108 protein-coding genes, 4 tRNA genes, 2 pseudogenes and 1 riboswitch (2 of these 115 running past the window's edge) are annotated in these 113,057 nt (G+C 60.6%); of the genes and pseudogenes, 76 read left to right on the forward strand and 38 right to left on the reverse strand.

The window, feature by feature from the left end:
• On the forward strand, positions 1-338 hold the final stretch of the coding sequence (ribD, locus tag Tal182_RS08225) for a bifunctional diaminohydroxyphosphoribosylaminopyrimidine deaminase/5-amino-6-(5-phosphoribosylamino)uracil reductase RibD (RefSeq protein WP_085859128.1). Its footprint begins 973 nt before the window's first position; 338 of the gene's 1,311 nt are visible here — the last part of the coding sequence; its start codon lies beyond the left edge, outside the window; the stop codon is at positions 336-338.
• Positions 338-958: a riboflavin synthase gene (locus Tal182_RS08230; protein WP_085859129.1), complete on the forward strand. Its 621-nt coding sequence runs from the start codon at positions 338-340 to the stop codon at positions 956-958. The genes ribD and Tal182_RS08230 overlap by 1 nt, the downstream gene beginning before the upstream one ends.
• On the opposite strand, the gene Tal182_RS08235 is transcribed toward Tal182_RS08230, so the two are convergent.
• The 3 genes from Tal182_RS08235 to Tal182_RS08245 form a co-directional block, all read right to left on the reverse strand.
• Entirely contained in the window at positions 939-1,454 is a 516-nt protein-coding gene (locus tag Tal182_RS08235; RefSeq protein WP_085859130.1) for a GNAT family N-acetyltransferase, read from the reverse strand. The two genes, Tal182_RS08230 and Tal182_RS08235, sit on opposite strands and share 20 nt — an antisense overlap.
• A gap of 24 nt (positions 1,455-1,478) precedes the next feature.
• Positions 1,479-1,982, reverse strand: a complete 504-nt coding sequence (locus tag Tal182_RS08240) for a cupin domain-containing protein (protein WP_085859131.1) — start codon at positions 1,980-1,982, stop codon at positions 1,479-1,481.
• Positions 1,983-2,159: 177 nt separating this feature from the next.
• Positions 2,160-2,519, reverse strand: coding sequence for a hypothetical protein (locus Tal182_RS08245; protein ID WP_064801701.1), 360 nt, complete (start codon positions 2,517-2,519; stop codon positions 2,160-2,162).
• Between the two features lie 345 nt (positions 2,520-2,864).
• Between Tal182_RS08245 and Tal182_RS08250 the strand changes: the two genes are divergently transcribed.
• The 3 genes from Tal182_RS08250 to Tal182_RS08260 all read left to right on the forward strand — a co-directional run bounded on the left by Tal182_RS08250 (position 2,865) and on the right by Tal182_RS08260 (position 6,140).
• Positions 2,865-3,320 (forward strand): 6,7-dimethyl-8-ribityllumazine synthase, encoded by a 456-nt coding sequence (locus tag Tal182_RS08250; protein ID WP_085859132.1) that lies wholly within the window; start codon positions 2,865-2,867, stop codon positions 3,318-3,320.
• 3 nt (positions 3,321-3,323) lie between these two features.
• On the forward strand, positions 3,324-3,806 hold the full coding sequence (gene nusB, locus Tal182_RS08255; protein ID WP_085859133.1) for a transcription antitermination factor NusB: 483 nt from the start codon (positions 3,324-3,326) through the stop codon (positions 3,804-3,806).
• A 195-nt stretch (positions 3,807-4,001) separates the two neighbouring features.
• Complete coding sequence (locus Tal182_RS08260) at positions 4,002-6,140, forward strand: sodium-translocating pyrophosphatase (protein WP_085777719.1); 2,139 nt, start codon at positions 4,002-4,004, stop codon at positions 6,138-6,140.
• A gap of 293 nt (positions 6,141-6,433) precedes the next feature.
• Here the strand turns inward: Tal182_RS08260 and Tal182_RS08265 are convergent, their stop codons facing one another.
• Positions 6,434-6,967 (reverse strand): outer membrane protein assembly factor BamE, encoded by a 534-nt coding sequence (locus Tal182_RS08265; protein ID WP_012483371.1) that lies wholly within the window; start codon positions 6,965-6,967, stop codon positions 6,434-6,436.
• 185 nt (positions 6,968-7,152) lie between these two features.
• Between Tal182_RS08265 and Tal182_RS08270 the strand changes: the two genes are divergently transcribed.
• The 6 genes from Tal182_RS08270 (at position 7,153) to Tal182_RS08295 (ending at position 11,583) form a co-directional block, all read left to right on the forward strand.
• Positions 7,153-7,743, forward strand: coding sequence for a ubiquinol-cytochrome C chaperone family protein (locus Tal182_RS08270; RefSeq protein WP_085859134.1), 591 nt, complete (start codon positions 7,153-7,155; stop codon positions 7,741-7,743).
• Between the two features lie 11 nt (positions 7,744-7,754).
• A complete protein-coding gene (locus tag Tal182_RS08275; protein ID WP_064810078.1) occupies positions 7,755-8,306 on the forward strand; it encodes a DUF177 domain-containing protein in 552 nt (183 codons plus the stop codon).
• Positions 8,307-8,405: 99 nt separating this feature from the next.
• Complete coding sequence (plsX, locus tag Tal182_RS08280; protein WP_064806069.1) at positions 8,406-9,452, forward strand: phosphate acyltransferase PlsX; 1,047 nt, start codon at positions 8,406-8,408, stop codon at positions 9,450-9,452.
• A 20-nt stretch (positions 9,453-9,472) separates the two neighbouring features.
• Positions 9,473-10,444 carry a beta-ketoacyl-ACP synthase III gene (locus Tal182_RS08285; protein WP_064811671.1) on the forward strand — a complete coding sequence of 324 codons (972 nt, stop codon included), beginning with the start codon at positions 9,473-9,475 and terminating at the stop codon, positions 10,442-10,444.
• Positions 10,445-10,550: 106 nt separating this feature from the next.
• Complete coding sequence (locus Tal182_RS08290; RefSeq protein WP_009987526.1) at positions 10,551-10,889, forward strand: integration host factor subunit alpha; 339 nt, start codon at positions 10,551-10,553, stop codon at positions 10,887-10,889.
• 151 nt (positions 10,890-11,040) lie between these two features.
• Positions 11,041-11,583 (forward strand): MerR family transcriptional regulator, encoded by a 543-nt coding sequence (locus Tal182_RS08295; protein ID WP_064801706.1) that lies wholly within the window; start codon positions 11,041-11,043, stop codon positions 11,581-11,583.
• Here the strand turns inward: Tal182_RS08295 and Tal182_RS08300 are convergent, their stop codons facing one another.
• Positions 11,584-11,931 carry a response regulator gene (locus Tal182_RS08300; RefSeq protein ID WP_064801709.1) on the reverse strand — a complete coding sequence of 116 codons (348 nt, stop codon included), beginning with the start codon at positions 11,929-11,931 and terminating at the stop codon, positions 11,584-11,586.
• 270 nt (positions 11,932-12,201) lie between these two features.
• On the opposite strand from Tal182_RS08300, the gene Tal182_RS08305 reads away from it, so the two are divergent.
• Positions 12,202-13,848, forward strand: coding sequence for an ATP-binding protein (locus Tal182_RS08305; RefSeq protein WP_064810079.1), 1,647 nt, complete (start codon positions 12,202-12,204; stop codon positions 13,846-13,848).
• A 36-nt stretch (positions 13,849-13,884) separates the two neighbouring features.
• Here the strand turns inward: Tal182_RS08305 and Tal182_RS08310 are convergent, their stop codons facing one another.
• Positions 13,885-14,199, reverse strand: a complete 315-nt coding sequence (locus tag Tal182_RS08310) for a DUF1236 domain-containing protein (protein ID WP_085859135.1) — start codon at positions 14,197-14,199, stop codon at positions 13,885-13,887.
• Positions 14,200-14,518: 319 nt separating this feature from the next.
• On the opposite strand from Tal182_RS08310, the gene bcsN reads away from it, so the two are divergent.
• The 6 genes from bcsN (at position 14,519) to Tal182_RS08340 (ending at position 24,322) form a co-directional block, all read left to right on the forward strand.
• Positions 14,519-15,493, forward strand: a complete 975-nt coding sequence (bcsN, locus tag Tal182_RS08315) for a cellulose biosynthesis protein BcsN (protein ID WP_085859136.1) — start codon at positions 14,519-14,521, stop codon at positions 15,491-15,493.
• 53 nt (positions 15,494-15,546) lie between these two features.
• Positions 15,547-17,739, forward strand: a complete 2,193-nt coding sequence (gene bcsA / locus Tal182_RS08320; RefSeq protein ID WP_064811672.1) for a UDP-forming cellulose synthase catalytic subunit — start codon at positions 15,547-15,549, stop codon at positions 17,737-17,739.
• Complete coding sequence (locus Tal182_RS08325; protein ID WP_085859137.1) at positions 17,736-20,168, forward strand: cellulose biosynthesis cyclic di-GMP-binding regulatory protein BcsB; 2,433 nt, start codon at positions 17,736-17,738, stop codon at positions 20,166-20,168. Before bcsA ends, Tal182_RS08325 begins: the two co-directional genes overlap by 4 nt.
• On the forward strand, positions 20,165-21,211 hold the full coding sequence (locus tag Tal182_RS08330) for a glycosyl hydrolase family 8 (protein WP_085859138.1): 1,047 nt from the start codon (positions 20,165-20,167) through the stop codon (positions 21,209-21,211). Before Tal182_RS08325 ends, Tal182_RS08330 begins: the two co-directional genes overlap by 4 nt.
• Positions 21,208-23,577, forward strand: a complete 2,370-nt coding sequence (locus Tal182_RS08335) for a cellulose synthase (protein ID WP_085859139.1) — start codon at positions 21,208-21,210, stop codon at positions 23,575-23,577. Before Tal182_RS08330 ends, Tal182_RS08335 begins: the two co-directional genes overlap by 4 nt.
• 76 nt (positions 23,578-23,653) lie before the next feature.
• Entirely contained in the window at positions 23,654-24,322 is a 669-nt protein-coding gene (locus Tal182_RS08340) for an HAD-IA family hydrolase (protein ID WP_085859140.1), read from the forward strand.
• A 71-nt stretch (positions 24,323-24,393) separates the two neighbouring features.
• Here the strand turns inward: Tal182_RS08340 and Tal182_RS08345 are convergent, their stop codons facing one another.
• Entirely contained in the window at positions 24,394-24,774 is a 381-nt protein-coding gene (locus Tal182_RS08345; protein ID WP_064810084.1) for a hypothetical protein, read from the reverse strand.
• A gap of 525 nt (positions 24,775-25,299) precedes the next feature.
• On the opposite strand from Tal182_RS08345, the gene Tal182_RS08350 reads away from it, so the two are divergent.
• A tRNA-Pro gene (locus Tal182_RS08350) sits at positions 25,300-25,376 on the forward strand.
• Between the two features lie 77 nt (positions 25,377-25,453).
• On the opposite strand, the gene Tal182_RS08355 is transcribed toward Tal182_RS08350, so the two are convergent.
• Positions 25,454-26,086: a class I SAM-dependent methyltransferase gene (locus tag Tal182_RS08355; RefSeq protein ID WP_064801727.1), complete on the reverse strand. Its 633-nt coding sequence runs from the start codon at positions 26,084-26,086 to the stop codon at positions 25,454-25,456.
• A gap of 541 nt (positions 26,087-26,627) precedes the next feature.
• Between Tal182_RS08355 and Tal182_RS08360 the strand changes: the two genes are divergently transcribed.
• Complete coding sequence (locus Tal182_RS08360) at positions 26,628-26,849, forward strand: hypothetical protein (protein WP_064806073.1); 222 nt, start codon at positions 26,628-26,630, stop codon at positions 26,847-26,849.
• 236 nt (positions 26,850-27,085) lie between these two features.
• Positions 27,086-27,298 carry a hypothetical protein gene (locus Tal182_RS08365; protein ID WP_064801730.1) on the forward strand — a complete coding sequence of 71 codons (213 nt, stop codon included), beginning with the start codon at positions 27,086-27,088 and terminating at the stop codon, positions 27,296-27,298.
• Positions 27,299-27,352: 54 nt separating this feature from the next.
• Here Tal182_RS08365 and Tal182_RS08370 read toward each other — a convergent pair whose 3' ends face one another.
• Both Tal182_RS08370 and Tal182_RS08375 read right to left on the reverse strand, forming a co-directional pair.
• On the reverse strand, positions 27,353-27,646 hold the full coding sequence (locus Tal182_RS08370; protein WP_064801731.1) for a helix-turn-helix domain-containing protein: 294 nt from the start codon (positions 27,644-27,646) through the stop codon (positions 27,353-27,355).
• 70 nt (positions 27,647-27,716) lie between these two features.
• On the reverse strand, positions 27,717-28,898 hold the full coding sequence (locus Tal182_RS08375) for an ROK family transcriptional regulator (RefSeq protein ID WP_085859141.1): 1,182 nt from the start codon (positions 28,896-28,898) through the stop codon (positions 27,717-27,719).
• Positions 28,899-29,256: 358 nt separating this feature from the next.
• On the opposite strand from Tal182_RS08375, the gene Tal182_RS08380 reads away from it, so the two are divergent.
• Positions 29,257-31,014 (forward strand): glycogen debranching protein, encoded by a 1,758-nt coding sequence (locus Tal182_RS08380; RefSeq protein ID WP_085859142.1) that lies wholly within the window; start codon positions 29,257-29,259, stop codon positions 31,012-31,014.
• 20 nt (positions 31,015-31,034) lie between these two features.
• On the opposite strand, the gene Tal182_RS08385 is transcribed toward Tal182_RS08380, so the two are convergent.
• A complete protein-coding gene (locus Tal182_RS08385) occupies positions 31,035-31,649 on the reverse strand; it encodes a GNAT family N-acetyltransferase (protein ID WP_085859143.1) in 615 nt (204 codons plus the stop codon).
• 176 nt (positions 31,650-31,825) lie between these two features.
• On the opposite strand from Tal182_RS08385, the gene Tal182_RS08390 reads away from it, so the two are divergent.
• Genes Tal182_RS08390 through Tal182_RS08400 form a run of 4 tightly spaced genes read left to right on the forward strand, consistent with a single transcriptional unit; the run spans position 31,826 to position 35,014 of the window.
• On the forward strand, positions 31,826-33,163 hold the full coding sequence (locus Tal182_RS08390) for an extracellular solute-binding protein (protein WP_064801739.1): 1,338 nt from the start codon (positions 31,826-31,828) through the stop codon (positions 33,161-33,163).
• Positions 33,164-33,307, forward strand: a complete 144-nt coding sequence (locus Tal182_RS32175) for a hypothetical protein (RefSeq protein ID WP_164517775.1) — start codon at positions 33,164-33,166, stop codon at positions 33,305-33,307.
• Complete coding sequence (locus Tal182_RS08395; protein ID WP_064801741.1) at positions 33,288-34,181, forward strand: sugar ABC transporter permease; 894 nt, start codon at positions 33,288-33,290, stop codon at positions 34,179-34,181. The genes Tal182_RS32175 and Tal182_RS08395 overlap by 20 nt, the downstream gene beginning before the upstream one ends.
• Complete coding sequence (locus Tal182_RS08400; protein WP_064801750.1) at positions 34,181-35,014, forward strand: carbohydrate ABC transporter permease; 834 nt, start codon at positions 34,181-34,183, stop codon at positions 35,012-35,014. The genes Tal182_RS08395 and Tal182_RS08400 overlap by 1 nt, the downstream gene beginning before the upstream one ends.
• 27 nt (positions 35,015-35,041) lie before the next feature.
• On the opposite strand, the gene Tal182_RS08405 is transcribed toward Tal182_RS08400, so the two are convergent.
• From Tal182_RS08405 to Tal182_RS08420, 4 genes are read right to left on the reverse strand one after another with little or no spacing between them, the layout of a single operon-like run.
• Positions 35,042-36,286 (reverse strand): O-antigen ligase family protein, encoded by a 1,245-nt coding sequence (locus Tal182_RS08405; protein ID WP_085859144.1) that lies wholly within the window; start codon positions 36,284-36,286, stop codon positions 35,042-35,044.
• The gene (locus tag Tal182_RS08410) at positions 36,283-37,845 is read right to left on the reverse strand and encodes an undecaprenyl-phosphate glucose phosphotransferase (protein ID WP_085859145.1); all 1,563 of its coding nucleotides are present in this window, start codon (positions 37,843-37,845) and stop codon (positions 36,283-36,285) included. The genes Tal182_RS08405 and Tal182_RS08410 overlap by 4 nt, the downstream gene beginning before the upstream one ends.
• Positions 37,846-37,901: 56 nt before the next feature.
• The gene (locus tag Tal182_RS08415) at positions 37,902-39,071 is read right to left on the reverse strand and encodes a glycosyltransferase (protein WP_064810090.1); all 1,170 of its coding nucleotides are present in this window, start codon (positions 39,069-39,071) and stop codon (positions 37,902-37,904) included.
• A gap of 3 nt (positions 39,072-39,074) precedes the next feature.
• On the reverse strand, positions 39,075-39,650 hold the full coding sequence (locus Tal182_RS08420) for a polysaccharide biosynthesis/export family protein (protein WP_064801757.1): 576 nt from the start codon (positions 39,648-39,650) through the stop codon (positions 39,075-39,077).
• Between the two features lie 190 nt (positions 39,651-39,840).
• On the opposite strand from Tal182_RS08420, the gene Tal182_RS08425 reads away from it, so the two are divergent.
• A complete protein-coding gene (locus Tal182_RS08425; protein WP_085859146.1) occupies positions 39,841-42,015 on the forward strand; it encodes a Wzz/FepE/Etk N-terminal domain-containing protein in 2,175 nt (724 codons plus the stop codon).
• Positions 42,016-42,078: 63 nt separating this feature from the next.
• On the opposite strand, the gene Tal182_RS08430 is transcribed toward Tal182_RS08425, so the two are convergent.
• Positions 42,079-43,320 (reverse strand): GNAT family N-acetyltransferase, encoded by a 1,242-nt coding sequence (locus Tal182_RS08430; protein WP_085859147.1) that lies wholly within the window; start codon positions 43,318-43,320, stop codon positions 42,079-42,081.
• 118 nt (positions 43,321-43,438) lie between these two features.
• Complete coding sequence (locus tag Tal182_RS08435) at positions 43,439-43,648, reverse strand: DUF2842 domain-containing protein (protein WP_003573983.1); 210 nt, start codon at positions 43,646-43,648, stop codon at positions 43,439-43,441.
• Between the two features lie 115 nt (positions 43,649-43,763).
• On the opposite strand from Tal182_RS08435, the gene Tal182_RS08440 reads away from it, so the two are divergent.
• Entirely contained in the window at positions 43,764-44,867 is a 1,104-nt protein-coding gene (locus Tal182_RS08440; RefSeq protein WP_085859148.1) for a COX15/CtaA family protein, read from the forward strand.
• 22 nt (positions 44,868-44,889) lie between these two features.
• Here the strand turns inward: Tal182_RS08440 and Tal182_RS08445 are convergent, their stop codons facing one another.
• The 7 genes from Tal182_RS08445 to Tal182_RS08475 form a co-directional block, all read right to left on the reverse strand.
• Positions 44,890-45,681 carry a sulfite exporter TauE/SafE family protein gene (locus Tal182_RS08445; RefSeq protein WP_064810094.1) on the reverse strand — a complete coding sequence of 264 codons (792 nt, stop codon included), beginning with the start codon at positions 45,679-45,681 and terminating at the stop codon, positions 44,890-44,892.
• A gap of 4 nt (positions 45,682-45,685) precedes the next feature.
• Positions 45,686-46,618 carry an N-acetyl-gamma-glutamyl-phosphate reductase gene (gene argC, locus Tal182_RS08450; RefSeq protein WP_064810095.1) on the reverse strand — a complete coding sequence of 311 codons (933 nt, stop codon included), beginning with the start codon at positions 46,616-46,618 and terminating at the stop codon, positions 45,686-45,688.
• Positions 46,619-46,678: 60 nt separating this feature from the next.
• A complete protein-coding gene (speB, locus tag Tal182_RS08455; RefSeq protein ID WP_085859149.1) occupies positions 46,679-47,641 on the reverse strand; it encodes an agmatinase in 963 nt (320 codons plus the stop codon).
• Positions 47,642-47,997: 356 nt separating this feature from the next.
• Complete coding sequence (cml, locus tag Tal182_RS08460; protein WP_245344834.1) at positions 47,998-49,083, reverse strand: CmlA/FloR family chloramphenicol efflux MFS transporter; 1,086 nt, start codon at positions 49,081-49,083, stop codon at positions 47,998-48,000.
• Positions 49,084-49,391: 308 nt separating this feature from the next.
• A complete protein-coding gene (gene rpsI, locus Tal182_RS08465) occupies positions 49,392-49,859 on the reverse strand; it encodes a 30S ribosomal protein S9 (RefSeq protein ID WP_009995734.1) in 468 nt (155 codons plus the stop codon).
• A 2-nt stretch (positions 49,860-49,861) separates the two neighbouring features.
• Entirely contained in the window at positions 49,862-50,326 is a 465-nt protein-coding gene (rplM, locus tag Tal182_RS08470) for a 50S ribosomal protein L13 (protein ID WP_064810098.1), read from the reverse strand.
• Positions 50,327-50,643: 317 nt separating this feature from the next.
• Complete coding sequence (locus Tal182_RS08475; RefSeq protein ID WP_170965867.1) at positions 50,644-51,543, reverse strand: LysR family transcriptional regulator; 900 nt, start codon at positions 51,541-51,543, stop codon at positions 50,644-50,646.
• Positions 51,544-51,615: 72 nt separating this feature from the next.
• On the opposite strand from Tal182_RS08475, the gene Tal182_RS08480 reads away from it, so the two are divergent.
• Together Tal182_RS08480 and Tal182_RS08485 are read left to right on the forward strand one after the other, a co-directional pair.
• Entirely contained in the window at positions 51,616-51,846 is a 231-nt protein-coding gene (locus Tal182_RS08480; protein WP_085860887.1) for a DUF1127 domain-containing protein, read from the forward strand.
• A 94-nt stretch (positions 51,847-51,940) separates the two neighbouring features.
• The gene (locus Tal182_RS08485; RefSeq protein ID WP_085859150.1) at positions 51,941-52,768 is read left to right on the forward strand and encodes an enoyl-CoA hydratase; all 828 of its coding nucleotides are present in this window, start codon (positions 51,941-51,943) and stop codon (positions 52,766-52,768) included.
• Here the strand turns inward: Tal182_RS08485 and Tal182_RS08490 are convergent, their stop codons facing one another.
• Together Tal182_RS08490 and Tal182_RS08495 are read right to left on the reverse strand one after the other, a co-directional pair.
• Complete coding sequence (locus tag Tal182_RS08490; RefSeq protein WP_064811673.1) at positions 52,769-53,605, reverse strand: EamA family transporter; 837 nt, start codon at positions 53,603-53,605, stop codon at positions 52,769-52,771.
• Positions 53,606-54,078: 473 nt separating this feature from the next.
• Positions 54,079-54,402 (reverse strand): hypothetical protein, encoded by a 324-nt coding sequence (locus Tal182_RS08495; protein ID WP_085859151.1) that lies wholly within the window; start codon positions 54,400-54,402, stop codon positions 54,079-54,081.
• 114 nt (positions 54,403-54,516) lie between these two features.
• Here Tal182_RS08495 and Tal182_RS08500 point away from each other — a divergent pair, with 114 nt between their 5' ends.
• From Tal182_RS08500 to Tal182_RS08540, 9 genes and pseudogenes are all read left to right on the forward strand, one after another.
• Positions 54,517-54,945, forward strand: a complete 429-nt coding sequence (locus Tal182_RS08500; RefSeq protein ID WP_085859152.1) for a CoA-binding protein — start codon at positions 54,517-54,519, stop codon at positions 54,943-54,945.
• A gap of 119 nt (positions 54,946-55,064) precedes the next feature.
• The gene (locus Tal182_RS08505; protein ID WP_064801785.1) at positions 55,065-56,348 is read left to right on the forward strand and encodes an O-acetylhomoserine aminocarboxypropyltransferase; all 1,284 of its coding nucleotides are present in this window, start codon (positions 55,065-55,067) and stop codon (positions 56,346-56,348) included.
• A 1,049-nt stretch (positions 56,349-57,397) separates the two neighbouring features.
• Positions 57,398-57,592, forward strand: coding sequence for a hypothetical protein (locus Tal182_RS08510; protein WP_064801787.1), 195 nt, complete (start codon positions 57,398-57,400; stop codon positions 57,590-57,592).
• A gap of 100 nt (positions 57,593-57,692) precedes the next feature.
• Entirely contained in the window at positions 57,693-57,917 is a 225-nt protein-coding gene (locus Tal182_RS08515; RefSeq protein ID WP_064801789.1) for a hypothetical protein, read from the forward strand.
• A 284-nt stretch (positions 57,918-58,201) separates the two neighbouring features.
• On the forward strand, positions 58,202-58,891 hold the full coding sequence (locus Tal182_RS08520) for an AAA family ATPase (protein WP_245344836.1): 690 nt from the start codon (positions 58,202-58,204) through the stop codon (positions 58,889-58,891).
• Positions 58,892-58,945: 54 nt separating this feature from the next.
• Positions 58,946-59,342, forward strand: a pseudogene (locus tag Tal182_RS08525) (VOC family protein).
• 284 nt (positions 59,343-59,626) lie between these two features.
• A complete protein-coding gene (locus Tal182_RS08530) occupies positions 59,627-59,938 on the forward strand; it encodes a DUF982 domain-containing protein (protein ID WP_085859153.1) in 312 nt (103 codons plus the stop codon).
• A gap of 257 nt (positions 59,939-60,195) precedes the next feature.
• A complete protein-coding gene (locus tag Tal182_RS08535; protein WP_085860889.1) occupies positions 60,196-60,549 on the forward strand; it encodes a cupin domain-containing protein in 354 nt (117 codons plus the stop codon).
• 232 nt (positions 60,550-60,781) lie between these two features.
• Positions 60,782-62,911, forward strand: a complete 2,130-nt coding sequence (locus tag Tal182_RS08540) for a bifunctional diguanylate cyclase/phosphodiesterase (RefSeq protein WP_085859154.1) — start codon at positions 60,782-60,784, stop codon at positions 62,909-62,911.
• Positions 62,912-62,972: 61 nt separating this feature from the next.
• Here Tal182_RS08540 and Tal182_RS08545 read toward each other — a convergent pair whose 3' ends face one another.
• Entirely contained in the window at positions 62,973-64,217 is a 1,245-nt protein-coding gene (locus Tal182_RS08545) for a cytochrome P450 (protein ID WP_085859155.1), read from the reverse strand.
• A gap of 148 nt (positions 64,218-64,365) precedes the next feature.
• Positions 64,366-65,619, reverse strand: a complete 1,254-nt coding sequence (locus Tal182_RS08550) for a GGDEF domain-containing protein (RefSeq protein ID WP_085859156.1) — start codon at positions 65,617-65,619, stop codon at positions 64,366-64,368.
• A 396-nt stretch (positions 65,620-66,015) separates the two neighbouring features.
• Between Tal182_RS08550 and clpP the strand changes: the two genes are divergently transcribed.
• From clpP to Tal182_RS08575, 5 genes and pseudogenes are all read left to right on the forward strand, one after another.
• Positions 66,016-66,645, forward strand: a complete 630-nt coding sequence (gene clpP, locus Tal182_RS08555; RefSeq protein WP_064801799.1) for an ATP-dependent Clp endopeptidase proteolytic subunit ClpP — start codon at positions 66,016-66,018, stop codon at positions 66,643-66,645.
• A gap of 302 nt (positions 66,646-66,947) precedes the next feature.
• Positions 66,948-68,225, forward strand: coding sequence for an ATP-dependent Clp protease ATP-binding subunit ClpX (clpX, locus tag Tal182_RS08560; protein WP_004680013.1), 1,278 nt, complete (start codon positions 66,948-66,950; stop codon positions 68,223-68,225).
• 403 nt (positions 68,226-68,628) lie between these two features.
• Entirely contained in the window at positions 68,629-71,046 is a 2,418-nt protein-coding gene (lon, locus tag Tal182_RS08565; RefSeq protein ID WP_085859157.1) for an endopeptidase La, read from the forward strand.
• Between the two features lie 206 nt (positions 71,047-71,252).
• A complete protein-coding gene (gene hupB / locus Tal182_RS08570; protein ID WP_003558438.1) occupies positions 71,253-71,528 on the forward strand; it encodes a DNA-binding protein HupB in 276 nt (91 codons plus the stop codon).
• Between the two features lie 116 nt (positions 71,529-71,644).
• Positions 71,645-71,797: riboswitch (FMN riboswitch) on the forward strand.
• A gap of 193 nt (positions 71,798-71,990) precedes the next feature.
• Positions 71,991-72,889: pseudogene (locus Tal182_RS08575) on the forward strand (DMT family transporter).
• Positions 72,890-73,127: 238 nt separating this feature from the next.
• On the opposite strand, the gene Tal182_RS08580 reads toward Tal182_RS08575, so the two are convergent.
• Positions 73,128-74,114, reverse strand: coding sequence for an aldo/keto reductase (locus Tal182_RS08580; RefSeq protein WP_085859158.1), 987 nt, complete (start codon positions 74,112-74,114; stop codon positions 73,128-73,130).
• Positions 74,115-74,256: 142 nt separating this feature from the next.
• Here Tal182_RS08580 and Tal182_RS08585 point away from each other — a divergent pair, with 142 nt between their 5' ends.
• The gene (locus tag Tal182_RS08585) at positions 74,257-74,658 is read left to right on the forward strand and encodes a cupin domain-containing protein (protein WP_064801805.1); all 402 of its coding nucleotides are present in this window, start codon (positions 74,257-74,259) and stop codon (positions 74,656-74,658) included.
• Positions 74,659-74,663: 5 nt separating this feature from the next.
• On the opposite strand, the gene Tal182_RS08590 is transcribed toward Tal182_RS08585, so the two are convergent.
• Entirely contained in the window at positions 74,664-75,269 is a 606-nt protein-coding gene (locus Tal182_RS08590; protein ID WP_064801807.1) for a class I SAM-dependent methyltransferase, read from the reverse strand.
• Positions 75,270-75,432: 163 nt separating this feature from the next.
• Between Tal182_RS08590 and Tal182_RS08595 the strand changes: the two genes are divergently transcribed.
• Both Tal182_RS08595 and Tal182_RS08600 read left to right on the forward strand, forming a co-directional pair.
• Entirely contained in the window at positions 75,433-75,795 is a 363-nt protein-coding gene (locus Tal182_RS08595; protein ID WP_085859159.1) for a hypothetical protein, read from the forward strand.
• A 128-nt stretch (positions 75,796-75,923) separates the two neighbouring features.
• Positions 75,924-76,472, forward strand: coding sequence for a glutathione peroxidase (locus Tal182_RS08600; protein ID WP_085859160.1), 549 nt, complete (start codon positions 75,924-75,926; stop codon positions 76,470-76,472).
• A 24-nt stretch (positions 76,473-76,496) separates the two neighbouring features.
• On the opposite strand, the gene Tal182_RS33185 is transcribed toward Tal182_RS08600, so the two are convergent.
• Both Tal182_RS33185 and Tal182_RS08610 read right to left on the reverse strand, forming a co-directional pair.
• On the reverse strand, positions 76,497-76,709 hold the full coding sequence (locus tag Tal182_RS33185; protein WP_064811676.1) for a hypothetical protein: 213 nt from the start codon (positions 76,707-76,709) through the stop codon (positions 76,497-76,499).
• Between the two features lie 283 nt (positions 76,710-76,992).
• Positions 76,993-77,068: transfer RNA gene (locus Tal182_RS08610), tRNA-Val, on the reverse strand.
• Between the two features lie 413 nt (positions 77,069-77,481).
• Here Tal182_RS08610 and Tal182_RS08615 point away from each other — a divergent pair.
• The 25 genes from Tal182_RS08615 to Tal182_RS08735 all read left to right on the forward strand — a co-directional run bounded on the left by Tal182_RS08615 (position 77,482) and on the right by Tal182_RS08735 (position 101,412).
• Positions 77,482-77,558: transfer RNA gene (locus Tal182_RS08615), tRNA-Asp, on the forward strand.
• Between the two features lie 51 nt (positions 77,559-77,609).
• Positions 77,610-77,686: transfer RNA gene (locus Tal182_RS08620), tRNA-Asp, on the forward strand.
• Positions 77,687-77,933: 247 nt separating this feature from the next.
• Entirely contained in the window at positions 77,934-78,299 is a 366-nt protein-coding gene (locus tag Tal182_RS08625; protein ID WP_008521906.1) for an NADH-quinone oxidoreductase subunit A, read from the forward strand.
• The gene (locus Tal182_RS08630; RefSeq protein ID WP_085859161.1) at positions 78,290-78,874 is read left to right on the forward strand and encodes an NADH-quinone oxidoreductase subunit B; all 585 of its coding nucleotides are present in this window, start codon (positions 78,290-78,292) and stop codon (positions 78,872-78,874) included. The genes Tal182_RS08625 and Tal182_RS08630 overlap by 10 nt, the downstream gene beginning before the upstream one ends.
• Positions 78,875-78,892: 18 nt before the next feature.
• Positions 78,893-79,495 carry an NADH-quinone oxidoreductase subunit C gene (locus tag Tal182_RS08635; RefSeq protein ID WP_085859162.1) on the forward strand — a complete coding sequence of 201 codons (603 nt, stop codon included), beginning with the start codon at positions 78,893-78,895 and terminating at the stop codon, positions 79,493-79,495.
• 66 nt (positions 79,496-79,561) lie between these two features.
• Positions 79,562-80,752 (forward strand): NADH-quinone oxidoreductase subunit D, encoded by a 1,191-nt coding sequence (locus tag Tal182_RS08640; protein WP_064801819.1) that lies wholly within the window; start codon positions 79,562-79,564, stop codon positions 80,750-80,752.
• Positions 80,752-81,024, forward strand: a complete 273-nt coding sequence (locus Tal182_RS08645) for a hypothetical protein (protein WP_064810114.1) — start codon at positions 80,752-80,754, stop codon at positions 81,022-81,024. Before Tal182_RS08640 ends, Tal182_RS08645 begins: the two co-directional genes overlap by 1 nt.
• 16 nt (positions 81,025-81,040) lie before the next feature.
• The gene (locus tag Tal182_RS08650; protein WP_085859163.1) at positions 81,041-82,201 is read left to right on the forward strand and encodes an NADH-quinone oxidoreductase subunit E; all 1,161 of its coding nucleotides are present in this window, start codon (positions 81,041-81,043) and stop codon (positions 82,199-82,201) included.
• A 10-nt stretch (positions 82,202-82,211) separates the two neighbouring features.
• Positions 82,212-83,516 (forward strand): NADH-quinone oxidoreductase subunit NuoF, encoded by a 1,305-nt coding sequence (nuoF, locus tag Tal182_RS08655; protein WP_064801825.1) that lies wholly within the window; start codon positions 82,212-82,214, stop codon positions 83,514-83,516.
• 2 nt (positions 83,517-83,518) lie between these two features.
• The gene (locus Tal182_RS08660) at positions 83,519-84,220 is read left to right on the forward strand and encodes a 5' DNA nuclease (protein ID WP_085859164.1); all 702 of its coding nucleotides are present in this window, start codon (positions 83,519-83,521) and stop codon (positions 84,218-84,220) included.
• A 223-nt stretch (positions 84,221-84,443) separates the two neighbouring features.
• Positions 84,444-86,525 (forward strand): NADH-quinone oxidoreductase subunit NuoG, encoded by a 2,082-nt coding sequence (nuoG, locus tag Tal182_RS08665; RefSeq protein WP_085859165.1) that lies wholly within the window; start codon positions 84,444-84,446, stop codon positions 86,523-86,525.
• 12 nt (positions 86,526-86,537) lie between these two features.
• Positions 86,538-87,581, forward strand: coding sequence for an NADH-quinone oxidoreductase subunit NuoH (gene nuoH, locus Tal182_RS08670; RefSeq protein WP_064801830.1), 1,044 nt, complete (start codon positions 86,538-86,540; stop codon positions 87,579-87,581).
• Positions 87,582-87,621: 40 nt separating this feature from the next.
• Positions 87,622-88,113, forward strand: coding sequence for an NADH-quinone oxidoreductase subunit NuoI (nuoI, locus tag Tal182_RS08675; RefSeq protein WP_004680064.1), 492 nt, complete (start codon positions 87,622-87,624; stop codon positions 88,111-88,113).
• 141 nt (positions 88,114-88,254) lie between these two features.
• Positions 88,255-88,869, forward strand: a complete 615-nt coding sequence (locus Tal182_RS08680; RefSeq protein WP_085859166.1) for an NADH-quinone oxidoreductase subunit J — start codon at positions 88,255-88,257, stop codon at positions 88,867-88,869.
• Positions 88,870-88,892: 23 nt separating this feature from the next.
• Positions 88,893-89,201: an NADH-quinone oxidoreductase subunit NuoK gene (nuoK, locus tag Tal182_RS08685; protein ID WP_010066755.1), complete on the forward strand. Its 309-nt coding sequence runs from the start codon at positions 88,893-88,895 to the stop codon at positions 89,199-89,201.
• 7 nt (positions 89,202-89,208) lie between these two features.
• Complete coding sequence (gene nuoL, locus Tal182_RS08690) at positions 89,209-91,209, forward strand: NADH-quinone oxidoreductase subunit L (RefSeq protein ID WP_085859167.1); 2,001 nt, start codon at positions 89,209-89,211, stop codon at positions 91,207-91,209.
• A complete protein-coding gene (locus tag Tal182_RS08695) occupies positions 91,209-92,720 on the forward strand; it encodes an NADH-quinone oxidoreductase subunit M (protein WP_064801835.1) in 1,512 nt (503 codons plus the stop codon). Before nuoL ends, Tal182_RS08695 begins: the two co-directional genes overlap by 1 nt.
• An 18-nt stretch (positions 92,721-92,738) precedes the next feature.
• Positions 92,739-94,184, forward strand: a complete 1,446-nt coding sequence (gene nuoN / locus Tal182_RS08700; protein WP_064801837.1) for an NADH-quinone oxidoreductase subunit NuoN — start codon at positions 92,739-92,741, stop codon at positions 94,182-94,184.
• The gene (locus Tal182_RS08705; protein ID WP_085859168.1) at positions 94,184-94,948 is read left to right on the forward strand and encodes a biotin--[acetyl-CoA-carboxylase] ligase; all 765 of its coding nucleotides are present in this window, start codon (positions 94,184-94,186) and stop codon (positions 94,946-94,948) included. The genes nuoN and Tal182_RS08705 overlap by 1 nt, the downstream gene beginning before the upstream one ends.
• A 17-nt stretch (positions 94,949-94,965) precedes the next feature.
• Positions 94,966-96,636 carry a ribonuclease J gene (locus tag Tal182_RS08710; RefSeq protein WP_085859169.1) on the forward strand — a complete coding sequence of 557 codons (1,671 nt, stop codon included), beginning with the start codon at positions 94,966-94,968 and terminating at the stop codon, positions 96,634-96,636.
• A 2-nt stretch (positions 96,637-96,638) separates the two neighbouring features.
• The gene (mce, locus tag Tal182_RS08715; protein WP_064810118.1) at positions 96,639-97,043 is read left to right on the forward strand and encodes a methylmalonyl-CoA epimerase; all 405 of its coding nucleotides are present in this window, start codon (positions 96,639-96,641) and stop codon (positions 97,041-97,043) included.
• 164 nt (positions 97,044-97,207) lie between these two features.
• Positions 97,208-97,483, forward strand: a complete 276-nt coding sequence (locus Tal182_RS08720; protein WP_064801844.1) for a DUF1467 family protein — start codon at positions 97,208-97,210, stop codon at positions 97,481-97,483.
• A gap of 588 nt (positions 97,484-98,071) precedes the next feature.
• Positions 98,072-99,394: a proline--tRNA ligase gene (gene proS / locus Tal182_RS08725; RefSeq protein WP_085859170.1), complete on the forward strand. Its 1,323-nt coding sequence runs from the start codon at positions 98,072-98,074 to the stop codon at positions 99,392-99,394.
• A 15-nt stretch (positions 99,395-99,409) separates the two neighbouring features.
• Positions 99,410-100,714: a lipoprotein-releasing ABC transporter permease subunit gene (locus Tal182_RS08730; RefSeq protein WP_085859171.1), complete on the forward strand. Its 1,305-nt coding sequence runs from the start codon at positions 99,410-99,412 to the stop codon at positions 100,712-100,714.
• 14 nt (positions 100,715-100,728) lie between these two features.
• Entirely contained in the window at positions 100,729-101,412 is a 684-nt protein-coding gene (locus Tal182_RS08735) for an ABC transporter ATP-binding protein (protein ID WP_085859172.1), read from the forward strand.
• Between the two features lie 10 nt (positions 101,413-101,422).
• Here Tal182_RS08735 and Tal182_RS08740 read toward each other — a convergent pair whose 3' ends face one another.
• Positions 101,423-101,887: a DUF5680 domain-containing protein gene (locus Tal182_RS08740; protein ID WP_085859173.1), complete on the reverse strand. Its 465-nt coding sequence runs from the start codon at positions 101,885-101,887 to the stop codon at positions 101,423-101,425.
• A gap of 501 nt (positions 101,888-102,388) precedes the next feature.
• On the opposite strand from Tal182_RS08740, the gene dnaE reads away from it, so the two are divergent.
• On the forward strand, positions 102,389-105,886 hold the full coding sequence (gene dnaE, locus Tal182_RS08745) for a DNA polymerase III subunit alpha (RefSeq protein ID WP_085859174.1): 3,498 nt from the start codon (positions 102,389-102,391) through the stop codon (positions 105,884-105,886).
• 76 nt (positions 105,887-105,962) lie between these two features.
• On the opposite strand, the gene Tal182_RS08750 is transcribed toward dnaE, so the two are convergent.
• Together Tal182_RS08750 and Tal182_RS08755 are read right to left on the reverse strand one after the other, a co-directional pair.
• Positions 105,963-107,219: a L,D-transpeptidase family protein gene (locus Tal182_RS08750; protein ID WP_085859175.1), complete on the reverse strand. Its 1,257-nt coding sequence runs from the start codon at positions 107,217-107,219 to the stop codon at positions 105,963-105,965.
• Between the two features lie 231 nt (positions 107,220-107,450).
• Complete coding sequence (locus tag Tal182_RS08755) at positions 107,451-108,743, reverse strand: DNA polymerase IV (RefSeq protein WP_085859176.1); 1,293 nt, start codon at positions 108,741-108,743, stop codon at positions 107,451-107,453.
• 76 nt (positions 108,744-108,819) lie between these two features.
• Between Tal182_RS08755 and Tal182_RS08760 the strand changes: the two genes are divergently transcribed.
• Positions 108,820-109,407 carry a GNAT family N-acetyltransferase gene (locus tag Tal182_RS08760; RefSeq protein WP_085859177.1) on the forward strand — a complete coding sequence of 196 codons (588 nt, stop codon included), beginning with the start codon at positions 108,820-108,822 and terminating at the stop codon, positions 109,405-109,407.
• On the opposite strand, the gene Tal182_RS08765 is transcribed toward Tal182_RS08760, so the two are convergent.
• Together Tal182_RS08765 and Tal182_RS08770 are read right to left on the reverse strand one after the other, a co-directional pair.
• On the reverse strand, positions 109,382-110,056 hold the full coding sequence (locus Tal182_RS08765) for a hypothetical protein (RefSeq protein ID WP_170965869.1): 675 nt from the start codon (positions 110,054-110,056) through the stop codon (positions 109,382-109,384). The two genes, Tal182_RS08760 and Tal182_RS08765, sit on opposite strands and share 26 nt — an antisense overlap.
• Positions 110,053-110,361, reverse strand: coding sequence for a DUF3572 domain-containing protein (locus Tal182_RS08770; RefSeq protein WP_064801861.1), 309 nt, complete (start codon positions 110,359-110,361; stop codon positions 110,053-110,055). Before Tal182_RS08770 ends, Tal182_RS08765 begins: the two co-directional genes overlap by 4 nt.
• A gap of 133 nt (positions 110,362-110,494) precedes the next feature.
• Between Tal182_RS08770 and Tal182_RS08775 the strand changes: the two genes are divergently transcribed.
• Positions 110,495-110,866: a response regulator gene (locus Tal182_RS08775; RefSeq protein ID WP_003547430.1), complete on the forward strand. Its 372-nt coding sequence runs from the start codon at positions 110,495-110,497 to the stop codon at positions 110,864-110,866.
• 18 nt (positions 110,867-110,884) lie between these two features.
• Positions 110,885-112,258, forward strand: a complete 1,374-nt coding sequence (locus tag Tal182_RS08780) for a PleD family two-component system response regulator (RefSeq protein WP_064801862.1) — start codon at positions 110,885-110,887, stop codon at positions 112,256-112,258.
• Between the two features lie 746 nt (positions 112,259-113,004).
• Here Tal182_RS08780 and rpmG read toward each other — a convergent pair.
• On the reverse strand, positions 113,005-113,057 hold the final stretch of the coding sequence (rpmG, locus tag Tal182_RS08785; protein ID WP_003587245.1) for a 50S ribosomal protein L33. 115 nt of this gene lie beyond the right edge of the window; 53 of the gene's 168 nt are visible here — the last part of the coding sequence; the start codon falls outside the window, past its right edge; its stop codon occupies positions 113,005-113,007.

Genomic DNA, 113,057 nt, shown 5'->3' on the forward strand with positions numbered 1-113,057 from the left:
CCACTGACCCCTCCGTCATAAATTCCCGCCGCGCTGCGCTCGAAGCCGCCGGTGTCGAAATCGTCTACTGCAATCCCTATCACCCCGAGGTCCTGCTGCCGGCGCTTGCCACGCGCGGCATTTCCTCGCTTCTGGTCGAGGGCGGCGCCAAGACTGCCCGGCTTTTCCTTGACGCCGGCCTTGTCGACCGTATCCAGCTTTACCAGTCGCCTATCGTCATCGGTAAGGGCGGTATTGAATCCCCGTTGCAGGCAACCGACATACCATCCGGTTTCATGCATATGGACACGCGAACGTTTGGCGACGATCGCCTGGACGAATACGAGAGAGAGCTTTGATGTTCACCGGAATAGTCACCGATGTCGGCACAGTCGAATCCGTTTCCCCGCTGAAGGAGGGCATCAAGCTCCGCGTCGCAACAAGTTATGATCCTGCGACCATCGATATGGGCGCGTCCATCTCCCATTCCGGCATCTGCCTCACCGTGACCGGCCTGCCTGATGAAGGCAGCAATGGCCGTTGGTTCGAGGTGGAAGCCTGGGAAGAGGCGCTGCGGTTGACGACGATCGACACTTGGCGCGAAGGCAGCCGCATCAATCTCGAACGGTCGTTGAAGATCGGCGACGAACTCGGCGGCCACATCGTTTCCGGCCATGTCGACGGCAAGGCGGAAATCCTCTCGGTGACATCGGAAGGTGACGCCACCCGCTATCGCCTGCGTGCGCCCGAACATCTGGCGAAATTCGTCGCCCCCAAGGGGTCGATCGCACTCGACGGCACTTCGCTGACCGTCAACGCGGTCGACGGCTCCGATTTCGACGTCCTGCTCATCCGCCATACGCTCGACGTCACCACTTGGGGTGAGCGCAAGGCCGGCGATTTCGTCAATTTCGAAGTTGACACCATGGCGCGTTACGCTGCCCGGCTGGCCGAATTTCCTAACGGGAAAACTGAATGACCTCGCCATTATACTGCGTGCGCACCATCTCGCGGAAACCGAGTTTGGCTGCGACCCGCAGCGAGGCGTGGTTCTCGGGACAGATGATGCAGCTCATCGGCTTTCCCGGAAAATGCGCTTCCGCCCAGCCGATCAGAGCCGTCAGCGCCTCTGTGGCATAACCGCGACCGTGGGCTGCGGGCATCAGCGCCCAGCCGATCTCCATCGTTCCTTCGATCGACGGTTCCATATCGCGCCGGGCTTCGAGGAAACCAGCTTCGCCGATGAACCTGCCGCTTTCCTTTTGCACGATCGCCAGAAAGCCGAAACCCATATGGTGCCACATGCCGGCGATGCGCAGCATGCGGCTCCAGCTCTGCTCGCGCGTCGACGGCGCACCGGTAATGAAGCGGACGACGGTTTCATCCGCCCACAGCGCCGCATGCGCCTCGAAATCGTCGAGACGGTGAGGGCGAAGCGTCAGCCGCTCCGTTTCTAGGGTGGGTATGTCGATCACGATGGGTCCTTGTGGAAATCGCGTTCAGGCGCCGGGCTCGCCGTCCCAATAGTCAAGATCGCCTTCGGTCCTTCCGATATGGCGGAAGCGCCCGGTTACTGTCGCGTCCCTGTTGGTCTTGGCGAGGAACTTTCCGGAATCGGGATATTCGACGATCTCGGTTTTCGCCAGCGTCGAAATGCCGAGATAGATGAGCGTGGTTGTGCCGGTATTGATGAGCTGGTGCGCCGTTTCCGGCCCGCCCGCCGGTGCGCCGAGCACGTCACCGGCCCGGACCGGATGGCGCTCGCTACCGAAGCGGTATTCGCCGGTGCCTGCGATCACGTAGAATAGCTCGTCTTCGACGTGGTGATTGTGGAAGGGGCAGCTCGATTTGCCCGATGGAACCTCATTGTAGCTGATGCCGAGGCCCGCCAGGCCGAGCAGCACGCCGAACGAGACGTCGGCGCCTTCGTAGAACTCGCCCTGTTTCCAGTGGTCGAGCTTGAGATCAGCGATATTGATGACCGCTTTCGATTCCGCCGCCATGATGTCCTCCTGTTGCAGGAAGAGAAGCTATCATCTTGCCGGAAAATTCAATGGCGATGGGGCGCTGACCCTGGAAAATCCTCGGCATGGGCGGAGAGGAGACCGCCGCCCATGCTTCGAACGCCGCGCTTCGGATGGACGCGCCGGACGCTCTGTTGCTTGCAGCAGGTTGTGACCTCAGCGGACGTAGAAGGTCACGCTTCCATCCGCCGCCTGTTCGGCATTAACGATGTTGCGGACATCGACGCCCTCATTGTTCAGACGGTGTGCAAGTGATCTGTTGGCATCGATCGAGGCTTGGATGCCGCGTATCGCCTGGCTGGAGCGTTCCGGGGCCGAGCGCGGACCTGTCGTTTCGTCGTCGAGATTGTGCCAGTTGCGAACCTGCTCGACATTGAAGTCATTGCCCCGGAAGGTCCTGAGCGTCTGCTCGATGCCCTGGGCGGAGTTCATTCCGAAGCTCTCGGCCCGGCTGACGCCGGCAAATGCGAGGGAGGAGAGGGCTGCGGCGATGGTGATTGTGACAATGCGGTTCATGATTTAATCCTTTCATCTGCTTTGACGGTCGGCTGTCGTGCAGGGGATCGTCTGCGTCACGATAAGGAATTGGCGGTGCCGTTTTCGCCATTCAATAGGTTAAGCGACTGAAAACGCATTAAAAATTCTTCATGAAAACAGCCTTCGAATTGCCGTTTTCCGCGCTTCCGGAAAAGCGGATTTCGAAGGCTTGGCCGGCTCGGCAGTGATGTTTCGGCTATCCCCTTGTCGATATTTCCTCTTTCGCATTTGCGGCACCGGCCGAAAGTGCTTGCCATTCCGATGAAGGCATGTTTTGACCGCGGGCTGTCGAGTGGAAAAAGTCCCGCCAACCGAAGGTAAACAATGTCGAGAGAGACCGCTCCCCATATTTTGATCGTCGAGGCCCGCTTCTATGACGACATGGCCGACGCGCTGCTCGAAGGCGCGACCTTTGCGCTCGAGCAAGCCGGGGCCACCTATGAGGTCGTCACCGTTCCCGGCGCGTTGGAAATTCCGGCAGCGATTGCCATGGCACTCGATGGGGACGACAATGGCGGCACGCATTATGACGGCTATGTCGCTCTCGGCATGGTCATTCGCGGCGAGACCTACCATTTCGATGTCGTATCGAACGAATCCTCGCGCGCTCTGATGGATCTGGCAGTCAGCGAATCCCTTGCCATCGGCAACGGCATCCTGACCGTGGAAAATGACGAACAGGCTTGGGCGCGCGCCCGCCGTTCGGACAAGGACAAGGGCGGGTTTGCCGCTCGTGCGGCGCTGACGATGATCGCGCTGAAGCAGAAACTGGGTGCATAACGAATGAACGACGACAAGACGGAACGACCGGTCAAGACTGCGAACCAGCGGGGCGCTGCCCGCCTGGCGGCCGTTCAGGCGCTCTACCAGATGGATGTCGGCGGCACCGGCGTTCTGGAAATCGTCGCCGAATACGAAGCGCACCGTCTCGGCCAGGAACTCGACGGCGCGACCTATTTGAGGGCCGATGCCGCCTGGTTCCGCTCCATCGTCTCCGGCGTCGTGCGTGATCAGGTCCGCCTCGATCCGCTGATTGCTGCAGCGCTGCAGGATGATTGGGCGCTGTCGCGCCTCGATAGCACGGTGCGCGCCATCCTGCGTGCCGGCGTTTTCGAACTCCTCGATCGCAAAGACGTCCCGGTGGCGGTTATCGTCACCGAATATGTCGAGATCGCTCGAGCCTTTTTCGATGACGACGAGCCGAAGCTCGTCAATGCCGTGCTCGACCGAATCGCCAAGCAGGTCCGCGGCGAGGCGAAGAAGTAACTCTTTAGCCGCCGAACGTCTCCCTACGTCTTTCTTCGTACCGCAATGGTTTTCGGCCTTTGCGGGCTTGACGCCACGTGATCGACCACGCAATCTCCGCACCGCTTAGCTGTGCATTCTGTGGAGAGGAAGGCGAGTCGGCGGCGTATCTGCCGGAGAAGGAGTGAGCTCCGGCCTATGGGAGGAAAGAGCGAAATGACCATTCTTTTATGCGTAATCGCATGCGGTCTGCTCTCGGTGGTCTATGCCGCCTGGGCAACCCGGTCGGTGCTTGCCGCCGATCAGGGCAATAGCCGGATGCAGGAGATCGCGGGTTATATCCGCGAAGGCGCTCAGGCCTATCTGACCCGCCAGTACAGAACCATTGCGCTTGTCGGCGTCGTTGTTTTTATCGCTGCCTGGCTGCTTCTCTCCGCCACCGCCGCCATCGGTTTCCTGATCGGCGCCGTACTATCAGGTGCTGCCGGTTTCATCGGCATGCACGTCTCGGTCCGCGCCAATGTGCGCACTGCCCAGGCGGCGTCCGCCAGCCTTTCCGCCGGCCTCGACATCGCCTTCAAGTCGGGTGCGATCACCGGCATGCTGGTGGCGGGCCTCGCGCTGCTCGGCGTCTCCATCTACTACACGATATTGACCGTCGGGCTCGGACATGAGAGCGGCTCGCGCGAAGTCATCGATGCGCTGGTGGCGCTCGGCTTCGGCGCCTCGCTGATCTCGATCTTCGCCCGTCTCGGCGGCGGCATCTTCACCAAGGGCGCCGATGTCGGCGGCGACCTCGTCGGCAAGGTGGAGGCCGGTATCCCCGAAGACGACCCGCGCAATCCGGCGACGATTGCCGATAACGTCGGCGACAATGTCGGCGACTGCGCCGGCATGGCCGCCGACCTTTTCGAGACCTATGCGGTCTCCGTCGTCGCCACCATGGTTCTCGCAGCGATCTTCTTTGCCGGCGCGCCGATTCTCCAGTCTGCGATGATCTATCCGCTGGCGATCTGCGGCGCCTGCATCATCACCTCGATCATCGGCACCTTCTTCGTCAAGCTCGGCTCGAACGGCTCGATCATGGGCGCTCTCTACAAGGGCCTGATCGTCACCGGCCTGCTGTCAATTGTCGGTCTTGGCGCCGCCACCTCGCTGACCGTCGGCTGGGGCTCGCTCGGCACGGTTGCCGGCGCCGACGTCACCGGTACGAACCTATTCGTCTGCGGTCTCGTCGGCCTCGTCGTTACCGCGCTGATCGTCGTCATCACCGAATACTATACCGGCACCGGCAAACGTCCGGTCGTTTCGATCGCCCAGTCTTCGGTGACCGGCCACGGCACCAACGTCATCCAGGGACTTGCGGTCTCGCTGGAATCGACCGCCCTGCCGGCCATCGTCATCGTCGGCGGCATTCTCGCCACCTATCAGCTCGGCGGCCTGTTCGGCACCGGCATCGCCGTCACCGCCATGCTCGGCCTTGCCGGCATGATCGTTGCGCTGGATGCTTTCGGCCCGGTTACCGACAATGCGGGCGGTATCGCCGAAATGTCGCATCTGCCGCCGGAAGTGCGCAAGTCGACGGATGCGCTCGACGCCGTCGGCAACACCACCAAGGCGGTGACCAAGGGTTACGCGATCGGTTCTGCCGGTCTCGGTGCGCTGGTGCTCTTCGCCGCCTACGCCAACGACCTGCAGTATTTTGCGGCCCACGGCGACCAATATCCCTACTTCGCCAATATCGGCACGATCTCGTTCGAGCTGTCGAACCCTTATGTTGTCGCCGGCCTGCTTTTCGGCGGCCTGATTCCCTATCTGTTCGGCGGCATCGCCATGACAGCCGTCGGCCGCGCCGCCGGCTCGATCGTCGAGGAGGTTCGCCGGCAGTTCAAGATGAAGCCCGGCATCATGCAGGGCACGGAAAAGCCGGATTACGGCAAGGCCGTCGACCTGCTGACCAAGGCCGCCATCCGTGAGATGATCGTGCCTTCGCTGCTGCCGGTGCTTGCCCCCGTCGTCGTCTATTTCGGCGTGCTTCTGATCTCCGGGTCCAAGGCCTCGGCCTTTGCAGCCCTCGGCGCATCGCTGCTCGGCGTCATCATCAACGGCCTCTTCGTCGCCATCTCGATGACCTCGGGCGGCGGCGCCTGGGACAATGCCAAGAAGAGCTTCGAGGACGGTTTCGTCGACAAGGACGGCGTGCGTCACATGAAGGGCTCGGATGCGCACAAGGCCTCCGTCACCGGTGATACCGTCGGCGATCCCTACAAGGATACCGCCGGCCCCGCCGTCAACCCGGCTATCAAGATCACCAACATCGTTGCGCTGCTGTTGCTTGCCGTTCTCGCGGGCTGATGCCGCAACAGTGGATGTGTGCAACCGGCTGGATAAGTTGAACAAACCACTGCCACTCACCCGAACCCTCTCCCCGTAAAAACGGGGAGAGGGGACGTGCCCTGCGAGACGCGGGAGAGGGACTGAGAGGTTGCGGCATATCCCCTTCTCCCCGTCAAAACGGGGGGTGCCGGCAGGCGGATGGGCAGGCCTCGACAATTTACTGGGCCGAGATGTGCGCCCCGGCCGAGATGACATCCACTAAAAAACTCGCCGGAGCGATCCGGCGGGTTTTTCGTGGAAAGCATGTTCGCTCAGCGCAGGCTGCTCGGATTTTGCGGCGTGCCGCCGGCGCCGCCGCCGAACAGGCTGCGGGCAGCACTTGCTGCGCTGCCGCCGGAGAGCATCTGCTGCAGGAAGGTGAGTTCCTTGCCGCCGGTCGGCGTGACGCGCGAGATCGTATCGAAGACCTTGCCGTCCTGCAGCGTATAGTTGGCGCGACGGGTGACGACGCCGCCCTTGTCGAAATAGATGGCCAGAACGGTCTGGTCGACGACCTTCAGCTTCTGGAAGGCGACGGCGCGCGTGCGACGCTGCGAGATATAATAGAAAACCTCACCATCGAAGGTCGCTGTCGTCGACGGCGTGCCGAGCGACAGCAGGACCTGTTCGCGGCTGGAGCCTTCCGGAACGAGATTGAGCGACTGCTGATCGACGACATAGCCGCCGTTGAGCACGGTGCTGGTCTGGCAGCCGGAAAGAGCAGTGGTGGAGGCGATTATGAAGGCAATGGCCGCGTTGCTGAAGAATTTCATGTCAGACTTGAAATACCGTTTCTTCAACGACATCTACTCCCTTGAGTGTCGATAGCAGCCGTTTGGGCCTTACACGCTTCCTCCTGCAAAACCATTGTGGCCATTCCGGGTCGAGTGTCCCGAATTCGTTCCGCCGACACCTCGAAGGCATCGTCCCGAAACAGGCTACGATCGGCATTGCAATTCGCGCCTGCTTCGGTAAACCAGCTTTCGAAATCATGCAACAAGGCCGGACGCCAGCCGGCGTGAAGAATGAGGCATTTCCGGAAAAAACAATGATCCTCGGGCTCTTCAGCAAGAAAAACAACAATCAGGTGATCGTCGACAGGCAATATGCGGCGCTGACCGCAGCCGCGCGCATGCCCGATCTCTACGAGCGGCTCAATGTACCGGATACGGTCATGGGCCGCTTCGAAATGCTGTCGATCGTGATGATTCTATTTTTTCGCCGCACGCGCGCCTCGGCCGTCAGCGGTCAGGAGATTGCCCAGGAGATCGTCGATGCCTTCTTTCAGGACATCGACTACTCGATCCGCGAGCTCGGCATCGGCGACAACAGCGTGCCGAAACGCATGAAGAAGCTCGCCGGCATGTTCTACGGCCGGCTCGAAACCTATTCGAAGGCGATGGACGCCTGCGATGGCGAAGCGCTGGCGCTTGCATTAACGCGCAATATCCACCCGGAAACCGAGACACCGGCCGATATGTCCGGCCTGGCCAGCTGGATGATGGCCGCAGAATCCCATCTGTCCGCCGTTCCGGAAGAGCTGATCGTTAGCGGCTCGGCAACGCTGCCGCCGGTCGCCTGAAGGAGGAAACGATGAAGAACGATCGGGATGTTCCCTTCTCTTATCACGTCAAGGTCGGCCACATCTCGGCCAATCCCGTCGAGGTCCGTATCGAGGCCGATGCCAGCGAGTTGAAGGCGCTTGCCGAGGCCTGGAGCGTCGTCTCCGTCGACGATCTCAGCGCCGATCTGCAGATCGCCCGCTGGAAACGCGACGGCGTGCGTGTCAAGGGCCGCGTACACGCGAAGATCGTTCAGTCCTGCGTCGTGACGCTGGAACCGGTCGAGGCCGTGATCGACGAAAGCTTCGAGCAGATCTTCGTGCCTGAGGGTTCCAAGCTTGCCCGCCAGCCCGGTAACGACGCCGGCGAGATGCTGCTCGATCCCGATGGTCCCGATCTGCCCGAGACCTTTGTCGGGGACACGATCGATGCCGGCGAGGTGGTTGCCGAATTCGCTGCTCTCGCGATCGATCCCTATCCCCGCAAGGAGGGTGTCGAGTTCAAGGGCCATATCGAGGATAGTGGCGAAAACGACAAAAAGCCCTCCGCTTTCGCGGTCCTCAAGGACTGGAAAAAGGACTGAAGCACCTCTGGCATTTGACATAATTCAGTTGTATGCGACGCCAAAACCGGTATTTTGGCCGAAATTTCGCCCCTCGGCGAAAAGAAGGATCAGGGACGCGTGATCAGAATATCTCTCGACCTCATGGGTGGCGACTTTGGTCCCCAGGTTGTCATCCCCGGCGCCGCCAAGGCGCTGGACCGGCATCCGGATATTTCCTTCGTTTTTTACGGCCTTAAGGAACAGTGCGATCCCGTTCTCGCCAAATTCCCGAAACTCAGGGAAAAATCGGTCTTTCACGACTGTGAGCTTGCTGTCAGCATGGAAGAGAAGCCGAGCCAGGCGCTGCGCCGCGGCCGCTATGTCTCCACCATGTGGCGCTCGATCGAGGCGGTGAAGACCGGCGACGCCGATGTTGCCGTCTCGGCCGGCAATACCGGCGCACTGATGGCGATGGCGAAATTCTGTCTTCGCACGATGGCCAATATCGAGCGCCCGGCGATCGCGGCGATCTGGCCGACGCTGAAGGGCGAGAGCATCGTGCTCGATGTCGGTGCGACGATCGGCGCCGATGCGCAGCAACTGATGGATTTTGCCCTGATGGGCGGCGCGATGGCGCGCGCGTTGTTCGAGATCGAACGCCCGACGATCGGCCTTCTGAACGTTGGTGTCGAAGAGGTGAAGGGCCAGGAAGAGGTCAAGGAGGCCGGCCGGCTGTTGCGCGAGGCGAATATCGATTCGCTCGAATATTCCGGCTTCGTCGAGGGTAACGATCTCGGCAAGGGCACGGTCGACGTCGTCGTCACCGAAGGCTTCTCCGGCAATATCGCGCTCAAGACCGCTGAAGGCACCGCCAAGCAGATTGCCGAATATCTGCGTGCCGCCATGTCGCGCACCCTGCTTGCCCGTATCGGTTATCTCTTCGCCAAGAGCGCCTTCGATATGCTTCGTGAGAAGCTCGACCCGAGCAAGGTCAATGGCGGCGTGTTTCTCGGGCTGAACGGCATCGTCATCAAGAGTCATGGCGGTGCCAATGCCGAAGGCATCGCTGCTGCGATCGAGGTCGGCTACGATATGGCTAAGAACGGCCTCAATCAGAAAATAGAAAACGATCTTAAGAAATATCATGCCAAGCGGCTGCCTCCCATAGGCCCGGAAGCGGCATGAGCTATGGGGTTCAATCGAATATGATCCGTTCAGTGGTTCGCGGATTCGGAGCCGCACTTCCGAAGCGCGTGATGACCAATCGTGACATGGAGGCCATCGTCGATACGTCGGACGAATGGATCGTCCAGCGCACCGGCATTCGCCAGCGTCACGTCGCCGGCGATGACGAAACGACGGCCTCGCTCGGCGAGGCGGCCGCGCGTGCGGCGCTTGCCAATGGCGGCCTGACGCCCGCCGATATCGATCTTATCATCTGCGCCACTTCGACGCCTGACAACACCTTTCCCGCGACCTCGGTCAACATCCAGAACCGTCTCGGCATGAGCCACGGTTTCGCCTTCGACGTTCAGGCCGTCTGCACCGGCTTCGTCTATGCGGTCACGACCGCCGACGCCTATATCCGCGGCGGCCTTGCAAAGCGCGTTCTCGTCATCGGCGCCGAAACTTTTTCGCGCATTCTCGATTGGAACGATCGCACCACCTGCGTGCTTTTCGGCGATGGCGCCGGCGCGATCGTGCTCGAGGCGGCAGAAGGTGAGGGGACGTCTGCCGATCGCGGCGTGCTGACCGCGCATCTGCGCTCCGACGGTTCGCACAAGGACAAGCTTTATGTCGATGGCGGACCGTCGACGACGGGCAGCGTCGGCAAGCTGCGCATGGAAGGCCGCGAAGTCTTCAAATATGCCGTCGGGATGATCACCGATGTCATTCAGGCCGCTTTCGATTCGACCGGGACAACTGCCGAAGACCTCGACTGGCTGGTGCCGCACCAGGCCAATCGACGCATTATCGACGGTTCGGCGAAGAAGCTGAACATCGATGCGGACAAGGTTGTCGTCACCGTCGACCTGCACGGCAATACCTCGGCCGCCTCGATCCCGCTCGCGCTTGCGACTGCTGCCGGCGACGGCCGCATCAAGAAGGGCGACCTCGTGATGCTCGAAGCGATGGGCGGCGGCTTCACCTGGGGCGCTGTTCTCTTGCGCTGGTAAGCGCAAATCCTAAAAAACTGGCGGCGAACAAGAGCTTGACCGTGAGGCGCAAGACAAATACTCTTCGATCGCTTTCACAAAATAATTTGTAATGGGCGGGGAAACCATGACCGGAAAAACAGTGACGCGAGCAGACCTGGCGGAATCGGTTTTCCGAAAGGTTGGGCTTTCCCGGACAGAATCCGCCGAACTTGTCGAAACCGTCATCGACGAAATCTGCAATGCCATTGTGCGTGGCGAAACCGTCAAGCTTTCCTCCTTCGCCACGTTTCAGGTTCGCGACAAGAACGAGCGGATCGGCCGCAATCCGAAGACCGGCGAGGAGGTTCCGATCTCTCCCCGCCGGGTGATGACCTTCAAGGCATCGAACGTGCTGAAGACGCGCATCCTCAAGGCGCACGTCTCTCGCAAGGTCAAGCTGAAGCCGCAGAATCCGGCTCTCTGATATCGGTCTTCCGCCTGGTCGGAACGGCTTTTTTCTCCCGCATCATCCATCGCCTGTGCGCAACGTCGACACATGACTTGAATTGTCGGCGCCAAACCTTTGAAATATGGTGAGTCGCCGTTGGATCGAGCCTGCGAGGTTGCGTAGCAGTATGACGTTGGACAAGAGCCCCGATGCCTTTCGCACCATCAGCGAAGTCGCAGACGATCTTGATCTGCCGCAGCATGTGCTGCGCTTCTGGGAGACGCGGTTTCCTCAGATAAAGCCGATGAAACGCGGCGGCGGCCGTCGCTACTACCGGCCGGAGGATGTCGACCTTCTCAAGGGCATCCGGCATTTGCTCTATGATCACGGCTATACGATCAAGGGCGTGCAGAAGCTTCTGAAGACCAACGGCAACAAGTTCGTCATATCGGTCGGCCATGGCGATCTCGCCAGCGTCGAGGCGCTTGCCTCGGGTGCGCAGGAGGCGGGCGCCGGGGAACCGCGTGTCGCCATGGCGGAGGAGGATCAGATTGTCGGCCGTGCCAAGCCGCCGATCACCCGCCGGTTCTTCAATTTCGTCGCCGGAGACGACGAGCAGCCGGAAGTCTCGATCGGCAAATCGAGCGTCGGCAAGGAAGACAGGGCGCTGCTTCAGGAGGCCCTCTACGACCTCCTGGAATGCAAGCGTCTGCTCGATCAGGTGCGCTGATTAGATTCCGCAAAGCTGCTTCATCGCCTGCTCGAGCTCGCTGAGCTGGAACGGCTTTCGCAGCACCGGGAGCGCGCTGGGGCTGCTGCCTTCCGGGGCGCTGCCATATCCCGTTGCATAGAGATAGGGCTTGCCGCGTTCGTCGAGCAGCTTTGCGACCGGCAGCGAGCTCCGGCCGGCGAGGGACACGTCGAGGATTGCAGCGTCGAATTCCGCGTCCCTGGCGGTTGCGAGCGCTCTTTCCAGATCCGGCGCGCTCGCACAAACCCGATAGCCGAGATCGCTGAGCATGTCCTCCAGCAACATGGCGATCAGCGCATCGTCCTCGACGATGAATATGTCTTTCATGATCCCGTCCACCCATTCCCCTGCCGGGCACGAAGATTTATGTGGACCGCTTGCGAAGCTCGTCAAGACGCCACGCGCAGCGGTGTAAAACTTGTCGCACAAAACAGTTCAGCCGTTTTGAGACGCCGATATGTGTAAACATATAAGTGTAAGGCGCGGCAAGCGAATCTGAAAGATCGCGCCGCGCTTTGGAAACAGCATATTGCCCGGCGAAATTCGATGTGCAAAAGCTGGGATGCCGTTTCCGCGACGGCCGAGAAGGGGTGTGGAATGGATTTGTTGAGTGCCACGGATTGGCTGCGTCACAGGCCGGGCTATACCTATCCGCTGGCCGTTGCCTTCGTCGGTCTGACCTTCCTTCTAAGACTTGCCGCCAGCGATTATCTCTCCGGATTTCCCTTCCTGAGCTTCCTTCCGGCGATCTTGCTCGCAAGTTTCATGGGCGGCGCCGGGCCGGGCCTCGTGGCGGCCATACTCGCCGGTTTCCTCGTCCAGCAGTTTTTCGTCGAGCCGCACGATGCCTTCTGGCCGGTGAGCGCCGGCCAATGGATCGGCCTTGCGACCTTTCTCATCAATGCGGTGATCATCATCGGCCTGATGGAGACGATTGTTGTCGCCCATGGCAGGCAGAGCCGCCTTCGCAGCGAACTCAACAGCTTTAATGCGCGCCTTGAAGAAACGGTGGTGCAGCGCACTGCCGAACTCAGGCATGAGATGGAAGAGAATGCCGCGGCCCAGGCGCAGGTGCGCCAGCTGCAGAAGATGGAGACGATCGGTCAGCTCACTGGCGGCGTCGCCCATGATTTCAACAATATGCTGGCAATCATCATCGGCAATCTCGATCTCGCCCAGCGGCGGATGACCGGACGCGAGGATCCGCGCCTGCTGAACTCTCTTCAGAACGCCAGAGATGGAGCCCAGCGAGCCGCGGTATTGACCGCACGTCTTCTCGCCTTCTCTCGTCAGCAGCCACTGGCGCCGGAGGTGATCGACGTCAACAAGCTGGTCGGCGGCATGTCGGAGTTGCTGCGGCGCACGCTCGGCGAACATATCCGAATCGAGACCGTGCTTGCCGGTGGCCTCTGGCCGACTTTCGCCGATCTCAGCCAACTCGAAAACGCCATGCTGAACCTTGCCGTCAATGCGCGCGACGCCATGCCCGGCGGCGGTCATCTGACGATCGAAACCGCCAATACCGAACTAGACGAGCGATATTCGCGGATGCATTCGGAGGTTGAGGCGGGCCAGTATGTGATGATCAGCATCACCGACACCGGAATCGGCATGTCGGCCGATGTAATCGACCGCGCCTTCGACCCGTTTTACACCACCAAAGGACCCGGCAAGGGAACCGGTCTCGGGCTGAGCCAAGTCTACGGCTACATCAAGCAGAGTGGTGGCCACATCAAGATCTATTCGGAGATCGACCGGGGAACGACGGTGAAGATCTATCTGCCGCGTCATGTCGGCAAGGCGGATGCCCGCCTGGCCGCCGCCGGGGCCCAGCCGATTCCTCAGGGAAGCGTCAATGATACAATCCTGGTGGTGGAGGACGATGAACACGTCCGCACCATGACTGCCGAAAGCCTCCACGAACTCGGTTACAGCGTGTTGCAGGCGGCAAGCGGCGTGGAGGCGCTTCTCCTTTTGGAGGAGAATCCCGACGTCGATCTGATCTTCACCGATATCGTTATGCCGCAGATGAGCGGACGTCAGCTAGCTGATGCCGTTCAAGAAAAATGGCCGGCCATCCGGATTCTTTACACCACGGGTTACACGCGCAATGCCATCGTCCACAATGGCGTGCTCGACCACGGCGTCTCGCTGCTCGCCAAGCCATTCAGCCTGGAGCAACTCGCTCATAAGATCCGGGAACTCTTGAACGTGCCGGTGAGCGCGGGAGATGAGGGGACGTGAAGTCGTACAGGACTCGCGTTTCCAGCCCCCAATCCCTTATTCGAGAACCTGGATCACGCGGTGCGTCTTCGGCTCGACGATCACGCGCCGCTCGTTGACGACGGTGTAGGCATAGCCATCGACATTGGGCACCGTGTGGACTTCGATAGTATCCGGCAGCGTCGCGCCGACCGCGATTTCGCCGTCATAGACGACGGATGGCGTGTTTTGCTCCATGACATAGGTGCGCACCTCGCCTGGCAGGACGACGGAGCCGGTTGGTGCGGGATCGGTGACAATTACCGTGCTCTGTGCGAAGGCGGCCGAGCAGATGGTCAGCATGGCGGCTGTAGCCAGCATGATCTTGCGCATGGGATGATCTCCTTTTTGAACTCTGGACATCAAGGCAACGCCCGCCATACCGCATAGTTCCGCTACCGCCTTGGCGTCGTGGGAGAGGCCGGGGCGCCGATTGTTTGTTGCTAAACCGGTTTATGCACCATACGGTTGAGCTGTCCGAATCACGTTCAACGCGAGTCGTCTGGTGGCATCAGGGTCGGGCTCTTTACTCTTCGTTAACCATGTCGGCGATTTATGTCAGGTGAACGGCCGGGTGGCCCTTGATTCGACGGTCCGTCGCGTTTCGGTCTGCGAATGGATATCTGGAAAGACGATTACGGCGGCTCGAGACATGCGCTTGGGGAAGACGATATCGCTGTTGGCCGTGGCGGGTCTGATGGCCGGCTGCACGTCGACAGGCGGTGTGCGACAGCCTTCCGGACCGGAGACGGTGGCGCCTGAAAAGGCGCTGGTCCTGCCGCCGCCGGGCGGACCGTCGATTGTCAACGTCGTCGAGCGCAAGCGCGGCAATGGAGTCGAGCAGACGATCTCGCTGTTCACCTCATCTTCCGTACCCGGCCAGAATTTTCTGAGAGCCGAGTTCTTCGGCGCTTCCGGGGCCAATCCCGGGATAGGCAATGCCAGCTTCAGCATGATCAACGAGAGCGGCATTGCCCGCGAGGTGGCCCGTTCGGCTCCCGGCGTGCCGATGGCGACATCGGCGACCTTCCTCCAGAACGCCTATGGCCCCTTCGGCTATGCTTCCGGCCACAGCCGCGCCGGCGATACCTGCATCTATGCCTGGCAGCAGATCCGCTCGAGCGCGGCCGCCAATACCCAGGCGCGCAATTTCGGCATGATCCAGCTGCGCCTGCGCCTGTGCGATGCCCGCGCCACCGAGCGCCAGCTGCTTGGCATCGTCTACGGCTATACCATCACCGGCACCTTCGACGGCCCGACCTGGAATCCGTACGGTAACCCGCCCCCCGCCAGCGCGGCGCTCGGTCGTACCGGTGAACCGATCTATCCCGATGAGAGCGGATATCGCGCCAGCCCGATGCCGATCGGCTACGAGCCGGCGCCTGACATAGTCCGCCTGCCGCGGACAGCTCCGGTTCGCAGCGCCCCAAGCCAGCAACCGGCGCAGGGCGCCGCGCCCTTGCCGGCGCCCATCGGCCCGCGCGTGCCGCTGCCGAGCGAGGCGCCACAGACGAGTGCCGCGCCGGCCGCCGCGCCGTTGGAACAATCGGCAAGAGCGATCGGCGTCACGGTGCCCTCGCCGGACTGCATAGGCGACGCGGCCATGACGGCCGTCTGCCGGAGATAGAGTATGCCCCGGGGTAACAGAGGGTGCCTCGGCGCAATTTCGAAGGAACGTCGATGCGCAAAGCCCGCAGTGTCTTCATATGGGCCGTTGTTTCGCTCTGCATGATCGTGCTGATCACTCTGCCGGTTAATCTGCAGACCCAGCTCATCACCAGCATTACGGTCGTCACGGTGATGGCGCTCATCAAGATTCTGAAGGGCGAGGGGACATGGCGCCTGGTGGCGCTTGCCTTCGGAACGTCGATCGTGCTGCGCTACGTCTATTGGCGCACCACCAACACCCTGCCGCCGCTGAACCAGCCTGAGAATTTCATTCCCGGCTTGCTGCTCTATCTTGCCGAAATGTACAGCGTCGCGATGCTGGCGCTCAGCCTTTTCATCGTTGCCACACCGCTTCCGTCGCGCCCATCGCGAGCCGCCAATCCCGGGCGCTTGCCCCATGTCGACGTGTTCGTGCCTTCCTATAACGAGGATGCCGGCCTTCTCGGAAACACGCTGGCTGCCGCCAAGGCGATGGACTATCCGGCCGACAAGCTGCATGTCTGGCTGCTCGACGACGGCGGCACCCTGCAGAAGCGCAATTCCGGCAAGTTGCTCGAGGCCCAGGCGGCGGCGGCCCGCCATGTCGAGCTGAAGCAGCTCTGCCAGGATCTTGACGTCACCTATCTCACGCGCGACCGCAACGAGCATGCCAAGGCCGGCAATCTCAACAACGGCATGAAACATTCGACCGGCGAACTCATTGCCGTCTTCGACGCGGACCACGCGCCGGCTCGCGATTTCCTGCTCGAGACGGTCGGCTACTTCGAAGACGACCCGAAGCTCTTTCTCGTCCAGACCCCGCATTTCTTCATCAATCCCGATCCGCTCGAACGCAATCTGCGCACTTTCGAAAAAATGCCTAGCGAGAATGAGATGTTCTACGGCATCATCCAGCGCGGCCTCGACAAATGGAACGCCGCCTTCTTCTGCGGCTCGGCTGCAGTCTTGAGCCGCAAGGCGCTCGAATCCCAGAACGGCTTTTCCGGTATCAGCATTACCGAGGATTGCGAGACGGCGCTGGCTCTCCATGGCAGCGGCTGGAACAGCATCTATGTCGACAAGCCGCTGATCGCCGGGCTGCAACCGGCCACTTTCGCAAGCTTCATCGGCCAGCGCAGCCGCTGGGCGCAGGGCATGATGCAGATCCTGCGCTTCCGCTTCCCGCTTCTGAAGCGCGGCCTGTCGATCCCGCAGCGCCTGTGCTACATGTCATCCACGCTTTTCTGGCTCTTCCCGTTCCCGCGCACGATCTTCCTGTTTGCGCCGCTCTTCTACCTGTTCTTCGACCTGGAGATCTTCACGGCCTCCGGCGGCGAATTCCTTGCTTATACGCTTGCCTATATGCTCGTGAACCTGATGATGCAGAACTACCTCTACGGATCCTTCCGCTGGCCCTGGATTTCCGAGCTTTACGAATATGTTCAGACCGTGCATCTGCTGCCGGCCGTCGTCTCGGTCATGCTCAATCCGCGGAAGCCGACCTTCAAGGTCACCGCCAAGGACGAATCGATCGCCGTCAGCCGCCTGTCTGAGATCAGCCGTCCCTTCTTCGTAATCTTTGCGGTACAGATCATCGCGCTCGTCATCACCTTCTACAGGATTTATGCCGAGCCCTATAAGGCCGACGTCACACTTGTCGTCGGCGGGTGGAACATCATCAACCTGATCATGGCCGGCTGCGCGCTCGGCGTCGTGTCGGAACGTGGCGAGCGCGCTTTGTCCCGCCGCGTCCGCGTCAACCGGCGCTGCGAGTTTTACGCCAACGGCAAGTGGTATGCGGCCTCGATCGAGGATGTCTCCGTCCACGGTGCAAGGCTGCATATCTTCAACAAGCATCTCGATGAACTGCTCGTCGGCGCCCCCGGAGAGATGCGCTTCCGGCCCTATAGCGGGGCAGATCTGGAAACCCTGCCGCTGATCGTCCGCAACATCGAGCCATCAGGCGACATCAGCAATGTCGGCTGCCAATATGTGCCGAAAAGCGCGCTTGATCATCGCCTGATCGCCGATCTGATGTTTGCCAATTCCGATCAGTGGACCCAGTTTCAGGAATCGCGCCGCCGCAATCCGGGCCTCATCCGCGGCACCTTTTGGTTTCTCGGCCTGTCGCTCTATCAGACCAGCCGCGGCCTGGTTTACCTCTTCCGCAGCATGCGGCCGGAGCGGGAGGCGCAGCAGCGGGCGGCAAAGGTCAATGCCGGATGAGAAAGATCGTCGCCGCTGCGCTTCTCCTGTTGCATGCCCCCGCTGTCACCCAGGCGCAGACGGCGCCCTTCGATATGTCCGGCGAGCGGCCGCCCGGCGCGTCCACCGCCCCGAGATTGACGCCGCCCGCTCCGCCCGCAGCGACGGCGCCGGTACCTGTCACGCCACCCATTTCCGTAACGCCCACGCCCGTTCCTGCGCCGATCACTGCCGTGCCGCAACCGGCGACACCGGCGCCTCAGCCTGGCGCGGCGGCGAATGCCGCTTCGCACCCGCGCCACCGCGATATGAGGCGGTATCTAGTGCCCTTTTCGAAATTCAGCCTCAGCGGCGAATATGACCGCCGGTCATGGTCTGTCTATCTGACTCCCGAGCAGGCGGCCGCCAAGGCGAGTTTCACCTTCGCCTATCAGAATTCGATCGTCGTCGCGCCGGAAGCCTCCGCGCTGACCGTCTATGTCAACAATCGTCCGATCGGTCAGCAGCGGGTCAGCTCGGCGGACGGCTTTTCCGCCGTCACTTTCGAAGTTCCCTCCGGCCTGCTGCAGCCGGGCGCCAATCTTGTGACCTTCCAGGCAGAGCAACGCCATCGCACCGATTGCAGCATCCAGTCCACCTATGAATTATGGTCGAATATCGATCCGGCCGGAACCTTTCTGAGCTTTGCCGGCGGCAATGCCGCGGAGCTTTCGAGTGCCGACGCGATCCGCGCCATCGGCGTCGATGGCGCCGGCAGGACGGAGTTCGATATCGTCGTCCCGGCGCTGGAGCAGCCGGGGACGACCAAGCCGTTGTTGCGGCTGGCACAGGGTCTGTCGGTGCTGAGTAGCATGCCGAACCAGATATTTGCCTTCAGCGCTGCCTCCCTCCCGACCGCCGGTCCTGGCAAGCTCGGGGTGCTCGTCGGGACTGCCGCGGAGCTGCGGCCGTTCCTTCCCGGCCTGCCGCCCGGAGCCGAAAGCGCGCCGCTCGCGGCTTTCGTGACCGATCCGCGCAGCGGCTCGCCGGTGCTTCTGATCAGCGGCCCCTCCTGGCAATCCGTGTCCTCGGCGATCGATACCATCGTTTCGCCGACGGACAGGTCCGCGGATGTCCGCCGCGATGCGCTGACCACCGAGCGCTGGAGCGCGCCGAATGCGCCGCTGGTCTTTTCCGACACCAGCATTGCCCTCTCGCAACTCGGCGTGAAGACGACGGAATTTTCCGGCCGGCGGTTCCGCACCAGCTTCAATGTCGCCGTGCCGGCCGATTTTTATGCCAATGCCTATGGCGAGGCGAAGGTGCTGCTCGATGCCGCCTATACCGACAATGTGCTGCCAGGCAGCCAGATCGATATTTACATCAACGACAACATTGCCTCCACCGTGCCGCTTACTTCGACCACCGGAGGCATTCTCCGTCATCTGCCGATCCGCGTGACGATGCGCCACTTCAAACCGGGCCTCAATACGATTGGGATCGAGACGATCCTGATGACGAAGGACGATGCCGCTTGCGCTCCGGGTGCTACCGCCGGTGCCAATCCCCGTTTTGCCCTGTTCGATACCTCCGAAGTGCACATTCCGGATTTTGCCCGCGTTGGGCAGCGTCCGAATCTGGCCGCCATTTCCGGCACAGCCTATCCCTATGGCCGGGCGACGGAACCGACGCCGCTCTTCATCGATCGCGTCGATGCCGATACGCTTTCGGCCGCGGCTACGCTGCTCGGTCAGATGGCGGTGATGGCCGGCCATCCGATCGCCGTCGAAACCGTAGCTTCGCCGAATACGATTGGCGATCGGGACGCCATCTTCATCGGCTCGATTTCGCAGATGCCGGCAACCGCGCTGACGCAAGCCAACATCTCGACGGCGAGCCAAGCCTCGTGGCGTCCGGTGGCCGACACGGAGCCAGGTGCCGTCGATACCGGCACGGCCTTCGAGACGTGGAATTCCAAGGTCAGCGGCGGTATCTTGCGCAGCCGCATTACCGCCTTCCGTGAATGGCTGGGGCGCAATTTCGATATCACCCGCAGTTCGCTGCAGTTCATCCCCGGCGCCGAGACGGTCTTCACGCCCTCCAACGCCGACACGCTCATGGTTGCGCAAGGCTCCAGCCCCCTGGGAGAGGGTTCATGGACCGTGGTGGCGGCACCATCGGCAAAGGATCTGCGCGAAGGGCTCGAGGTGCTGACCGGTCAGCTGAACTGGCCGCAGATATCAGGCCATATCACCACCTATTCGAGCAAGACCGGCAAGATCGATACAGTGCCCGTCACCCGCTTCGATTTCGTCCCGTCCACGCCCTGGTCTATCGCCAATTACCGCTTGATCGCCGCCAACTGGTTGTCGACGAATATTCTCTCCTATGCTTCGCTACTCGTCGTCTTCGTGTTGCTGATCGGCCTCGCCACCTCGCGCATGCTCAAAACGCTGGGGCGGTCCAAATGAGGTGGTGGCGCGTGCTTCTGCTTGCGGCGCTGGCTGCGTTCGCCCCGGCAGGCCCGTCCGCCGCCGCGCAGCCGGCGATGATCAATGCCGATGCGTGGTCCGCCTACAAGGCGAAATTTCTCGATGCGAGCGGCCGGATCATCGATAACGGCAACGGCAATATCAGCCATAGCGAAGGGCAGGGCTATGGCATGCTGCTCGCTTATCTCTCGGCGAGCCCTGCGGATTTCGAGCAGATCTGGTATTTTACCCGTACCGAGCTGCTGTTGCGCGACGATGGCCTGGCCGTCTGGAAATGGGATCCCAACGTCAAGCCGCACGTGACCGACACCAATAATGCCACGGATGGCGACATGCTGATCGCCTATGCCCTGGCGCTTGCCGGCACCGCATGGAAGCGCAACGACTATATCCTCGCCGCCTCCCGCATGGCGCAGGCGCTGCTTGCGAAAGCCGTCGTCCGATCGGCGGGCCGGACGCTGCTGATGCCGGGCAGCGAAGGTTTTGGCGCTGCCGATCGTGGCGACGGCCCTGTCGTCAATCCTTCCTACTGGATTTACGAGGCAATGCCCGTCATGGCAGCGCTTGCTCCCTCCGATGCCTGGAAAAAGCTTTCGGACGACGGCGTGGCGCTGTTGAAGACGATGCAGTTCGGTCCGCGCAAGCTTCCTGCCGAATGGGTCAGCCTCAGCGGCCCACCGCGACCGGCAGAGGGTTTCGACGCCGAATTTGCCTATAATGCTCTTCGCATCCCGCTTTATCTCGCGCGCGGCGGCATCAGAGACAAGGCGCTGTTAAACCGCCTGCGAACGGGCATGTCGCAGAATGGCATTCCGGTCACGATCGATCTGACCACCGGCCGGCCGAAGACCGTGTTGCTGGACCCGGGTTATAGAATTGTTAACGATGTTGTGGCCTGTGTAATCGACGGGACGAGGCTGCCGGTCTCGGCTCTGCAATTCGCACCCACGCTCTATTATCCGTCCACGCTTCAACTGCTGGGCCTGGCCTATATCGGGGAGAAGCATCCGGAGTGTCTGTGAAAGCTTCTCTCGTGGCGATGTCAGCGGCAGTCGTGGTGGCGACCCTCGTCACCGGACTGAAGGATCGTGCCGCCCTGCAGCAAAAGCTCGGCCTTGGCTCCGCAGACAGGCCGGCGCCGGAGCTGTTGATGATGGGGCGCATCAAGCCGGACGACGCTCCCGCGGGCAATTCCGAATTCAATGCCGAGAGCGTCGCCGACAGGATCGAAGCGATCACTTCGTCGCCGCCACCGGCACAGAGCGGCGATGAGCCGAATGCCGTTGCAGAGCAGCCGGCAGCACCGCAACCCGACGCGCCTCAGACAGCTGCAGAGCCGGCGCCGGTCGCACCGCCGATCGTTTCCGACCCGCCGGCGCCTCAAAAGGCCGCGGCGTCCGCGCCGCCTGCCGTTGATGAAAGCGCGCTTCGTTATTTTGCCAGCCGCGGCGACAAAGTGCGTCTGCGGGCTGAAATCTCCCGGCTTCAGGCGCTTTATCCAAACTGGGTTCCGCCGGCCGATCCGCTCGCCGTGCCGCAAAACGGCGACAAGCAGCTCGAGGCCATGTGGAAGCTTTATTCCGATGGCCGCTATGCGGAGTTGCGCAAAGCGATCGCCGACCGTCAGGCCGCCGACGCCGGATGGCAGCCGCCGGTTGATCTGCTCGAGCGGCTTGGTGTCGCCGAGGCCCGCTCCCGCCTCATCAATGCTTCGGATCTCAAGCAATATGCGACCGTGGTCGATATCGCCGCCGCGACGCCGAGCCTGCTCACCTGCAGCGAGGTCGACGTGCTCTGGCGTGTCGCCGAGGCCTTCATCCGGACGGAGAGGGCGCAGCGCGGGCAGGATGCTTATGCCTATATCCTGAAGAACTGCGCCGACGCTGCCGAACGGCAGGCGACGGTCGAAAAAGCCTCGACGCTGCTTGACTACCAGCCGATGCAGGCGCTGCTGGCGCTGGAAAAGCCTGCTGTCGACGGCAGCAGGGAATTCGATGCAATCCGCGACAACCTTGCCCGACGCTTTGTCGCTGAAAGCAATGACGACCCGAAGCTCGCCATCGCGCCGAATTATATCGCTCATCTCGAAAAGCTCGCCGAAAGCCAGGGGCTGGCCTCCGATGCGCTGCTGCTCGGCTGGCACCAGCTTCGCCGCAACAATCCTGCCCTTGCCGAAAAGTGGTTTCGTGCCGCCCGCGACAGGGAGGATACGGCGGCCGCCTCGCAGGGGCTGGCGCTGGTGCTGATCGCCCGCAAGGCGCCTCAGGAAGCCGAGGACGTGATGTTCCGCTGGCGCGCCGATTCCGATGATGCGACCGCAACCTATCTTGCCGCCACCGCCAACCTGATGGCGCTGCAACCGCCGGCCGATCTGACCGAGGACGTGCTTCATCGGATCGCAGCCGAAGTCATCGCCCGGAAATATGTACCGACGGCGCAGCAGTTCGGCTGGTATGCCCGTTCTCTCAACCAGTTCCAGACCGCCGCGCGCTGGTTCGAAACCGCGCTGGCATGGAAGCCGGATGACGAACCATCCGCCTATGGCCTTGCCGTCACGCGTGAGCAGCTGAACGACCGCAAGGGCGTCCTCGACCTCCAGCGCGGCTGGGCCGGCCGGTCGGCGCGAATCGCCGATCTTCAGGACACTTCCTTGCCGGCGTCGAGCGCCGATACCCAGTCCTCAAAGGCGCCGCTCGCGCCGCAGCAGCCGGGCCAGCCGGTAGAGCCGCGGCAGCGTCCGGCCGCTTCAATGGCGCCGCTTCCGGCCGAGCGGCCGACTGTGCGGCAGCCGGGACCGGACCTCGCCATCCGCGCCGCAAGGCCGGCGATGCAGACGGTGACTGTCGAGCGCGGTCCGCGCCAGGTGCGGGACTGCTCGACGACCATTGACGCGGGACGACTCGGGCCGGGCGAGGCGCTGTCGCGTGGCTGGTGCCTGATGGATATCAACCGGCCGATGGAGGCGGTCTCGGCCTTCGAGACGGCGTTGCAGAGCCCGGTCCGCAAGATCCGCGAAGACGCAGCCTATGGTCAGAGCCTCGCCTATCTGCGCGCCGGTCTCTCCAGCAATGCCGCCGTTGCGGCAACCAAGGCGCCGCAGAGCCGCCAGCGCGCTGCAGAACTGCAGGTGGCGATCCTCGCCGATCGCGCCTTGTCGGCCTTCGACGCGGGGCGTTACCGTGAAACCCTGATCTATCTCGATCAGCGCGCCCAGTTGCAGCAGGAGCGGATCGATCTGATGGTTCTGCGCGGCTACTGCTATCTCAATCTGAAAATGTACGATGACGCGATGCGAATCTTCGAAGCCGCCGCCGCGACCGGCAATCGCGACGCCGCACGTGGTCTGGCCGATGTTCGCAACGTCACGCATCCGGACGTCAACGACTGACGTTGACGCCGTCGTCGCTCTCGGCTACTCGCCTGCCGGAGAGGCCCGATTGCCTCGTGTTCGCAAGGAAACACCCGTGCCCGGTCACCACGACGTCCTCGACAGATCCTATGACGCCTTCCTCTTCGATATGGACGGAACGCTGCTGAATTCCATTGCCGTCGTCGAGCGCGTCTGGAGCGCATGGGCAAGACGACATGGTTTTGAGCCGGAGGTTTTCCTGAAAACGATCCACGGTATTCGTGCCTCCGACGTGATCCGCGGCCTCGGCCTGCCGGGTGTCGATCCGGTGCACGAGGCGGATCTGCTGCTGGCCGAGGAGATGGAGGACGTCTCCGGCATCATCGAAATTCCCGATGCCGCCCGCTTCCTCAACGCCATCCCCGACGGCAGATGGGCGATCGTCACCTCGGCGCCGATCGAACTCGCCAGGCGCCGCATGGCTGCAGCCGGCATTCCAATGCCGAAGGTGATGGTCAGCGGTCGGGTGGTCGTGGCCGGCAAGCCCAGCCCCGAGGGTTATCTGCTCGGTGCAAGCCGCCTCGGAGTCGACCCGGCAAACTGCCTGGTCTTCGAAGATGCCGTTGCCGGCATTCTTGCCGGCGAGGCCGCCAGCGCCGACGTCACCGTCATCACCGAAACCCACGCCACGCCTTTCGAAACTCCGCATTTTTCGATTGCGAACTATCGGGCGTGGCAGCCCCGCGAGACCGCCGAAGGTCGGCTGAAGATCGTCGCAATCTGAACGTTACCGGGCGCACTGCTTCCTTCGCGAAACGCTTCATCTCCACCCATCATGCCGAGCACGGCGCCATCCTATTTCTCAGCGCGGTTGAGGAGAATGCGCATTTCGTCGAAGCGGCGCTTGCGGTCACCGTCATCGGCGTTCGGTGCATAGCACGTGCTCGATACGCAGAAGCGCGCCAGGTTGTGCGGCTTATCCGCCTTGTCGAACTCGCATTCGAATATGTCGGTCATTTCGGCCGGCGCGGTTCCCTGCCGCGTCGAATACGACATGCGGACACCTGGCGGCTTCAACTCGGGAAACGATTGCACGGTGCCGATAGCGAGCTGATCGGTCATGAAGAAGCTCTTTGCCACGGATTTGCAGGTATCCTCGAGCTCAGGCGACTGCGCCATCGCATCAGCGGGTAGGGCGAATGCGGCAAAGGCAAATAATATGATCGGCTTACGCACTGCGACTTCCTCCACTGTCTCTGTCGATTGAGGTAGAGCGGTGAGACCAAAAGCAAATGGTGGTCTGCCTGCGGTGAATCTAACAACCCAGCCATGTCCGCCTGTGGTGACATCGGACTTCAGTCTCTGTTTCGCGATTGCTTTTCAACATCAAGTGTCTGTTGGCGATCAGGATCTTGGGAGAGGGGGATACGCAAAGATGGCGGTACTCAAAGCCATCGCTGATGAAAAGAAGCTGCAATCGCCAAAGGTCGGGCGCAGATTGCAAATGAGAACGCTTCTACTGCAGACGACGAGACTCCGGTCACTTAAGGCTGAGCACGCCTTGCGATTCAAATGGAAAGGATGGTCAACCCGAATTCGCTCTCGGAACGCATCGGAAACATCGCCTGGGACTTTCGTGGGACTGTTTGCGCCGATCTGTGCTTTTCGACGCCTTCCGTTCTATTTTTATTCCACGACCATCATTTTCCCCTTGCGCTATGAAGGCCGATTTCATAAAGCAATCAAGCCGTTTCGGCAGGTCGGGGCGTAGCGCAGCCCGGTAGCGCACTTGACTGGGGGTCAAGGGGTCGCTGGTTCGAGTCCAGTCGCCCCGACCATTTATCCCTTGAAATCCCAGTCAGCACATCACGTTAATGGTGAGCGCCGCGCGTGCGTGGCCGCGGTAGCGGACGGGTCAGTGCGGTTTCTGCGCGATTGCAATCATCGACTTTGCCAGAAGCGGAATTCTCCCGACATATTCGAAGTCGACGTCTTCGAAGCCTGTGTCGAGCAGCAGCGTGCTGAGTGTCCCCGGGGACCAGAATTTGATGTGGCCGTGGTCTTTGAGCGGCATGAAATGGTCATCCATCTTTCCGCTTACCGCCAAAGCCAGATTTTTCCAGTAACCGTGAAAAGGCGTCGATACGACCGCGATGCCTCCCGGTTTCACCAGATCGTACATGGTCGCCGAGAAAGCCTTCGGGTCGTAAACATGCTCCACGACTTCTATGCTGATCACCGCATCGAAGGTCCCGTAGCGGCTGGAAAGATCGTCGTAGCCGGAACCGATTTCCAGCGGAAGATCGGGATGGACCGCTTTCGCTTTCGCAATACCGTCCTCCGACGGATCGACGCCGACGACGTCGTAGCCTTTCTCCACAAGCACCGAGGCAGCGCCGCCGGTGCCGCAGCCGAGATCAAAGACCGCCGTTTCGTTTGCCTCGTGAAAACTGTTTTCAAGGACGTCGACAACGGCCGGCAGGATATAAGAATGAGCGGTCGTTGGCTTGGCGTGAACATAGGTAGTAGCGTCCAGTTCGATAGACATTTTACCTCCTGAAAAAATTGAACGCGCCGAGGCAATGGTACGGCGGACTTTGACGGCAGTGTGGTGCCGTTATGGTAATAAGGTGATCACGCCGGTCGGCATTCGCCGCCATCCTCCGATGCCCAACGGCCGAACCGATTTAAGCTCCTCTTCACCACGACGCGATTGATGGTCATGCTCGCGCCGGGAATATCCCGAAGCTGATTGACAGGATGGCGCGAAGATGCTGAAAACGGCCGGATTTCGGGTCTATGCCATTGGGCAGAGAAAATGGTCAGTGTATCGAATTCGATTTGACCATTTGAAGTAAATCATCCAATGAAATACTCTCTTAACGGGAGTGGTTGAAAATATCTCTTCTAGTTATTTTTGAGAATCCATCAATAGTATGGACTGACGTTTGTTTATTTCGTTAAGGCTATACAGAATTTTACGCTGAATAGTCTGGCTTTAAATTTCAGAGAACCTTTTGGCGCTTCGCATTTTTGCGAATATGTGTAGATTAGGATTGTTCCTCTCAGAGATGGCCTGGTGCGAGCTCATGGCGGATATGAACCAGAACCTAACTTGCAGGCAGGCCCTTGCCGATGCTTTCCAAGCTCTGTCGGACGAGGCGGTCAAGGCCGGCTGGCCAGAGGGCGACGTTGCCCTCGCGCTTGCCGAACTTGCCGAGGAACGAGTGATCGAGCTGACCGCCAAGGTGATCATGGAAGGCTTCATCGATCCGCCGTTCATCGCTGCTGGCGGCCGCCGCAACGGCTGAAGCATGTTGCGGTAACGCCAGATCAGGATGAAGCCGAACAGCGGATCTGAAAGATCGCAACACGCCTGAGCCGGTTCGGATCCCTGCTGCAAATGCGGAAGGAAATTTTGTTCCGCAGGAGTTTGCGCAGTTGCTAAAGTTCGGACCCTCACGCATAATAACTTCATTGCCGGTTGCGGAGGGCGGCCGGCGATGCAAGCGTGTAGGCGTTTGCCCTCGGAGGGAAGTGCGGCGTGATGTTACGGTCATCAATTCATCCGCATGATTTACCGCTCTTTTCGGAAGATCTCGATCTGCTTTCGCAAGTGCTCGACAAGGTCTGCGACGAACGCGGCCTGGTCAGAACGACGCCGGAAGCCGAGAGGATCGGTGCGGTTATCATTCAGCTTTACAGACAGGGCGTGAGAGACGGCGGCAAACTCGCCGACCTTGCCAAGACCTATCTCTGACACCCGGTTCCCGCAATAAAGGATCGGACCGCGAAACCTGACAGACGGATCTGGTCAGTCGTCATTGGCGGCATTGAGATTTTCCGGCCGGATGCCATCATCGGTTGATGTGCGTGCCCGCAACCGGATGCCGGGGCCGCCTTCATCTTGATTGCCGCTCGACAGGAAGATGATGCCATGCGCCTCGAGCGTGCTGCGCACGTCGAACAGCGCATGCGGCTCGCCCTCAAATTCGCCCTTTTCCAAGGCCGTCACGGTCTCGACCGGCAGGCCGCTTGCGGCGGCGAGCTCTTCGATGCTCATTCCGATCATGGCGCGCGCGCCGCGTATCTGCGTTGCTGTTATCATGACGCAAAATCTAGCGCATTTGCCGCGCTTCGCAAGTGGCGCAGCGGCTGATTGCGAGCCGCTGCGATCGTCAAGCGTCCTGCAATTTTACACCGAACAGATCGTCATGCATGCGCTCGACGGCGATACCCATGCCTCCCATGAGAGCGGCGCGGTTGCCGAAGCGGCTGATCTCGATCCGCGGCGGGTAAGGGGTGCAACGCGGCAGAAAAGCGCGGATGGCGTTTACGAGCTCCGGCCTTGCACCGATACTGCCGCCGGTGATCACCAGTTCCGGGTCGAGAGTTGCTCCGATGGCGGCAATAGCGATCGCCACCAGTCTCGCGGTCTCTTCGATTGCTGCGATGGCGCTCGTTTCGCCTGCATTGAACGCAGCGAAGAGGTCGGCCACGCTAGAGGCGTTGCGCCCGCCGAAACCGGTGTAGCGCCGCAGCATGGCGACGCTGCCGACTGCGCTCTCGAAGGTTCCCAGTGTAAAACCGCCTGGATCAAAAGCATCGCCGCCGAGTGGAAGATAGGCAATTTCGCCGGCCGCGCCGCGGGCACCGCGCAACAGCGCGCCATTGGCGATAATGCCCATGCCGACGCCCGTCCCAAGCGCCACGAAAACAAAACTGCCGACATCGACGCCGTGTCCCCGCCATCTCTCCCCTTGCGCGGCGAGGTTGACGTCATTTTCAATGATCACCGGTATGCCCATCTTGTCGCTGAACGCTTGCCGCAGATCCATTGCGTCCACGCCGGGAATGTTCGGCGCGACGTTGATATGTCCGGTAGCCGGATCGAGGACGCCGGGACTGCCAAGAACGACGAGACGCAGCTTGTCGGCAGTCGTCCCCGCCGCAAGCGCGAGTTGAGTGATCAGGTCGCTGAACTGGTTGACGAGATGCGGTCCGCCGCGTGGGTCGGTGGGCACTTTGGTTTCCGCAACGACGTTACCCAACAAATCGCAGATAGCCGCAGCGATCTTGGTACCTCCGAGATCGATGGAGACCGCCAGGCCCGCGCTTGCGTTGATTTCATAGATGATCGCATTCCGACCGGGACGACCATCGGTCTGCCCGACAGGTTTCAGCCACCCGTCATCCTCAAGATCGCGCACGACATCGGAAATCGTCTGTTTCGACAGGCCGGTCAGCTTGGCAATATCGGCGCGCGAGATCTTCCCCTTGGCTAACACGGTTCGGATCACCGTATTGGTCGAGATTTTTCGTGCGATGGGAGTCTGTACGATAGACGACGTCGTTGCCATCCGGCTAATCGTTCCAATTAGTTCGAGGTGTATCCCTAATGTAAGGTCGGTCCGGTTCTCAGCCGTCGCGAAATGATGGGTTTAGTCCTCAACCCTCATCTCCATAGCCCAGTTCAGTACACGGAAGCCGACAATTTGTCTACGTCCTTGACAAAGGAGGAGCCGCCTGTAGGCTGGGATCAACGCGTGATCAACGCGCGAATGAAACAGGGTCGAGGACAAGTATGCACCGTACATATTGTCTGGGTCGGCGCGCACGCGCCAAGATCGCCCAAAGAGGAACCAGCTCAGGCTGGTTCAGCTGTTTCTTCGTTTCGCATTTTGCGGGTTCCTCCACGCGGCTGTCGGGGACCTGTCTATGATAAAACCCTCGACCGACGGGCAGCTTTCAGCCGACGCCGGCGTCTTGCTGCCCATAATGGCGCCACGCCTTCAGGCGGATGTTCATCCGGACGGATATGCCGATCTTGCCCTTTGGGGTGCCGGCAGCCTGGGGCGTGTGCGGTTTTCTCCGATCACCGGCCCCTATACCTTCGCTCCGAACCGGCTCGTCTCGAAACAGGGCGGCGTTTTTGTCGCGCAGTCGCTGCCGGTGATGCTGATCAATGGAGTGAGCCTGCAGGGCGTCTATCCAGCGCGCCGTTGCGCCTGGTGGCACGAGCCGGATGGGCGAGACGCGAGGGCGAAGGTGTCCCGCAGCGGTCATCGGCAGATTTTCGAAATGGGCTGGGGCGTCCTTATCGCGGAAGCTCGAGATTCCGATCTGCGGATTGCCGGCGGCGCCTCGAGAGACGAAGCCGAGAGAGCCCTCGATCTCAGCAGCGAAGCCATTATCACCGAAGCCGCGGAATATGTGGCGCGTTGCGACATGATGCCTGAAGCCGACCCGCTAATGCGCAGCATGGTCAGTCAGGGGATACATGCGGCCCTTTCCAGCATAAGGCGCGACGAAAATGGTGCCTTCGCCGGCCTTGCCGCCGGACAGGCCTATAGCGCTCCGGCGCGGACCTATTACCGCGACGGCTATTGGACGATGCAGCCGCTGTTGACGCTTGCTCCGGAGGCGGTGCGCGACGAGATCCGACTGCTCGCCAAGGGAATACAGCCCGACGGAGAGGCCCCGAGCGGCGTTATCCTGACGGGACCGGCGCAATCGGATGCCTGGCAGCGCTTCGTCGCCGACAGCAAAGCCAATCCCAAAACCCACAAAAGAGCAGTTCCGGAGTATCATAATCGTCCCCAGGATTGGTGGAGCGACCACTTCGACAGTCCGCTTTTCTTCATTCTTTTTCTCGATGACTATTTCGGAGTTACGAAAGACGCGGCCGAGGTGCAGCTTCATTGGCCGACAGTGAGGGCGATCATGGATCGCTATGTCAGCCTGGCCGGTTCCGACAGCGTTCTGCCGCTGAAACCGCGCAACGACCGAGATTGGGCCGACAATGTCTTCCGTGACGGCCTTGTCTCCTATGACCTCGGTCTCTTCGTCGGCGCGCTGGATGCTGTCGCGAGGCTGGGCGAAGGACACGATCCAACCCTTGCCGAACATGCACGCAAGACCGCAATTCTTGCCCGCCGGGAAATCGAAGCCAGGCTCTTCGTGCCGGCAACGGGAGGATATCTCGACTATGGGACACCCGGCACTTTTGTCGAAGATCATCTGGCTCTCGACAGTCTGACCTTATCGCGATTTAGTGCTATCTCAGAGGAGAGGGCTGTCGGCCTCCTGAGGGCGTTTGAAACCAGGCTGGAAACGCGCAACAATCAGGAACAGCCTTATGGCAGTTGGGGTGTGATGTGCGCCTATCCACCATTCAAGCGGCAAAGCGATTTGCGATCCAAGACCGCCTTTCCCTACCGCTACCATAACGGCTCGGACTGGCCTTATTGGGACGGCGCCTATGCCGAAGAACGCCTTCGCCACGGACTTCGAGGCGCCCGCTACGCGCTGACCCGCTGGTGGGAAACCTGCCTCGACAATGGCTGGATCGGCGCGGTGGAATATTTCTCGCCGCCCTATGGACGCGGCTCCCTGCTTCAGGGCTGGAGCGCCATGCCGGCAGCCGTCGCTTTGAAATATGGGCTCGACGCTGCAAATTCGGAGCCGATGTCATGAGCGGTCTGGCGCCGGCGGTTTCAGCGGGATCCCTGATCGATCCGCATTGCAAAGGCGACGGCGCCATCGCGTTCGAATTCGGAAAAGCCAAGGTGACGATAGAAGCCTTTGGCGCGTTCGTTTGTGGGGTCGACCCCGAGATGCACGGCCGTGACTCCATGATTTCGAAGCGCCTGCAGCTCGGTGTCGATCATCTTTCGTCCCCAGCCGCTTGCCTGAAGCCCGGGAAGGATGTTGATGTGCAGATGCGCCGGGTACTGGTGCTGAAGCCAGGCCGTCCCGCTGCGAGGATTTTGGATTCGTTCCAAGACGTCGGCGTCGCGCGGACGGGTCGGCGCCAGTCCGGCGATCTCTCGGCGCACGAGCGGCCACCAGCTTGCCGCCAGGTCCTGATCGAACTGGCTGGTGTCGGGGGCGCCCACGACATAGCCGACCGGACGGTCATGCTGGACGAGAACAAAGGCAAAGTCTTTGGCGAACTTGAGATATGGCACCGACCAGATGTAACCGGGCAAACGCGGGTCACTATAGAGAGCGCTGGCATCGTGACCGCCATTCGCGGTTTTCAGGCAGATTTCAAAAAAGGCTTCGATATCCGCTTCAATCGCGGGACGGATGAAGCAGCTGGTGTCCATCACTTTGCCACCTCCTGCGTGGCGCGTTGTCGTTTTGGGTCGCGAGAGGAGCTGATGCACTGACGATTACCTCAGATTCGCCGGTCAGGCAAAGCTCTGGGGGAAGAAAACGTTCGACGGCGCCTGGCGCAAGGCTCGGACGGGGAGTGGAGAATAAACCAAGTGAGGTGGAGCAGATGAAAAGAAGCGTGAAATCGATCAACATACTGCCGGCATTTCAAATGAAAACGGCCGTCGCGCTTGCTGGTGCAGCGCTTATGAATTTTGGCCTTTCGGCAGCCGCCCGGGCTGACGATCTGGCTGTTTGGGATGACCAGACCTACGAAGGTCAGAGTGCGGTCATAGAGCAGCTGAACAAAGAGTTCGAAGCTGCGCATCCCGGCGTTACGATCAAGCGTACCGCCCGCACATTCGATGACATGAAGTTGACGCTGAAGCTTGCGGTTTCGGCAGGGAACGGCCCGGTCGTCACGAAAGTCAACCAGGGCGCCGGCGATATGGGCGCAATGGTCAAGGAAGGACTGCTCCTGCCGGTTGACGACTACATCAAGAAATACAGCTGGGACAAGCGCCAGTCCGATTCCGTGCTGGCGCGAGATCGATGGGATGGGCCAAAGTTCGGGGTCGGCAAGACCTACGGCATATCAGGCCTCGCCGAGATCGTCGGCCTCTATTACAACAAGAAGATCCTTGACGACGCCGGCATAGCACTGCCGCAGACTTTCGAGGAGCTTTTGGCCGATCTCGACAAGCTGAAGGAAAAAGGCGTGGCGCCCTTCATGATGGGCAGCGCAAAGCAGCATCTGGCCCTGCACATGATCGGCGCCATCGATCAAGCCCATATCGACGCGGGCAATCGCGCCGAGCTTGACGATCTGATCTACGGCAGGGGCGGCTCCTGGAACACCAAGGGCAACATCGAATCCGCAAAACTGGTGCAGAAGTGGGCGCAGGGCGGCTATTTCTATCCCGGTTTCGAGGGCATTTCGGGTGACGACGCCGTCCAGCTTTTCATATCAGGCCAGGGCGCCTTCCTGATTTCGGGAACCTGGTATTTCGGTGATATGCAGCACAACCAGGATATCGGCTTCATGGCCATTCCTGCCCCAAAAGGCATTACCAAGCCGCTGAGCGTCGGAGGCGTGGATCTTGCCTGGGCAATAACAAGCCTTGCCAAAGACCAGAAAACGAAGGATCTGGCCGGTGAATATATCGACTACATGGTTTCGGAAAAAGCTGCCGAAGCCTGGGCCAATGCCAGCTATCTTCCGGCAACGTCGCTTGCGGCGGATGCGAAGCCAAAGCTCACGCCGCTGCTGAGCTCCGGCATCGAGATGTGGAAGACGCTCAACGCCAACGACGCTCTCGGCCACTATCCCGATTGGTCTAGCCCGACGATGCTGAAGACAATCGACGATAACACGCCGCTTCTCCTGTCCGGCAAGATCACGCCTGAAGCCTTTGTCGACGCTATGGACAAGGATTATCAGGCCTACCTGAAGGGCCAGAAATAAATGGCGCGGACGCAGGCCGCGACCGTCCGCGGCCTGCGTCTGGTCGACATCACCTTAAAAAACAGCGCTGCGATCTCAGGCTTGCTGCACGACGACGATTGCTTTGGCTTCATGGAGTACCGGAATGAAGCGCTCCCCACTTGATGGCTCCGAACATACCAACTGGATCTATCTATTCCCCGGATTGCTGCTTTACGCGGCCTTTGTCTTCGGGCCGATTGTCGCGGCTTTGGGGTTGAGCCTGACCAGTTGGGACGGCTTGACCGTGCCCAGGTGGGTTGGCCTCGGCAATTACGTCGATCTCTTTTCCGATGATCGTTTTTACATCGCCTTGCGCAACAATGCCGAGCTGATGATTTTTTACTGCGTCCTGCCGCTCGGGCTCGGCATAGGTCTTGCCGCCTGCGTCTGGAATCTGAAGCAACGCGAACAACTCGCTCTGCGGACGTTCCTGTTCCTGCCATATATCATGCCGACTGCCGTGTTGGGCATCATCTGGGCATGGCTCTACAATCCTGCATTCGGTCCGTTCAACCAGTTTCTGAGAGCAGTGGGCTTGGGCATGTTCGCACTCCCCTGGCTGGGAGATTTCAACTTCGTGCTTCCCGCGGTCGGGATCGTTGCCACCTGGTATTTCTTCGGTTTTTGCATGGTCATCTTCCTCACGGGAATTCAGCGCATCGACCCGTCGCTCTTTGATGCTGCGAAGGTCGATGGCGCTTCGGCGCGAAAGACGTTTTTCTGGATAACGCTGCCGCTTCTCATGCCGGAAATCAGGGTGGTTTTGCTGCTGACGGTCATCGCGTCGATCAAGAGCTTCGACCTGATTTTCACAATGACCCGCGGCGGGCCCGCCAACGCCACGCTCGTACCGAATATCTACATGTACCAGCTCGGTTTCGAGCTCAACCGGTTCGGCGCGGCGGCGGCCATCGCCATTGTCGGCGCGGCCCTGACATTCATCATCAACTATGCAATTCACCGGTTTGTCGGCTCGCAGAACAAAGGGGTGGCGTGATGAGCCGTTCGTCCAATATCCCCACTACCACACTCCCTCTTCGCATTCTCCTCTGGCTTCTCGCATTCGTCACGATCACGCCATTCCTGCTTCTGCTTCTGACGTCAATAAAGAGCAAGGCCGACGTCCTGAAGGGTGCGTTCGCCTTGCCGGCATATCCGCACTTCGAAAATTACCTCGATGCCTGGAATGCCGGGCATTTCAACATCTACTTCTGGAATTCGATCATTGTCGTCATACCCGTTGTCGCCGCGAGCGTCTTTCTGGGCCTGCTGACGGGTTTCGCCTTCGCTTTTCTGTCTTTCCCGCTCAGGCGTATGCTGTTCGCCATCCTGACACTCGGCATGATGGTGCCGGCAGAGGCTTTCATCATCCCGCTTTATTATGAAATGCGGTATCTCGGGTGGATCAATACCTATGCCGCCGTGATCGTGCCGCAGATCGCGATGTCGATCCCATTCTCGACGATCTTCCTCGCCAGCGCGATGCAGCAATTGCCCGAAGAGATTCTCGAAGCGGCAGTCCTCGACGGCGCCGGGCGCTTCTATATCCTTCGCAAGATCGTCGTACCCCTGATGGTGCCGGCAATGTCGACACTGGCGTTGTTCCTGTTCATCTGGACCTGGAACGAGTTTCTGATTCCCTTTATTCTGGTGAACGACGATGCCTATCGGACGCTGCCCCTCGGCATGCTGTTTTTCCAGGGGCGCTACACCGTCAACACGCCGGTTCTGACCGCCGGGGCGGTGATCGTCATTGCCCCGCTCATCCTGACCTATCTCATTTTCCAGCGGCGGTTCATCGCCGGCTTGACGGCCGGGACGACGAAATAGGCAGCCCAAGCCATTGGCGGCAAGGCTTCAAGCCGCTCCGGCGAGATTTCGGCCGCGCCTGTGACGCGCTTCCAGCGCCGCGCAGCCCCAGACCGTACCGAAGAGCAGATAGACATGCCGCCAGTGGTCGATGTCGATGACGTTGCCGATCGCCGCATGGCCGAGAACGGAGATCCAGGCAATCATCAGGAAGGGTTGCCACGGCCGGTCGTGAAGCAGGTTCCGGAAACCCAGGACGAGCGTCCAGAGGAGCATTCCGACATAGCTGACGAAGCCGAGCCAGCCATAGGAGGTGAGCGACTTCAGCCAGATATTATGCTCGTCCTCGGGAAACATGGTGCCGAACACGAGCGGACCGATGCCGAGCGGGCGCTCCATCATCATGGTGAAACCGATCCTGTGGCGCTCGAAGCGGCCGAGATGTTCGCCGTCATACTGCTGCACGAGCTGGGCGCGTGTCGAAAACAACGCTGCGACCTTCGGAATCTGCAGCGCCACGAGCAGCGATGCGACCAGCATGATGATCGCCGCCAGTGACAGGATCAGCACGCGCAAGCGGAAGGCGCCGCTGCGCTCCTTCAGCAGCATGATGAAAATCAGCAGCACCACGCCGAGCGCAAAGAGGCCCCAGGCAGCCCGGGAAAAGGAGAGGAAGATGCCGAGGGCAATCACGAGAAGGGCGGCTGCCTTCAATGGCGATTTCTTCAGGTCGCCGACCAGAATGCCGTGGATGAGATGGAGCGACGGCGGCACCAGGAAGGGGCCGAAGACGTTTGGATCCTGGAACGCGCCTTTGGCGCGGTCATAGAGAGTGAACACTTCCGAGCCGGGAAAGGCGTGGAAATAGCCGAGCACGCCAAGCGCCGACGTGACGACGGCAGCCAGGGTCCAGGCGTTGAAGATCAGCGGCAGCCGCTTATGGCTGTCCTCGATGATCGCCCCGTAGAATACCGCGGTCAGCGCCAGGAAGGTCGAGACGGCGATATACATCGGCGCCGTCGCAAGGTCCTTCATCTGCGTCAGCGACAGCATGCCGCCGATATTGAAAGTGAGCAGCAGCGCAAGTAACGGCGCGACGCTGCGCGAAATCCTGAGCCCCAGGATGAACCAGAGGCCGATCAGTCCCGCCATCCAGAGTTCATAGGGCGCCGGCTCATCGATGACGAAGCCGGAGAGGAAAACACCGAAAGCGACGAAGGCGGAACCGATCAGCCGCAGCGTTGCCCGCTGCGGCTGGGCGACGCGCGAATATGTCGCCTCGATCGTGCTCAATAGGCGTTTTCCGTGTTGAACAGCCGGACCGGCGTCAGGAACAGGATTTTGAGATCGAACCAGAGCGACCAGTTCTCGATATAATAGAGGTCGTAGGCCGTGCGGAACTTGATCTTCTCGTCATTGTCCACTTCGCCGCGCCAGCCGTTGATCTGCGCCCAGCCGGTCACACCAGGCTTGACGCGGTGGCGGGCGAAATAACCTTCGACGACATCCGCAAAGGCGCGGTCGCGCGCTTGAGCGAGAACCGCATGCGGACGCGGACCGACCAGCGAGAGGTTTCCCCGCAGCACGTTGAAAAGCTGCGGCAGCTCGTCGATCGAGGTCTTGCGGATGAACCTTCCGACACGGGTGACGCGTGGATCGCCCTTGGTCACCGCGGCCTTGCCTGAGGGGTCGGCCATGTTGGTGTACATCGAGCGGAACTTGAAGACGTTGATGACCTCGTTGTTGAAGCCGTGACGCTTCTGCATGAAGAAGACAGGACCTTCCGAGGTCGCTTTGATGGCGATTGCGGTTGCGGCCATCAGCGGCCAGAGCAGCGCAAGCGCGACCAGAGTGAAAAAGATGTCGAAGCCGCGTTTGGCGACGGAATCCCAGTCGCGGATCGGCATCTTGAAAATGTCGAGCATCGGCACAGCGCCGACATGCGAATAGGCGCGTGGCCGGAAGCGCAGCCGGTTGGCGTGCGCCGCAAGCCGGATATCGACCGGCAGGACCCAGAGCTTCTTCAGGAGATCGAAGATGCGCGCCTCAGCCGAAAGCGGCAGGGCGATGATCAGCATGTCGATGCGCGTCAGCCGCACGAATTCGACGAGTTCCGCCACGGTGCCGAGCTTCGGGTAACCGGCGACCATGATCGGTGAGCGCTTCTCGCCGCGGTCGTCGAAGATGCCGCAGATGCGGATGTCGTTATCGGCCTGCTGTTCGAGGGTGCGGATCAGCTCCTTGGCCGGTTCGCCGCCGCCGACGATGACGGCGCGCCGCTCCATGATGCCGTTGCGCGCCCAGTTGCGGATGCCGTAGGCCACGAGGAAACGCTCGGTCGCAAGAAAAAGCGCGCCGGCGGCAAACCAGGGAACATAGGCATCGACCATCGCCCATGTGGTGCCACGAATGAGCGCGAACAGGCCGATGGTCAGCACAAGCGCGATCGTCCAGGAGGCGAGAATGCGGGGCATCAGCCGTAGCTTCGTCCGGAGTGCGGGGATGGTGTAGGTGTCGGCAAGCTGCAGGGCGATGACGGTCGCGGTTGAAGCGATCGCTGCCATGCCGGCCCGCACCAGCAGAGCATCGCTGCCGTCGCCCGGCCAGAAGTAGTGGACGATCAGGGCAATCGAAAACAGTGCCAAGAATTCCAGGAGCCGCAATTGGCCGATAATAATGGCAGGCGAACGAGTGCCGTCGCGGAACTGTCCGGCGATCTGCCGGGCATAGGCATTGATTTCAGTCGGCTCGGAGGCCTGCTCCCGACTTGCATTGCGTCGCGCCTCGATGTCGGAGACCTGCTTGCGCAGCGCTTCTACGTCAAACGGATCGCTTTTTTCCAGCTTGTTCATGGGGTTTTGTCGCTCGTTGTCAGCAAGCGAAATACCAGAAAGCCCCTAAGAAATATTTACGGGGTAACGAACACTGCTGGTTCGGCGGCAGGGCCGACGAGCTCATGGTATAATTGCAGAACATCCCGCGCCATCACGGTCGAGGAAAACACGGCCTTTACTGCCTCATGCGACGGCATTGTTCTGGCGTGCCAGCCGGGCGTGCTGAGCGCTTCCGCCATCACGCGGGCGAGATCGTCTGAATTGCCGGGCTCTACAAGAGCCGGACTGTCCTTGCCGAGCACCTCGGGAATGCCGCCGACGCGGCTGGCGATGATCGTCTTGCCGGCCCCCAGCCCTTCGAGCACGATGTAGGGCATGGCTTCGGCGCGAGAGGGGACGACGAGATTTTGCGCCATGGCAAAGGCCTCGTGGATACGCATTGCCGGCAACATGCCGATCCGTTTGCCGAGGCCGCGTTCGATCATCATCTCGCGGTAGCGGTCGCGGTCAGGTCCGTCGCCGATCATCAGCGCCGAAAGCGGCCGGCCGAGCAATCGCTCGGTCTTGGCGAAGGCATCGACAAACAGATCGGGACCCTTGAGGTCCCGAAGCATCCCGACATAGATGAAATGCACCGCATCCGACCGGGTGTGGATCGGCTCGAATTCACGCTCCCCGATGCCGTTATAGATCAGTTTCGTCTTCGTCCGCGGCTTGCCCACCTTGCGGGCATAGGTGTCGCGCTCGTATTCGCAGATGAAGACCAGCGCATCGGTGAAATATTCCTGCAGGCGCTCCATCCTGAGGACGAACTGTCCTGTGAATGAGGAGCGCGAATAATGCAGGCTTCCGCCATGCGCGGTATAGAGGCGGGCTACGCGATACCTGTTCACCCGCAGGGCTGAGCCGGCAAGTCGCGCGAGCACGCCGCCCTTGGCGCCGTGCCCGTGCAGCACATCCGGCCGCAAACTTTTAATCTTCTTGTACGTATCCCACATCGTCGCGATATCGGACGGGCTGACCGAGCGGCGGATCGGCACGCGCGTCAGGCCGAGAGACAGATATGGGCGGATATCATCGAACAAACTGTCCTCGTGCTCGCCGCCTGTCGAGCTGTCGCAGAGAATGCCGACGTGATGACCGGCCTTGCTGTGTTCTTCGACCAAGTCGCGGACATGGCGGAAAATCCCGCCGACCGGCGATCTGAAGCAGTGCAGAATGCGGAGCGGTCTCTCTCTTGCCATTGCTCAAAAGAGCCGTTCGCGAACGTAGATCGTGTCGCCGGCGATGATCGGGCCGGATATGTTGATGCGGCCGGTCAGCACCTGTCCGTTTATCTTGCGGGTGACATCGACCATGCTCTGGTTGGCGCGACTGGAGAAGCCGCCGGCAACCGCAATGGCGTTCTGCACGGTCATGCCCGGAACATAGGCATATTGGCCGGGCTGGCCGACTTCGCCCATGATGAAGATCGAGCGGTAGCGGTCGACGTCGATGGTGACATCGGGATCGCGAAGATAGCCCTGCTGCAGTTTCTGGGCGATCTGCCCTGAAAGTTGCTGCAGGGTTCGGCCGCGGGCAGGGACCTGACCGATGAGGGGGAAGGCGATATAACCGGCCTGATCGACGGTGTAGGTATTGGTCAGGCTCTGCTGGTCGAAGACGGTGATGCGCAGCCGGTCGCCGCTATCAAGCGTATAGGGCTGGATGGTCGCCTCGTTGAAGGCTTTCGGAGCCGGCTTATACGTCGTGCATCCGCCCAATGCAGCCGTCATGGCTGCAAGGCTCAGGGCCAAAACGATTTTGGGCGGGGCGACAGACATCCGCTGGTGCTCACAGAAAATGAACTTGGTGAGATCGTTATCGATCCGTTAGGGTTAATGCCCGGTAAAAGACGGCCGACAATTTCCGGCGTTCTTTGCTGATCCCGATCATTTCTTCGCAAGGTTGCCATTAACCGTTGAGTTACCACGGTCGTTTACGCTTGCGGGACCTTTGTTGTGGAGTAAGAGCATGTCCGGCGTAGCGCGTGATCAGGATGTGGACATCGACCTCAGCCAGCTGGTTCGCGCCGTCTGGGCACGCCGGCTCAGGATTTTGACGATCACGCTCGCGGCGGCCGGCGTCGCCTTTGCCGGCGCCAAGATCATCTCGCCGCAATATCGCAGCGAAACACGCATCCTCATCGAACCACGCGCGCCAGCCTTCGCCAGCACCCAGCAGGCGAACGAAGCCGGCGCCGGGCCGCTGATGGACGAGCTGAATATCGCCAGCCAAGTGCAACTCCTGCAATCGGCCGATCTCCTCAAGAAGGTGATCAACGACCTGAAGCTCTACAATCTGCCGGAATTCGACGATGCCGCCAACGGCTCGGCGATGACTAGCATCCTGGTGAAGCTGCATCTGAAGAAGAACCCGATGGAGAACCCGCCGGAAGAACGGGTGATCGACGCTTTCGTCGAGCGGCTGCAGGTCTATCAGGTGCCGGGTTCGCGCGTCATCGGCATCAATTTCACGTCGAAGGATCCGAAGCTCGCAGCCGCCATCCCGAACGCTATGGCGAATGTCTACCTTTCCACTCAGAGCGGCGCCAAGCTCGCATCCAATTCGGAAGCGACGCGCTGGCTTGAGCCGGAGATCGAGAACCTGCGGCAGAAGGTCAGCGAGGCCGAGAAGAGGGTTGCCGAATATCGCACCAACCACGGTCTGCTGCAAACGAACGGCACGACCACATTCCCCGCCCAGCAGCTTAATGACATCTCCGCAGAACTCACCCGCGTGCGGGGCGACAGGGCCAATGCCGAGGCGAGGGCGCAGGCGGTGCGCAATGCGCTGTCATCGGGCGAAGCCTCCGATACGCTGCCTGACATCATGTCTTCCCAGGCGATCCAGCGGCTGAAGGCGACGGAATCGGGCCTGCAGTCGCAAATATCAGATCTGCAGACCAGCCTTCTCAACAGTCATCCGAGGCTGAAGAGCCTGCGCGCCCAGCTCTCCGATATTCGCGGCCAAATCCGCCAGGAGACGCAGAAGATCCTGGCAAGCATCGAAAACGAGGCGAAGGTTGCCGATCTCCGCGCGAGCGAACTCGAGCGCCAGAAGGACGCGGTTCAGGCCAACAGCGCCCGTGCCGGCGAAGACGAGGTTGGCCTCAATGCGCTGGAGCGCGAGGCAAACGCCCAGCGCCAGCTGCTCGAAACCTATCTGGTACGCTATCGCGAGGCCGCCTCGCGCGCCGACAGCAATTCCAGCCCGGCGGACGCCCGTATCGTTTCCCGAGCCATCGAGCCAGTCGATCCCTATTTCCCGAAGGTGGTGCCGATCGTTGTCGTCGCCGCCGTCGCGACGCTGATCCTGAGCGCCATCGTCACCATGCTCGCCGAACTCTTCAGCGGCCGGGCGCTTCGTGCCGTCGATGCGTCCCGTGACACGGTCGAGGCTGAAACGGTCGCCGAAGACAAGAATGTGCCGCAGGCCGCCTCGGTCGTCGCTGCCGTCAGAAGGCCCGTCCAGGCGAGCATGCTCGCCGTTATCACGGAGGATGACGGAAAGGACGTGATCGAAGAAACGGCGGCTGCCGAAGAGACGCCGGAGGACGACAATGAATTTTCCATTGCCTCCGTTGCGGACTACCTCACGGGCAGCCGCGCGCCGCTGGCAATCGCCATATCTCCAACTGGCGACAATGGCTCGGCGGCGACGGTTGCGTTGGCGCGTATGCTCGCCGATGCCGGCCGCCGCGTCATTCTGATTGATATGACCGGCTCCGGCTATCCCACAGAACTGATGGCCGAGAACCAGGTGGCGGCTGGCATCACCGATCTGCTGTGCGGCGAGGCCGCCTTCGGCGACACGATCCATAGCGATCGTCTTTCCGATGCTCATCTGATCCCGCAGGGTCAGAGCGACGTGCGCCGCGCCATGCGCGGTGTCGACCGGCTGTCGCTGCTGCTCGATGCGCTCGCCGCCGCTTATGACCTCGTGGTGGTCGAATGCGGTGCGGCCGATGTTGCCGGCGTCTCGCGACTGACGCGCAGCCGGGATGTCGAGATCGTCCTTTCCCTTCCGGAGATGGAGGAGACCATCTTTGTGACCTTGATGACGGAATTCCAGGCTGCGGGCTATGAGCGCGTCGTGCTGATGTCGGGCGGCGAAGGGGCCGAGCAGACGCTCGGCCAGGCCGCTTGAAGCATGTCGCGCAAAAGTGTGCAGCGGTTTTGCGAAGAACGACATGCGCAAGACAAAGAACGCTCAGCCGATCCGTGCGCGGATGTTCTGGGCGAATTTATAGAGCTTCGGGCGCGCCTTGATATGCGCCTTGCCCCGGGTAACGATCCGGTGTGCCGCGCCGGCGGCAAGGCCAAATGGCGAAACCGGCAGCACCACGTCGTAATGAGCGGTCTCGACCGGCGCCCAGGATCGTTTGTAGGTCTGATCGCCAAGGCCAAAATCGAATAGCGCGACGCCGCTGCCGTGCAGTCCCGAAATGATTTGCCAATAGAGGAATTCGCCGGGGCTCGTATCGGGCACAAGATCTTCATCGATCGCCCCGAACTGGCAGATGACGTGATCGCCCTTGCGCGAAATGCCCGAGATGGCAGCGATCCGGTCCTTGTTCTCGCCCTTCAGCCGCAGCGCATGCATCTGCAGACCGAAATACTGTCTTGCATCATCCCGCTTGTCGATGAGGCCGTGCAGGAAGGTCTGCGTTTCCCGATCGGCGAAGACGTCGGGCAGGCCAAGGCTCGCGAAGCGGATACTCTTCAGGTGGAAGAAGATATCGAGCAGGCGGTGCTGTTCTTCCGATGTTTCCGGGATGACATATTCGACGCCGCCTGCCACCTCCAGGCGCCTTGATTGAACGCGGAATTTCTTACGCCGGCTCTTGGTGTTGATCTGCTTCAGCGTCTCCTCGAAATTGGAGAGGAACGGCAATTGATAGGCGTGGTTCTGGTTCTGCACCGTCGGCAGTCCGGTGAGCGGGGTCGGCCGCCCTCGCCATTCCAGCGGAAGGTTTTGCAGCAGCAGCAGATCGGCATGGCCCTTCAAGGCCTGCCGAAGCTGCCCCGCGAACTTCTCCGCGTCGATGCTGCCGCCGCTTTCGGCAAAATTGCCGGAAAACAGGCCTGTGTTGATATTGCTGTGATCGGCAGCGATGAACTTGGCGACGGCCAATCCGCGGGATCTGACGATCTCGATCGGCAGAATGAAGGCTGTCTCCCCGGCATAGGCGCCTTTGAGGATCGCCAGCGGCCGCCGAAAGGCGTTGACCCAGGCGGCGCACCAATCATAGCTCTGATGAAGCGAGTGGAGGTCGTCAGTCTCCAGAGCCCGCCAATCATCCTCCAGCGGCTGCATCGCGTCGAATACCGAGATGTCAATTTTTGCCATGGCAAGTTTCATGCTCACCTGGCGTAGGCGTGAAATCGCCACATCGGCCAGCGCGTCATCGCCTGACGGCTGTTCATCAACATCGAGCTTTTGCGTCTGCACGGGAACTCTCCGGTCAAAATGCTGAACGGGAAGGTAGGTGTGCGGGACGTATATTTGGTTTAAGCGCCGCTTCTCAGCGAGGTTTTCCGCCGATCACGGTTATTCGGCCGTTAATGGCCTATTGCTGCCGCGGTCCGGCCATCCACTTGATGATCACCATTGCCGGCAATACCCAAAGCAGGCCGGTCAGCAGGAAGTAGAGCAGGTGCCCCCACCAGGGGGCGTTGCCGAGCGTCGCCACCGCGATCGTGTTCGCCACCAGCGCATAGACGAGCACAAGCACGATGATAAGGATCGTGCCGATGAATTTGCGGAGACGGACGGGCATTGTTTATCTCTTGTCTGAGGTAGCGCGAAGCGGCGCGACGGCATGCCGCAAAGCTTCGGGGCTTGTTTTGCATGAGCCGGTGGGGCAAATCAACTGCCGGATAGAAGGAGACATCATGGCCGTCGCGAACCCCACCATGGAACAGGCGATCCTGAGCGAAGTACGCAAGCAGAACCGCAACCGCCGCGCCTTGCGGCTATGGCTCGGCGTCGTGCTTTTGGCGCTCTTCTGTCTTGTGCTCGTCGGAGGGGCAACGCGGCTGACCAATTCCGGCCTGTCGATCACCGAGTGGAAGCCGATCCATGGCGTCATCCCGCCGCTGTCGGCCGCGGAATGGGAAGAGGAGTTCCGCCTCTACCAGCGCATTCCCGAATTTCAGCAATTGAACAGTTCCATGACCGTCGACGAGTTCAAGGGTATCTTCTGGTGGGAATGGGCGCACCGGCTAATCGCCCGCGGCATCGGCGTGATCTTCGCGCTGCCGCTCCTTTTTTTCTGGCTGACGGGGCGGATCGAGAAACGCCTGCGCTGGCCGCTCGTCGGCATCCTGGCGCTCGGCGGCCTGCAGGGTTTCATCGGCTGGTGGATGGTATCGTCAGGGCTGTCGGCCCGCACGGACGTCAGTCAGTACCGGCTGGCAACGCATCTCGTCATGGCCTGCCTGATCTTTGCCGGCTGCATGTGGATCATGCGCGGGCTGTCGCCGCACTCCAACGATCCGGCGCCGGCACGCAGCTCGCGCGGCTTCGCTGCCGCCATCGCTGTTTTCGCGCTGTTCCAGATCTATCTCGGTGCCCTGGTGGCGGGACTCGATGCCGGTTTTTCCTATAATACCTGGCCACTGATGGATGGCGCCGTCATCCCCTCAGATCTGCTCATTCAGCAACCCTTCTGGATCAATGCCTTCGAGAACCCGAAGACAGTGCAGTTCATCCACCGCATCGGCGCATATACGCTCTTCGTGCTGACCTTGATCAACATGGTGATCGCCCTTCGCGCCGCACCCTGGACCACCCATGCCCGCCGCGCCGTCCTGCTTTTCGCGCTGGTGACCGTTCAGGCGGCGATCGGCATTGCCACGCTGCTGATGCAGGTGCCGCTTCACTGGGGGCTGCTGCATCAGGCCGGCGCGCTTGTTGTATTCGGTTTCGCCGTCGCCAACTGGCGTGGCTTTCACGGTGAATACCCGCACGAGACGATGATCACCGAACGCGATTGAAAGCGGGAGGCCTTCATTCGTTCTAACGCAGCACGCCGTCGAGCAGCGGCATACCGATGATGGCAGCCGCCGCGATCAGCACATAGCAGGCGATCCGGAAGGTCCGTTCCTCGGCAAGCCCGAACAATTTCGAGCCGCCATAGAGACCCAGCGCATAACTCGGCAGGACGACGACGGTGAGCGCGAAGACGGCGGGCACGAACAGTCCGCCGATATAATAGCTGATGGCGCTGAACACCGACGAGATCGAGAAATACAGCACGACATTCGCTCTGACACGCGCGAAGTCGGTCTTGCCGCCGAGCCAATAGGCGACGACAGGCGGCCCGCCGAGCTGCGCGGCGCCGCTGAAAAGTCCGGCGATCAGGCCGACGCCGCTGCTGAGCGGCGCTGACGGCGCGCCGTGGTAGCGCCATCCCGATACGAGAAGCGCGAGCAGAGAGATGGCGATGATCGTGATGCTCCAGCGCAGCAGCGTCGGGTCGAGCAGCGCCAGTAGCGCCGTGCCGGCCGGGACGCCGAGTGCCGCACCGGCCGCCATGACGAAGACTTCGGACCGGTTGGCGTCGCGCCAGGCGGGTGGGATCATCCCCAGCGTGGCGATGCCGTCGATGACGAGCAGGATCGGCGAGACCAGCTTCGGCCCGACGATGGCGCCGCCGAGCGGGACGAAGATCAACGCTGCGCCGAAACCGGAAAAGCCGCGGGCTAGCCCGGCGATAAAGGCAAAAGCCATCAGCGCATAGATGCCGTGATCGGGCAGGGCGGCGGCAAACCAGGCCTGCCCGTCGGAGACAAGCGCATCCAGCGTCATGGCGTCAGGAGGCGAGCATCAGGTCCATGTTCTGCACGGCCGCACCCGAGGCGCCCTTGCCGAGATTGTCGAGCAGCGCCACCAGATTGACCTGGGAACCGCCCGGCGTGCCGAAGACGAAGAGCTTCATCGTGTCCTTGCCTTCGAGTTCGACGGCATTGACGCGGGCAAGCACCTTGCTGTCGGAAAGCGGCACGACGGTGACGATATCCTGTCCGGCATAATGCGCGACGAGGGCGGCATGAATGCTTTCCATCGTCGTGCCCTCGGCGAGATTGTCGAGATGCAGCGGCACCTGCACGATCATGCCCTGCGCGAACTTGCCGACCGATGGCGAGAAAATCGGTGCGCGGTCGAGCAGGCCGTGCACGGTCATTTCGGGCACATGTTTGTGAGTGAGCGGCAGGCCATAAAGGAAATGCGGCGCGGTGATCGCATCCGGATGATCCGGGTTTTCCATCTGCGCGATCATCTGCTTGCCGCCGCCGGTATAACCGGAGACTGCGTTGACCGTCACCGGATAGCCATCCGGCAGAATTCCGGCGGCGCGAAGCGGCCGGATAAGGCCGATCGCGCCCGTGGGATAGCAGCCGGGGTTCGAGACGAAGCGGGCGGAAGCGATTTTCTCGGCCTGCTCTTTGTCCATTTCGGCAAAGCCGTAGGCCCAGCCGGGATTGACGCGGAAGGCCGTCGAGGTGTCGATAACGCGGACGTTGTTGTTGGCCGAAACCATCTGAACTGCTTCCTTCGACGCGTCGTCGGGCAGGCACAGGATGGCGATATCGGCGCCGTTCAGCATATCTTCGCGCATGGCGGCATTGCGCCGCTCGGCTTCAGGAATGGACAGAAGCTCGACATCGCGGCGGCCGGCCATGCGCGTGCGGATCTGCAGACCCGTTGTGCCGTGTTCGCCATCGATGAAGATTTTCGGTGCCATGTTGACCTGCGCTTTCAATGGGTTCTGAGGATTTCCGGATTCAATTTGAACAATGATAAATCAGCCTTGTGACACCGCAATGGCGCGTCGCTCGGCATGAAGGCCAAGCATATACATTGCCACCGTTGCCCCCGCAATGGCGGTGATATCGGCATGATCGTAGGGCGGCGACACTTCGACCACGTCGGCGCCGCGGACATCGAGTTGGTGCAGACGCTGCAGCACCGAGAGGATTTTGGCGCTCGATGGTCCGCCGGCAACCGGCGTGCCGGTACCTGGCGCAAAGGCCGGATCCAGGCAATCGATATCGAAGGTGAGATAGGCAGGGGCGCCGCGCGTATGAGAGATGATTGCCGAGGCGATGTCGCCGGCATTCATGTCTTCGACCTGATGACCATAGAGAATATTGATGCCGCAATCCTCCGGCGCATGGGTGCGGATGCCGATCTGGATCGAGCGGTCAGGATCGATGATGCCCTCGCGCACGGCTCGCGCCACGAAGGAGCCATGGTCGATACGCCGCTCTTCGTCGAACCAGGTATCCTGGTGAGCGTCGAACTGCACGAGTGCGAGAGGCCCGTGTTTTGCCGCATGGGCTTTCAGCAGCGGCCATGTGACGTAGTGATCGCCGCCGAGCGTCAGCAGAAAGGCGCCGCTGTCGAGGATCGTGTTCGCCTGGCGTTCGATGGCACCAGGTGTGTCCTGATGATTGCCGTAGTCGAGCAGACAATCGCCATAGTCGATCACCGCCATGTCGGCAAACAGGTCCCGGTTGAAGGGATATTGCGCATCATTGTCGAAAATCGCCGAGGCGCGCCGGATCGCCTGCGGGCCGAAGCGCGTGCCCGGCCTGTTCGATGTGGCGGCGTCGAAGGGAATGCCCCAAACGGCGACATCGACGCCGGTAAGTTCTTTGGTGAAGCGGCGGCGCATGAAGGACAGCGCACCGGCAAAGGTGGGATCGCTGGCGGCCGAAGTGAGGCTGGTCGCCATGAAGGCATGATCAATGGTCTTGTTCGCCAAGGGGGGCTCCTTCTCTGTGGGCGCTAACGTAGTCGCGTTCGATGTCGACCTTATTTCGATGTCGACCTTATATTGCCAGGCCACCGATCACGACCAAACCGCCTGATGGCGTCCGCCCGATCTTGCCCCGAAAGGAACTGATGTTTCCTTTCGGGGCAGGTAAGGGGTAGGCGAGGTGCGCCGAGATTTCAAGCGATGCCTCGCTTGACGGCCGCTCTGCGTTTTAAGCTGCCGCCATTCCGTGGCAAATTCTCAGACCGCCTTGCGCGCCAGCTGGCGCAATCCCGCCAGCGTTATCAGCGCTGCCGCGCCGGTATAGGCTGCGAGCGGCCAGGTCGTGTCGCCGTCGAGCAGAATCACGAACAATGTGCCTGCAACAGCGACCAGCAGGCTTTCGACGCAGAAGTAGAGCGCCACGGCTGTTCCCGCGGTATTGCCGAAAGCAGCAAGCGCACCATTGGCCGTGACGGCTGTCGCAAAGACAATGCCGATCGCGATGATCCACATCGGCAGGATGAGGCCGATAAGCGGTGCCCGCGGAAACATCTCTCCTGTGCCAAGCATGACTGCGCCGACAAGCAGCATCGCCATGCCTCTTGCGAGACTGCCTGCGATGCCCAGCGTGTGACGAAGCGGCTGGCAAAGCGCGCTGTCACGATCATCACCAACGCCACCGAGGCAAAGATGAAGCTGAAGGTGATGCCGGAAAAGCCGGCCCGATCGATCAGGATGCGGGGTGCGGTCGAGAAGAAGACGAAGAAGGCTCCCATCGCCGCGCTGAAGCCGGTCGTGTAGATCCAGAAGGAAAAGCTCGCGAGGATCGGGCGTATGGCAATGCTTGTCGCCGTCGTAGCGGGGCAGGTTTCATGCCACCGCATGCCGGCATTGAGAATTGCGACGGTCGACAGCAGGCCGATGACGAGAAAGATGGCTCGCCACCCATAATGGTCGGCAATCACCGCGCCGACGATTGGCCCGAACGCAGGCACAAGCGATAGCAGGGACCCGAGCAGGCTATAGATCACGCTGCTTTCCGGCCGTTCGGCGTAGACGTCGCGCACTGTTGCGAAGGTGGCGACAAGAGCCGCCGAGGCGCCGATCGCCTGCAACAATCGCAAGGCCACGAAGAGGAGGGCGGATGAGGCCCCGGCAAGCAGAAAGGACGCAAAGGCAAAGAGTGCCGCCCCGCCGAGCAGCACGGGCCGTCGCCCGACGATATCGGAGATCGGACCAAAGACAATCTGGCCGACACCGAGCACAAGCATGTAGAGGCTGAGGGTCAACTGGATGACTTCAGGCGAGGTGCCGAGCGCCTGGGGCATCGTCGGTACGACCGGTAGATAGATGTCCATGGCAAGCGACGCCAGGATGTCGAAAGGAGCCATCAGCAACAAGCTTGCCGGCACGGAGTAATTCCACGACGGAATTTTCGGGTAAGACATGAGTAAGATCCGCTCAAATGATTTTCATTCGGCGGCGATCTGTCATTCATCAGTATCGGATTTGCTGGGACAGATGCCGCAACAACAGCGCAAAGTTGTTGCGGCTTAGTCGTCTGCGGACTTGGTTGTTCCCATGATGCGACCTTGATTGCGGCTCCGCTCGTTCGCGAAGCGGTTTGTCGGATTTCTACCAGCAGAACCGGAGTGCGGCAATGGCGACCGGCGAGGCGATGCCGGGATTCATCGAACGCCAAAACAAAAAGGCCGGGTTTCCCCGGCCTTCGTAAATTCCCGTCTGTCCGAAGCGATTAACGCTTGGAGAACTGGAACGAGCGGCGGGCCTTCGCCTTGCCGTACTTCTTGCGTTCGACGACGCGGCTGTCGCGGGTCAGGAAGCCGCCCTTCTTCAGCACCGAGCGCAGGCCCGGCTCGAAGTAGGTCAGCGCCTTGGACAGGCCGTGGCGAACGGCGCCGGCCTGGCCGGAGAGGCCGCCGCCGGCAACGGTTGCTACGATGTCGAACTGGCCGTCACGGGCAGCCGCGACGATCGGCTGGCGCAGGATCATCTGCAGTACCGGACGGGCGAAATATTCCGCGAATTCCTTGCCGTTGACGATGATCTTGCCGGAGCCCGGCTTGACCCAGACTCGGGCGACGGCGTTCTTGCGCTTGCCGGTCGCGTAGGAGCGGCCGAGCGAATCGACCTTGCGGACGTGGGCCGGAGCAGCAGCTTCGGAAGCCGTGCCGAGATCCTTCAGGGAGGAGAGGTCAGCCATGATCAGGCGCTCCTTACGTTCTTTTTGTTGAGCGCGGCAACGTCGAGGGTGACCGGCTGCTGGGCTTCATGGGGATGGTTGGAGCCGGCGTAGACGCGCAGGTTCTTCATCTGGCGACGGCCGAGCGGGCCGCGCGGAACCATGCGTTCGACGGCCTTTTCGAGGACGCGCTCCGGGAAGCGGCCTTCGATGATCTGGCGTGCGGTGCGTTCCTTGATGCCGCCGGCATAACCGGTGTGCCAGTAATAGACCTTGTCGGAGTACTTCTTGCCGGTGAAAACGACCTTGTCGGCATTGATGACGATGACGTTGTCGCCGTCGTCAACGTGGGGCGTGAAGGTTGCCTTGTGCTTGCCGCGCAGGCGCATAGCGATGATGGAAGCGAGACGGCCAACGACCAGCCCTTCGGCGTCGATGATCACCCACTTCTTCTCCACCTCTGCCGGCTTCTGTGAGAAGGTTGCCATAGTGAATACTCTCTTTTAGGACCCTTGGCCCGAGGGCTTTAAGGGCGTTTCTTGTTGCTTGGATTGGCAGGCGCAAGACATGCCAAAAAGAAAGCAGCCCGGAAGGCTGCGTTCTGGCGCGGTGTATAAAGGGAATGTGACATCGGGTCAATATCGACATTTTTGACGATCTGAAAAAAATAATAATAAAAACAGCAACTTATTGGTGCGGTATTATAATACCTCAAATTTGCCGGATCTCAGGAGGGCGCGTTTCGCCCTTCTAGCGCTGCCGCGACCTGGATTGGGACGCGCCGGGGCCACGGTCCAGAGCGCTCCTAATCCTTGAACTCCCGTAGGCATTTCATCATTTCCCGAAGGCCGCGTGTCAGATGTTTGTCCCGGCGCAGAACCATGCCGAGGCGGCGCGTAAGCTTTGGTTTCAGCGAAGATGTCGTCACGAGACCGGCACGGTCGCGCTTTAGCGCAAGCCCCGGCAGGATCGACCAGCCGAGCCCCACTGCCACCAGTTCCTTGATCGCCTCGACGCTGCCGAACTCCATCGCGGGGCGGGTCCTGATATCAGGAGCGCCCAGCCAGGCGTCGATTCCCCGTCTGGTATTGCCTCCCTCATAAAGCAGCAGCGTCCTGTCGCGCATGAAGGCAGCGTCCGGTCCGCCTTCGGGCACGAGGCTGCCGACGGGAGCAACCGCCAGCAACTCCTCCTCGTAGAACGGTTCGATCTCGAAGTTTCGTCCCGAGGCCGGCAGAGCGACGACGGCGATGTCGAGACTGTTGGCCTCCAGATCGCGCAGAATGTCGTCGGCATTGCCGATATGGACGGTGATTTCGAGGCCGGGCATGGATTTCTTGGCGGCGGCGATGGCGCGCGGGAGCAGGTGGATCGAGGCGGTGCCGCCGCTGCCGATGCGCACGCGGCCGCTGGCGCCATCCCTGTGCGGCAGCATCGCCTCTTCCGCCGCGGCCGCTTGCTGAAGCAGACGCCTTGCATGCGAAAGCAGGTCGAGGCCTGCCGCGGTCGGTTGCGCTCGCCGTCCGACGCGCTCAATCAGCCTGACGCCGAGCAGCTGTTCGAGCCCCTTGATCTGCAGGCTGACGGCCGGCTGCGTCACGCCTTCCTTGTCGGCCGCAGCCGTAAAGCTCCCCAGGTCGGCGACATTGATGAAGGTTGCGAGCTGATCGAGATTGAGGAGCATGCCAAAGAAATCCTTATGCATATGATAATATCCATAAGCTTCTTTCGCTGCACCTTCCAGCGCATCTTTCGTCCATCGGGAAAGGATGAAGAGATGACCGTGGAATTCGACGAAATCTTGGAGATACCGCTCAGCGCCCTTCGGCTGAAATGTCGTGAGACGGCGCGTTGGGGCAGGCGGCTGCTGTCGGTCATCGAGTGCCGGCTCAAAAAGCGTCGCAGCCGCCGCAAACTGTCGGAACTCACCGATGACGAGCTTCGCGATATCGGTCTGACCCGTGCACAGGCGACGGCCGAGATATCGAAATCGTGGTTCTGGTCCTAATGACGCCGTGGCGGGGAGGGCGGATCCTGCTCGAAATTATCTGTGCCTTGTGGCAGAACAGCTGTGTGGAAATCCAAGCGCAGGGAGCAGCATCATGGCCGAAATCGTATCCTTCCGAAGGGACGCGGAGAGGGCGGACGGATTGTTGCTCCGTTCGCTGCGCGATGGCGTGCTGCGGCTTGTGCTCAACGACCCGCCGGCCAACGCACTTTCAATCGCGCTTCTCGAGGCGCTGATGGCCGAGCTCGAAAAGGCGGGATCGGACGCGGATGTGCGCGTCGTCGTCATCGCCTCGACCGGCTCCGTCTTTTCCGCCGGCCATGACCTCAAGGAGCTCACCGCCCATCGCGTCGACGAAGACCAAGGCGCTGTGTTCTTCGAGAAAAGCTTCCGACTCTGCGCCGATCTGATGCTGAGGATCACGCATCTGCCGAAACCCGTCATCGCCGAGATCGACGGGCTTGCAACCGCTGCCGGCTGTCAACTCGTTGCCTCCTGTGATCTGGCGATCTGCACGGACACGTCGACGTTCTGCACGCCGGGCGTCAATATCGGCCTGTTCTGTTCGACGCCGATGGTGGCGGTAACCCGTGCCGCCCATCGCAAGCAGGCGATGGAGATGCTTCTGACCGGCGAGACGATCGATGCTTCGACCGCCAAGGATTTCGGCCTCGTCAACCGCATCGTGCCGAAGCAGTATCTGGCGCAGGTCGTTTCCAAATATGCGGCGGTGATTGCCGGCAAATCGCCATTGACCTTGAAGATCGGCAAGGAGGCCTTCTATCGGCAGCTCGAACTGCCGGTGGAGGCTGCCTATGACTATGCCTCCAAGGTGATGGTGGAGAACATGCTCACGCGGGATGCGCAGGAGGGCATCGGCGCCTTTCTCGGCAAGCGCAAGCCGGAGTGGAAAGGCGAATGATCAGGCGAGTTTCAGAACCAGCACGCCGATCGCGATGACGACGCCGGCGACGTAACGCCAGATGCCGGCTTTTTCCTTGAAGACGGCAACCGAGAGCACCAGCGCAAACAGGATCGCAGTTTCCCGCAGTGCGGCAACGGTCGCCACCGGCGCCTTCGTCATCGCCCAAAGTGCCAGTCCGTAGGATGCAATCGATCCCGCGCCGCCGATCAGGCCGCGCCACCAATTGCGGCGAACGTGATGCAACACCGTCAGGCTACCGCGCTGCGACGCCGCCCAGGCAAACAGCAGTATCGGCGGCAGCAGCGACATCCACAACGTATAGGAAACCGCATTGCCTGAAAGACGCGCGCCGATGCCGTCGACATAAGTGTAGCTGGCGATGACGAAAGCATTGGCAATGGAGAAGGCGACCGCATGGCCGCTGCTGCGCCGAGCCTCCAGGGCGAGCGTCAGGACGCCGGCTGAAATCGTCATGATCCCGGCAAGAGCGGCGGCGGAAAGATGTTCGCGCAGGACGACACCGCTTGTCGCGGCGACCAGCAGCGGCGCGCAACCACGCATCAGCGGATAGACGAGGCCGATATCACCGGCTCGGTAGGCGGCGGCAACCAGCTGGAAATAGGCGAACTGCAGGATGGCCGAGGCGCCGATGAACGGCCAGGCTGCACTTTGCGGCAACGGCAGAAATGCCAGAAACGGCAACGCGGACACTGCGCCGCCGGCCGAAATCAACGCCGCATCCAGGGATTTATCGCTTCCCGCTTTGACGATCGCGTTCCATGTCGCATGCAGCAGTGCACCGAACAGAACGAGCAGGATGACGTCGAGAGGCAAGGGATAAATCCGGTGCTGCGGAGGAAGGCGAACCGCCTCGCCCCGACGGGGCAGAATTGTGGAAAGACAACTGATATTTGCACGAAAATGCATTGCCGCGGTCGCGGATGCGTTTTCGGGTCCAATACCATCCTTTCAATATGCAAACAATGTCGGGGTCCGACGACAAGTTTTACGTGCGCGCGATATGCGTTCAATCCACGCGATCTTCTCAACTATGAGATGCTTCTAATGGACGAGAGAACACATCGTGATCTTATGGGGAACCGAAGGAGAAAACGACTGGGGGAAATCCCGAGCTGTTCTTTCTATGCTGCTGAAATACAGATATTATTCTATAACTTTGACATAGGCGAAAAAAGAAGCTTTAGATTGTATATTCTCGGAGAAATCGCAGCGCGCGATTGAACTCTAAGCCTGTTTGCAAGCGCGAAAGGCAAACGGCGCCTGCAGGGCGCGCGGCGGCGGCGACGTCAGAGCTGATGAAGCGGAACGAAGAGCATCCCGTCAAGGTTGTCTATGCTCTGGCAATTCAGAACCGGGCAGCGGGGATCATCCTTTGCCGGGATATGAGTCCATTCCGCATAATCGGTTGCGTCGCAATAATTGCTGTTGCGGACGTAGCGATCATAAAGCGGCAGCCCGCGGGGAGATTGGTAGCGGAAGATGACGGCGCCCTGATTGTGGATGGCCGCCCGCACGTTGGCGCAGCTCATGGTGAGCGGATTGTAGCGCGAGATCGCCGCTGCCGGTGATGCGGCGAGCACAAGCATGACGGCAAGAGCAATTTTTCTCACTGAATCATCCTCAGGGCCATTCAACTCCTATATACGCAGAACGCGTGCAGCCGGTTTGCCGAAATGAAAAAATGCCGGCGGACTCAAAGGCATTCTCGGAATGGAGAAACGGATATGAATCACGACGCCTACACGGATGATTATCTCGCCGGAATCCTGCAGTCGGTAAAGACCATCGCGCTGACCGGTGCCTCGCCCAATCCGGCCCGGCCGAGCAACGGCGTCATGGGCTATCTGCTGTCGCGCGGCTATGAGGTCATACCCGTCAATCCGGGACAGGCGGGCAAACAGATCCAGGGCCGCACCGTCTACGCCCGGCTTGCCCACGTTCCGGTGCCGATCGATATGATCGATGTCTTTCGCGCCGCCGAATATCTCGATAGGGTTGTTGAGGAGGCGTTGGCGCTGAGGCCGTTGCCGAAGGTGATCTGGGCTCAGCTTGGCGTCCGCGACGATGCCGCGGCGGCAAAGGCGGAGGCTGCCGGCATTAAAGTGGTGATGAACCGCTGCCCGGCGATCGAATATCCTCGTCTCATTGCCTGAGCAGAGCTGCCCTGAGACGGATTTTCCACCGAACGCCCAAGGGTTGAAACGGATCGCGATTAACTTTCGTCGGCGACAAGCTATGATCCTGCCCGGTGAACAATAATTCGGAGGGCGACATGGCCAAGAACGATCCTGGATTCAACACCTTGGCGGTCCACGCAGGCGCACAGCCCGATCCGGCGACCGGCGCACGGGTGACGCCGATCTACCAGACGACCGCTTTCGTCTTTAACGATTCCGATCATGCCGCCGACCTCTTCGGCCTGCAGGCCTTCGGTAATATCTACACCCGCATCATGAACCCGACGCAGGCCGTGCTCGAGGAACGCGTCGCCGCGCTCGAGGGCGGCACGGCGGCCCTTGCCGTCGCCTCCGGCCATGCGGCGCAGATGATCGTCTTCCACACCATCATGCGCCCGGGCGAAAATTTCATCGCCGCCCGCAAACTCTATGGCGGCTCGATCAATCAGTTCGGCCATGCTTTCGAGAATTTCGGCTGGCAGGTGCGCTGGGCCGATTCTGCCGATCCGGCGAGCTTCGAAAGCCAGATCGACGACAAGACCCGCGGCATCTTTATCGAAAGCCTTGCTAATCCGGGCGGTACCTTCGTCGATATCGCCGCCATTGCCGACGTCGCGCATCGTCACGGCCTGCCGCTGATCGTCGACAATACGATGGCAACACCCTATCTCATCCGTCCGATCGAACACGGCGCCGATATCGTCGTGCATTCGCTGACAAAATTTCTCGGCGGCCACGGCAATTCCATGGGCGGCCTTATCGTCGACGGCGGCACCTTTGACTGGTCGAAGTCAGGCAATTACCCGATGCTGTCGAGCCCGCGACCGGAGTATAACGGCATGGTGCTGCACGCGACTTTTGGCAATTTCGCCTTCGCAATCGCTGCCCGCGTGCTCGGCCTGCGCGACCTCGGTCCTGCGATTTCGCCCTTCAATGCCTTCCTGATTCTGACCGGCATCGAGACCCTGCCGCTCAGAATGCAGCGCCACAGCGACAATGCCATCGCTGTCGCCCGGTGGCTGAAGGCGCACAGCAAGATCGCCTGGGTGAATTATGCCGGCCTCGAAGACGATCCGAACCATGCCCTGCAGCAGCGTTATTCGCCGAAGGGCGCAGGCTCCGTCTTCACCTTCGGCGTCAGGGGCGGTTATGAGGCTGGCAAGACGCTGGTCGAAGGACTTGAGCTCTTCTCCCATCTTGCCAATGTCGGCGACACCCGCTCGCTCGTCATTCATCCGGCCTCGACGACGCACCGGCAGCTGAACGATGAGCAGAAGATCGCGGCCGGTGCCGGACCCGATGTGGTGCGCCTTTCCATCGGTATCGAGGACGTCAAGGACATCATCGCCGATCTCGAACAGGCGCTCTCCAAGATCTAGTGTAGTTCGTCACATACCTCTGACACCTACGTCCGCCTCTGAATTGAGATTACGCCGGCCAGGGAAGGAGCAGACATAATTATTGCAGTGGAAGACGACGGGGCAGGCTGCCCGCCCGACCCTGGCGACGGGGTCGGATCGAAAGTCGTCAAGCTGATCGCGGCAGTTCGACGGCGTGGTAATAAGGCACCCTTCGGACAAGGGATGTCGTGTCGAAGTCAGGCTGAGGTCGTCGCCTCGAGGCTGACGGCGTCTTGGGGTTTCTGACGCGTCGCCTCGCTCCCCATCGGGCCGCGTGAAGCCCGCCCTTTGTTGTCAACAGTAGGAGGGTGGTAGAAGGGCATCACAAAACACCGCTGCCTGCACGCTCGCAAGCTGATCGTAGGATAGGCTTTCAGGCTCAAAGCTCATGGCAGTCCTCCTTCGTGATACGAAGGAAACAGCGAACAGATAATTTGGTTCGCGATGGGGATTTAGATCCGAGAAGCCATGGCCGGAAGGCGTACCGCCATCATGAAGGTAGGTCCCGACAGCTTCTGGAAGGGCAGCGCAGGAGCGGAACACCGCCCCTGTTGTGCCGGTTAGCCACACAAGCGTTGGCGCTACACGCGCTATCGTTCGTGTAGGGCCTTCGAAATACCTGCCCAATAACGGCCCTGTCGCTACGTCGGTCCCGCCAGCGGGCCTCGACGATAGGTTGGATGAACGTACATCATTTATTACTTCGCATCTGCGGTAATTATCATACGATTTAAAACGCTAAATAAATACAAAAATCAGTTGCTTACTCGAAATTTCTCGACTAGGTTTTTTTACAGGGGAACTCCGAAATAACCGGCTCTCGCCGACGATACTCCGTGGTCTGCTGACCTCGCTTGAGGGGAGGATGATGACGTTGCTTGTCCGACTTCGTTTCTTCGCAATGGTGCAGCGAATGCGTGATCTCGTCTCGATCCGATACCGACCTACGACGGCAATCTGACGCGTCGTAAATCCTTTGTTCCGCTTTTCTAAGATGGTGCTCCCGTATGGCGCGCCCGGGGTTTGTTATGCAAAAGCAAGCTGTCGTATTCAATGGTCAGGAAGTCGGGATCGCGGTCCCTGTCGAAAACCGCCTCAAATTCATCGCTGTCCGCTTCAACGTCATCGACCTGGACAACAGGCTCTTCGACACGGTTACCGAAATCCGGCGCGCCATTACAGAGCATCTCGCGTCCAGCGGTCGCGCGATCGCCTCTCACTGAATGGCAGGAGATATTCTTCAACGCCACGGCACAACTGGGACTGCAGGCTCACTTATGAAACCCTGCAAAGCTGCCTTTTCAACTTGTGAGGAGATGAGGAATGTTGATCACGAGCGTCCAAGAAACAGAATGGGCCGTGCTCTCGCTGTCCGTTCAATCTTGGTTTAGGCACTACAAGGCCAAACCGGACGACAAAACATCGGAAATAATCTGCAGCGCGGCAATCGACCTTTTCAATCGCGGCCATCGCACCCAGGAGGAACTCACCAGTATATTAATCGCGCGGTTCCCCCTGATCGCGCCGGCGCCCGCAGCCTTCCATTAATCGATCCGAGGCAATGGGAACATCTCGCATCTCAGCGCACTCGAAATCCGATACGAGGCCAGCAACAAAGTCTAATAGGCAATAGATGGCGCTTCTCTGATTGGCGGAGTTAGGTCACGCGCCTTGTTCGTATTTCGGCGGTCGCCTCAGTTCTTGACCGAGGCGATCTGGGCATGGTCCCTTATGAAGTAGCTGGCCTCCAGCGCCTGCTCACGTGACGATGGTGTCGCGGTAGTCCCAGAGTTCGCGCAATAGCCTTGCGACCTAAGACGACGGCGCGCTCGATGAACGATCTAAGGCGTTTCGCCTTTGAAGTGCCGCGCCCGTTGAAGAGGCGGCCCTCGCCAACCTTCGGGGCGGACGTCGTAATGTCGGCCCGACGACCTTTGGAGTACGACCGCCGCCACCTTTTGCTGACCGCGGTGGATGGAGCAATCATGCCTCTCGTCATTCTCACCGGTGCATCTGGGGCCGGGAAAACGACAATTGCCGAAGCTGTTGAGCGGCTGCATGGGCAAGAGATCGACGTCATTTACAAAGACCGCATCGGCGTTCCGCCCGTCCAGGAGATGGTTCATCAATTCGGCTCTGTCGAAGGATGGCAGAGAGCGGCCATTTTCGGATGGATGGCTCGACTGTCGCCGCTCCTGACAAAGGGGCGCAGCGTCCTGTTTGAGGGCCAGGCGCGCTTTTCCTTTCTGGCCGAAGCTGCCGAACGTGCCGGGATCGGATCGCATTCCTGTATCCTGATCGATTGCGACGACGACACCAGAGCCAGCCGCCTTTCCATTGATCGAGGTCAGCCGGAGTTGGCAAATCCGGATATGATGAATTGGGCCGCCTTCCTACGGCATGAAGCAGCGGCATACGGATGCGAAATTCTCGACACGTCGAACTTGACGCTGGAACAGGGGGTTGAACGAGTTCTTCGGCGAATTGCGGCGGCAGCGTGTTTGATCCGGACCAGGCTTTGAAGTTTGGCCGTTCCAGTGCGGCGTTCGTCCGCTTCTTCTGGTAAAAAGCATAAAATTCGCGCAGAGGGAGGCCCAGTTGAACCTGACTTGGAGTTGTTTGTCCAAACGCCTCAGACATCGATTGATTTCTACCGGCGAGTCCTGGGTTTTGAAGTCGAGGGCTCGGCGCAGGGAATATACGATGTTGAGAAATGGCGACGCCGTCATCGCGATCAATTCCCAAAGCGTCCTTTCCAGCGATCATCCGTTACGCGGCGAAATCGGCAACAGGGTCGGCCTCGGCGTCGAGATCGTCCTGAAGGTCGCTGATGTCGAGGATGCCTATCGCAAGGCGGAAGAGAGCGGGTGGCCACTTTCCGCCCTCGCCACGCAGCCCTGGGGATTGCGCGACTTTCGCCTTGTCGATCCCGACGGCTACTATGTCAGAGTGACCAGCACCCATACGAACTGACCGGTCCGTCATGGCGGCAATGGGCTTCGTGCCAAACACGCTGTGGCTCCGCCGCGGCCACCAGTTGCAAATTCGGTCGTATCAGTTGCTGCCCTGTCATCAATGCGACACATGTCGCCGTAGCTCAGAGCGCGCGGACATCAGGTCCCTGAGCCCTTTCTTTAGTTTCTGCTACTTCGCGTTGGAGCGGTTTTATCGCTCAGTTTTCAATTCCAAATTTCAGGAAACAAGCGTATGTTGCGCGGTTAGGATTGCAGTAATCATGCCTTGAGGGTTCGGGGACAATGTGCTGGAATACATCATCGGCATTCACGCCGGTCGCGCTTGCTTTGCGCGGTCCGGGAACGCGCAAGATCGTCCGGACGCTCGGCGATGCGGCGCATCTCCTGATTAACGACTGGCCTTCCGACGACGGCGAGGAATACGTCGCTGCCGTAAAAGCCTGTGTCGATGCAATTACCGGGAAAATTAGCCCGGAACGATTCCGCGAGGCGCTTCTGCTTGCAGCCGATGAAGCGGGTATCGCTGCTCTGACAATTGTCCCCGTCGGAGTGACAGAGCGGCGACCGGACCTGCGCTCGGCCGCGCCAAGATAGCCCCTATTTCAAGCGGCTCCTATCAGCGTGGCATTGCGTCAGATACTGCCGCGGTCAAGGCAGGCAAAATTCTCACAAAGTGAAAGCACTGCCGTCAATTCTAACCGCTATCTTCACAAATGTCGCTCAAGGTGACGGGAGAAGAGGCTCCGTTTCCAAGCGCGGTCAATGCCCTGTGCGACGAGAGACAAATTGCAAAGATTTCAAACAATCGCGCGCAGACGTTTGCTGCGAAGGACACTGACGCCGGAGGGTTCATGATGGTTGCGGCGAATTTCATCACCTTCAACATCGATGGAGTCGAACCCGAGTTCGGCGCGCCGGAGCCCGCTCGAATCATCTCCGGCGATCCGCAATTTCGCACCTGGAATCTGGAGGAGGGCGACGGCGGCCTCTATTCCGGGATCTGGGAGGCGACACCCGGCAAGTGGCGGATCGTCTACGAGGAGTGGGAATATTTCAGCCTGCTATCAGGCCATTCGATCGTCACGGAGGACGGCGGTGAGCCGGTGCATCTGAAGGCGGGCGACCGGATGATCTTGAGGCCGGGCTTCAAGGGAACCTGGGAAGTCGTTGAAACGACTCGCAAGGACTATGTGATCAAGGTCTGAACAGCGGCTGCGAGCCGGCTTTGGCGGTGGCGGTCTGTCCCGGTTTGCGGCGATTATTGTGCGTTTCCCCCAAAATAACCGCTTCTCTTTCGCGGGTAGAAGGCATTTGATCTTTCCCATTAATGGGACCTACATCGTCAAATGCTAGACCTTATCTGCAGCGCATTGCGGACATGATGTCTCCTGCCGTCACCATAGACATGGCCTCACAGTTCATCTTTTCGGGATTGGCATGTCGTCGAATTTTGCGGGTAGGCACGTTCGAACCCAAACGTCTTCCATCATTGCAACAACCGTTTTCTTCCTCGTCGTCGCGCTCGTCTTGACCGGCCTCATGGCGCATGTCGTCGCCACGATGACGCGGTCGGCGAACGAAATCGACGATGCCAGGGCCATTCGCGCCTCCCGCGCGGCGATCGCAGCCTTTGTCAGCCGCCTGAGCGCAACGACGACTGATAACGCCGTATGGGATGATGCCTATAAGGCGATCGCATCTCCCGCCGCCGCGGATTGGGCTTATGAGAACTGGGGTAAAACCAGCGAGGATTATCCGCTCTACGACGGCGCCATCGTGACCGGTCCCGACCGCTCGTCGATCGTCTCCGCCTATGCCAAAGGCAAGCCCTTCCAGCCGAGTGCCTTTTTCGGCGAAGCTTTCTACCGGCAGATCAATACGGCCACCGATTTCGGACAGGCGCCGGTGGTCAATTTCATCAAGACGGAAACGGGCATCGCGCTCATCGCGTCACAGCCGATCCAGCCGTATCAAGCGGAAGGCGAGCTTCCGACGAAGCTCAGCGTGCTAAGCTTCTATAAGGAGTTCAACTCGGACGTTCTCAGCACGCTTTCGAACGAACACGAACTCGAGGGCTTGCGCCTTGCCGCCGCGCCCGAACCGGGCCTGCTGAACACACCGATCACGGATATGAAGGGTGGCGTCATCGGCCAGCTCGTCTGGCCGAGCAAAGCGCCAGGCAGCGCCGTGTTCCGGCAGGTCTATCCTTTCGTTGCAGCCGCCATCATCATCCTCGTCCTGTTCCTGGCCGGCGTTCTGCTGGTGGGCGCAGCCGAAGCGCGGCGTCTTCGTCAACTGGCGCAAGCAGCGATTTTCGAAGCGAACCACGATAGCCTGAGCGGTCTCCTGAACAGGCATGGGCTTCTCGCCCTGCTGGAAGACTTGGAAGGCTCGGAGCTTTCGCCGCCTCGGCTTTACCTGGTCGATCTCGATGGTTTCAAGGCGGTCAATGACGCCTGGGGGCACGCGGTCGGGGATGAACTTATCCGGATCGTCTCGAACGCGCTGATCGCCTGCCATCCCGAAGTCGTTGCCGTGGCCCGGTTGGGGGGCGACGAGTTCGCTCTGGTCCAGGTCGGAACCGCCGAGCGACAGGAGATAGAGGATACGATTCTGGCGCTGTTTGCCGAACCTTTCAAAATCGACGGACGAACGATCGAGGTCGGTGCGAGCATCGGCGCTGCTGCACGTGACGCAGACATCGAGCCTCTGGAGCTTTTGCGCAGGGCTGATATGGCGCTCTATCGCGCCAAGGAAAATGGCAGAGGCCGGGCAATCGAATACGACCCCGAGCTGGATCGGGAGCGCCAAAGGGTCGCCGAACTGGAAACTCTGTTGAAAAACGCCATCGGCAATGGTGCGATCGAAGCTGTTTTCCAACCTCTCGTTTCTGCGACGACGGGCGTGGTGACCGGTCTTGAAGCGCTGGCCCGCTGGCGGACCGCGACAGGAAATATCAGTCCGGAGATTTTCATTCCGCTTGCCGAAAGATGCGGCCTCATCGATGCGCTCGGCGGTCACATGTTGAAAACATCGATCGAGCACGCCAAGAACTGGCCCGGTCTGGCGTTGTCCGTCAACGTTTCGCCGGTCCAGCTCTGCAATCCGGAATTCGCCGCCGAAGTGATCTCCCTCCTGCAGGACCTCGATTTCGATCCGAGGCGCTTGACATTGGAAATCACCGAAGGCGTCCTCATGACCAATCCGGATCAGGCGCGTCGATCGATAGATCACCTCAAGCAGGTCGGTATCAAATTCGCGCTCGACGACTTCGGCTGCGGCTATGCAAGCATTGGCGCATTGCGGCAGTTCGGCTTTGATCGGATGAAAATCGACCGCTCGCTGGTGTCTGCTCTCGACCAAGCCTCGAATGGTGCCGATGTTCTCAAGGCGACCATCTCCTTGGCGACCGCGCTGCAGATTCCCGTCACCGCGGAAGGCATCGAGAATATCCGCCAGGCAACGATCTTGCGGGAGGCCGGCTGCGACCAGCTGCAAGGCTATTTGCTCGGAAAACCCATGTCGGCGCTCGACATATCGAGCAAGCTTCAAGAACAGGCAGCGTAATGCCGCGAGATCGCGCCAGCACGCTGCGCAGAGCTTCCGCGGATCCGCCGTCCTGAGCGGATCACCACCGGAGATCCAGCCGGTCGAGCCCGTGGAAATGATAGACGTCCTTGACGACGGGCGTCTTCGCCAGCCTGAGGCCGGCAAGCCGTTCGAACAGGATCGGCAGCACGACGTTGAGCTCCAGCCGCGCCAGCGGTGCGCCGATGCAGAAATGGATGCCGGCGCCGAAGGAGAGGTTTGGCGCCTCGTTGCGGTCGGGCCGGAAGGCAAGGGGATCGGTGAATTTCGCCGGGTCGAGATTAGCGGCGGCGAGAATGAGGCTTACCTTGTCGCCGCGCTTGAAGGAGACGCCGTCGATCTCTGCGGGCTCGAGCGCCCAGCGCTGGAAGATGTGGACGGGCGCGCAGATGCGCAGGGTTTCCTCGACGGTGCGCTCCGTCGCCGCTTCGTCCCGGAAGAGTTCTGCCGGATCGCAGCCGCTGTCGAGGATGGTGCGCACGGAGTTGCCGATCTGGTGCACGGTTGCCTCGTGTCCGGCATTGAGCAGCACGATCGTGGTTGAGATGAGCTCTTCTTCTGTGAGGTATTGGCCCTTGTGCTCGGTGTGGATCATATGGGTCAACAGGTCATCGCGCGGCTCGGCCCGGCGTTCTGCGATCACTGTTCTCACATAGTCGGAAAATTCTCTGGCCGCCCGTTCGGCCTCTTCTTCTTGCCGGCGCGTGCGGCCGAACAAGTACATGCGCACATAGGCATGTGACCAGGCGAGCAGTTGCGGCCCCATCTCCTCCGGGATGCCGATCATCCGGGCGATCATCGTCACCGGGATAATGTCGGCAAAGGCCGAGAGCAGCTCGACCTCGCCCTTGTCCGCGAAGCCGTCGATCAGCCGGTTGGCAAGCTCGGTAAGCTCCGGCTTCATCTTCTCGACATGGCGGGAGACGAAGGCGCGGTTGACGAGCGTGCGCAGCCGCGTGTGCTCCGGCGGTTCGAGCTCGAGCAGGGAATAACGTTCCGAGAGATCGAAACTTTCAAGATGCGCCATCGGCTCCGCTAGGCCGAGCTCCTCGCGGCTGGCGATATGCAGGATCTGTCGGCCGAAGCGGCGGTCGCGCAGCAACCCGTTCACATGGTCGTAACCGGTGAAGAACCACTGTTTCTGCTCGGTCCAGTAGAAGGTCGGACAATGAGCGTGAAGCGCGGCGTAAACGGCATTCGGGTTGCCGTAGAAGGCCGGATTGCGGGCGTCCAGCGAGACGTGGCGGAGGGCGGGGTCGATCGAGAAAAAGGGCGGTATCGTCATGAACCGAAGGCTTAGCGGATTTGCCGGCCCTCGAAAAGATGTGGGTGAGGAGTGTTCGGCACGGAACGAGGCGCGCTCGATCGGAGGCGCCCACGGCTTTAAGATCCATGTCTAAACCCGGTGATTGATTCTGCTTTTTGACTTGCGGCTAGCCGGCCCGTGACAGCGCGCCCATCCGCCGCAGCGCCTCCACCTGGTCGTCGACCGTCGGAACGAGCTCGCCGGCGGTGGTGCTCGGCGTGGCCGGCGCCGGGGCCGCCGCTTCCTCTTCGCCGAAGGTGACCGTGCAATTGCGGCCGGCGGCCTTGGCCGCATAGAGTGCCCGGTCGGCGGCCGAGATCAGCTTGTCGATATTGGCTTCGATCGAGGAGGCGAGTGCAATGCCGATGCTGACCGTGACCGGAACGATCGCTTCGCCGGTGCTGACAGGAAGGCGGCAGAATTCGGTGCGGATCGCTTCGGCGATCGCCTCGGCTTCCGTCTGGTCGGCAACGGCCGCGAAGGCGGCGAATTCTTCGCCGCCCATGCGGCCGAAGATGTTGTTTGGAACATATTGCCGGGCCATGCGCGCGAAAGCGGTGAGCACGGCGTCACCGGACTGATGGCCGAAGCGATCGTTGACGCGTTTGAAATGGTCAAGGTCGAAAAGGATCACCGCGACCTGCCGCTGCTCGCCATGGGCTCTCTCCTGGATCGACTCGAAATAGCCGAGCAGACCACGGCGGTTGAGAACGCCGGTCAGGGAATCGGTCAGCGTCATTGCGCGCAGATGCCGTTCGGAGCGCTCCATCACCAGTCGGCAGGTGAGCGCGAAGGCGATGGTGAGCAGGAAGGCGCTTGCCATTGCCGAGACGCCGCCGAGATTGGTTGCCTCGATATCGCTTGGCAGCGTCACCGCCATCGTCAGCGCCGAGGCGAAACACAGGCCGCCCTGGACGACGAACACGCCCATCAGCTTGATGCGGGTGCGCTCGCGGCGCATGTCGCCGGCGGCGACCGCCATGGCCAATGCCGTGGCACCCGTCGCCGAAGCGAGATTATAGAGCACGACGCGGTTGGAATAATCGGTGTTGACCCAGGGCAGAAAGATCCCGGCCAGCCAGATTGCCGGCGGCAGCAGAGCCCACCATTCGATCTTCTTGCGGTCGAGTGCGAGAAAACCCGCTACCCAGGCGCTCTGGCCGAGCAGCGCGATGGCATTGCCCACCTCGATGGAGAGCAGGCTGGGAATTTCGCTGCGCAGCGAGATCATCGCAAAGCCGATGGCGGTCAGAAAGAAGCCGAGGCCCCAATAGAGATAGGCTTCATTCCTGACATTGTGGCGCCAGGCGACGAAAAGCACCAAAGCGAGCGTCATGGCCTCCGAACACCAGATGGCGAGACCTGTAGCGATATTGAACACGGCAGCAACCCCTTGCCCGTCGACCTTGTCTGTTGGCCCGCATCCTTGCGGAGGAAGTTCGCCAGTTCCTTAATGTCGTTGCACTGCGGCATGATTTTCGGCCGGTATCTGGCGATAGGCTTTCCGTCGGGTAAACGTGCGTGAGCGCTGCCGATTGGAGTAACCTTTCCTTCATCCTGTCATGGAGAAAAGCGGGGGCAGACGCCATCGAAGGCTCGCGCCCAACAGGCGTTTGCGAGATAGAGGCTGCCGGCTTCGAAACCTCGCCGTCTTGCCCCGCCTTCTTAACGTTATCCCAAGGCGTGTCTTGAAGAGGAGGGCAGGGACACTCTATGTAGGGATAAGACATTTTCTTTGATTCCCGGCCTGCCGGCATGACGTTGACAAAGGACGCACATGAGAAACCCAGTTGATACCGCAATGGCCCTCGTGCCGATGGTCGTGGAACAGACCAACCGCGGTGAACGCTCCTACGACATCTATTCCCGTCTGTTGAAGGAACGCATCATCTTCCTGACCGGCGCCGTCGAAGATCATATGGCGACGCTCGTCTGCGCCCAGCTTCTCTTCCTCGAGGCAGAAAACCCGAAGAAGGAAATCGCTCTCTACATCAATTCGCCCGGTGGCGTCGTCACTGCCGGCATGGCGATCTACGACACGATGCAGTTCATCAAACCAGCGGTGTCGACGCTCTGCATCGGCCAGGCCGCGTCCATGGGCTCGCTGCTGCTGGCGGCCGGCCATAAGGACATGCGCTTCGCCACGCCGAATTCCCGCATCATGGTGCACCAGCCCTCGGGCGGCTTCCAGGGCCAGGCTTCGGACATCGAGCGCCACGCCCGCGACATCCTCAAGATGAAGCGCCGGCTGAACGAGGTCTACGTCAAGCACACCGGCCGCAGCTACGAGGAAGTTGAAAAGACGCTCGATCGTGACCATTTCATGGATGCGGACGAGGCCCAGGATTGGGGTGTGATCGACAAGGTTCTGACATCACGCCTCGAGATGGAAGGCGAGCAGGCCTAGTAATTAATTGGGATGGTGTTTTCCTCGCCACAGTTCTATCTCATTTGTGATCGAACAAGGCTTTCAACTGGCGACGAAGACGCTAATAGTAACTATTAATGCTATGTTGAATTTTTATGACATAGCATTCGGCATTCGAAGGGGAATTCGTTGCCGCCGGAACCTGGACATGGTTGATTGGGACCGGTTCGTAGCCCCTGAAGCCCTTCTCGGCAAAGGCTCCGGAAACGGAGTGCCGCCAGGAGCTGATAGAGTGGACCGCGATTTCGCCTTGAAATGCGGCGTGCTGGAAGGAAAATGATATGAGCAAGGTCAGCGGCAGCAACGGCGGCGACTCCAAGAACACCCTCTATTGTTCGTTCTGCGGAAAGAGCCAGCACGAAGTCCGGAAACTGATTGCCGGACCGACCGTCTTCATCTGCGATGAATGCGTCGAATTGTGCATGGACATCATCCGCGAGGAAAACAAGTCCTCGATGGTCAAGTCCCGCGACGGCGTTCCGACGCCCCAGGACATCATCAAGGTCCTCGACGAATATGTCATCGGTCAGCGCCAGGCGAAGAAGATCCTGTCGGTCGCCGTTCACAACCATTACAAGCGCCTGGCGCACGCCTCCAAGAACGGCGAAGTCGAGTTGGCGAAGTCGAACATCATGCTCGTCGGCCCCACAGGCTGCGGCAAGACCTATCTTGCTCAGACGCTCGCCCGCATCATCGACGTTCCCTTCACCATGGCCGATGCGACGACGCTGACGGAAGCCGGTTATGTCGGTGAGGACGTCGAAAACATCATCCTCAAGCTCTTGCAGGCGGCTGACTACAATGTCGAGCGCGCCCAGCGCGGCATCGTCTACATCGACGAAGTCGACAAGATTTCGCGCAAGTCCGACAATCCTTCGATCACCCGCGACGTCTCGGGCGAGGGCGTGCAGCAGGCGCTTCTGAAGATCATGGAAGGTACGGTCGCTTCCGTCCCGCCGCAGGGCGGCCGCAAGCACCCGCAGCAGGAATTCCTGCAGGTCGACACGACGAACATCCTGTTCATCTGCGGTGGCGCCTTCGCCGGCCTCGACAAGATCATCTCCGCCCGCGGCGAGAAGACCTCGATCGGCTTCGGTGCGACCGTCAAGGCTCAGGACGACCGCCGTGTCGGCGAAGTCCTGCGCGAACTCGAGCCGGAAGATCTGGTCAAGTTCGGCCTCATCCCCGAATTCATCGGCCGTCTGCCGGTTCTGGCGACGCTCGAGGACCTCGATGAGGACGCGCTGATCCAGATCCTGTCCGAGCCGAAGAACGCGTTGATCAAGCAGTATCAGCGCCTGTTCGAGATGGAGGATGTGGAACTGACCTTTCACGAGGATGCGTTGCGCGAAATCGCCCGCAAGGCGATCGTGCGCAAGACCGGCGCCCGCGGCCTTCGTTCGATCATGGAAAAGATCCTGCTCGACACGATGTTCGAGCTGCCGACGCTGGAAGGCGTGCGCGAGGTCGTCATCTCGGAGGAAGTGGTGCGCGGCTCGGCGCGTCCGCTCTACATCTATGCCGATCGTCAGGAAGAAAAAGCCAACGCTTCCGCGTAATCTTATGGTTTTCACACCATTATTTTAAGGGGCTTGCCATGGGCGAGCCCCTTTCTATTTGAAAAACCATGCGAGGCGCTGTTAGTATTTTGGCGGTGGGAACTGGAGCTTGCCCTTGCCGATGTTGCGCAGGGAGCGGTGCTTGGCAATGATGCAGTGATTCCGTGAGTGTATTGCTGGCGTTGTATTTAGCCGGGTCGGAAGTGGTAAGCGCCGGTCCAGCCACGCGTTTCATAGTGCTGGTGTTCCGTTGTAACAAAGCTGTCATATCCGGGGAACGCGGGCGTTAGCGTGGCTTGAAAAGCGTAGTCAGAACCTCCACTTGTAGGCCAAGTGAGAGTGCCGGCCGATCCCAAGCGGTCGTGCAGAGAGCCCGGTAACGGGACGATGGAAAGGACAAAAAATGACGAAGAAAACGTCTGTAGCGAGCAGCACTGCCTACCCCGTTCTGCCTTTGCGTGACATCGTGGTTTTCCCGCATATGATCGTGCCGCTGTTTGTCGGACGGGAAAAGTCGATCCGTGCGCTCGAAGAGGTCATGGGCTCGGACAAGCAGATCATGCTGGTGACGCAGATCAACGCCAGTGACGATGATCCGGACCCTTCGGCGATCCACAATGTCGGCACCGTGGCAAACGTGCTGCAGCTCTTGAAGCTTCCTGATGGCACCGTCAAGGTTCTGGTCGAAGGCCGCGCCCGCGCCGAGATCGACACCTATACGAGCCGTGAGGATTTCTATGAGGCGCTCGGCCATGTGCTCGAGGAGCCCCATGACGATCCGGTCGAGCTGGAAGCCTTGTCGCGCTCGGTCGTTTCCGAATTCGAGAGCTATGTGAAGCTCAACAAGAAGATTTCCCCTGAAGTGGTCGGCGCCGCCAGCCAGATCGACGACTATTCCAAGCTCGCCGATACGGTCGCCTCGCACCTGTCGATCAAGATCACCGAGAAGCAGGAGATGCTGGAAACCACCAGCGTCAAGCAGCGCCTCGAAAAGGCTCTCGGCTTCATGGAAGGCGAGATTTCGGTCCTGCAGGTCGAAAAGCGCATCCGCTCGCGCGTCAAGCGCCAGATGGAGAAGACCCAGCGTGAGTACTACCTCAATGAGCAGATGAAGGCGATCCAGAAGGAGCTCGGCGACGGCGAGGAAGGCCGCGACGAGATGAGCGAACTGGAAGAGCGCATCGCCAAGACCAAGCTGTCCAAGGAGGCCCGTGAAAAGGCCGATGCGGAGCTGAAGAAGCTGCGTCAGATGAGCCCGATGTCGGCCGAAGCCACCGTCGTGCGCAACTATCTGGACTGGCTGCTCGGCATTCCCTGGGGCAAGAAGTCGAAGATCAAGGCCGATCTCAACAACGCCGAAAAGATCCTCGAAGCCGATCACTTCGGTCTCGACAAGGTCAAGGAGCGCATCGTCGAATATCTGGCCGTGCAGGCCCGCGCCACCAAGATCAAGGGCCCGATCCTCTGCCTCGTCGGCCCTCCTGGTGTCGGCAAGACCTCGCTCGCCCAGTCGATCGCCAAGGCGACCGGCCGTGAGTATGTCCGCATGGCGCTCGGCGGCGTTCGCGACGAAGCCGAAATCCGCGGTCACCGCCGCACCTATATCGGCTCGATGCCCGGCAAGGTCATCCAGTCGATGAAGAAGGCAAAGAAGTCCAACCCGCTCTTCCTGCTCGACGAAATCGACAAGATGGGCATGGATTTCCGCGGCGACCCGTCCTCCGCCCTGCTCGAAGTGCTCGACCCGGCGCAGAACTCGACCTTCATGGACCACTATCTGGAAGTCGAATACGACCTGTCGGACGTGATGTTCATCACGACGGCGAATACGCTGAACATCCCTGCACCGCTGATGGACCGCATGGAAATCATCCGTATCGCCGGTTACACCGAGGACGAGAAGCGCGAGATCGCCAAGCGGCACCTGCTGCCGAAGGCTATCAAGGAACATGCGTTGCAGCCGGAAGAATTCTCGGTCAGCGACGACGCCCTGATGGCGATCAGCCAGCAGTATACCCGCGAAGCCGGTGTCCGCAGCTTTGAACGCGAATTGATGAAGCTCGCCCGCAAGGCGGTCACCGAGATCATCAAGGGCAAGACGACGTCCGTTCACGTGACGGCCGCCAACATCGCCGACTATCTCGGCGTCCCGCGCTTCCGCCATAGCGAAGCCGAGGGCGAGGATCAGGTCGGCGTCGTGACCGGTCTTGCCTGGACGGAAGTCGGCGGCGAACTGCTGACCATCGAAGGTGTGATGATGCCGGGCAAGGGCCGCATGACGGTTACCGGCAATCTGAAGGACGTCATGAAGGAATCGATCTCGGCGGCGGCCTCTTATGTCCGCTCGCGCGCCGTCGATTTCGGCATCGAACCGCCGATGTTCGAAAAGAACGACATCCACGTGCACGTGCCGGAAGGTGCGACGCCGAAGGATGGTCCGTCGGCCGGTGTCGCCATGGCAACCGCCATCGTCTCGATCATGACCGGCATCCCGGTCAACAAGCATGTGGCCATGACCGGTGAAATCACCCTTCGCGGCCGTGTGCTGCCGATTGGGGGTCTCAAGGAAAAGCTGCTCGCAGCGCTTCGCGGTGGCATCAAGAAGGTGCTGATTCCGGAGGAGAACGCCAAGGATCTGGCGGAGATTCCGGACAATGTGAAGAACAGCATGGAGATCATCCCGGTCTCCCGGATGGGCGAGGTGATCAAGCACGCGCTGATCCGGCGGCCGGAGCCGATCGAGTGGGATGGCACGGTGGAAACGCCTGTCATCACGTCGGTCGAAGGCCTTGATGATACGGGCGCAACCATAGCGCATTGAGTGGCGTTTGCCACATTTGTGCCCTATTAGCGCAAAAGACGCGAAAAGGCTGGCGGAAACGCCAGCCTTTTTTGTGAAAACGTCATGGAGACGCTTGCTTTTCCTTGATTTGCAGGGCTTTTGGGTTCCCGGCGGGCCTGATGAAACCTAATCTGCGCCTAGCTTAGATTTGAGTCGTTTCATACCATTTAGAAAGGGGTGGAAACATGAACAAGAATGAACTCGTGTCCGCAGTCGCCGAAAAGGCAGGGCTGACGAAGTCTGACGCGGCTTCCGCTGTTGACGCGGTTTTCGACGTTGTCCAGGCCGAACTCAAGAACAAGGGCGACATCCGCCTCGCTGGTTTCGGCAGCTTCACCGTTTCTCATCGCGCTGCAACGAAGGGCCGTAACCCGTCGACCGGCGCTGAAGTCGATATCCCGGCTCGCAACGTGCCGAAGTTCACGCCCGGCAAGGGCCTGAAGGACGCCGTCAACGGCTGATTTGATCGTCCGCCGGCCGTAAACGAGAACGGCTGAGCAGGATTTCGAGGGGTTCGGCACCGCCGGACCCCTTTTGTTTTGCCGCTTGCCGCAGGCAGTGCTTTGTTTTACGAACGTGCTGTTCTCAGGGCGGGGTGAAAGTCCCCACCGGCGGTAAGGGCTGCGGCCCGAGCCCGCGAGCGCCTTCCGAAGCTTTTGGCCGGGGAAGGGTCAGCAGATCCGGTGCGATTCCGGAGCCGACGGTATAGTCCGGATGAAAGAGAATGAGCATGGCCGCGAGCGAGCAGAGGACTGCCGGCGTCTGCGCGCCGTTGACTCATGCGTCCTGATTTATGTTGGTCGCCTGCATAACTCCTCAAATCGGAATCGATTTAAGGATGAAATTATGCAGCAATTAAAAGCGCTACAGCGTCCTTTGCGCGTCTGGAAAGACGCGCGGCGCTGTAGTTCTGGATGGAAGACATGAATCAGAATTCCCTTACAATGCCGCGTTCCCGCGCCATTGCCGGCGCCGTTTTCATGGTGCTTGGAGGCGTCGCCTTCTCGCTGCTCAACGTCGTCACCCAATGGCTGACCATGAAGCTTGCCTTTCCGCCAGCCTCCGCAGCCTTCTGGCAATATGCCTTCGCCTTCCTCTTCTCCTTGCCCTTCCTGCGCAAATCCGGCCTTGCTGCTATGCGGACGGACTATCCCTGGCGCCACGTCGTGCGCGTCGTCTTTGCCGCGCTTGGTGTCGAGGCCTGGGTTTCCGGTCTTGCCTCGGTGCCGATCTGGCAGCGATCGCGCTGGTCATGACCTCACCCTTCTTCATCATTCTCGGTGCCCGCCTGTTCCTCGGTGAGCGCGTCGGCCCCGCCCGCTTGGCAGCAACCGGTGTCGGCTTTGCCGGCGCGATGATCATCCTCCAGCCATGGTCGGACAGCTTCACCTGGGCAGCGCTCCTGCCGGTGCTCTCGGCACTGCTCTGGGGTGCCTCATCGCTCATCACCAAGAGCCTGACCGGTATCGAGAGGCCGGAGACCATCACCGTCTGGCTGTTGGTGCTGCTGACGCCGATCAACTGCGGTCTGGCGCTTGCCGCGGGTTTCGCAGTGCCGACAGGCACGACACTCGCGCTCTTCCTTCTGGCTGGCCTCCTGACGGTCGTGGCGCAATATCTGCTGACCCTAGCCTATGCCAGCGCCGACGCCGCCTATGTCCAGCCCTTCGATGACCTGAAGCTGCCGCTGAACGTTCTCGCCGGCTGGCTGTTCTTCGGCTACGCGCCCGCCGGCTATCTGTGGTTGGGCGCTGCACTCATTCTTTCCGCGTCGCTCTTCATCATGAGAAATGAGATGCGTCGGGGAAAACAGGCAGCCTGACGCCGACTCTCTGAAATCCTGCCGGTCGTCATGTCTCCGTCATGCGTAAAAACGGGGAGAGGGGACGCGCCCTGCGAGAGGCAAGCGGGGGACGGGGAGGTTGCGGCTTGGTCCCTTCGCCCCGCGAGCGGGGGTCCGAAGGACAGGTCGAGACGAGTGGCTCGACCCCGGTCGGTGGGGGTAGCCGGATGAGAGGCTGTTCTCGTCTCGCCGTAGTCCTTACGAAGAACCTCCAGCGCTACCAGCGCTGATGCACATGCGGCGCGATCAGCCGCTCGTAGATCTCGCGCGTTGCCGCCATGACATCCGCTGAAAGCGGCGCAAGGTCGGCGGCAGCCGCGTTGGCTCGCGCCTGTTCGGCATTGCGGGCGCCGGGGATGACGACGGTGACCGCATCGCTCATCAGGATCCAGCGCAGCGCAAAGGCGGCCATGGTGGCGCCGGCCGGCACTAGCTTGCGCACTTCCTCGACCGCCTGCAGCCCCACCTCGAAGGGTACACCCGCAAAGGTCTCGCCGACATCGAAAGCTTCGCCGTGGCGGTTGAAATTGCGGTGGTCGTCGCTGGCAAACTGCGTCTCGCGGCTGATCTTGCCGGAGAGAAGGCCGCTTGCGAGCGGCACGCGGGCGATGATCGCCACGTTCCTGCGGCGCGCCTCGGCGAAGAACAGATGGTCGGGGCGCTGGCGGAAGATGTTGTAGATGATCTGGATGCTGACGACGCCGGGATATTCGATCGCCTTCAGCCCGTCCTCGACCTTTTCGACGCTGACGCCATAGCCCTTGATCTTGCCGGCTTTCTGCAGCGTATCCAGGCTCTCGAAGATTTCAGGCTGGTAAAGCACCTCGCGCGGCGGGCAGTGCAACTGCACGAGGTCGAGACTGTCGACCGCAAGATTCTCCAGGCTGCGGTCGATGAAGCCTTCGAGATTGGCCTTGCTATAACCTTCCGCGACATGCGGGTTGAGGCGGCGGCCGGCCTTGGTCGCGACCATCGGGCGCTCGCCGCCGCGCGTCTTCAAGACATCGGCAATGATCTTTTCCGAGCGTCCGTCGCCGTAGACATCCGCCGTGTCGATGAACGTCATACCGGCATCGAGCGCGGCATTCAGCGCCGCGCGCCCATCCGCCTCGCTGATGTCGCCCCAGGAGCCGCCGATCTGCCAGGCGCCGAAGCCGACATTGGTGACGGTGAAGGGCATGCGGCCAAAAGCATGGTGTTTCATGAACATCTCCCCGGTTATGAAAGACACTGGCCTATCAGGCGGGCAACTGTGCGGCAATTGCCGATCCGGTCTTGATCGGTCGCCTCGATCAAATATCGTCCGCAGATAAGGCTTCAACCGCAATGGATGGAAAGGAACGATCATGGAGATCAAACCCGCCGGCTCTCGCCCTTCGACGAAACCGCCGGCCGACTACTTTACCGGCGCCGTTCGCCAGGATCCGCTGATCGAGCCGCCGGCGCCGGCCCGGGTGAGGGCAACCTCCGTCACCTTCGAACCGGGCGCCCGCACGGCCTGGCACACGCATCCGCTCGGCCAGACGCTGATCGTCACCTCGGGCAAGGGCCTCGCCCAGAGCTGGAGCGGGGATATCCGCGAGATCCGCGCCGGCGACACCGTCTGGTTTGCGCCGGGCGAAAAACACTGGCACGGCGCCGGCCCGGACACGGCAATGACGCACATCGCCATCCACGAGGCATTGGACGGCAGGCATGTCGACTGGATGGAAAAGGTCAGCGACGATCAATATTCCGGCAAGGCGTGAGCTGATCAGAGGCGCTTCAGGCAATAGGAAAAATGCGCGTGTGATTCGACCGTCAGGAATTCGAATTGCCAGCCATAATCCTTGCAGAATTTGGTAACCGCCTCGACGACACCGTAGACGATCGGTTTGACCGTGTTGCCGGTGCAGAAATCGTGGCCGGCAATGCGTCCTGTCCGCTTCACCTTCTTCTCGCAGAGCAGGAGCTCCTGCCAGGTGAGCTCGAATGAATGGTCGGTGTCGATATAGGCCCAGTCGAGGAAGTCGTCCTCGAATTCGGCGAGCTTGTCGAGCGATGTGCCTTGCATCAGGTGCAGCCGGCCGGCCTCGATCTCGGCCGCGAAATTCGTGTGAATCGCGTCGAGCCCGGAGCTGTAGCGATCCATCGACCAGGGATCGATGAGATATAGCTGAGCCGGGCGATTCTTTTCCAGGATCTCCGCCGTATATTCGCCGAAGGCTGCGCCCACTTCGACGCCGATGCCGCCATTCGGGATCCGGTAGAGCAGTTCGCCGCGATCCGGCAGCAGGCGGGCGTTTTCCATATGATGGGCGCTGAGCGGGGTGCGCGGCATGCTCGCCCGCAGCGCCTGCCTTTCTTCACGTGTCTTCATCTCTGATCTCGGGATTGGGGCGGCTGACGGCCCTGATGCGGTATGACGGGAACGTAGGAGCAGCCGACGCGGATGACAACGGCATGACAAGAATTTGCTTCTTCCGGACAAAAGGTTAAGTTTCGCCTGTAAATGACGAAAGAGCCCTGGGAGGAGCGACTTCATGAGACGGATGTGGCCCGAAGAGTTCAATGCCATCATTGCCGATGCCGAAGAAGTGATGCTGGAATCGTCCGCCGAGGCTGGCGCCGGCGAGCCGCTGCATCGGAAAGCGCTGAAGGCGCGAATCGCCATGGAAGATTACGAGCGAATCTGGCCGCTCGCCGAGATGCGTTTCCGGTTGGGCGAGGGACCGTTCGCCGGCAAGGCCATCACGCTCATCACCACTAATCCCCATTACCATCCCTGGCATCCAAAGGATGGCGGCAGCGTCGAATCCGTCTCCGACAGCGGCCGCCACTACAGGACCGATTACCTCGTGGTCCATTTCCTGCTCGACGACGTAAGGGAAACCTCACCCGCCTGAGGGGCTTCCCCGGTGTCGCCAGACGGCGACGCCGGGGATGCCGACGCCGAGTTGATCCTTCACCCTGATGACAATGGCGGCGCTATCGCTAAGCTCCCCCGAACGATCCTTGCCAATTGGAGGTTCCCATGACGGGCAATGTGCTGGATATTCCGGTCAAGACGGTGGATGGTCGACAGACCACGCTGAACGAATACAAGGGCAGGGTGGTCTTGATCGTGAACGTCGCCTCGAAATGCGGGCTCACGCCGCAATATGAGGGGCTTGAAAGACTCTATGGCGAAAAGCGCGAGCGCGGCTTCGTCATCGCCGCTTTCCCCGCCAACGACTTCAAGGGCCAGGAACCCGGCACCGACGCCGAGATCCTCGATTTCTGCACCACCACCTACGACGTCACCTTCCCGATTTTTTCTAAGATTTCGGTCAAGGGCGAGGCGCAGCACCCACTCTACCGGCAGCTGACCAAATCGGGCGTGAAGACGACGGGCGAGGGTCCGATGCGCGAACGCCTGAAATCCCACGGCATATCAGGCGGCGACGCGGACGACATCCTCTGGAATTTCGAAAAATTCCTGATCGGCCGCGACGGCCAAATCGCCGCCCGCTTCGCGCCCGATGTGACGGCAGACGATTCGCGGCTGGTTTCGGCGGTGGATCAAGAGCTGGCGAAAGGATGATTTGCTAGGAGCCGAGCAGGATCTTCAGATCCCGAGCACGGTCACAAGCGGGGGCGTAAAGTCCTTGAAACCCAGTCTCGGCTGGTCGCACCTTCTGTCAAACTTCGTCTTCGGTACGTGGCGCTGGCAGTTCGGATTCGTTTTGAACGCGTATCCGGGCAGGCTGACATACGTAGCGCTTGGCGCGCCAAGGGCGATCGCGATGCACAGCGTCAATGCGGAGCATAGAGTTCTCATGGCACCCCCCGGCGCCGTAAGCCTTCAACTGCGGAGACTTCCGGGCGACGAATAGTCTCACTTTTGCCCGCCCCCATCCATTCGCCCAATAGGAGTGGCGTGCCAGCCGGGGATAGTCCGTTTTGGTGGAGCACTGGCTTTCAAGGAGCGGCGCATCTAAAGCTGCCGGGCGCCTCGGCTGGATAGGTTGTGCAACTGGAATTGCAAATATGGTGACGAATCAATGCGGGCGTCTGTCTGCGAAGCCTCGGCATTATCCAGCTGTTTGGCACTTTGTAAAAAATGGTGGGCGATGAGAGACTCGAACTCCCGACATCCTCGGTGTAAACGAGGCGCTCTACCAACTGAGCTAATCGCCCATCGCTGGCGAAGCCGGATCGGCCTGCTGCGTTGGTGGCCGTGATCTATGCGGATCGCGGCAAAACCGCAAGAGTGTTTGTGAAGAATTTTTGATTTTTTTGGCGGTCGTCTGCTGGTCTGCGCTGCCGATCGGGCGCGGTCGCCTGTGGATAAAGGGGAGGGGAAGGCGGCGGACTTACGCATTTTGCCTGCGCCGTCGGCTCAGATCGTGCCTCGCTACGGCTGCGGAGGTTGGAATTGCCGGCTTTCCGTTCTTCCTGCAGCGGCTTTGCCGAAACAATTCAACGACTGTCATGGTTTTGTCTCCAAACCTGCTTGACACTAAAAGGCGAACCCCGTAGTTAGCCGCTCATCGAAACGGGCAGCCGTTTTGGTGAGGGTGCGAAGGCATCCGGATTGCTTGAAATGAAGTGCGGGTGTAGCTCAGTCGGTTAGAGTGCCGGCCTGTCACGCCGGAGGTCGCGGGTTCGAGCCCCGTCACTCGCGCCATTTCAAAGCAGGCGTTCAGACGCCACGGTCCGGCTCTTTCATCCACTATGCGCGGGTGTAGCTCAGTCGGTTAGAGTGCCGGCCTGTCACGCCGGAGGTCGCGGGTTCGAGCCCCGTCACTCGCGCCATTCTCTTCCGAAAGCCATGCAGTTTCCAAGGGTCAGGCATGCAGCTTGAATCGACTTCTGCGGATTTGTCGCGACATCGTTGCATCTGCTTGATAATGTCCGCGCGCGACGCGTCGAATTGCCTCTGTAAAAGTCTTGCGCCGGGGCTTCGGCTGCGCTAACCACGGCTTGTTGCAACGCACGTTCGCTTGCCGGGCAATTGCCCAAATGCGCCGCCTGGCGCCTCCGGCAAGCAAGGATGAACATGATGACTGAACTGCTCAGTTCCTATATTCCGATCGCTATCTTCATTGGTATCGCGCTTGTCATCGGCCTGGCGCTGCTCATTGCGCCGTTCGCCGTGGCTTTCAAAGCGCCCGATTCGGAAAAGCTTTCGGCTTACGAATGCGGCTTCAACGCTTTCGACGATGCCCGCATGAAGTTCGACATCCGCTTCTATCTGGTGTCGATCCTCTTCATCATCTTCGACCTCGAGGTCGCCTTCCTCTTCCCCTGGGCCGTTTCCTTCGGCGCCATCGGCTGGTTCGGCTTCTGGTCCATGATGGTCTTCCTCCTCGTGTTGACCATCGGATTTATCTATGAATGGAAGAAGGGAGCCCTGGAATGGGAGTGACCCCTGTGAGCAATCAGCCGCTCGTCGTGCCGCAGCCGAAGGGGATCATCGATCCGTCGACCGGCAAGCCGATCGGCAGCAACGACGCATTTTTTGGCGAGATCAACAACGAACTCGCCGACAAGGGTTTCCTCGTCACCTCGACGGACGAACTGATCAATTGGGCTCGCACCGGCTCCCTGATGTGGATGACCTTCGGTCTTGCCTGCTGCGCCGTCGAAATGATGCAGCTGTCAATGCCGCGTTATGACGTCGAACGCTTTGGTTTCGCGCCGCGCGCTTCGCCGCGCCAGTCCGACGTGATGATCGTCGCTGGCACGCTGACCAACAAGATGGCGCCGGCTCTGCGCAAGGTTTACGACCAGATGCCCGAGCCGCGTTATGTCATCTCGATGGGCTCCTGCGCCAATGGCGGCGGCTATTACCATTATTCCTATTCCGTGGTGCGCGGTTGCGACCGCGTCGTGCCGATCGACATCTACGTGCCGGGCTGTCCCCCCACGGCGGAGGCACTGCTTTACGGCGTGCTTCTGCTGCAGAAGAAGATCCGCCGCACCGGCACGATCGAACGCTAAGGGTTAAGGACAAGGCATATGAGTGAAGCCCTGACTGAGCTTGCCTCCTATCTTGGCGAAACGCGCGGCAACCTGATCGCCGCTTCGCAAATGAAGTATGGCGAGCTGACGCTGACGGCGACGGGTGAGAACCTGATCGCGCTGCTGACCTTCCTGCGTGACGACGCCAAATGCGGATTCGTCAATCTGATTGATATTTGCGGCGTCGACTGGCCGCAGCGCGAACTGCGTTTCGACGTCGTCTATCATCTGCTGTCGCCGAAGAGGAACCTGCGCATCCGTGTCAAGGTCGCGACCGACGAGGATACGCCGGTCCCATCGGCCTGTGCGGTTCATCCCGGCGCCGATTGGTTCGAACGCGAAACCTGGGATATGTACGGCGTCCTATTCACCGGCCACCCGGATCTGCGTCGCATCCTGACCGACTACGGTTTCGAAGGCCACCCGCTGCGTAAAGACTTCCCGACCACTGGTTTCGTTGAAGTTCGGTATGACGACGCCGCGAAGCGCGTCGTTTACGAGCCGGTGGAACTCAAGCAGGAATTCCGCAACTTCGACTTCATGTCGCCATGGGAAGGCACGGAATATGTGCTTCCTGGCGACGAAAAAGCGAAACAATAGTTCAATGCGGCTGGCGGGCTCCGCGCCCGTCATTCACTGGTTATCTGAGAACGCGAGCCCATCGCCATGACAGAACATAACGTCCGCAACTTCAATATCAATTTCGGACCGCAGCATCCGGCGGCGCACGGCGTTCTTCGTCTTGTCCTGGAGCTTGACGGCGAAATTGTGGAGCGAGTCGATCCGCATATCGGCCTGTTGCATCGCGGCACCGAGAAGCTGATCGAGACCAAGACCTATCTGCAGGCGGTGCCCTATTTCGATCGGCTCGATTATGTCGCGCCGATGAACCAGGAGCATGCCTATGCGCTGGCCGTCGAAAAGCTGCTCGGCATCGAGATCCCGATCCGCGGCCAGCTGATCCGCGTGCTCTATTCGGAGATCGGTCGCATCCTCTCGCATCTCTTGAACGTCACGACGCAGGCGATGGACGTCGGCGCGCTGACGCCGCCGCTCTGGGGCTTTGAAGAGCGTGAAAAGCTGATGGTGTTCTATGAACGCGCCAGCGGTTCGCGCATGCATGCCGCTTATTTCCGCCCGGGCGGCGTCCACCAGGATCTGCCGGAAAAGCTCGTGCAGGACATCGGCGACTGGTGCGATCCCTTCCTGAAGGCGCTCGATGATATCGACGACCTTCTCACCGGCAACCGCATCTTCAAGCAGCGCAACGTCGATATCGGCGTCGTCTCGTTGGAAGATTGCTGGGCCTGGGGCTTCTCCGGCGTCATGGTGCGCGGTTCGGGCGCTGCCTGGGACCTGCGTCGCGCCCAGCCTTACGAATGTTATTCCGATCTCGAATTCGACATCCCGATCGGCAAGAACGGCGACAATTACGACCGCTATCTGATCCGCATGATCGAGATGCGCCAGTCGGTCCGCATCATGAAGCAGTGCGTCAATCGCCTGCTCTCGGATGCCAAGACCGGTCCGTTCTCGTCGATCGACGGCAAGGTCGTGCCGCCGAAGCGCGGCGAGATGAAGCGCTCGATGGAGGCGCTGATCCACCATTTCAAGCTCTACACCGAAGGCTACCACGTGCCAGCCGGCGAGGTTTACGCCGCCGTCGAGGCGCCGAAGGGCGAGTTCGGCGTCTATCTCGTCTCCGACGGCTCGAACAAGCCGTATCGCTGCAAGATCCGCGCTCCGGGTTACGCCCATCTGCAGGCGATGGACTTTATGTGCCGCGGCCACCAGCTTGCCGACGTCGCTGCCGTCCTTGGCTCGCTCGATATCGTCTTCGGCGAGGTGGACCGCTGATGCAGCTTCTGCCGCTGGCCGTCGCAATTCTTTTTGCGGCATCCGGGGTTTCGGCCCAGGAGGCCGACACCCTCGGCACGCCGCTGGGTCATAAGGAAGTGACGCCGCCGGGGCAGCAATCGTCCATGGGCGAGCTTTTGTCCAAGGGCTATCAGATTAAGGCCGCCGTTCCGAACGGCGGAAAATTCGTCGTATTTATGCAGAAAGACCAGTCGGCCTATGCCTGCGAAATGCAGTCTTTGACCGCTTCGCGGTGTGGAACCCTAAACTGACAAGGCGTGAGGAAGAATGTCCGTTCGTCGATTAGCCGAAGATCAATTTCAGCCTGCCGCATTCGCTTTCAGCGATGAAAATGCGGTTTGGGCGGACAAGACGATCCAGAAATACCCCGCCGGCCGCCAGCAATCGGCGGTCATTCCGCTGCTGATGCGAGCGCAGGAACAGGACGGCTGGGTCACGCGCGCGGCGGTCGAAAAGATCGCCGACATGCTTGACATGGCCTATATCAGAGTGCTCGAGGTCGCGACCTTCTATACGCAGTTCCAGCTGCATCCCGTCGGCACGCGGGCCCATGTCCAGGTCTGCGGCACCACGCCCTGCATGCTGCGCGGTTCGGAAGCGCTGATGTCGGTCTGCAAGAGCAAGATCCACGCGCACCCCTTCGAGCGCAATGCCGAAGGCACGCTCTCCTGGGAAGAGGTCGAGTGTCTTGGCGCCTGCGTCAACGCCCCGATGGTGATGATCGGCAAGGACACCTATGAGGATCTGACGCCCGAACGTCTCGAAGAGATCATCGACTCCTTTGCCACCGGCAATGGCGCGAGCATCAAGCCGGGCACCCAGGTCGACCGGATATTCTCAGCACCTGAAGGCGGCCTGACCTCGCTGACGACGGAAGAGCCGAAGGCAAGGACACGCGCCAAGAAGACCGATGCCGAAAGCGTGTCGGCGCCGGCCGACGGCGCGCCGATCCCGCCCTCCGAGGCCGGCCGCCCGAAGAGCACCGATGCCGAGACCAATGCGACCTTGAAGACGCCGGCAACGGCGCCGAAGGCGGCAGCGAAAAACGCCAAGGCAGCCGAGCAGCAGCCGGTTTCCGGCACCGCGCCTGCCGAGCCGGCGCCGGCCGCGAAGGCCGAAACCGCCCCGGCGGCCAAGCCAAGCCTGACCGACAAGAACCGCCCGGCCGGCATCGAAAAGCCCGCCGCTCCGGATAACCTGAAGATGATCTCCGGCGTCGGTCCGAAGATCGAGGCGACATTGAACGAAATCGGCATCTTCACCTTCTCGCAGGTGGCACGCTGGAAGAAGGCCGAGCGCGAATGGGTCGATGGCTACCTGAATTTCCGCGGCCGCATCGAGCGTGACGACTGGGTCAAGCAGGCCAAGGCGCTCGCCAAGGGCGGCGAAGCGGAATATATCAAGGTCTTCGGCAAGAAGCCGCGGTAAGAGGTGAAGCATGTTACAAGATAAAGACCGCATCTTTACCAACATCTACGGCCTCAAGGACAAGTCCCTGAAGGGCGCGATGAGCCGCGGCCACTGGGACGGCACCAAGCAGATCCTCGAAAAAGGCCGCGACTGGATCATCAACGAGATGAAGGCCTCTGGCCTTCGCGGCCGCGGTGGCGCCGGCTTCCCCACGGGTCTCAAATGGTCCTTCATGCCGAAGGAAAGCGACGGCCGTCCGCATTACCTCGTCGTCAATGCCGACGAATCGGAGCCCGGCACCTGCAAGGACCGCGACATCATGCGCCACGATCCGCACACGCTGATCGAAGGCTGCGTCGTCGCAAGCTTCGCCATGGGCGCCAATACCGCTTATATCTATGTGCGCGGCGAATATATCCGCGAGCGCGAGGCGCTGCAGGCGGCGATCGACGAATGTTATGACTACGGCCTGCTCGGCAAGAATAACAAGCTCGGCTGGGACATGGACATCTTCGTCCATCACGGCGCCGGCGCCTATATCTGCGGCGAAGAGACCGCGCTGCTTGAAAGCCTCGAAGGCAAGAAGGGCCAGCCGCGCCTGAAGCCGCCGTTCCCGGCCAATATGGGTCTCTACGGCTGCCCGACGACGGTTAACAACGTCGAATCGATTGCTGTGGCGCCGACGATCCTGCGCCGCGGCGCCGGCTGGTTCTCGTCCATCGGCCGCCCGAACAATGTCGGCACCAAGCTGTTCATGCTCTCCGGCCACGTCAACAAGCCGTGCACGGTCGAAGAGGAAATGGGCATTACCTTCCGCGAACTGGTGGACCGCCATGCCGGCGGCATCCGCGGCGGTTGGGACAATCTGCTCGCCGTCATTCCGGGCGGCGCATCCTGCCCGATCGTTCCGGCCAAGGACATCATCGACTGCCCGATGGATTTCGATGGCCTGCGCGGCGTCGGCTCTTCCTTCGGCACGGCCGCCGCGATCGTCATGGACAAGTCCACCGACGTCATCAAGGCGATCGCCCGCATCTCCGCCTTCTTCAAGCATGAGAGCTGCGGCCAGTGCACGCCCTGCCGCGAAGGCACCGGCTGGATGTGGCGGGTGATGGAACGCATGGCCAAGGGCAATGCCCAGAAGCGCGAAATCGACATGCTGTTTCAGGTGACGAAGCAGATCGAAGGCCACACCATCTGTGCGCTCGGCGACGCCGCCGCATGGCCGGTGCAGGGTCTGATCCGTAACTTCCGCCCCGAGATCGAAAAGCGCATCGACCAGTATACCGCAAGCGCGCTCGACCACGGCGCGGTTCTGGAGGCGGCTGAATAATCATGACGGACAAGGCATCGAAAAGTGGGAAGAAGGAAGAGACAGCCGATATCGCGGCCGGCTTCGGCCGTCTTGCCGCCGAGATGCTGGAAAACGCACAGGCGTTGCCTGTGCATCCGCTGATGGCGCATCCCGCCGCAGCCTTTGCCGCCGCAACCGCGATCGGCTTCGGTTTCTCGACACAAATGGCGGGCGCCTTTTTCGGGGCCTTCCAGAGCGCGCTGGAAACGACCGGCAAGCTCGCGGCCGCCCTCGACGATACGCCGCCGGACGAACCGGTGCCCGATGTCGACATCCGGCCGGAAAATATCCGTCCGGCCGTCAAGGTTTTCACCAAGCCCGCGGCCGACAAACCCGAGCTCGAGAAGAAGGCAGGGCCGAGACTGACCGTGGTTAAACCGGCGAGCGCGCCCATCCCGGCAAGCGAACCCCAGCCGGCCAGCAAGGCAAAGTCGGTCGCGAATGCAAAGCCGATTGCGCGGACTGCAAAGGCCGACGATCTCAAGCTGATCGCCGGCATCGGCCCGAAGCTGGAGCAGGTGCTGAATGCCAGGGGCGTTCGCAGCTTTGCTGAGATTGCCGCCTGGACCGACGAGGACATCGCCCGGCTCGACGCCGATCTTGGCTTCAACGGCCGCATCGCCCGCGACGACTGGATCGGCCAGGCGAAGGTTCTCGCCGGGCGGGGCCGCAGAAGGAAATGAACTGTCCGGCCGTGCAAACCGGCCGGAGATAGGGCGGATCGGCGCAGGGGCGGGAGCCTCACGCTGCAGATGCCGGTGCGGGTTCCGCGTCTGGAACGCGCGACAGAAAATTTGGGCGACATCGGCTGCCGGCAGGACGAAAGATCCGGCTCGGCAAAGAGAATGTTGCAAAAACAGGTTTGTTTGCCGTCATCAGGCAAACGGAAAACAGGACTGAGCGACGATGGCAAAACTGAAGATTGACGGCAACGAGATCGAAGTTCCGGATCATTTCACGCTATTGCAGGCGTGCGAGGATGCCGGGGCCGAGGTTCCGCGCTTCTGCTTCCATGAACGCCTGTCGGTTGCCGGCAATTGCCGCATGTGCCTTGTCGAAGTGAAGGGCGGCCCGCCGAAGCCGCAGGCTTCCTGCGCCATGAGCGTTCGCGACATCCGCGGCGGCCCGAACGGCGAACTGCCCGAGGTCTTCACCAACACGCCGATGGTCAAGAAGGCCCGCGAAGGCGTGATGGAATTCCTGCTGATCAACCATCCGCTCGATTGCCCGATCTGCGACCAGGGTGGCGAATGCGACCTGCAGGACCAGGCGATGGCCTTCGGCATCGACACCTCGCGTTATCAGGAAGACAAACGCGCCGTCGAGGACAAGTATATCGGCCCGCTTGTCAAGACGGTGATGAACCGCTGCATCCATTGCACGCGTTGCGTCCGCTTCACCACCGAAGTCGCCGGCATCTCCGAACTCGGTCTGATCGGCCGCGGTGAGGATGCCGAGATCACCACCTATCTCGAACAGGCGATGACCTCCGAACTGCAGGGTAACGTCGTCGACCTTTGCCCGGTTGGCGCGCTCACCTCCAAGCCCTTCGCCTTCACCGCGCGCCCCTGGGAGCTGAACAAGACTGAATCGATCGACGTCATGGATGCCGTCGGTTCGGCGATCCGAGTCGACACCCGCGGCCGTGAGGTCATGCGCATCCTGCCGCGCGTCAATGAGGCGATCAACGAAGAGTGGATTTCCGACAAGAGCCGCTTCATCTGGGACGGGCTGAAGACCCAGCGCCTCGACCGGCCTTATGTCCGCCGCGACGGCCGTCTGCAGCCGGCGAGCTGGGCCGAGGCCTTCGGCGCTATCAAGGCCGCCGTCGGCGCCACCTCGGGCGACAAGATCGGCGCGATCGCCGGCGATCTCGCTTCCGTCGAGGAAATGTATGCGCTCTCCGAACTGGTGAAGTCGCTCGGATCGGCCAATCTCGACTGTCGCCAGGATGGGGCGGCACTCGACCCGTCGCTCGGCCGCGCAAGCTACATCTTCAACCCGACCATCGCAGGCATCGATCAAGCCGACGCGCTGCTGATCATCGGCACCAATCCGCGCTTTGAGGCGGCAATCCTGAATGCCCGCATCCGCAAGCGCTGGCGCCGTGGCAAGTTCCCGATCGGCGTCATCGGCGAGCCCGGCGAACTGCGCTACAGCTATGACTATCTCGGTGGCGGTCCCGACACGCTGAAGGATCTGGTCGACGGCACTCACGCCTTCGCTGATGTCCTGAAGAACGCCGCCAAGCCGATGATCATCATTGGCCAGGGCGCGCTGTCTCGCAGCGACAGCGCTGGCGTTCTCGCCAGTGCCGCCAAGCTCGCCGGTTCGGTCGGCGCAGTTGTCGAAGGCTGGAACGGCTTCGCTGTTCTTCACACCGCCGCCTCGCGCGTCGGTGGCCTCGATCTCGGTTTCGTGCCGGGCGCCAAGGGCGTCAATGCCGCCGAAATGCTGACGTCGATGGACGTGCTCTTCCTGCTCGGCGCCGACGAACTCGACTTCACCGCCAAGAAGGCGGGGCTGACTGTCTATATCGGCTCGCACGGCGACAACGGTGCGCACCATGCCGACGTCATCCTGCCGGCCGCCGCCTATACCGAAAAGTCCGGCACCTGGGTCAACACCGAAGGCCGCGTCCAGATGGGCAACCGAGCAGGCTTTGCGCCGGGCGATGCCCGTGAGGACTGGGCGATCATCCGTGCCCTGTCCGATGTGCTCGGCAAGAAGCTTCCCTTCGATTCGCTGAGTGAGTTGCGTGGCCGGCTCTATGCCGCTTTCCCGCATTTCGCCGCCATCGACGAGATCGCCGAAACCGATAGCGCCCAAATTGCCGCAGTCGCGAAAAAAGCCGGCAAGATGAACAAGTCAGGGTTTGCGTCGCCGGTCAAAGACTTCTATTTGACGAACCCGATCGCGCGCGCCTCGGCTGTCATGGCCGAGTGCTCGGCATTGGCCCGCAACAACTTCAAAGTCGCGGCAGAGTAAGGGCAGGAACTCATGGATTCTTTCTTCTCAACCTATGTCTGGCCGGGGATCATCATGATCGGTCAGTCGCTGCTGCTTCTCGTCTGCCTACTCGTCTTCATCGCTTACGTGCTGCTTGCCGACCGCAAGATCTGGGCGGCGGTGCAGCTGCGCCGCGGTCCGAACGTCGTCGGTCCCTTCGGCCTGTTCCAGTCCTTCGCCGACCTTCTGAAGTTTGTCTTCAAGGAGCCGATCATTCCGGCCGGCGCCAACAAGGCGGTGTTTCTGCTCGCTCCGCTGGTGACCGTGCTTCTGGCGCTGTCGACCTGGGCGGTGGTGCCGCTCGCCGACGGCTGGGTGATCGCCAACATCAATGTCGGCATTCTCTATATCTTTGCGATCTCCTCGCTCGAAGTCTATGGCATCATCATGGGCGGTTGGGCATCGAACTCGAAATATCCGTTCCTCGGCGCGCTGCGCTCGGCCGCGCAGATGGTGTCCTATGAAGTCTCGATCGGCTTCGTCATTGTCACCGTTCTGCTCTGCGTCGGATCGCTCAACCTGACCGACATCGTCAATGCGCAGCACAATGGCCTCGGCACCATGCTCGGCCTGCCGGCCTCGTTCCTCGACTGGCATTGGCTGTCGCTGTTTCCGATGTTCATCGTCTTCTTTATTTCGGCGCTCGCCGAGACGAACCGTCCGCCGTTCGACCTTCCGGAAGCCGAATCGGAACTCGTCGCCGGCTTCATGGTCGAATACGGTTCCTCGCCATACATGATGTTCATGCTCGGCGAATATGCGGCCGTCTGCCTGATGTGCTCGCTGACGACGATCCTCTTCCTCGGCGGCTGGCTGCCTCCGGTCGATATCTGGATCCTCAACTGGGTTCCCGGCATCATCTGGTTCATGCTGAAGGCCTGCTTCGTGTTCTTCATGTTCGCGATGGTCAAGGCCTTCGTCCCGCGCTACCGCTACGACCAGCTCATGCGCCTCGGCTGGAAGGTCTTCCTGCCGCTGTCGCTCGCCATGGTCATCATCGTTGCATTCGTGCTGAAACTGATGGGATGGGCGTAATGATCCCAGCTCTCGTTTGCGGCAAAATTGGAGGTTGAAGATGGCAAGCTTGTCCAGCTCCATCAACTCGCTGTTCCTCAAGGAATTCTTCGGCGCGTTCTTTCTGTCGATGCGCTATTTCTTCCGCCAGAAGGCGACCATCAACTACCCCTTCGAAAAGGGTCCGGTCTCCCCGCGCTTCCGCGGCGAGCATGCACTGCGCCGTTATCCGAACGGCGAGGAACGCTGCATCGCCTGCAAGCTCTGCGAGGCGATCTGTCCTGCCCAGGCGATCACCATCGAGGCCGGTCCGCGCCGCAACGACGGCACACGCCGCACCGTGCGCTACGACATCGATATGGTGAAGTGCATCTATTGCGGCTTCTGCCAGGAAGCCTGCCCGGTCGACGCGATCGTCGAAGGTCCGAATTTCGAATTTGCGACGGAAACCCGCGAAGAGCTCTATTTCGACAAGGCGCGCCTTCTCGATAATGGAGACCGATGGGAGCGCGAAATCGCCCGCAACATCGCGATCGACTCGCCGTACCGCTGATTGAGATCTGAAATGCCGCGACGGAGCTGCTCGCTTCTGTCGCGGTCAATATGCACAGGAGCTTTGCCGGCGAGTGCCGCGAAGCTCCATCGGGCAGGGAAAACTCCCGGCTGCCCGGGGGAAGATGAAAAAGGCACCAACATGGGTCTGCAGGCTCTATTTTTCTACCTTTTCGCCTTTGTCGCGGTGGCGTCGGCGTTCATGGTCATCTGGGCGAAGAACCCGGTTCACTCGGTTCTGTTCCTGATCCTGGTGTTCTTCAACGCGGCCGGCCTCTTCCTGCTGCTCGGCGCCGAGTTCCTGGCGATGATCCTGCTCGTCGTCTATGTCGGCGCCGTCGCCGTCCTCTTCCTCTTCGTGGTGATGATGCTCGATATCGACTTCACCGAATTGAGGGCAGGTGTGCTCGAATATGCGCCGATCGGCGGATTGATCGGGATCATCTTGGCGGCCGAGTTGATCGTCGTCATCGGCGGCAGCGTCATCTCGCCCGAGATCGCCAAATCAGTCGCCATGCCGATCCCGGCGCTCACCGAGCGCACCAATACGGCCGCTCTCGGCGACGTGCTTTACACCAACTACGTCTATTTCTTCCAGATTGCCGGCCTGGTGCTGCTGGTCGCCATGATCGGTGCGATCGTGCTGACGCTGAGGCATCGCACCAATATCAAGCGGCAGAATATTTCCAGGCAGGTTGCCCGCACGCCAGCCACCGCCGTCGAGGTGGTGTCGGTCAAGCCGGGGCAGGGCGTCTAAAGGCAGGTCAAGGAACAAAGAACATGGTCATCGGACTTTCCCACTACCTGACGGTCAGCGCCATCCTCTTCACGCTCGGCGTCTTCGGTATCTTCCTGAACCGGAAGAACGTCATCGTCATCCTGATGTCGGTCGAACTGATCCTGCTTGCCGTCAACATCAACATGGTCGCCTTCTCTCACTTCCTGAACGACATTGTCGGTCAGGTCTTCGCGCTGTTCATTCTGACGGTCGCGGCTGCCGAAGCGGCGATCGGTCTTGCAATTCTCGTTGTCTTCTACCGCAACCGCGGCTCGATCGCGGTCGAAGACGTCAATATGATGAAGGGCTGAGTGGCTCATGTTCCTCTATAAGGCTATTGTCTTTCTTCCCTTGATCGGCGCGATCGTCGCCGGCCTATTCGGCCGCGCCATTGGCGCCAAGGCTTCGGAATATGTTACCAGCGGCTTGATGATCATCGCCGGCATCCTCTCCTGGATCGTCTTCTTCAACGTCGGCATGGGCCATCTTGAAGGCGGGCCGATCAAGGTCGAGGTGCTGCGCTGGATCCAGTCCGGCGGCGTTGATGTCTCCTGGTCGCTGCGCGTGGATACGCTCACCTCAGTCATGCTGATCGTGGTCAACACGGTCTCGACGCTGGTGCATATCTATTCGATCGGCTACATGCATACCGATCCGCATCGCCCCCGCTTCTTTGCCTATCTCTCGCTCTTCACCTTCGCCATGCTGATGCTGGTGACGGCCGACAACCTTGCGCAAATGTTCTTCGGCTGGGAAGGCGTCGGTCTCGCCTCCTATCTGCTGATCGGCTTCTGGTTCAAGAAGCCGTCGGCGACGGCCGCGGCGATGAAGGCTTTCATCGTCAACCGCGTCGGCGACTTCGGTTTCGTGCTCGGCATTGCCGGCGTCTTCGTGCTGTTCGGCTCGATCAACCTCGATACGATCTTCGCCAATGCATCGAATTTCGCCCCGCATGAAGGCGGCGGTGAGGCGAGCGAGGTGATCCTCAACCTCTTTGGCATGCAGCTCGACAAGGCGCATGCGCTGACCGGCATCTGCCTGTTGCTGTTCATGGGCGCGATGGGCAAGTCGGCCCAGTTCCTGCTGCACACCTGGCTGCCGGACGCCATGGAAGGCCCGACCCCGGTCTCGGCTCTCATCCATGCCGCCACCATGGTCACCGCCGGCGTCTTCCTCGTCGCCCGCATGTCGCCGCTCTTCGAATTGTCGCCGGACGCCCTGACCGTTGTCACCGTGATCGGCGCGATCACCGCTTTCTTCGCGGCAACCGTCGGCCTGGTGCAGAACGACATCAAGCGCGTCATCGCCTATTCCACCTGCTCGCAGCTCGGCTACATGTTCGTGGCGCTGGGGGTAGGGGCCTATGGCGCAGCGATCTTCCATCTCTTCACGCACGCCTTCTTCAAGGCGCTGCTCTTCCTCTGCGCCGGCTCGGTCATCCATGCCGTCGATGGCGAGCAGGATATGCGCTACATGGGCGGGCTTTGGCCGCATATTAAAGTTACAGGCGGCCTGATGATCATCGGCACGCTGGCGATTACCGGTGTCGGCATTCCCTTCACGCCGTTCGGCTTTGCCGGCTTCTTCTCCAAGGACGTGATCATTGAGGCGACTTATGCATCGCACTCGCCGGTCGCAGGCTTTGCCTTCTCGCTGCTGGTCATCGCTGCGCTCTTTACGAGCTTCTATTCCTGGCGCCTGATCTTCATGACCTTCTTCGGCAAGCCACGCGCTTCGCATGAGGTCATGCACCATGTGCATGAATCGCCGCAGGTCATGCTGGTACCGCTTTATCTCTTGGCGATCGGCGCGGTGCTGGCCGGCGTGATCTTCGAAGGCAGGTTCTACGGCGAGGAATACGCCGAGTTCTGGAAGGGCGCGCTCTTCACCGGCGCCGAAAACGAACTCGTCGAAGAATTCCACCACGTGCCGGCGCTCGTAGGCTTGAGCCCCTTCATCGCCATGGTGCTCGGCTTCGTCATCGCCTGGTACATGTATATCCGCTCGCCGCAGACGCCGCGCGTCCTCGCCAAGCAGCACCGGGTGCTCTACCATTTCCTGCTCAACAAGTGGTATTTCGACGAACTCTACGACTTCCTGTTCGTCCGCACGGCAAGGGCGCTTGGCCGCTTCCTGTGGAAGAAGGGTGACGTCGGCGTCATCGATACCTATGGCCCGAACGGTGTAGCCGCCCGCGTCGTCGCCGTCACCGATCGCGTGGTCCGCCTGCAGACCGGTTACCTCTATCACTATGCCTTCGCCATGCTGCTCGGCATTGCGGCGCTCGTTACCTGGATGATGCTCGGGAGTTCCTTCTGATGACCGATTGGCCTATTCTTTCAACGGTCACCTTCCTGCCGCTCGCCGGCGTGGTGCTCCTGCTCTTGATGAATGGCGACAGCGAAAGCGGCCGGAGGAACGTGCTGGCGATTTCGCTGTTCACCACCGTCTTCACCTTCATCGTTTCGCTCGTCATCTGGATCGGCTTCGACAATGCCAATCCCGGCTTCCAGATGGTCGAAAAGCATGACTGGCTCGGCACCGGCATCGGCTATCATGTTGGCGTCGACGGCATCTCCATGCTGTTCGTCATCCTGACGACCTTCCTCATGCCCTTCTGCGTACTGGCAAGCTGGCTCTCGATCGAGAAACGCCTGAAGGAATACATGATCGCCTTCCTCATCCTCGAAACGATGATGGTCGGCGTTTTCGTTTCGCTCGATATCGTGCTCTTCTACGTCTTCTTCGAAGCGGGCCTCATCCCGATGTTCCTGATCATCGGCGTCTGGGGCGGAAGAGATCGTGTCTATGCGAGCTACAAGTTCTTCCTCTATACGCTGCTCGGCTCGGTGCTGATGCTGCTCGCCATCATGGCGATGTACTGGCAGGCCGGCACGACCGACATCACCGCGCTGCTCGCCTACAAGTTCCCGCCGGCGCTGCAGACCTGGCTCTGGCTTGCCTTCTTTGCCTCCTTCGCGGTGAAGATGCCGATGTGGCCGGTTCATACCTGGCTTCCGGATGCGCACGTTCAGGCGCCGACCGCAGGCTCGGTGATCCTGGCCGGCGTTCTCCTGAAGCTCGGCGGCTACGGTCTCATCCGCTTCTCGCTCGGCATGTTCCCGGTAGCGTCTGATTATTTCGCGCCGCTCGTCTTCGCCATGTCGGTCATCGCCATCATCTACACCTCGCTGGTGGCAATGATGCAGGATGACATGAAGAAGCTGATCGCCTATTCCTCCGTGGCGCATATGGGCTACGTGACCATGGGAATCTTCGCCGCCAACATGCAGGGTGTTCAGGGGTCGATCTTCCAGATGCTGTCGCACGGCATCGTTTCCGGCGCGCTCTTCCTCTGCGTCGGCGTCGTCTACGACCGTACCCATACCCGCGAGATCAATGCCTATGGCGGCCTCGTCAACAACATGCCGAAATACGCCGTGGCAATGATGGTCTTCACCATGGCCAATGTCGGGCTTCCCGGCACGTCTGGCTTCATCGGCGAATTCCTGACGCTGATCGGCGTCTTCCGGGTCAACACCTGGGTCGCGCTCTTTGCCGCCACCGGCGTCATCCTTTCGGCCGCCTACGCGCTCTGGCTCTATCGCCGGGTGATCTTCGGCGCGCTGGAGAAGGAAAAGCTGAAGGCGCTGCTCGATCTTTCCAGACGCGAACAGCTGATCCTCTATCCGCTGGTCGCGCTGACCATCTTCTTCGGCGTTTATCCGGCTCCGGTCTTCGATGCGACGGCCGCCTCGGTGGATCTGCTGGTCAACAACTACACGGCCGCCGTGCACGCAGCGCAGAACGTTGCGCTGTCTATGAAATGATGACGGGACTTATCGGACATGACCGCTGAAACAATTCTCCTCAGTCTGCATCTTTCCGCGCCGGAGCTCATCCTCGCGGTCGGCGCCCTGGTCCTGTTGATGGTCGGCGTCTTTTCAGGCGAGCGGTCGGGCCTTGTCGTCACCGGCCTTGCCATCGTCCTGCTGCTCGCATCCGGCCTGTGGCTGCTCTTCGTGCCGGCGGAAGGCCTCGCCTTCGGCGGCGTCTACATGGCCGACGGCTTCTCGCGCTTCATGAAGCTGGTGGCGCTCATCGGTTCGCTGGTTGCGCTGTTCATGACGATGGGGCATGCCCGCGAAAATCAGCTCGACAAGTTCGAGTTCCCGGTTCTGCTGGTGCTTGCGACCCTCGGCATCCTGCTGATGATCTCGGCCAACGACCTGATTTCGCTCTATCTGGCGCTGGAACTGCAGTCGCTGGCGCTCTACGTCGTCGCCGCGATCAACCGCGACAGCCTGAAGTCGACCGAAGCCGGCCTCAAATATTTCGTGCTCGGCGCGCTGTCCTCCGGCATGCTGCTCTACGGCATGTCGCTGGTCTACGGCTTCACCGGCCACACTCACTTCGCCGAAATCGCCCAGGCGCTTTCGGTTGAAGGTGCACGCTCGCTCGGCCTCATCTTCGGCCTGGTCTTCATCCTCGCCGGCATCGCCTTCAAAATCTCGGCCGTTCCGTTCCACATGTGGACGCCGGACGTTTATGAAGGCGCGCCGACGCCGGTCACCGCCTTCCTTGCCGCAGCCCCTAAGGTTGCCGCTATGGCGATGATGACACGCATGGTCATCACCGCCTTCCAGCCGGTCCTGGCCGACTGGCAGCAGGTCGTCGTCTTCATCTCAATCGCCTCGATGCTGCTCGGCTCCTTTGCTGCGATCGGCCAGAAGAACATCAAGCGACTGATGGCCTATTCCTCGATCGGCCATATGGGTTATGCCCTGGTCGGCCTTGCCGCCGGCAACCAGACCGGTGTTTCCGGCGTTATGCTTTATATGGTCATTTACATGATCATGACGCTCGGCACTTTCGCGATCATCATGTCGATGCGCCGCAAGGACGGCACCGTTGTCGAAGACGTCAACGATCTCGCCGGTCTTTCTGCGACCAATCCGTTCATGGCCGTGGTGCTAACAGCGCTGATGTTCTCGCTCGCCGGTATTCCGCCGCTCGCCGGTTTCTTCGCCAAGTATTTCGTCTTCGTTGCCGCGATCGAAGCCAAGCTCTATGCGCTTGCCATCATCGGCGTTCTCGCCTCGGTCGTCGGCGCCTATTATTATCTGCGCGTCATCAAGCTGATGTGGTTCGATGAAGCGGCCGGCGAATTCGCCCGTGTCTCCAGCGCCCTGCGCCTGGTCTTCGGTCTCTCCGGTCTCTTCGTCACCGCCTATGTGCTGATCGGCGGCCCGATCGGTGGCGCGGCAGAGCTTGCCGCCGCGACGCTCTTCTGATGGTTTCCGACAGACGGCGCCGGATATCGCTCGGCGATTTCAGGCACGAGGCGCTGTCGGAAACATCATCCACCAACAGCGAATGCCTCGCCCGGGCGCGGGCGGGCGATCCCGGAAATCTCTGGGTGACGGCCGAGAGGCAGACCGGCGGCCGCGGCCGCCGCGGCCGTCTCTGGGTGTCCGAACGCGGCAATCTCTACGCGTCTCTTCTATTGATCGACCCGGCGCCGATGGAGCGCCTCGGCTCGCTGCCGCTGGCAGTTGCCGTCGCCGTGCACCAGGCGATCCGCCAGGTGCTGCCCGCGGGCGCCGAATCGCTCGAGGTCAAATGGCCGAACGATATTCTCATCGGCCGGAAAAAGACCTGCGGCATCCTCGTCGAGGGCGAGCAGCTGCCGGACGGCCGTTACGCGTTGATCGTCGGCATCGGCATCAATGTTTCGGTCATGCCGGACAATCCGCTCTATCCCGTCACCTGCCTGCGCCAGCATGCGAGCGCGGCTTCGCCGGAGGAACTCTTCGCCCATCTCTTCGCGGCGATGGCGGAACTGCTGGAAATATGGGATCAGGGCCGCGGCATTGCCGAGATCACCGCGCGCTGGCGCGCCATTGCCTGCGGCGTCGGTGAAAAGATCACGGTCAATTTACCGGACCGGTCGATTTCCGGACAATTCGCCGGGATTGATGATAATGGCTTGTTGATGCTCGATACCGGCGCTGGCAGGATCATGCCCATTGCCGCCGGTGATGTGTTTTTTGGATAGCGGATAAAACGAAAATCATGGCGAAACAGGACGAGTTGGTATTCCTGCCTCTGGGCGGCGTTGGCGAGATCGGGATGAATCTCGCTCTCTATGGCTACGGCCCGCCCGAGCATCGCCAGTGGATCATGGTCGATTGCGGCGTCACCTTTCCCGGTCCCGACCTGCCGGGCGTCGACCTCGTGCTGCCCGATATCCGCTTCCTCGCCAATGAGCGCAAGAACCTCAAGGCGATCATCATCACCCATGCCCATGAAGACCATTACGGCGCACTCGCCGACCTCTGGCCGGGCCTCAACGTTCCGGTTTTCGCCTCGGCCTTTACATCGGGCTTGCTTGAAGCCAAACGCAATTTCGAGAAGGCAACGATCGGCGAAGTGCCGGTGACGCCGTTCAAGGCAGGCGATACTATCAATGTCGGCTCCTTCAGCATCGAAGGTGTGGCCGTCAACCATTCGATCCCCGAGCCGATGTCGCTGATGATCCGCACGCCGGCTGGCAACGTCATCCATACCGGTGACTGGAAAATCGATCACGAGCCTTCGCTCGGGCCTCTGACCGATGAGACTCGATTCCGCCAGCTTGGCGACGAGGGCGTGCTGGCGCTGATGTGCGATTCCACCAACGCCCTGCGCGACGGTGTTTCGCCCTCCGAAAAGGATGTGTCGGAAAGCCTGCGCAAGATTATCGAGGATGCCGAGGGCCGGGTAGCGATCACCACCTTCTCGTCGAATGTCGGGCGTATTCGAACCGTCGCCGAGGCTGCCGAGGCGGCCGGCCGCGAAGTGCTGCTGCTCGGCAGTTCGCTGAAGCGTGTCGTCGATGTCGCTAGCGATATCGGCCTGATGGAAGGGGTCAAACCTTTCATTTCCGAGGAGGAATACGGCTATATCCCGCGCGACAAGGTCGTCGTCATCCTGACCGGCAGCCAGGGTGAGGCGCGGGCCGCCCTTGCCAAGCTCTCCCGTGACGAGATGCGCAACGTGGCCTTTGCGGCAGGCGATATCGTGGTCTTTTCCTCGCGTGCCATTCCCGGCAACGAAAAGGCGATTCAGGATATCAAGAACGGCCTCGTCGAGCAGGGCGTGCATATCATCACCGATACCGAGGCGCTCGTCCACGTCTCCGGCCATCCGCGCCGCAACGAGTTGCAGAGGATGTATGAGTGGACCCGGCCGAAAATCGTCGTGCCCGTGCATGGCGAGGCGACGCATCTGACGGCGCATAAAGAGCTGGCAGAGCAATCCGGCATCGCGATCGTCCCGCGGGTGCGCAACGGCGATATCCTGCGGCTGGCGCCAGGTCCGGTCGAGGTGATCGGCGAAGCGCCGCATGGCCGTATCTACAAGGACGGCCTGCTGATCGGCGATTTCGACGAAATGGGTATCGGCGAGCGCAAGAAGCTCTCCTATGTCGGCCATGTTGCGGTCAACGTCGTGCTCGACGCGCGTTATGACATTCTCGGCGATCCCGATCTCGTCTCAATCGGCCTACCGGTTTATGATGACGAAGGCGAGGAGATGGAGGATACGCTCTACGATGCGGCGATCAGCGCCATCGAAAGCATTCCGCGCGCCCGCCGCAAGGATATCGACATGCTACAGGAGGCCGTGCGCCGTGCCATCCGCGCAGCCGCAAATCACGCCTGGGGCAAAAAACCCGTTGTCACCGCCTTCGTCACCAAGGTCTGACCATGCTCGGCCGGGTAAACCATATCGCCATCGCCGTCCCTGATCTCGCAGCGGCGACGGCCGCCTACCGCGACACGCTGGGGGCCGCCGTATCGCAGCCGCAGTCTCTGCCGGAACACGGGGTCACCGTCGTCTTCGTCGAATTGCCGAACACCAAGGTCGAATTGCTGCAGCCGCTCGGGCAGGACTCGCCGATCGCGATCTTCCTCGAAAAGAACCCGTCCGGCGGCATGCATCATATCTGTTACGAGGTGGAGGATATCATCCTCGCCCGTGACCGACTGATCGTCGCCGGCGCGCGGGTGCTGGGTGACGGCCAGCCGAAGACCGGCGCGCATGGCAAGCCGGTGCTCTTTCTGCACCCCAAGGATTTCTTCGGTACGCTGATCGAACTCGAACAGGCCTAAATCAAATATAATCGGACGCGTTTTTCGCTGCGGCAGAGTGACCCGAAGACGGCGAAATGTTTCCTTCGCTTTGAGTTGGACGCTATTCCGCCGTATAAGTACGCCAGTTCCATGCGACACAGCGCTTCGCGCGTTCTGTCGGCAAGACACGGCCGGGAAAGATAATGCTCCAGACCTTCCTTCAGGGATTCGCCGTCTACTTCATCATATGGTGGATGACGCTGTTCGCCGTTCTGCCGATCGGCCTGCGCACCCAGGCGGAAGACGACAATATCGTGCTCGGCACCGTGCCAAGCGCGCCCACCCGCTTTCGCGCCGCCTTCGTCTTTTCGCTGACGACGCTGATCTCGGCGCTCATCTATGGCATCTGGTATGTCTGCGACACCTATTTCGGCTGGGGCTTTGACGCCCTTCCACAACTCGGGCCTAGCTTCTATTGAGATAGCTTTTGCTCAAACTTTGAGCAGATGTAAAATTCAGGGAAAATTCGTTTCGTCATATTGGTGTCATGCTGTTGCGGCAAGGAACTCGCCTAACGGAATGAGAGGGTTCCCTTACGGAAGCCGTCTGGAGCTTGAATGGGAGGAGAGGGCGAAAAGCCAAAAAAAAACAAGGCCGGAAGCCTTGTTTTAAGTATCGCGTGATCTGTAACCGTTGCCGGGGCTGCGACGAGCGCGCCTAAGATCTGATCCTCCCAAGACTTGACCGCGAATTCGACAAGAATTTAGCTTCCTGCCTGTTTTGTGAGCTAAAACTAGCTCAAACATTGGGCTTTGTCATCAGCTTTTTTTGCATTTTTGCTACACACCAGCAAAATTTTTCTGTTGACAAGATTTTCGTTCAAGTCCTTATAAACACGCGCTTTTTTACGCCCTTTCATTTTGCGGGGGCGAACATGCGTGTCCGGGAGGCGGCCGACGGCAGTTGCGGGTTTCCTTCCCGCCGCGAAGCGGCTATGAACGCTCCCACATTCACCATGTATCTTCGATTCCGCTTGCCGGCGGGATCTCAACTGCTCCGGAATCGCCATGCGTCTGTCTCGCTACTTCTTGCCCATTCTTAAGGAAAACCCCAAGGAGGCGGAAATCGTCTCCCACCGGTTGATGCTGCGCGCCGGCATGATCCGCCAGCAGTCTCAGGGCATCTATTCCTGGTTGCCGCTCGGCAAGCGTGTGCTCGACAAGGTCAACGCCATTATCCGCGAGGAGCAGAACCGCGCCGGTGCCATCGAGCTTTCGATGCCGACCCTGCAGTCGGCCGAGCTCTGGCAGGAAAGCGGCCGTTATGATGCTTACGGCAAGGAGATGCTGCGCATCAAGGACCGCCAGGACCGGCCGATGCTGTATGGTCCCACCAACGAGGAGATGGTGACGGATATTTTCCGTTCTGCGGTCAAGTCCTATAAGGACCTGCCGCTCAATCTCTATCATATCCAGCTGAAGTTCCGCGACGAGATCCGGCCGCGCTTCGGCACCATGCGCTCGCGCGAATTCATGATGAAGGACGCTTACTCCTTCGATCTGACGCGCGAAGGGGCGGAGCATTCCTATAATAAGATGTTCGCCGCCTATCTCAGAACGTTCGACCGGCTCGGTCTCCGGGCCATCCCGATGCGCGCCGATACCGGCCCGATCGGCGGCAATCTCAGCCATGAATTCATCATCCTCGCCGATACCGGTGAATCCGAGGTCTTCTGCCATAAGGATTTCGTCGGTTTCGATATTCCCGGCGAGAACACCGATTTCGACAGCGTCGAGGGCCTGAAGGCGATCTTCGACAAATGGACCTCGCTCTATGCGGCGACCTCGGAAATGCACGACGAGGCGGCCTTCAATGCCGTGCCCGAGGGCGACCGCCTTTCGGCCCGCGGCATCGAGGTCGGCCACATCTTCTATTTCGGCACGAAATATTCCGAGCCGATGGGCGCGAAGGTGCAGGGACCTGACGGCAAGGAACACTTCGTTCACATGGGTTCCTACGGTATCGGCCCGACACGCCTTGTTCCCGCCATCATCGAAGCCTCGCATGACGACAACGGAATCATCTGGCCGACATCGGTCGCACCCTTCGATGTCGTCGTCATCAACATGAAGGTGGGCGATGAGGCCTGCGACGATACGTGTGAGCTGATCTACGCCGCTCTGAAAAAGGCCGGCAAGGATGTGCTCTATGACGATACCGACGACCGGGCCGGCACGAAATTCGCGACGGCCGACCTGATCGGCGTACCTGTCCAGATCATCGCCGGCCCGCGTGCGGTCGCGAACGGCGAGGTCGAAGTGAAGGACCGCAAGACCGGCGCCCGCGAAACGATGACCATCGAAGCGGCGATCAACAGGTTCGTGGCTTAAGGAAACGGAGGCGAAATGGCGGAGGCAGCAGTGGACCGGAGTTCAAAATCCGGCTTGGGTCCGGCTGGCAAGCCATTTTCCACCTTTGAGCGTCTCGTGGCGTGGCGTTATCTGCGCGCCCGCCGCAAGGAGGCTTTCATCTCGGTGATCGCCGGCTTCTCCTTCGTCGGCATCATGCTCGGCGTTGCGACGCTGATCATCGTCATGGCCGTCATGAACGGCTTTCGCACCGAACTCGTCTCGCGCATCCTCGGCATCAACGGTCATATGATCGTGCAGCCGGTCGACGGCCCCTTTACCGATTATCCCGACCTGACCGCCAAACTCGCCGCGGTGCCGGGCGTCAAGATGGCGCTGCCCTTGGTCGAAGGCCAGGTGCTCGCTTCGGCCCAGGCTGGGGGTAGCACCGGTGCTTTGGTGCGCGGCGTCCGCGCTGAAGACCTCACCAAGCTCAAAACGATCTCTAATAACATCAAGTCCGGCGACATGGTGGGCTTTGCCTCCGGTGAAGGCGTGCTGATCGGCACCCGCATGGCCGACCAGCTGGGTCTGCGCGTCGGCGACGCCATCACCCTGACCTCGCCGGAAGGCGACATCACACCGATGGGCGTCAATCCGCGCGTCAAATCCTACAAGATCTCCGGTCTGTTCGAGATCGGCATGTCGGAATATGACTCGTCGATCATCTTCATGCCGCTCGAGGAAGCGCAGCTCTACTTCAATGCGGCCGGGCTGGTGCAGTCGATCGAGCTCTTCGTCGATCATCCCGATGATATCGACGCGCTGAGGCCGAAGGTGGAAGAGGCGGCCGGCCGCCAGATCAATCTCACCGACTGGCGTCAGCGCAACCAGACCTTCTTCTCCGCGCTCCAGGTAGAGCGCAACGTCATGTTCATGATCCTGACGCTGATTGTGCTGGTGGCGGCGCTCAACATCATCTCCGGCCTCATCATGCTGGTGAAGGACAAGGGCAGCGATATCGCGATCCTGCGCACCATGGGCGCCAGCGCCGGGGCGATCATGCGCATCTTCTTCATGACCGGGGCGGCGATCGGCATCGTCGGCACGCTTGCCGGTGTGCTGCTCGGCGTTCTCGTCTGCGTCAACATCGAATCCATCCGCCAGTTCTTCTCCTGGATCTCCGGCACCGTGATTTTCAATCCCCAGGTCTATTTCCTCAGTCAGCTGCCGGCCGAGATGGATATCAGCGAAACGATCTCGGTGGTCGTCATGGCGCTCAGCCTCTCCTTCATCGCCACCATCTTCCCGGCATGGCGCGCCTCCAGGCTCGATCCGGTGCAGGCCCTGCGCTACGAATAAGGAATGCCGCATTCATGAATCGCAACGTCGTCCTCAAGCTTACCGGCGTCGAGCGCCATTACGGGCAGGGTGATACGCTGCTCACGATCTTGAAGGGAGCGGATTTTTCGCTGGCGAAAGGCGAGATCGTCGCCCTTGTCGCCCCCTCCGGCACCGGCAAGTCGACGCTGCTGCATGTCGCCGGCCTGCTCGAGCATCCCGACGGCGGCGAGGTTACCATCAACGGCCATGCCTGCGACGGCCTTTCCGATGAGAAGCGCACGGCGATCCGCCGCCGCGAGATCGGCTTCGTCTATCAATTCCACCATCTCCTGCCGGAATTTTCGGCGCTTGAGAACATCATGATGCCGCAGCTGATCGCCGGGCTGTCCTGGAAGGAAGCCCAGGAGCGGGCCGGGCAGCTCCTCGACTATATGCGCATCGGCCATCGCGGTTCGCATCGCCCGGCCGAGCTTTCCGGGGGCGAACAGCAGCGCGTTGCGATCGCCCGCGCCGTCGCCAATGCGCCGACGCTGCTTCTTGCCGACGAACCGACCGGCAATCTGGATCCGGAAACGGCAAGCTACGTCTTCGACGCGCTGGAGGCGCTGGTGCGCCAATCCGGTCTTGCGGCCCTCATCGCCACCCACAATCACGAACTCGCCGGCCGCATGGATCGGCGCGTCACGATCTCCGATGGCAAGGTCATAGAGTTTTAGTCTAAGGTGATCACGGGGTGACAAGCCCGCCGCGGTAATCGAGCACATAGGCCTTCCTGCCGGCGACCATGATGCATTCATGGCCGCTGAAACGCTCGCAGCCGCCTTCGCTGCGGTCGACATAGCGGCCGAACGGATGATCGAATTCCATTCCGCCAAGAAAGCGGCGCTCCCGATACATTGCCGACAGCGCTGCCTTGATCACCGTTCCGGCGGCACTGCCGTCGATGAGATCGGGCGCGACGACGCGGCCGAAATAATTCATCGCCCAGACGGGTTGGCGGGCAAACCAAACCACTTCCTGTCCGGCGAAGTCGGTGCCGCCGAAATAGCTGTCGAGATAATGCCAGTCGCCGCTCTCATACCCGATATCATGGGAACCCGGCCGGCAGGGCGTGCGCGGCACTCCGCCGCCGACATAGGTCGCAGCCTTCGCCTCCACGATGAATTCGTTCAACTGCGCAATGTCGAGCATGTCATTCTCCTCTCAGCGGGATGCTGGCAAATATGCTGCGGCATGTAAAGAACATAAAGAGAACGTGCGTCGGAATTCAGAAGATCGACTTGGGCGGTGGCCTATCTGAACGGAATGGCGGATCTGTCGAAGGTTGGGAAAGGGGGCGGGCTGCCGCCAATCGAACCGAGCGCAGGCGCCCATGCGAATCGCCAAGCGCTTCGAGATTCTTCAACGCAAGCGCAAAGGAAAAGATTCCTGTTGACATCGGAACATAGATGGAACAAATTGAAAACATAACGAGTAAAGGAGAGCCAGATGACTGACATGATCCGTGATATCGCAGCATTCACCTCCATCGCAATGTTCGTTGCCAGCTTCTCGCTTATTGTCATCGCAATCTAAAGTTTTCGGGGATCGCATGGCAGTCATGCGGTTCGCACGCGGGTCTTCTTCTGGACATCATCGCCCTCAATGCCGACAATGCGTCCGATTCATTTCGGCTGATTGGGAAGGCATATCATGGCGGAGACGGAAAAGGGTTCAATGGGTGAGGCGACCGGCGGCACGCCGGGCTTCATCCACCTGAGGGTCCATTCCGCCTATTCGCTTCTTGAGGGCGCGCTGCCTCTGAAGAAGATCCTTTATAAGGCGACCGGCGACAGTCAGCCGGCGATCGCCATTACCGACACCAACAATCTCTTCGTCGCCCTTGAATTCTCCCAGAAGGCAATGGACGAGGGCCTGCAGCCGATCATCGGCTGCCAGGTCTCAATCGACATGGAAGACGGATTGGAAAGCGAAAAGCGCGGCGGTCAGCCGGCCCTGATCAAGCTGCCGTCGATCGTTCTTCTTGCCGCGACGGAGGCTGGTTACGAAAGGCTGGTCGATCTCGTCAGCCGCGCCTATCTCGGCGGTGATAGCAACCAGGCCATTCATATCAGAACCTCCTGGCTGGAAGAGGCAGGCACGGAAGGGCTGATCGCCTTGACCGGCGCCCTGACCGGGCCGGTCGACGCAGCTGTCAGGGAAGGTCATTCCGCCCAGGCGGAAGCCCGGCTGCTCACGCTGAAGCGTCTCTTCGGCGACAGACTCTATGTCGAGCTGCAGCGGCACGGCACCTACGACAAGCGGCACGAGCAGAAGATCGTCGGGCTTGCTTACACGCATGACTTGCCGCTCGTCGCCACCAACGAGGCGTTCTTTCCGACCCGCGACGATTACGACGCCCATGATGCGCTGATGGCGGTTGCGCATAACGCCATCGTCTCCGACGACAGCCGTTTTCGCCTGACTCCGGATCACTACCTGAAGAGCCGGGCTGAGATGGCCAAGCTCTTTGCCGACCTGCCGGAAGCGCTTGAGAACACGATCGAGATCGCCAGGCGCTGCTCCTTCGTGCTGAAAACGCGAAAGCCGATTCTGCCGCGTTTCACGGGCGCCACTGACGATGCCGAGGAGGCGGAACGCGCCGAGGCGGGCGAATTGCGCCGTCAGGCGGTGGAAGGGCTGGACATGCGGCTTTCGACCCTCGGCATGTCGCCCGGTTATGAGGAAAAGGATTATCGCGAGCGGCTGGAGTTCGAGCTCGGCGTCATCGAGCGCATGCGCTTCCCCGGTTACTTCCTGATCGTTTCCGACTTCATCAAATGGGCCAAGCAGCACGACATCCCGGTCGGTCCCGGCCGCGGTTCGGGGGCAGGTTCGCTGGTCGCCTATGCCTTGACGATCACCGATGTCGACCCGCTGCGCTTCTCGCTACTGTTCGAGCGCTTCCTCAATCCAGAACGCGTCTCGATGCCTGACTTCGACATCGACTTTTGCCAGGACCGCCGCGAAGAGGTGATCCGCTACGTCCAGGCCAAGTACGGCCGCGAGCAGGTGGCGCAGATCATCACCTTTGGTTCGCTGCAGGCGCGTGCCGCACTTCGCGACGTCGGACGCGTGCTGGAAATGCCTTACGGCCAGGTCGACAAGATTTGCAAACTCGTGCCGAACAATCCCGCCAATCCGACGCCGCTTTCCAAGGCGATCGAGGAGGAGCCGAAGCTGCAGGAGGAGGCGGCGAAAGAACCGGTGGTGGCGCGGCTGCTCGACATCGCCCAGAAGATCGAAGGGCTTTATCGTCACGCCTCGACCCATGCCGCCGGCATTGTCATCGGCGACCGGCCGCTTTCCAAGCTGGTGCCGATGTATCGCGATCCGCGCTCCGACATGCCTGTCACCCAGTTCAACATGAAGTGGGTGGAGCAGGCCGGCCTCGTCAAATTCGACTTCCTCGGTCTGAAGACGCTGACGGTGCTGAAGGTCGCCGTCGATTTCGTCGCCAAGCGCGGCATCAATGTCGATCTTGCGGCCATTCCTCTCGACGACAAGCCGACCTACGAGATGCTGTCGCGCGGCGAGACGGTCGGCGTGTTCCAGGTGGAAAGTGCGGGCATGCGCAAGGCGCTGATCGGCATGAAGCCGGACTGCATCGAGGACATCATCGCGCTGGTGGCGCTTTACCGCCCCGGCCCGATGGAGAACATCCCGACTTACAATGCCCGCAAGCACGGCGATGAAGAGCTGGAATCGATCCATCCGATGATCGACCACCTGCTCAAGGAGACGCAGGGCGTCATCGTCTACCAGGAACAGGTGATGCAGATCGCCCAGGTCCTGTCGGGCTATTCGCTTGGCGAAGCCGACCTTCTGCGCCGCGCCATGGGTAAGAAGATCAAGGCGGAGATGGACCAGCAGCGGGAACGCTTCGTCGTCGGCGCCGTCAAGAACGGCGTATCAAAGCCGCAAGCCGACAACATCTTCGAACTCTTGGCGAAGTTCGCAAACTACGGCTTCAACAAGTCGCACGCCGCCGCCTACGCGATCGTCTCCTACCAGACGGCCTACATGAAGGCGCACTATCCGGTCGAATTCCTCGCCGCCTCGATGACGCTCGACATGTCCAACACGGAAAAGGTCAATGATTTCCGTCAGGACGCCAAGCGGCTCGGCATCGAGGTGATCGCGCCTTCGGTGCAGACCTCCTTCCGCCATTTCGAGACCGGCGACAATCGTATCTACTATGCGCTGGCCGCCCTCAAAGGCGTCGGCGAATCCGCCGTCGACCACATCGTCGAGGTGCGTGGCGACAAGCCTTTTGCCAGCATCGAGGATTTCTGCCTGCGCATCGATCCCCGCCAGGTGAACCGCCGCGTGCTCGAAAGCCTGATCTATGCCGGCGCCTTCGATTGTTTCGGCACCGACCGAGCCCATCTGGCCGCCGGCCTCGATCGCATTCTCGGTTATGCCCAGCGCGCCCAGGAAAACAAGCTGAGCGGCCAGTCGGATATATTTGGCAGCGCACTAAACTCAAGCCCGGAGAAGATCTCCTTACCGCCCTATTCACCCTGGCTGGCATCGGAGCGGCTGCTCAAGGAATTTCAAGTGCTGGGCTTCTATCTGACGGCCCACCCGCTCGATTCTTACAGCAACATCCTGCAGAAGATGCGTGTGCAGACCTTTGCCGAGTTTTCTCAGGCGATCAAGCAGGGGGCTGCCAATGCGCGTCTTGCCGGAACCGTCATCTCAAAGCAGGAGCGCAAGACCCGCACCGGCAACAAGATGGGCATCATTGTCTTTTCCGATTCGTCAGGCCAGTTCGAGGCGGTGCTGTTTTCGGAGATGCTGAACCAGTATCGCGACGTGCTCGAGTCCGGGAAATCCTTCCTGCTGACCGCGACCGGTGAGGAGCGGCCGGAGGGTATCGGTCTTCGCATCCAGACGATCCAGTCGCTTGAGGAAAAGTCGCTGCAGATGCAGAAGGCGCTGCGCGTCTATATCAGAGATTCCGGACCGCTGAAAATGGTTGCCGGCCATCTGAACACCAAGGGCGACGGTCTGGTTTCCTTCATTGTTATCAAGGAAGAGGGCAAACGCGAGGTGGAAGTGGCGCTGCCGGAGAAATACCGCATCACTCCGGAGATTGCCGCTGCCCTTCGCGCCGCCCCCGGCGTCGTCGACGTCGAGCTTGTCTGACAACCCGGTTGATCCTGATCAACCCGGCTGATCCTGATCAACCCAGTTGATCGTGATCACCCCCGGGTGACAGTCATCACCTCCGGGTGATTGTGATGAAATCCGTGCCTTCGCCGGTTTCGCGGCCAAGGCCCGTATCGGAGATCGTCAACGTCGAGCCGGGCGAGATCAGCGCGTCGATCCTGCGGCGGGTCTCGTCGGAGATCGTGATGCGGCTCAGCGAAAGGGCAATCGGCTTGCCCATCACAATCGAGCTTTCCTGGCTGGTGATGCCGAGTCGTTTCATCGTCTCGCGGGAGAGATTGTTCTCGAGCGTGATGCCCAGCCAATCCGCCGTGCCGGCCTGTTCATCGACGGCATGCAGCGTGAAGAAATGCGTGCCGAGTGCCAGGCCCGGATCGGCGATCGTCACGGGGGCCTCGAAGATCGGCTTGAAGGCCTGCCGCACCATGATGACGCCGTTCGGCGGCTCGCCCTTGCCGCTTGCGGCATAGACGGATTTGAGCAACGCGTCGGAGACCAGGCTCCTGTCGCCGGCAAATTCCGTCGGCCGCAGCATCTTGAAGGCGTTGATCGCCTGCACGGTCGACGGACCGAGCAGGCCGTCCGGATCGCCGGCGGAAAAGCCGAGCTGATTGAGTAGCGTCTGGATGTCGATCACCGTCTCGCGCAGAGCGCGCCGCGTGACGAGCATGCTGATCGGTTCGGACGGCGGCCGGATCTCCGGCGCGGTAACCGGCGAGACCGCCGGCATCGGCATCGCGGCGGTGTCGTTCATGGCCACCTGCACCGGTGTCCCGGGACCGACGGGTATGGAGGGCCGCAGCTCGACATCCGAAAGCAGCGGCATCGCTGCCGGCGCATCGGGGCGGAAAAGGTTCGGATGGTCGATCGGCTGCGGCACCAATTCGTCGTCGCTGATGATGACGGGAATGCCGGGCTCGGTCATTCGGTAGAGCATTTTTGCGAAGGCGCCGGGCATGCGTACGCAGCCGTGCGAGGCCGGATAACGCGGCACGGAATTGGATTCGTGCAACGCGATGCCGGACCATGTCAGCCGTTGCATGAAGGGCATCGGGGCGGCCGAATAGAGGTTGGATTCGTGGTATTTCTGCTTTTCGAGCACCGAGAAAATGCCGCTCGGAGTCGTATGGCCGTCCTTGCCGGTGGAGACCTTCGAGGTCGCGACGACCTCGGTGCCGTCATAAACCACAAGCGACTGCTTGCTCTTCGAGACGAAGATCTGCAGCGTGCGTGCATCCGCGGCAAGAGCAGGGTGCACGAGTGCGGTGGCCGACAGCAAGCCGAGGCCGAAGACGAGACGCGAGAACATGATACCCAACCATACGCAATACTGGTTCGGCACATTACGGGATGAAGTTTAAGGAAGATTTTAAAACCCGGACTCGTCGGCTCGCCCGGAACGGTGCAGCGCTTCCGCAATAACGACAAGCATAAGATAAAGGCAAAGCATGTCGCATGAATCAAAGTTTGAGCTGTCTTATTTAAAGCATTGTTTTCGTATGTATTTCTGATAACAGCGCGCACTTTTGCGCGAGATGTTCTAGTGATCGCGCTTGCCGCTGCCGAAGGTGTAGCCGGTCTCGACCGTGTTCTTGCCGAACTTGTCGCGCAGCTTGTCCATCGCCGCTTCGGCCGCCGCCCGCCGGCCTGACTGCCGGTCGATCAGGTCGGGCGGATCGGCGCGAGTGGCATCGCCGAGATCGGTGACGCCGATGCCGATCAGGCGAAATTTCGTACCGTCCGTTTCCTTTTCGAGAAGCTCGAGCCCGATGCGGAAGATCCTGTCGGCAAGCTGGGTCGGATCCTCGAGCTTGCGGTTGCGGGTGCGCGTCTTGAAGTCGGCGCTCTTCATCTTCAGCACCACTGTCTGGCCGGCGATATCGTTTTTCTTCAGCCGCCAGGAAACCTTTTCGGAAAGGTTGCGCAGGATCGGCACCAGATCGTCGTAGCGGGAGATGTCGTCGAAGAACGTCGTTTCGGCCGAAACGCTCTTGGCGGCATCATTGAGATGCACCTCGCGGTCGTCGATGCCGCGCGACAGCCGGGCGAGCCGCTGGCCGATGCTGCCGTAGCGGCGCATCAGGTCGTTCTCCTCCATCTGCTGCAACTGGCTGATGGTGCGGATGCCGTCCGCTTCTAGCGTCGCGGCAAAGGCCTTACCGACGCCCCAGATGGTGGTGACGGGACGCGGCGCCAGGAATTCCACCGCTTCTTCACGGCCGATGACGGAAAAGCCCCGCGGCTTCTGCAGGTCGGAAGCGACCTTGGCGAGGAATTTGCAATAGGAAAGCCCGACCGAAACGGTAATGCCGATCTCCTTTTCGATGCGGCGAGCGAATTTGGCGAGCGTACGCGCCGGTGGATCGTGATGCAGCCTCTCCGTGCCGCCGAGTTCCAGAAAGGCTTCGTCGATAGACAGCGGCTGCACCAGCGGCGTCAGATCCTGCATCAGCGCGCGCACCTGGCGCCCAACCCGGACATATTTCTCCATGTCCGGGCGTATGACGGTGGCCTGAGGGCATGCCTCCAGCGCCTTGAACATCGGCATTGCCGAACGCACGCCGTGGATACGGGCGATATAGCAGGCAGTGGAGACGACACCGCGTTTGCCGCCGCCGATGATGACCGGCTTGTCGGCAAGTTCGGGATTGTCGCGCTTCTCGACCGCCGCGTAGAAGGCGTCGCAATCGATATGCGCAAGTGTCAGTCGATAGAGTTCGCGATGGCGCACCAGACGCGGACTGCCGCAGGATAGGCAACGACGCGCCTCGCCCTTCTGCTCGGCAAGGCAGTCGCGACAGAAGCCGGGTGTCTTGTCAGGCGCGGGCGTCATGGTGAGAACAAAGGTTGAACGGCGCGACACTACGCCTTAAGCTTATGAGTCACAAGAGAGGACGGGAGCTTTGCCTTTGGATAAAGATCTTCGTTTCGAGCCGGTGACGGCAGACCGGTGGGGCGACTTCGAGACCCTGTTCGGCCCGCAGGGGGCTTTTTATAATTGCTGGTGTGTCGCGCTGCGCTTGCCGCATGCGGTGAGGACGACGATGACCGCCGACGAGCGCAAGGCGCATATGCGCGAACGGATCGGGGCGGGACCGCCGCCGGGGATTCTCTGTTATGCCGATGGCGGACCGGTCGCCTGGGTGCAGGTCGGGGCGCGCCACGACGTACCGCAGTTCAATTCACCGCGCACCGCCTCGCGGCCGCTGGAGGAGGAGGATGCGCGTGATCCCTCTATCTGGGCAGTCAGCTGCTTCTTCCTGCTGCCGAAACTGCGCGGCAGGGGATTAAGTCATCGCCTGCTCGCCGGCGCGATCGACCATGCCCGGCGCCAGGGCGCGCGGCTGCTCGAAGCCTGCCCGATCGATCATGTGAAGCAGTCGAAATCGGTGACGCTCTGCATCGGCTCGACGGCAATCTTCGAGGCAGCTGGTTTCGAGACGATTGCCAGACGCAAAGACGGTCGTCCGCTCATGCGGCTGGAACTGTGCGGTTGACTGTGCCGGAAAGGAAATGGGCCTCGATCACCTCGGCCGCATGCGCCCAATCGGTGGCGCGGGTGATGTCATCGGCTGCCGCCGGCGCGAAACGATGGACGGGCGAGTCCGGCATCAGGTGAATGAGCAGGCAATCGGCCATGTATTCCCTGACCGAATGCAGATTGTGCGCCATATCGTCTATGAAGGCGACGGGAAAGGAGCGGCTGGCATGCAGTGCATGGACGATCGGCCCCTTGGGCTGCTCGCTGGCAAGCAGCGGAAAGAGCAGGCCGGCGCTGTCCAGCAGGCGGCGGCGCTGATCCTGGAACCGTGGCGGCATCGCCGTCAGGAAAAGGATATCGGCGACCTGCGAAAGCCGGCCGAGCGTTTCGACGACGCGGTCGACCGGCGTCTGCCACAATTCCTGCGCTTCGAAAAAATCTTCGATCAGCCGGCTGACCTGTCGGCCCTCGATCTCCGTGCCGTCCGCTTTCGAGACAATGTTGCCGTGGAGCCGGAACGATCGCGGCAGGAATTCGTGACCCAGGCTTTGGAGAAAAAGCTGGAAGGGGTCGATGAACTGCAGCACGACATCGTCGACGTCACAGACAATCAGCGGCCGCTCGCCGAGTCGGATGTGCGAAATATCGAGCTCTGTCACCCTCAGTATTCTCCCGAATCGAGCCCCGGCGAAGAGAAATGCCGCCAGGCGGCGGTTACCGTCTCCGGGCTAAGGCCGCTCGCCGTGCAGAAGGCCATCGCCGTCGGTTCGTGGTTCATCAGGAAGTCCATCATGCCTGAGAGGAACCCCGGATCGTTGACCGCGTTGCGCACCTGCTCGGGCGCCACGCCGGTGAGTGCAAGGAAGCGACCGAACATGTCGGGATCGGCGGCAAGCCAGCCGAGCACGGCGATCGCCGTCTCGTGCGGGTCGGCCGCCAGTTGTTTCGAAGTCTTGAAGTTGCTTTGCATTTCGAGGGGTAAGTTACCTTTTCTTCAACCAAATACCGCTAGCGTGCGCTATCGGTTTCACGGAGCTCTTCATCCGCATGTGCCTTTCTCATGGGACGAACCGCTGCGCGAACGGACGTAGGGACAGCTTGTCATGCCCAAACAGGTGATGATTGTAGAAGATAACGAGCTCAACATGAAGCTCTTTCGCGACCTCATCGAGGCGTCCGGCTATACCACGATCCAGACGAGAAACGGCATGGAGGCGCTCGATCTGGCGCGCAAGCATCGCCCCGACCTCATCCTCATGGATATCCAGCTTCCCGAAGTCTCCGGCCTCGAAGTCACGAAATGGCTGAAGGAGGACGACGAGCTGCACGTGATTCCCGTCATCGCCGTCACGGCTTTCGCGATGAAGGGCGACGAGGAGCGGATCCGCCAGGGCGGTTGCGAGGCCTATGTTTCCAAGCCGATCTCGGTTCCGAAATTCATCGAGACGATCAAGACCTATCTGGGCGATGCCTGACGCATCGGAAAGACGCTTATGACCGCGCGAATACTGGTGGTTGACGATATTCCGGCCAACGTGAAGCTGCTTGAAGCGCGGCTGCTCGCGGAGTATTTCGACGTGATGACCGCTGCCGACGGTCACGAAGCGCTGGCAATCTGCGAGCGCAACCAGGTCGACCTGATCTTGCTCGACATCATGATGCCCGGTATCGATGGTTTCGAGGTCTGCGAGCGGCTGAAGGCCAGTCAGAAGACCGCCCATATTCCCGTCGTCATGGTCACCGCACTCGACCAGCCTGCCGATCGCGTGCGCGGTCTGAAGGCCGGCGCCGACGATTTTCTCACCAAGCCGGTCAACGATCTGCAACTGATCTCGCGGGTGAAGAGCCTGCTGCGGCTGAAGACGTTGAGCGACGAACTGCGCATCCGCGCCGACACCGCTCATACGATGGGCATGGGCGATCTGATGCGGGCAGGCGAAGGCCGTGGCGACGAGGCCGGCCAGGTGTTGTTGGTCGATGGCCGCGCCAATTCGCAAGAGCGCATCGTCAGGGCGTTGAAGCCCGTCGCCAATGTGCTTGCCCTCTCCGATCCGCAGGCGGCCCTCTTCGAGGCGGCCGAGAACATGTTCGATCTCGTCATCGTCAATGCCAATTTCGACGATTACGATCCGCTTCGCCTCTGCTCGCAACTGCGCTCGCTGGAGCGCACACGCTTCCTGCCGATCCTGATCATCACCGAGCAGGGCGCCGACGACATGGTCGTCCGCGCCCTTGATCTCGGCGTCAACGACTACATCATCCGCCCCGTCGATCCCAACGAGCTCGTCGCCCGCAGCCTGACGCAGATCCGTCGCAAGCGCTACAACGACCGTCTGCGCGCCAGCGTCAAGCAGACGATCGAGCTGGCCGTGACCGATCCACTGACCGGCCTTTACAACAGACGTTATCTCGACAATCACCTGAACGTGCTCTTCAACCGGTCGATGGCGCGGGGCCGGCCGCTTTCGGTGCTGATCACTGATATCGACCGTTTCAAGCAGGTGAACGACACCTACGGCCATGACGGTGGCGACGAAGTGCTGCGCGAATTCGCAAACCGCGTCCGTTCGACCATCCGCGGCGCCGATCTCGCCTGCCGTTACGGCGGAGAGGAATTCGTCGTCGTGATGCCGGACACCTCGCCGGAAGTTGCCGCCGCTGTCGCCGAGCGCCTGCGCGCGGCTGTCGAAAGCGCTCCCTTCATGCTGAAGCGCTCAAGTGAAGCCCTGAATGTCACCGCGTCCTTCGGCATCGCCTCGCGCATTGGCGCTGTGCTGACCCCGGACCAGCTGATGAAGCAGGCCGATCTTGCTCTTTACGAGGCCAAGAATACCGGCCGCAATCGCGTGGTCGCAGCGGCTGCCTGACGAATCACTTTGGGCGCCATATCGGCCATTTGCGGGTTTTCCACTGCGGTAAGCGGTTTATTACCGATATTTAACCTTCGCCTGTGCGACACAGGCCCAGATTTTTCCAGCCCGGTGGGCCAAAATGGACTCCCGGCGTTGCTGTGGATATGGTGCGGCGCGACAGTCTTCGGAATGCCGGAGCCCAGCCCAAAATGAAATGAAGACTATAAAAAACGCCCGCCGCCAACAGGGTCAAATAAAGTGTGGTGGCATCACCTCACGTAAGGGGAGGGGCTGCTTAAGTTAGTAAGTTATATTGTCGAACTTCTTCCAGCCCGTCGTCATTAGGCTTAGCCGTCAAGCAGAGCCGCCGAATCTTTGTATGTTCCAAAACTGGACTTTTAACCATAGAATCAAGCTCGGAAAATTCATCATTAAGAATTTGTTGATTTTCTTTCATTTCTGCGCAAATTATCGGCTCATAAAAGAAGCGCTCCCGCAGAGGAGCTGTCGATACCCCATGATGCTCAGGTCCGCCGCATCTCCTGGGTCGTGGGGTCGGTCGGCTAGTAGGCAAGTCATAACGGTTCCTCGTGCCGTTTTGCATGCTGGCCGACCCCCTTTCAAGAAAACGCCGCCACTTCCCGAAGATGGAAGGGCGGCGTTTGTCTGTTTGCGCTATCATTTCCAAGGCCATCTTCCGGGACAATAAAAAACGCGCAACCCGGAGGCGCGCGCTTTTTGAAATCCATCAGGCCAAGTGATTACTTGATCTTGGTTTCCTTGAACTCGACATGCTTCTTAGCGATCGGGTCAT

The organism is Rhizobium sp. TAL182 (assembly GCF_002117725.1).
GTDB classification, from domain to species: Bacteria; Pseudomonadota; Alphaproteobacteria; order Rhizobiales; family Rhizobiaceae; genus Rhizobium; species Rhizobium esperanzae.

Bases quoted from the DNA above. Each gene is read 5' to 3' on its own strand.
- Tal182_RS08440 (WP_085859148.1), top strand. From the start codon at position 43,764: ATGGCCGTCGCGAACCCCACCATGGAACAGGCGATCCTGAGCGAAGTA.
- Tal182_RS08600 (WP_085859160.1), top strand. From the start codon at position 75,924: ATGACGGGCAATGTGCTGGATATTCCGGTCAAGACGGTGGATGGTCGA.
- Tal182_RS08650 (WP_085859163.1), top strand. From the start codon at position 81,041: ATGTCCGTTCGTCGATTAGCCGAAGATCAATTTCAGCCTGCCGCATTC.
- Tal182_RS08505 (WP_064801785.1), top strand. From the start codon at position 55,065: ATGGCCAAGAACGATCCTGGATTCAACACCTTGGCGGTCCACGCAGGC.
- Tal182_RS32175 (WP_164517775.1), top strand. From the start codon at position 33,164: ATGGCGCGGACGCAGGCCGCGACCGTCCGCGGCCTGCGTCTGGTCGAC.
- Tal182_RS08360 (WP_064806073.1), top strand. From the start codon at position 26,628: ATGGCGGATATGAACCAGAACCTAACTTGCAGGCAGGCCCTTGCCGAT.
- nuoN (WP_064801837.1), top strand. From the start codon at position 92,739: ATGACCGCTGAAACAATTCTCCTCAGTCTGCATCTTTCCGCGCCGGAG.
- proS (WP_085859170.1), top strand. From the start codon at position 98,072: ATGCGTCTGTCTCGCTACTTCTTGCCCATTCTTAAGGAAAACCCCAAG.
- lon (WP_085859157.1), top strand. From the start codon at position 68,629: ATGACGAAGAAAACGTCTGTAGCGAGCAGCACTGCCTACCCCGTTCTG.
- Tal182_RS08380 (WP_085859142.1), top strand. From the start codon at position 29,257: ATGATAAAACCCTCGACCGACGGGCAGCTTTCAGCCGACGCCGGCGTC.
- Tal182_RS08310 (WP_085859135.1), bottom strand. From the start codon at position 14,199: ATGCGCAAGATCATGCTGGCTACAGCCGCCATGCTGACCATCTGCTCG.
- Tal182_RS08660 (WP_085859164.1), top strand. From the start codon at position 83,519: ATGACGGACAAGGCATCGAAAAGTGGGAAGAAGGAAGAGACAGCCGAT.
- Tal182_RS08475 (WP_170965867.1), bottom strand. From the start codon at position 51,543: ATGCATAAGGATTTCTTTGGCATGCTCCTCAATCTCGATCAGCTCGCA.
- Tal182_RS08425 (WP_085859146.1), top strand. From the start codon at position 39,841: ATGTCCGGCGTAGCGCGTGATCAGGATGTGGACATCGACCTCAGCCAG.
- Tal182_RS08710 (WP_085859169.1), top strand. From the start codon at position 94,966: ATGGCGAAACAGGACGAGTTGGTATTCCTGCCTCTGGGCGGCGTTGGC.
- Tal182_RS08355 (WP_064801727.1), bottom strand. From the start codon at position 26,086: ATGTCTATCGAACTGGACGCTACTACCTATGTTCACGCCAAGCCAACG.
- rplM (WP_064810098.1), bottom strand. From the start codon at position 50,326: ATGGCAACCTTCTCACAGAAGCCGGCAGAGGTGGAGAAGAAGTGGGTG.
- nuoI (WP_004680064.1), top strand. From the start codon at position 87,622: ATGGCAAGCTTGTCCAGCTCCATCAACTCGCTGTTCCTCAAGGAATTC.
- Tal182_RS08630 (WP_085859161.1), top strand. From the start codon at position 78,290: ATGGGAGTGACCCCTGTGAGCAATCAGCCGCTCGTCGTGCCGCAGCCG.
- Tal182_RS08240 (WP_085859131.1), bottom strand. From the start codon at position 1,982: ATGGCGGCGGAATCGAAAGCGGTCATCAATATCGCTGATCTCAAGCTC.
- Tal182_RS08265 (WP_012483371.1), bottom strand. From the start codon at position 6,967: ATGTCGTTGAAGAAACGGTATTTCAAGTCTGACATGAAATTCTTCAGC.
- Tal182_RS08290 (WP_009987526.1), top strand. From the start codon at position 10,551: ATGACCGGAAAAACAGTGACGCGAGCAGACCTGGCGGAATCGGTTTTC.
- Tal182_RS08730 (WP_085859171.1), top strand. From the start codon at position 99,410: ATGGCGGAGGCAGCAGTGGACCGGAGTTCAAAATCCGGCTTGGGTCCG.
- Tal182_RS08535 (WP_085860889.1), top strand. From the start codon at position 60,196: ATGATGGTTGCGGCGAATTTCATCACCTTCAACATCGATGGAGTCGAA.
- Tal182_RS08285 (WP_064811671.1), top strand. From the start codon at position 9,473: ATGATCCGTTCAGTGGTTCGCGGATTCGGAGCCGCACTTCCGAAGCGC.
- Tal182_RS08445 (WP_064810094.1), bottom strand. From the start codon at position 45,681: ATGACGCTGGATGCGCTTGTCTCCGACGGGCAGGCCTGGTTTGCCGCC.
- Tal182_RS08595 (WP_085859159.1), top strand. From the start codon at position 75,433: ATGAGACGGATGTGGCCCGAAGAGTTCAATGCCATCATTGCCGATGCC.
- nuoK (WP_010066755.1), top strand. From the start codon at position 88,893: ATGGTCATCGGACTTTCCCACTACCTGACGGTCAGCGCCATCCTCTTC.
- Tal182_RS08695 (WP_064801835.1), top strand. From the start codon at position 91,209: ATGACCGATTGGCCTATTCTTTCAACGGTCACCTTCCTGCCGCTCGCC.
- Tal182_RS08540 (WP_085859154.1), top strand. From the start codon at position 60,782: ATGTCGTCGAATTTTGCGGGTAGGCACGTTCGAACCCAAACGTCTTCC.
- nuoL (WP_085859167.1), top strand. From the start codon at position 89,209: ATGTTCCTCTATAAGGCTATTGTCTTTCTTCCCTTGATCGGCGCGATC.
- Tal182_RS08635 (WP_085859162.1), top strand. From the start codon at position 78,893: ATGAGTGAAGCCCTGACTGAGCTTGCCTCCTATCTTGGCGAAACGCGC.
- Tal182_RS08500 (WP_085859152.1), top strand. From the start codon at position 54,517: ATGAATCACGACGCCTACACGGATGATTATCTCGCCGGAATCCTGCAG.
- Tal182_RS08755 (WP_085859176.1), bottom strand. From the start codon at position 108,743: ATGACGCCCGCGCCTGACAAGACACCCGGCTTCTGTCGCGACTGCCTT.
- hupB (WP_003558438.1), top strand. From the start codon at position 71,253: ATGAACAAGAATGAACTCGTGTCCGCAGTCGCCGAAAAGGCAGGGCTG.
- Tal182_RS08720 (WP_064801844.1), top strand. From the start codon at position 97,208: ATGCTCCAGACCTTCCTTCAGGGATTCGCCGTCTACTTCATCATATGG.
- dnaE (WP_085859174.1), top strand. From the start codon at position 102,389: ATGGCGGAGACGGAAAAGGGTTCAATGGGTGAGGCGACCGGCGGCACG.
- Tal182_RS08545 (WP_085859155.1), bottom strand. From the start codon at position 64,217: ATGACGATACCGCCCTTTTTCTCGATCGACCCCGCCCTCCGCCACGTC.
- Tal182_RS08260 (WP_085777719.1), top strand. From the start codon at position 4,002: ATGACCATTCTTTTATGCGTAATCGCATGCGGTCTGCTCTCGGTGGTC.
- Tal182_RS08485 (WP_085859150.1), top strand. From the start codon at position 51,941: ATGGCCGAAATCGTATCCTTCCGAAGGGACGCGGAGAGGGCGGACGGA.
- clpX (WP_004680013.1), top strand. From the start codon at position 66,948: ATGAGCAAGGTCAGCGGCAGCAACGGCGGCGACTCCAAGAACACCCTC.
- Tal182_RS08750 (WP_085859175.1), bottom strand. From the start codon at position 107,219: ATGTTCTCGCGTCTCGTCTTCGGCCTCGGCTTGCTGTCGGCCACCGCA.
- Tal182_RS08680 (WP_085859166.1), top strand. From the start codon at position 88,255: ATGGGTCTGCAGGCTCTATTTTTCTACCTTTTCGCCTTTGTCGCGGTG.
- Tal182_RS08705 (WP_085859168.1), top strand. From the start codon at position 94,184: ATGGTTTCCGACAGACGGCGCCGGATATCGCTCGGCGATTTCAGGCAC.
- Tal182_RS08480 (WP_085860887.1), top strand. From the start codon at position 51,616: ATGACCGTGGAATTCGACGAAATCTTGGAGATACCGCTCAGCGCCCTT.
- Tal182_RS08520 (WP_245344836.1), top strand. From the start codon at position 58,202: ATGAACGATCTAAGGCGTTTCGCCTTTGAAGTGCCGCGCCCGTTGAAG.
- Tal182_RS08375 (WP_085859141.1), bottom strand. From the start codon at position 28,898: ATGGCAACGACGTCGTCTATCGTACAGACTCCCATCGCACGAAAAATC.
- Tal182_RS08270 (WP_085859134.1), top strand. From the start codon at position 7,153: ATGCAACAAGGCCGGACGCCAGCCGGCGTGAAGAATGAGGCATTTCCG.
- Tal182_RS08735 (WP_085859172.1), top strand. From the start codon at position 100,729: ATGAATCGCAACGTCGTCCTCAAGCTTACCGGCGTCGAGCGCCATTAC.
- Tal182_RS08365 (WP_064801730.1), top strand. From the start codon at position 27,086: ATGTTACGGTCATCAATTCATCCGCATGATTTACCGCTCTTTTCGGAA.
- mce (WP_064810118.1), top strand. From the start codon at position 96,639: ATGCTCGGCCGGGTAAACCATATCGCCATCGCCGTCCCTGATCTCGCA.
- Tal182_RS08400 (WP_064801750.1), top strand. From the start codon at position 34,181: ATGAGCCGTTCGTCCAATATCCCCACTACCACACTCCCTCTTCGCATT.
- Tal182_RS08585 (WP_064801805.1), top strand. From the start codon at position 74,257: ATGGAGATCAAACCCGCCGGCTCTCGCCCTTCGACGAAACCGCCGGCC.
- nuoF (WP_064801825.1), top strand. From the start codon at position 82,212: ATGTTACAAGATAAAGACCGCATCTTTACCAACATCTACGGCCTCAAG.
- Tal182_RS08395 (WP_064801741.1), top strand. From the start codon at position 33,288: ATGAAGCGCTCCCCACTTGATGGCTCCGAACATACCAACTGGATCTAT.
- Tal182_RS08625 (WP_008521906.1), top strand. From the start codon at position 77,934: ATGACTGAACTGCTCAGTTCCTATATTCCGATCGCTATCTTCATTGGT.
- clpP (WP_064801799.1), top strand. From the start codon at position 66,016: ATGAGAAACCCAGTTGATACCGCAATGGCCCTCGTGCCGATGGTCGTG.
- Tal182_RS33185 (WP_064811676.1), bottom strand. From the start codon at position 76,709: ATGAGAACTCTATGCTCCGCATTGACGCTGTGCATCGCGATCGCCCTT.
- Tal182_RS08250 (WP_085859132.1), top strand. From the start codon at position 2,865: ATGTCGAGAGAGACCGCTCCCCATATTTTGATCGTCGAGGCCCGCTTC.
- Tal182_RS08370 (WP_064801731.1), bottom strand. From the start codon at position 27,646: ATGATAACAGCAACGCAGATACGCGGCGCGCGCGCCATGATCGGAATG.
- Tal182_RS08390 (WP_064801739.1), top strand. From the start codon at position 31,826: ATGAAAAGAAGCGTGAAATCGATCAACATACTGCCGGCATTTCAAATG.
- Tal182_RS08580 (WP_085859158.1), bottom strand. From the start codon at position 74,114: ATGAAACACCATGCTTTTGGCCGCATGCCCTTCACCGTCACCAATGTC.
- bcsN (WP_085859136.1), top strand. From the start codon at position 14,519: ATGCGCTTGGGGAAGACGATATCGCTGTTGGCCGTGGCGGGTCTGATG.
- Tal182_RS08645 (WP_064810114.1), top strand. From the start codon at position 80,752: ATGCAGCTTCTGCCGCTGGCCGTCGCAATTCTTTTTGCGGCATCCGGG.
- argC (WP_064810095.1), bottom strand. From the start codon at position 46,618: ATGGCACCGAAAATCTTCATCGATGGCGAACACGGCACAACGGGTCTG.
- Tal182_RS08385 (WP_085859143.1), bottom strand. From the start codon at position 31,649: ATGGACACCAGCTGCTTCATCCGTCCCGCGATTGAAGCGGATATCGAA.
- Tal182_RS08740 (WP_085859173.1), bottom strand. From the start codon at position 101,887: ATGCTCGACATTGCGCAGTTGAACGAATTCATCGTGGAGGCGAAGGCT.
- bcsA (WP_064811672.1), top strand. From the start codon at position 15,547: ATGCGCAAAGCCCGCAGTGTCTTCATATGGGCCGTTGTTTCGCTCTGC.
- Tal182_RS08325 (WP_085859137.1), top strand. From the start codon at position 17,736: ATGAGAAAGATCGTCGCCGCTGCGCTTCTCCTGTTGCATGCCCCCGCT.
- Tal182_RS08590 (WP_064801807.1), bottom strand. From the start codon at position 75,269: ATGAAGACACGTGAAGAAAGGCAGGCGCTGCGGGCGAGCATGCCGCGC.
- Tal182_RS08415 (WP_064810090.1), bottom strand. From the start codon at position 39,071: ATGGCAAGAGAGAGACCGCTCCGCATTCTGCACTGCTTCAGATCGCCG.
- Tal182_RS08515 (WP_064801789.1), top strand. From the start codon at position 57,693: ATGTTGATCACGAGCGTCCAAGAAACAGAATGGGCCGTGCTCTCGCTG.
- Tal182_RS08275 (WP_064810078.1), top strand. From the start codon at position 7,755: ATGAAGAACGATCGGGATGTTCCCTTCTCTTATCACGTCAAGGTCGGC.
- Tal182_RS08640 (WP_064801819.1), top strand. From the start codon at position 79,562: ATGACAGAACATAACGTCCGCAACTTCAATATCAATTTCGGACCGCAG.
- Tal182_RS08775 (WP_003547430.1), top strand. From the start codon at position 110,495: ATGCCCAAACAGGTGATGATTGTAGAAGATAACGAGCTCAACATGAAG.
- Tal182_RS08420 (WP_064801757.1), bottom strand. From the start codon at position 39,650: ATGTCTGTCGCCCCGCCCAAAATCGTTTTGGCCCTGAGCCTTGCAGCC.
- cml (WP_245344834.1), bottom strand. From the start codon at position 49,083: ATGTCTTACCCGAAAATTCCGTCGTGGAATTACTCCGTGCCGGCAAGC.
- Tal182_RS08410 (WP_085859145.1), bottom strand. From the start codon at position 37,845: ATGAACAAGCTGGAAAAAAGCGATCCGTTTGACGTAGAAGCGCTGCGC.
- nuoH (WP_064801830.1), top strand. From the start codon at position 86,538: ATGGATTCTTTCTTCTCAACCTATGTCTGGCCGGGGATCATCATGATC.
- Tal182_RS08305 (WP_064810079.1), top strand. From the start codon at position 12,202: ATGGATTTGTTGAGTGCCACGGATTGGCTGCGTCACAGGCCGGGCTAT.
- Tal182_RS08295 (WP_064801706.1), top strand. From the start codon at position 11,041: ATGACGTTGGACAAGAGCCCCGATGCCTTTCGCACCATCAGCGAAGTC.
- Tal182_RS08330 (WP_085859138.1), top strand. From the start codon at position 20,165: ATGAGGTGGTGGCGCGTGCTTCTGCTTGCGGCGCTGGCTGCGTTCGCC.
- Tal182_RS08300 (WP_064801709.1), bottom strand. From the start codon at position 11,931: ATGAAAGACATATTCATCGTCGAGGACGATGCGCTGATCGCCATGTTG.
- nuoG (WP_085859165.1), top strand. From the start codon at position 84,444: ATGGCAAAACTGAAGATTGACGGCAACGAGATCGAAGTTCCGGATCAT.
- Tal182_RS08530 (WP_085859153.1), top strand. From the start codon at position 59,627: ATGTGCTGGAATACATCATCGGCATTCACGCCGGTCGCGCTTGCTTTG.
- nusB (WP_085859133.1), top strand. From the start codon at position 3,324: ATGAACGACGACAAGACGGAACGACCGGTCAAGACTGCGAACCAGCGG.
- rpsI (WP_009995734.1), bottom strand. From the start codon at position 49,859: ATGGCTGACCTCTCCTCCCTGAAGGATCTCGGCACGGCTTCCGAAGCT.
- Tal182_RS08245 (WP_064801701.1), bottom strand. From the start codon at position 2,519: ATGAACCGCATTGTCACAATCACCATCGCCGCAGCCCTCTCCTCCCTC.
- Tal182_RS08230 (WP_085859129.1), top strand. From the start codon at position 338: ATGTTCACCGGAATAGTCACCGATGTCGGCACAGTCGAATCCGTTTCC.
- Tal182_RS08780 (WP_064801862.1), top strand. From the start codon at position 110,885: ATGACCGCGCGAATACTGGTGGTTGACGATATTCCGGCCAACGTGAAG.
- Tal182_RS08435 (WP_003573983.1), bottom strand. From the start codon at position 43,648: ATGCCCGTCCGTCTCCGCAAATTCATCGGCACGATCCTTATCATCGTG.
- Tal182_RS08770 (WP_064801861.1), bottom strand. From the start codon at position 110,361: ATGCAAAGCAACTTCAAGACTTCGAAACAACTGGCGGCCGACCCGCAC.
- Tal182_RS08510 (WP_064801787.1), top strand. From the start codon at position 57,398: ATGCAAAAGCAAGCTGTCGTATTCAATGGTCAGGAAGTCGGGATCGCG.